The sequence below is a fragment of the Arthrobacter sp. yr096 genome, from assembly GCF_900108925.1.
In the GTDB taxonomy this organism is placed as follows: Bacteria; Actinomycetota; Actinomycetes; order Actinomycetales; family Micrococcaceae; genus Arthrobacter.
Map to the genome: position 1 here is coordinate 1 of NZ_FNYI01000002.1, position 115,343 is coordinate 115,343.

At 63.5% G+C, this 115,343-nt stretch carries 97 protein-coding genes, 3 tRNA genes, 1 pseudogene and 1 riboswitch (1 of these 102 running past the window's edge); of the genes and pseudogenes, 36 read left to right on the forward strand and 65 right to left on the reverse strand.

The features are described from left to right. Together BMY91_RS04905 and BMY91_RS04910 are read left to right on the forward strand one after the other, a co-directional pair. Positions 1 to 1,281 (forward strand): HNH endonuclease signature motif containing protein (locus BMY91_RS04905; protein WP_143054039.1); only part of this gene is annotated, 1,281 nt, incomplete at its 5' end. Positions 1,282 to 1,673: 392 nt separating this feature from the next. Then, positions 1,674 to 2,546, forward strand: coding sequence for an NAD-dependent epimerase/dehydratase family protein (locus BMY91_RS04910; protein WP_090820635.1), 873 nt, complete (start codon positions 1,674 to 1,676; stop codon positions 2,544 to 2,546). A gap of 95 nt (positions 2,547 to 2,641) precedes the next feature. Here BMY91_RS04910 and BMY91_RS04915 read toward each other — a convergent pair whose 3' ends face one another. Genes BMY91_RS04915 through pdhA form a run of 3 tightly spaced genes read right to left on the reverse strand, consistent with a single transcriptional unit; the run spans position 2,642 to position 6,188 of the window. Further along, a complete protein-coding gene (locus BMY91_RS04915; protein WP_090819209.1) occupies positions 2,642 to 4,012 on the reverse strand; it encodes a dihydrolipoamide acetyltransferase family protein in 1,371 nt (456 codons plus the stop codon). Then, a complete protein-coding gene (locus tag BMY91_RS04920) occupies positions 4,009 to 5,019 on the reverse strand; it encodes an alpha-ketoacid dehydrogenase subunit beta (protein ID WP_090819212.1) in 1,011 nt (336 codons plus the stop codon). Before BMY91_RS04920 ends, BMY91_RS04915 begins: the two co-directional genes overlap by 4 nt. Continuing rightward, positions 5,019 to 6,188 carry a pyruvate dehydrogenase (acetyl-transferring) E1 component subunit alpha gene (gene pdhA / locus BMY91_RS04925; RefSeq protein WP_090819215.1) on the reverse strand — a complete coding sequence of 390 codons (1,170 nt, stop codon included), beginning with the start codon at positions 6,186 to 6,188 and terminating at the stop codon, positions 5,019 to 5,021. The genes BMY91_RS04920 and pdhA overlap by 1 nt, the downstream gene beginning before the upstream one ends. 195 nt (positions 6,189 to 6,383) lie before the next feature. Between pdhA and BMY91_RS04930 the strand changes: the two genes are divergently transcribed. The 5 genes from BMY91_RS04930 (at position 6,384) to BMY91_RS04950 (ending at position 9,991) form a co-directional block, all read left to right on the forward strand. Beyond that, positions 6,384 to 6,854 carry an Lrp/AsnC family transcriptional regulator gene (locus BMY91_RS04930; protein ID WP_090819218.1) on the forward strand — a complete coding sequence of 157 codons (471 nt, stop codon included), beginning with the start codon at positions 6,384 to 6,386 and terminating at the stop codon, positions 6,852 to 6,854. Positions 6,855 to 7,002: 148 nt separating this feature from the next. Beyond that, the gene (locus tag BMY91_RS23365; RefSeq protein WP_256212580.1) at positions 7,003 to 7,719 is read left to right on the forward strand and encodes a hypothetical protein; all 717 of its coding nucleotides are present in this window, start codon (positions 7,003 to 7,005) and stop codon (positions 7,717 to 7,719) included. A gap of 128 nt (positions 7,720 to 7,847) precedes the next feature. Then, the gene (locus BMY91_RS04940; protein WP_090819222.1) at positions 7,848 to 8,255 is read left to right on the forward strand and encodes a DUF4383 domain-containing protein; all 408 of its coding nucleotides are present in this window, start codon (positions 7,848 to 7,850) and stop codon (positions 8,253 to 8,255) included. 34 nt (positions 8,256 to 8,289) lie between these two features. Continuing rightward, complete coding sequence (locus tag BMY91_RS04945; RefSeq protein ID WP_090819226.1) at positions 8,290 to 8,895, forward strand: hypothetical protein; 606 nt, start codon at positions 8,290 to 8,292, stop codon at positions 8,893 to 8,895. A gap of 76 nt (positions 8,896 to 8,971) precedes the next feature. Continuing rightward, on the forward strand, positions 8,972 to 9,991 hold the full coding sequence (locus BMY91_RS04950) for a PHP domain-containing protein (RefSeq protein WP_090819229.1): 1,020 nt from the start codon (positions 8,972 to 8,974) through the stop codon (positions 9,989 to 9,991). A gap of 60 nt (positions 9,992 to 10,051) precedes the next feature. Here the strand turns inward: BMY91_RS04950 and BMY91_RS04955 are convergent, their stop codons facing one another. Further along, the gene (locus BMY91_RS04955; protein ID WP_090819232.1) at positions 10,052 to 11,668 is read right to left on the reverse strand and encodes a solute symporter family protein; all 1,617 of its coding nucleotides are present in this window, start codon (positions 11,666 to 11,668) and stop codon (positions 10,052 to 10,054) included. Further along, the gene (locus BMY91_RS04960; protein ID WP_090819235.1) at positions 11,665 to 12,045 is read right to left on the reverse strand and encodes a DUF485 domain-containing protein; all 381 of its coding nucleotides are present in this window, start codon (positions 12,043 to 12,045) and stop codon (positions 11,665 to 11,667) included. Before BMY91_RS04960 ends, BMY91_RS04955 begins: the two co-directional genes overlap by 4 nt. Before the next feature lie 317 nt (positions 12,046 to 12,362). Between BMY91_RS04960 and BMY91_RS04965 the strand changes: the two genes are divergently transcribed. The 5 genes from BMY91_RS04965 to BMY91_RS04985 are packed head-to-tail and all read left to right on the forward strand — an operon-like array spanning position 12,363 to position 16,856. Beyond that, complete coding sequence (locus tag BMY91_RS04965) at positions 12,363 to 13,565, forward strand: sensor histidine kinase (RefSeq protein ID WP_090820639.1); 1,203 nt, start codon at positions 12,363 to 12,365, stop codon at positions 13,563 to 13,565. 21 nt (positions 13,566 to 13,586) lie between these two features. Then, on the forward strand, positions 13,587 to 14,306 hold the full coding sequence (locus BMY91_RS04970; protein WP_090819238.1) for a LytR/AlgR family response regulator transcription factor: 720 nt from the start codon (positions 13,587 to 13,589) through the stop codon (positions 14,304 to 14,306). Beyond that, the gene (locus BMY91_RS04975; protein ID WP_090819241.1) at positions 14,303 to 14,665 is read left to right on the forward strand and encodes a DUF485 domain-containing protein; all 363 of its coding nucleotides are present in this window, start codon (positions 14,303 to 14,305) and stop codon (positions 14,663 to 14,665) included. Before BMY91_RS04970 ends, BMY91_RS04975 begins: the two co-directional genes overlap by 4 nt. Next, on the forward strand, positions 14,662 to 16,128 hold the full coding sequence (locus tag BMY91_RS04980; protein ID WP_090819244.1) for a sodium/solute symporter: 1,467 nt from the start codon (positions 14,662 to 14,664) through the stop codon (positions 16,126 to 16,128). The genes BMY91_RS04975 and BMY91_RS04980 overlap by 4 nt, the downstream gene beginning before the upstream one ends. 35 nt (positions 16,129 to 16,163) lie before the next feature. Continuing rightward, positions 16,164 to 16,856 carry a hypothetical protein gene (locus tag BMY91_RS04985; RefSeq protein ID WP_090819246.1) on the forward strand — a complete coding sequence of 231 codons (693 nt, stop codon included), beginning with the start codon at positions 16,164 to 16,166 and terminating at the stop codon, positions 16,854 to 16,856. Between the two features lie 14 nt (positions 16,857 to 16,870). Here BMY91_RS04985 and BMY91_RS04990 read toward each other — a convergent pair whose 3' ends face one another. The 6 genes from BMY91_RS04990 to rpsB form a co-directional block, all read right to left on the reverse strand. Next, positions 16,871 to 17,455 (reverse strand): DivIVA domain-containing protein, encoded by a 585-nt coding sequence (locus BMY91_RS04990; protein WP_090819249.1) that lies wholly within the window; start codon positions 17,453 to 17,455, stop codon positions 16,871 to 16,873. Positions 17,456 to 17,477: 22 nt separating this feature from the next. Next, positions 17,478 to 18,413: a phosphatidate cytidylyltransferase gene (locus BMY91_RS04995; protein WP_090819253.1), complete on the reverse strand. Its 936-nt coding sequence runs from the start codon at positions 18,411 to 18,413 to the stop codon at positions 17,478 to 17,480. Further along, entirely contained in the window at positions 18,413 to 18,970 is a 558-nt protein-coding gene (gene frr / locus BMY91_RS05000; RefSeq protein ID WP_090819256.1) for a ribosome recycling factor, read from the reverse strand. Before frr ends, BMY91_RS04995 begins: the two co-directional genes overlap by 1 nt. 101 nt (positions 18,971 to 19,071) lie before the next feature. Further along, a complete protein-coding gene (gene pyrH / locus BMY91_RS05005) occupies positions 19,072 to 19,809 on the reverse strand; it encodes a UMP kinase (RefSeq protein ID WP_026541490.1) in 738 nt (245 codons plus the stop codon). A gap of 120 nt (positions 19,810 to 19,929) precedes the next feature. Then, positions 19,930 to 20,766 carry a translation elongation factor Ts gene (gene tsf / locus BMY91_RS05010; RefSeq protein ID WP_011774217.1) on the reverse strand — a complete coding sequence of 279 codons (837 nt, stop codon included), beginning with the start codon at positions 20,764 to 20,766 and terminating at the stop codon, positions 19,930 to 19,932. A gap of 121 nt (positions 20,767 to 20,887) precedes the next feature. Then, on the reverse strand, positions 20,888 to 21,757 hold the full coding sequence (gene rpsB / locus BMY91_RS05015) for a 30S ribosomal protein S2 (RefSeq protein ID WP_090819258.1): 870 nt from the start codon (positions 21,755 to 21,757) through the stop codon (positions 20,888 to 20,890). A gap of 406 nt (positions 21,758 to 22,163) precedes the next feature. On the opposite strand from rpsB, the gene BMY91_RS05020 reads away from it, so the two are divergent. After that, positions 22,164 to 22,658, forward strand: a complete 495-nt coding sequence (locus BMY91_RS05020; RefSeq protein ID WP_090819261.1) for a M23 family metallopeptidase — start codon at positions 22,164 to 22,166, stop codon at positions 22,656 to 22,658. Positions 22,659 to 22,734: 76 nt separating this feature from the next. Here BMY91_RS05020 and BMY91_RS05025 read toward each other — a convergent pair whose 3' ends face one another. The 6 genes from BMY91_RS05025 to BMY91_RS05050 all read right to left on the reverse strand — a co-directional run bounded on the left by BMY91_RS05025 (position 22,735) and on the right by BMY91_RS05050 (position 27,943). Further along, positions 22,735 to 23,925 carry an acyl-CoA dehydrogenase family protein gene (locus BMY91_RS05025; protein WP_090819264.1) on the reverse strand — a complete coding sequence of 397 codons (1,191 nt, stop codon included), beginning with the start codon at positions 23,923 to 23,925 and terminating at the stop codon, positions 22,735 to 22,737. Positions 23,926 to 24,060: 135 nt separating this feature from the next. Then, positions 24,061 to 24,134, reverse strand: a tRNA-Ile gene (locus BMY91_RS05030). Between the two features lie 84 nt (positions 24,135 to 24,218). Next, entirely contained in the window at positions 24,219 to 25,415 is a 1,197-nt protein-coding gene (locus tag BMY91_RS05035; protein WP_090819267.1) for a glycosyltransferase, read from the reverse strand. Between the two features lie 106 nt (positions 25,416 to 25,521). Next, a complete protein-coding gene (locus tag BMY91_RS05040; RefSeq protein WP_090819270.1) occupies positions 25,522 to 26,427 on the reverse strand; it encodes a DMT family transporter in 906 nt (301 codons plus the stop codon). After that, positions 26,427 to 27,050: a CDP-alcohol phosphatidyltransferase family protein gene (locus BMY91_RS05045; RefSeq protein ID WP_090819274.1), complete on the reverse strand. Its 624-nt coding sequence runs from the start codon at positions 27,048 to 27,050 to the stop codon at positions 26,427 to 26,429. Before BMY91_RS05045 ends, BMY91_RS05040 begins: the two co-directional genes overlap by 1 nt. 44 nt (positions 27,051 to 27,094) lie before the next feature. Beyond that, complete coding sequence (locus tag BMY91_RS05050) at positions 27,095 to 27,943, reverse strand: phage holin family protein (protein ID WP_090819277.1); 849 nt, start codon at positions 27,941 to 27,943, stop codon at positions 27,095 to 27,097. 174 nt (positions 27,944 to 28,117) lie between these two features. Here BMY91_RS05050 and BMY91_RS05055 point away from each other — a divergent pair, with 174 nt between their 5' ends. The 5 genes from BMY91_RS05055 (at position 28,118) to BMY91_RS05075 (ending at position 33,926) form a co-directional block, all read left to right on the forward strand. Beyond that, complete coding sequence (locus tag BMY91_RS05055) at positions 28,118 to 29,347, forward strand: multidrug effflux MFS transporter (protein ID WP_090819280.1); 1,230 nt, start codon at positions 28,118 to 28,120, stop codon at positions 29,345 to 29,347. Positions 29,348 to 29,370: 23 nt separating this feature from the next. After that, complete coding sequence (locus BMY91_RS05060) at positions 29,371 to 29,550, forward strand: glycine zipper domain-containing protein (protein WP_090819282.1); 180 nt, start codon at positions 29,371 to 29,373, stop codon at positions 29,548 to 29,550. Positions 29,551 to 29,674: 124 nt separating this feature from the next. Continuing rightward, positions 29,675 to 32,173, forward strand: coding sequence for a bifunctional lysylphosphatidylglycerol flippase/synthetase MprF (locus BMY91_RS05065; RefSeq protein ID WP_090819286.1), 2,499 nt, complete (start codon positions 29,675 to 29,677; stop codon positions 32,171 to 32,173). Positions 32,174 to 32,195: 22 nt separating this feature from the next. After that, positions 32,196 to 33,479 carry an alpha/beta hydrolase gene (locus BMY91_RS05070; protein ID WP_090819289.1) on the forward strand — a complete coding sequence of 428 codons (1,284 nt, stop codon included), beginning with the start codon at positions 32,196 to 32,198 and terminating at the stop codon, positions 33,477 to 33,479. A gap of 39 nt (positions 33,480 to 33,518) precedes the next feature. Continuing rightward, the gene (locus BMY91_RS05075) at positions 33,519 to 33,926 is read left to right on the forward strand and encodes a hypothetical protein (RefSeq protein ID WP_090819292.1); all 408 of its coding nucleotides are present in this window, start codon (positions 33,519 to 33,521) and stop codon (positions 33,924 to 33,926) included. 59 nt (positions 33,927 to 33,985) lie between these two features. Here BMY91_RS05075 and BMY91_RS05080 read toward each other — a convergent pair. The 11 genes and pseudogenes from BMY91_RS05080 to BMY91_RS05130 all read right to left on the reverse strand — a co-directional run bounded on the left by BMY91_RS05080 (position 33,986) and on the right by BMY91_RS05130 (position 45,739). Then, positions 33,986 to 34,058, reverse strand: a tRNA-Asn gene (locus BMY91_RS05080). A gap of 116 nt (positions 34,059 to 34,174) precedes the next feature. Beyond that, positions 34,175 to 34,247 (reverse strand) — tRNA-Asn (locus BMY91_RS05085). A 53-nt stretch (positions 34,248 to 34,300) separates the two neighbouring features. Beyond that, positions 34,301 to 36,184: a DNA primase gene (dnaG, locus tag BMY91_RS05090; protein WP_090819295.1), complete on the reverse strand. Its 1,884-nt coding sequence runs from the start codon at positions 36,182 to 36,184 to the stop codon at positions 34,301 to 34,303. Positions 36,185 to 36,248: 64 nt separating this feature from the next. Next, positions 36,249 to 37,553, reverse strand: a complete 1,305-nt coding sequence (locus BMY91_RS05095; RefSeq protein WP_090819298.1) for a deoxyguanosinetriphosphate triphosphohydrolase — start codon at positions 37,551 to 37,553, stop codon at positions 36,249 to 36,251. Between the two features lie 64 nt (positions 37,554 to 37,617). Then, positions 37,618 to 38,799, reverse strand: a complete 1,182-nt coding sequence (dusB, locus tag BMY91_RS05100; protein ID WP_090819301.1) for a tRNA dihydrouridine synthase DusB — start codon at positions 38,797 to 38,799, stop codon at positions 37,618 to 37,620. Between the two features lie 46 nt (positions 38,800 to 38,845). Further along, positions 38,846 to 39,082 (reverse strand): annotated as a pseudogene (locus tag BMY91_RS23370) (DNA-binding response regulator); the annotation flags it as partial. Beyond that, positions 39,064 to 40,533 (reverse strand): YibE/F family protein, encoded by a 1,470-nt coding sequence (locus BMY91_RS05110; RefSeq protein ID WP_090820641.1) that lies wholly within the window; start codon positions 40,531 to 40,533, stop codon positions 39,064 to 39,066. The pseudogene BMY91_RS23370 and the gene BMY91_RS05110, both read right to left, overlap by 19 nt. An 89-nt stretch (positions 40,534 to 40,622) precedes the next feature. Then, positions 40,623 to 41,996 carry an FAD-binding oxidoreductase gene (locus tag BMY91_RS05115; protein ID WP_090819303.1) on the reverse strand — a complete coding sequence of 458 codons (1,374 nt, stop codon included), beginning with the start codon at positions 41,994 to 41,996 and terminating at the stop codon, positions 40,623 to 40,625. 228 nt (positions 41,997 to 42,224) lie between these two features. Beyond that, positions 42,225 to 43,187 carry a GNAT family N-acetyltransferase gene (locus BMY91_RS05120; protein WP_090819305.1) on the reverse strand — a complete coding sequence of 321 codons (963 nt, stop codon included), beginning with the start codon at positions 43,185 to 43,187 and terminating at the stop codon, positions 42,225 to 42,227. 2 nt (positions 43,188 to 43,189) lie between these two features. Beyond that, a complete protein-coding gene (locus BMY91_RS05125; RefSeq protein ID WP_090819307.1) occupies positions 43,190 to 44,575 on the reverse strand; it encodes a glycine--tRNA ligase in 1,386 nt (461 codons plus the stop codon). 159 nt (positions 44,576 to 44,734) lie between these two features. Then, complete coding sequence (locus tag BMY91_RS05130) at positions 44,735 to 45,739, reverse strand: DMT family transporter (protein ID WP_090819310.1); 1,005 nt, start codon at positions 45,737 to 45,739, stop codon at positions 44,735 to 44,737. Between the two features lie 23 nt (positions 45,740 to 45,762). On the opposite strand from BMY91_RS05130, the gene BMY91_RS05135 reads away from it, so the two are divergent. After that, positions 45,763 to 45,990: an RNA-binding S4 domain-containing protein gene (locus tag BMY91_RS05135; protein WP_090819313.1), complete on the forward strand. Its 228-nt coding sequence runs from the start codon at positions 45,763 to 45,765 to the stop codon at positions 45,988 to 45,990. 6 nt (positions 45,991 to 45,996) lie between these two features. Here the strand turns inward: BMY91_RS05135 and BMY91_RS05140 are convergent, their stop codons facing one another. After that, the gene (locus BMY91_RS05140; protein WP_090819316.1) at positions 45,997 to 46,647 is read right to left on the reverse strand and encodes an alpha/beta hydrolase; all 651 of its coding nucleotides are present in this window, start codon (positions 46,645 to 46,647) and stop codon (positions 45,997 to 45,999) included. A gap of 70 nt (positions 46,648 to 46,717) precedes the next feature. Between BMY91_RS05140 and BMY91_RS05145 the strand changes: the two genes are divergently transcribed. The 3 genes from BMY91_RS05145 (at position 46,718) to BMY91_RS05155 (ending at position 49,342) form a co-directional block, all read left to right on the forward strand. After that, entirely contained in the window at positions 46,718 to 47,560 is an 843-nt protein-coding gene (locus tag BMY91_RS05145; protein WP_090819318.1) for an SGNH/GDSL hydrolase family protein, read from the forward strand. Positions 47,561 to 47,570: 10 nt separating this feature from the next. Further along, entirely contained in the window at positions 47,571 to 48,722 is a 1,152-nt protein-coding gene (locus BMY91_RS05150; protein ID WP_090819321.1) for a winged helix DNA-binding domain-containing protein, read from the forward strand. A 77-nt stretch (positions 48,723 to 48,799) separates the two neighbouring features. Continuing rightward, on the forward strand, positions 48,800 to 49,342 hold the full coding sequence (locus BMY91_RS05155; protein WP_090819325.1) for a hypothetical protein: 543 nt from the start codon (positions 48,800 to 48,802) through the stop codon (positions 49,340 to 49,342). A 44-nt stretch (positions 49,343 to 49,386) separates the two neighbouring features. On the opposite strand, the gene BMY91_RS05160 is transcribed toward BMY91_RS05155, so the two are convergent. Both BMY91_RS05160 and BMY91_RS05165 read right to left on the reverse strand, forming a co-directional pair. Next, a complete protein-coding gene (locus tag BMY91_RS05160) occupies positions 49,387 to 50,508 on the reverse strand; it encodes a homoserine O-acetyltransferase MetX (protein WP_090819328.1) in 1,122 nt (373 codons plus the stop codon). 14 nt (positions 50,509 to 50,522) lie between these two features. Further along, positions 50,523 to 50,639: riboswitch (SAM riboswitch) on the reverse strand. Positions 50,640 to 50,813: 174 nt separating this feature from the next. After that, positions 50,814 to 52,154: a bifunctional o-acetylhomoserine/o-acetylserine sulfhydrylase gene (locus BMY91_RS05165; protein ID WP_256212583.1), complete on the reverse strand. Its 1,341-nt coding sequence runs from the start codon at positions 52,152 to 52,154 to the stop codon at positions 50,814 to 50,816. 202 nt (positions 52,155 to 52,356) lie between these two features. On the opposite strand from BMY91_RS05165, the gene BMY91_RS05170 reads away from it, so the two are divergent. Beyond that, positions 52,357 to 52,995 carry a VOC family protein gene (locus BMY91_RS05170; RefSeq protein WP_090819333.1) on the forward strand — a complete coding sequence of 213 codons (639 nt, stop codon included), beginning with the start codon at positions 52,357 to 52,359 and terminating at the stop codon, positions 52,993 to 52,995. Positions 52,996 to 53,129: 134 nt separating this feature from the next. On the opposite strand, the gene BMY91_RS05175 is transcribed toward BMY91_RS05170, so the two are convergent. Next, positions 53,130 to 53,903, reverse strand: a complete 774-nt coding sequence (locus BMY91_RS05175) for a CPBP family intramembrane glutamic endopeptidase (RefSeq protein ID WP_090819336.1) — start codon at positions 53,901 to 53,903, stop codon at positions 53,130 to 53,132. An 86-nt stretch (positions 53,904 to 53,989) separates the two neighbouring features. Between BMY91_RS05175 and BMY91_RS05180 the strand changes: the two genes are divergently transcribed. Further along, the gene (locus BMY91_RS05180; RefSeq protein WP_254779632.1) at positions 53,990 to 54,646 is read left to right on the forward strand and encodes a histidine phosphatase family protein; all 657 of its coding nucleotides are present in this window, start codon (positions 53,990 to 53,992) and stop codon (positions 54,644 to 54,646) included. A gap of 10 nt (positions 54,647 to 54,656) precedes the next feature. Here the strand turns inward: BMY91_RS05180 and BMY91_RS05185 are convergent, their stop codons facing one another. From BMY91_RS05185 to BMY91_RS05205, 5 genes are read right to left on the reverse strand one after another with little or no spacing between them, the layout of a single operon-like run. Further along, positions 54,657 to 55,448 carry a DeoR/GlpR family DNA-binding transcription regulator gene (locus tag BMY91_RS05185; RefSeq protein ID WP_090819343.1) on the reverse strand — a complete coding sequence of 264 codons (792 nt, stop codon included), beginning with the start codon at positions 55,446 to 55,448 and terminating at the stop codon, positions 54,657 to 54,659. A 23-nt stretch (positions 55,449 to 55,471) separates the two neighbouring features. Further along, complete coding sequence (locus BMY91_RS05190; protein WP_090819346.1) at positions 55,472 to 56,326, reverse strand: class II fructose-bisphosphate aldolase; 855 nt, start codon at positions 56,324 to 56,326, stop codon at positions 55,472 to 55,474. Then, complete coding sequence (locus tag BMY91_RS05195; RefSeq protein ID WP_090819349.1) at positions 56,308 to 57,276, reverse strand: 1-phosphofructokinase family hexose kinase; 969 nt, start codon at positions 57,274 to 57,276, stop codon at positions 56,308 to 56,310. Before BMY91_RS05195 ends, BMY91_RS05190 begins: the two co-directional genes overlap by 19 nt. Further along, positions 57,273 to 58,208 (reverse strand): ROK family protein, encoded by a 936-nt coding sequence (locus BMY91_RS05200; protein WP_090819352.1) that lies wholly within the window; start codon positions 58,206 to 58,208, stop codon positions 57,273 to 57,275. The genes BMY91_RS05195 and BMY91_RS05200 overlap by 4 nt, the downstream gene beginning before the upstream one ends. A gap of 10 nt (positions 58,209 to 58,218) precedes the next feature. Next, on the reverse strand, positions 58,219 to 59,136 hold the full coding sequence (locus BMY91_RS05205; RefSeq protein ID WP_090819355.1) for an SIS domain-containing protein: 918 nt from the start codon (positions 59,134 to 59,136) through the stop codon (positions 58,219 to 58,221). Positions 59,137 to 59,411: 275 nt separating this feature from the next. Here BMY91_RS05205 and BMY91_RS05210 point away from each other — a divergent pair, with 275 nt between their 5' ends. Next, the gene (locus tag BMY91_RS05210; RefSeq protein WP_090819358.1) at positions 59,412 to 63,800 is read left to right on the forward strand and encodes an endo-alpha-N-acetylgalactosaminidase family protein; all 4,389 of its coding nucleotides are present in this window, start codon (positions 59,412 to 59,414) and stop codon (positions 63,798 to 63,800) included. A gap of 83 nt (positions 63,801 to 63,883) precedes the next feature. Here BMY91_RS05210 and hutI read toward each other — a convergent pair whose 3' ends face one another. From hutI to tdh, 4 genes are all read right to left on the reverse strand, one after another. Further along, entirely contained in the window at positions 63,884 to 65,122 is a 1,239-nt protein-coding gene (hutI, locus tag BMY91_RS05215; RefSeq protein WP_090819361.1) for an imidazolonepropionase, read from the reverse strand. 11 nt (positions 65,123 to 65,133) lie between these two features. Further along, positions 65,134 to 66,231, reverse strand: a complete 1,098-nt coding sequence (locus BMY91_RS05220; RefSeq protein ID WP_090819364.1) for an NAD(P)/FAD-dependent oxidoreductase — start codon at positions 66,229 to 66,231, stop codon at positions 65,134 to 65,136. Between the two features lie 915 nt (positions 66,232 to 67,146). Beyond that, positions 67,147 to 68,340, reverse strand: coding sequence for a glycine C-acetyltransferase (locus BMY91_RS05225; RefSeq protein WP_090819367.1), 1,194 nt, complete (start codon positions 68,338 to 68,340; stop codon positions 67,147 to 67,149). 81 nt (positions 68,341 to 68,421) lie between these two features. Then, positions 68,422 to 69,468, reverse strand: coding sequence for an L-threonine 3-dehydrogenase (tdh, locus tag BMY91_RS05230; protein WP_090819370.1), 1,047 nt, complete (start codon positions 69,466 to 69,468; stop codon positions 68,422 to 68,424). Positions 69,469 to 69,576: 108 nt separating this feature from the next. Between tdh and BMY91_RS05235 the strand changes: the two genes are divergently transcribed. Continuing rightward, complete coding sequence (locus BMY91_RS05235) at positions 69,577 to 70,506, forward strand: LysR family transcriptional regulator (protein ID WP_090819373.1); 930 nt, start codon at positions 69,577 to 69,579, stop codon at positions 70,504 to 70,506. A 10-nt stretch (positions 70,507 to 70,516) separates the two neighbouring features. Here the strand turns inward: BMY91_RS05235 and BMY91_RS05240 are convergent, their stop codons facing one another. The 5 genes from BMY91_RS05240 to BMY91_RS05260 form a co-directional block, all read right to left on the reverse strand. After that, positions 70,517 to 71,701 (reverse strand): Gfo/Idh/MocA family protein, encoded by a 1,185-nt coding sequence (locus BMY91_RS05240; RefSeq protein ID WP_371261018.1) that lies wholly within the window; start codon positions 71,699 to 71,701, stop codon positions 70,517 to 70,519. Positions 71,702 to 71,727: 26 nt separating this feature from the next. Then, positions 71,728 to 72,780, reverse strand: a complete 1,053-nt coding sequence (locus BMY91_RS05245; protein ID WP_090819380.1) for a LacI family DNA-binding transcriptional regulator — start codon at positions 72,778 to 72,780, stop codon at positions 71,728 to 71,730. A 57-nt stretch (positions 72,781 to 72,837) separates the two neighbouring features. Next, positions 72,838 to 74,496, reverse strand: a complete 1,659-nt coding sequence (locus BMY91_RS05250) for a type 2 periplasmic-binding domain-containing protein (protein WP_090819383.1) — start codon at positions 74,494 to 74,496, stop codon at positions 72,838 to 72,840. Between the two features lie 70 nt (positions 74,497 to 74,566). Beyond that, the gene (locus tag BMY91_RS05255; RefSeq protein ID WP_090819386.1) at positions 74,567 to 75,490 is read right to left on the reverse strand and encodes a carbohydrate ABC transporter permease; all 924 of its coding nucleotides are present in this window, start codon (positions 75,488 to 75,490) and stop codon (positions 74,567 to 74,569) included. A gap of 42 nt (positions 75,491 to 75,532) precedes the next feature. Beyond that, positions 75,533 to 76,564: an ABC transporter permease gene (locus BMY91_RS05260; protein WP_090819389.1), complete on the reverse strand. Its 1,032-nt coding sequence runs from the start codon at positions 76,562 to 76,564 to the stop codon at positions 75,533 to 75,535. Between the two features lie 197 nt (positions 76,565 to 76,761). Here BMY91_RS05260 and BMY91_RS05265 point away from each other — a divergent pair, with 197 nt between their 5' ends. After that, positions 76,762 to 77,775: a formylglycine-generating enzyme family protein gene (locus BMY91_RS05265; protein ID WP_090819392.1), complete on the forward strand. Its 1,014-nt coding sequence runs from the start codon at positions 76,762 to 76,764 to the stop codon at positions 77,773 to 77,775. Positions 77,776 to 77,795: 20 nt separating this feature from the next. Here the strand turns inward: BMY91_RS05265 and BMY91_RS05270 are convergent, their stop codons facing one another. The 5 genes from BMY91_RS05270 to BMY91_RS05290 form a co-directional block, all read right to left on the reverse strand. After that, positions 77,796 to 78,353, reverse strand: a complete 558-nt coding sequence (locus tag BMY91_RS05270; RefSeq protein WP_090819395.1) for a hypothetical protein — start codon at positions 78,351 to 78,353, stop codon at positions 77,796 to 77,798. A 76-nt stretch (positions 78,354 to 78,429) separates the two neighbouring features. Next, complete coding sequence (gene gatB, locus BMY91_RS05275; RefSeq protein ID WP_090819398.1) at positions 78,430 to 79,938, reverse strand: Asp-tRNA(Asn)/Glu-tRNA(Gln) amidotransferase subunit GatB; 1,509 nt, start codon at positions 79,936 to 79,938, stop codon at positions 78,430 to 78,432. Then, complete coding sequence (gatA, locus tag BMY91_RS05280) at positions 79,938 to 81,506, reverse strand: Asp-tRNA(Asn)/Glu-tRNA(Gln) amidotransferase subunit GatA (protein WP_090819401.1); 1,569 nt, start codon at positions 81,504 to 81,506, stop codon at positions 79,938 to 79,940. The genes gatB and gatA overlap by 1 nt, the downstream gene beginning before the upstream one ends. Before the next feature lie 5 nt (positions 81,507 to 81,511). Next, positions 81,512 to 81,808, reverse strand: a complete 297-nt coding sequence (gatC, locus tag BMY91_RS05285; protein WP_062067300.1) for an Asp-tRNA(Asn)/Glu-tRNA(Gln) amidotransferase subunit GatC — start codon at positions 81,806 to 81,808, stop codon at positions 81,512 to 81,514. Between the two features lie 372 nt (positions 81,809 to 82,180). Continuing rightward, on the reverse strand, positions 82,181 to 83,695 hold the full coding sequence (locus tag BMY91_RS05290) for a CitMHS family transporter (RefSeq protein WP_090819404.1): 1,515 nt from the start codon (positions 83,693 to 83,695) through the stop codon (positions 82,181 to 82,183). A gap of 198 nt (positions 83,696 to 83,893) precedes the next feature. On the opposite strand from BMY91_RS05290, the gene BMY91_RS05295 reads away from it, so the two are divergent. Continuing rightward, complete coding sequence (locus BMY91_RS05295; RefSeq protein ID WP_090819407.1) at positions 83,894 to 85,573, forward strand: sensor histidine kinase; 1,680 nt, start codon at positions 83,894 to 83,896, stop codon at positions 85,571 to 85,573. A 13-nt stretch (positions 85,574 to 85,586) separates the two neighbouring features. Further along, positions 85,587 to 86,246 carry a response regulator gene (locus BMY91_RS05300; RefSeq protein ID WP_090819410.1) on the forward strand — a complete coding sequence of 220 codons (660 nt, stop codon included), beginning with the start codon at positions 85,587 to 85,589 and terminating at the stop codon, positions 86,244 to 86,246. 21 nt (positions 86,247 to 86,267) lie between these two features. On the opposite strand, the gene BMY91_RS05305 is transcribed toward BMY91_RS05300, so the two are convergent. Then, positions 86,268 to 87,173 (reverse strand): LysR family transcriptional regulator, encoded by a 906-nt coding sequence (locus tag BMY91_RS05305; RefSeq protein ID WP_090819413.1) that lies wholly within the window; start codon positions 87,171 to 87,173, stop codon positions 86,268 to 86,270. A 74-nt stretch (positions 87,174 to 87,247) separates the two neighbouring features. Between BMY91_RS05305 and BMY91_RS05310 the strand changes: the two genes are divergently transcribed. Beyond that, positions 87,248 to 88,780: an aminotransferase class I/II-fold pyridoxal phosphate-dependent enzyme gene (locus tag BMY91_RS05310; protein ID WP_090819474.1), complete on the forward strand. Its 1,533-nt coding sequence runs from the start codon at positions 87,248 to 87,250 to the stop codon at positions 88,778 to 88,780. Between the two features lie 117 nt (positions 88,781 to 88,897). Next, positions 88,898 to 90,346 carry an amino acid permease gene (locus BMY91_RS05315; RefSeq protein WP_090819477.1) on the forward strand — a complete coding sequence of 483 codons (1,449 nt, stop codon included), beginning with the start codon at positions 88,898 to 88,900 and terminating at the stop codon, positions 90,344 to 90,346. 107 nt (positions 90,347 to 90,453) lie between these two features. On the opposite strand, the gene BMY91_RS05320 is transcribed toward BMY91_RS05315, so the two are convergent. Together BMY91_RS05320 and BMY91_RS05325 are read right to left on the reverse strand one after the other, a co-directional pair. Next, positions 90,454 to 90,837, reverse strand: coding sequence for a RidA family protein (locus BMY91_RS05320; protein ID WP_090819480.1), 384 nt, complete (start codon positions 90,835 to 90,837; stop codon positions 90,454 to 90,456). A 56-nt stretch (positions 90,838 to 90,893) separates the two neighbouring features. Next, positions 90,894 to 91,406, reverse strand: coding sequence for a GNAT family N-acetyltransferase (locus BMY91_RS05325; protein WP_090819483.1), 513 nt, complete (start codon positions 91,404 to 91,406; stop codon positions 90,894 to 90,896). A 470-nt stretch (positions 91,407 to 91,876) separates the two neighbouring features. Here BMY91_RS05325 and BMY91_RS05330 point away from each other — a divergent pair, with 470 nt between their 5' ends. The 5 genes from BMY91_RS05330 to BMY91_RS05350 all read left to right on the forward strand — a co-directional run bounded on the left by BMY91_RS05330 (position 91,877) and on the right by BMY91_RS05350 (position 97,091). After that, positions 91,877 to 92,998 carry an ABC transporter substrate-binding protein gene (locus BMY91_RS05330; protein WP_090819486.1) on the forward strand — a complete coding sequence of 374 codons (1,122 nt, stop codon included), beginning with the start codon at positions 91,877 to 91,879 and terminating at the stop codon, positions 92,996 to 92,998. Positions 92,999 to 93,000: 2 nt separating this feature from the next. Beyond that, the gene (locus BMY91_RS05335) at positions 93,001 to 93,930 is read left to right on the forward strand and encodes an ABC transporter permease (protein WP_090819489.1); all 930 of its coding nucleotides are present in this window, start codon (positions 93,001 to 93,003) and stop codon (positions 93,928 to 93,930) included. Next, the gene (locus BMY91_RS05340) at positions 93,906 to 94,628 is read left to right on the forward strand and encodes an ABC transporter ATP-binding protein (RefSeq protein WP_090819491.1); all 723 of its coding nucleotides are present in this window, start codon (positions 93,906 to 93,908) and stop codon (positions 94,626 to 94,628) included. Before BMY91_RS05335 ends, BMY91_RS05340 begins: the two co-directional genes overlap by 25 nt. A gap of 61 nt (positions 94,629 to 94,689) precedes the next feature. Beyond that, entirely contained in the window at positions 94,690 to 96,057 is a 1,368-nt protein-coding gene (locus tag BMY91_RS05345) for an LLM class flavin-dependent oxidoreductase (protein ID WP_090819494.1), read from the forward strand. Further along, positions 96,057 to 97,091, forward strand: a complete 1,035-nt coding sequence (locus BMY91_RS05350; RefSeq protein ID WP_090819497.1) for an aldo/keto reductase — start codon at positions 96,057 to 96,059, stop codon at positions 97,089 to 97,091. The genes BMY91_RS05345 and BMY91_RS05350 overlap by 1 nt, the downstream gene beginning before the upstream one ends. Before the next feature lie 22 nt (positions 97,092 to 97,113). On the opposite strand, the gene BMY91_RS05355 is transcribed toward BMY91_RS05350, so the two are convergent. The 11 genes from BMY91_RS05355 to BMY91_RS05405 all read right to left on the reverse strand — a co-directional run. Then, positions 97,114 to 98,322, reverse strand: coding sequence for an AAA family ATPase (locus BMY91_RS05355; protein WP_090819500.1), 1,209 nt, complete (start codon positions 98,320 to 98,322; stop codon positions 97,114 to 97,116). A gap of 6 nt (positions 98,323 to 98,328) precedes the next feature. Next, positions 98,329 to 99,153, reverse strand: a complete 825-nt coding sequence (locus BMY91_RS05360) for an inositol monophosphatase family protein (protein ID WP_090819502.1) — start codon at positions 99,151 to 99,153, stop codon at positions 98,329 to 98,331. Beyond that, complete coding sequence (gene ligA / locus BMY91_RS05365; protein ID WP_090819505.1) at positions 99,150 to 101,438, reverse strand: NAD-dependent DNA ligase LigA; 2,289 nt, start codon at positions 101,436 to 101,438, stop codon at positions 99,150 to 99,152. The genes BMY91_RS05360 and ligA overlap by 4 nt, the downstream gene beginning before the upstream one ends. A gap of 39 nt (positions 101,439 to 101,477) precedes the next feature. After that, positions 101,478 to 102,077 (reverse strand): hypothetical protein, encoded by a 600-nt coding sequence (locus BMY91_RS05370; RefSeq protein ID WP_090819508.1) that lies wholly within the window; start codon positions 102,075 to 102,077, stop codon positions 101,478 to 101,480. Positions 102,078 to 102,173: 96 nt separating this feature from the next. After that, positions 102,174 to 106,628 carry an FtsK/SpoIIIE domain-containing protein gene (locus tag BMY91_RS05375; RefSeq protein WP_090819511.1) on the reverse strand — a complete coding sequence of 1,485 codons (4,455 nt, stop codon included), beginning with the start codon at positions 106,626 to 106,628 and terminating at the stop codon, positions 102,174 to 102,176. Further along, positions 106,625 to 107,329 carry a hypothetical protein gene (locus BMY91_RS05380; protein WP_090819515.1) on the reverse strand — a complete coding sequence of 235 codons (705 nt, stop codon included), beginning with the start codon at positions 107,327 to 107,329 and terminating at the stop codon, positions 106,625 to 106,627. The genes BMY91_RS05375 and BMY91_RS05380 overlap by 4 nt, the downstream gene beginning before the upstream one ends. A gap of 45 nt (positions 107,330 to 107,374) precedes the next feature. Further along, positions 107,375 to 109,111 (reverse strand): serine/threonine-protein kinase, encoded by a 1,737-nt coding sequence (locus tag BMY91_RS05385; protein WP_090819518.1) that lies wholly within the window; start codon positions 109,109 to 109,111, stop codon positions 107,375 to 107,377. Continuing rightward, positions 109,108 to 111,018: an FHA domain-containing protein gene (locus BMY91_RS23075; protein WP_090819521.1), complete on the reverse strand. Its 1,911-nt coding sequence runs from the start codon at positions 111,016 to 111,018 to the stop codon at positions 109,108 to 109,110. The genes BMY91_RS05385 and BMY91_RS23075 overlap by 4 nt, the downstream gene beginning before the upstream one ends. After that, complete coding sequence (locus BMY91_RS05395; protein ID WP_090819524.1) at positions 111,005 to 111,925, reverse strand: PP2C family protein-serine/threonine phosphatase; 921 nt, start codon at positions 111,923 to 111,925, stop codon at positions 111,005 to 111,007. The genes BMY91_RS23075 and BMY91_RS05395 overlap by 14 nt, the downstream gene beginning before the upstream one ends. Then, positions 111,922 to 113,418 (reverse strand): RDD family protein, encoded by a 1,497-nt coding sequence (locus BMY91_RS05400; protein ID WP_090819527.1) that lies wholly within the window; start codon positions 113,416 to 113,418, stop codon positions 111,922 to 111,924. The genes BMY91_RS05395 and BMY91_RS05400 overlap by 4 nt, the downstream gene beginning before the upstream one ends. Further along, positions 113,408 to 115,343: the 3' portion of a transglutaminase TgpA family protein gene (locus tag BMY91_RS05405; protein WP_090819529.1), read on the reverse strand. Its footprint extends 542 nt past the window's final position; 1,936 of the gene's 2,478 nt are visible here — the last part of the coding sequence; its start codon lies off the right edge, out of view — the gene reads right to left on this strand; it ends in the stop codon at positions 113,408 to 113,410. Before BMY91_RS05405 ends, BMY91_RS05400 begins: the two co-directional genes overlap by 11 nt.

The following is a 115,343-nucleotide window of genomic DNA, read 5'->3' on the forward strand; positions in this document are numbered from 1 at the left end:
TTCCTGCGCGCCCGGCTAAGGATCAGCATCAGCGAAGCCCGCCGCCGGCTCGCCCTCGCCAACGACGTCCTACCCCAGACAGGAATGACCGGCCAGCACATTCCCGCCCGCCGCGAGATCCTCGCCGACGCCCACTCCTCAGCCCTGCTCCCGTCCCGCTCCGCGACCATCATCAGTGCCGCGTTGGACAAAACCCGCCACCTCACCGACGACGACACCATCACCCTGATGGAACAAGCCCTCACCGCCACCGCGAAGGAAACCGACCCCGACTTCGTCGCCAAAATGGCCAAAGCCTGGTCCGACAGAATCGACCAAGACGGCCCGGAACCCTCAGAAGAAGCCCTCCGCCAACTCCAAGGCGCGTTCCTGCGCCGCCGACGCCGCCACGGACTCCACCACCTCGAAATCTTCGCCACCGACGAACAAATCGAAGCCCTCACCACCGCCATGAACACCGCCACCAACCCCCGCCTCACCACACCAGAACCCAGTCACACCACCGAACCCGGTCACACCACCGAACCCGGTCACACCCCGGACGACGGAACCAGCACGGAAACCCCCACGGAATCCCCCACCGAACCGGGCCTGGACCGACGCACCCGCGCCCAGAAACTACTCAACGGCCTCGTCGGCGCCTGCGCCCTCGCGATGAGCACCGGGAAACTACCCTCCAACGGCGGACTCCGACCCCAACTCACCGTCACCATCGACCACCGCCACCTCTTCGAACAACTCACCCACCACAACAAGCCCAACCACAACGGGCACACCACCGAACCCCGCCACACCAACCAACCCGACAAGCCCAACCACGCCGACACCACCGGCACGGGCCCGAACCCGCTCAGCTCCGGAACAGCGACCTTCACCGGCCCGCTACACCCCAACACCATCCGCAAAATCGCCTGCGACGCCGACATCATCCCCGTCCTGCTCGGCAGCCAAGGCCGCGTCCTGGACATCGGACGAACCACCCGCATCTTCCCGCCCCACATCCGCAAAGCCATCACCGCCCGCGACGGCGGCTGCGCCTTCCCCGACTGCACCATGCCCCCACCCTGGTGCGAAGCCCACCACATCACCTACTGGTCCCACGGCGGCACCACAAGCACAGAAAACGGCACCCTCCTCTGCAGCCACCACCACCACCTCATCTACAAAGAACAATGGCGAATCACCCTCACCACCGGAATCCCCTGGTTCATCCCCCCACCCCACATCGACCCCCACCAAACACCCCGACGCAACCACCACCACACACCCCACCGAACGTAGGACACCCCAACCCCCACAAGGGCTCGACCCCGGCCCACCACCCTGGGCGACGGGCCGCCGTCGAGTGCTTGTAATGAGGGAGTCGTCGAGCGCTTGCAGCGAGGGATTCGAGCAGGAGCTGTGCGCAGGAAATTGTGGGCGCTCATTGTTTGTCCGGTGCAGATACTGCTTTGTGCAGCCGGCAACCCGTATGCCCTGAGTCGTTCCGGTATGCCCTTGCGTTCGGAATGCCCCTGCGTCGTTCCGGCATTCCTAGGACTCACAGGGCCTGCCTCAGGGGCTGCGCCATGCTGCCGCGCGCGCCTACGCTGGAACCGGGCTGGATTGAAACGTCACATGAGGGAACCAGCATGACCACATCGGACAACAACGAGACGACGAAGGATCAGACCATGAGGATTGCTGTCACCGGCGGAAGCGGAAAACTGGGCAGGAGCGTGGTCCGGCGACTGACGCAAGACGGCCACCAGGTTCTCAACATGGACCGGGCAGGCACCCGGGGCCGCGGCTACGTCACCGTGGACCTCCGAAATTACGGGCAAGTCCTGGACGTCATCCTGGGCCTGGACGACCAACACGACGGCTTGGACGCAATCGTTCACCTGGCCGCCATTCCTGCACCTGGGCTGGCACCTGATGCCGCGATCTTCGAGAACAACATGGTGTCCACCTACAACGTCTTCCAAGCAGCGCGGAGGGCAGGCATTAAGAAGGTGGTCTATGCCTCGAGCGAGACCGTACTGGGCCTCCCTTTCGACATTGATCCTCCCTATATTCCGGTCGATGAGGAATACACGGCGCGGCCGGAAAGCACTTACTCACTGGTCAAGCACCTCGAAGAACAGATGGCCATCCAACTCACGCGGTGGGACCCGGACCTGAGCATCACGGCGTTGCGCTTCTCCAATGTCATGGACCCCGAGGACTACGACGCTTTCCCGTCCTTCGACTCGGACGCCACACTCCGCAAATGGAATCTGTGGGGCTATATCGACGCCCGGGACGGTGCTCTCGCAGTGGTGAGGGCCCTGGAACATGGCGGACCTGGCTTCGAGACCTTCATCATCGCCGCCGCAGATACCGTGATGGGTCGAAGCAGCGCCGAGCTTGCCGCGGAAGTCTTCCCCGGCGTCGAGGTCCTCAAGGAACTGGGCGAGCACGAAACGATGCTGTCCATCGACAAAGCCCGCAGGCTGCTGGGCTTCGAGCCGGAGCACAGCTGGCGCACGGTCCATTCCAACCGCACCACACCCACCGAAGACTGACGCCTCTGCTGACCCGTGACGCGCGACGACCCACCCCTTAGCTGCAGTTTCCTGCAAGCACTCGTAAAGGGATGGGCCGGCGCAGCTTCGGGGTGTCAGATCATGGTCATGACCATGGCGGGATCGGACAGGATGGCGCCCAGATCCGCGAGGAAACGCGAGCCCTGTTCGCCATCCACCAGTCGGTGGTCGAAGGACAGGCTGAGTGACATGACCTGCCGAACAGCCAGTTCATCGTTGACAACCCACGGCGCCTTCCTCACAGCGCCCAGAGCCACGATGGCGGCCTCTCCCGGGTTCAGGATGGGTGTCCCTGCGTCAATCCCGAACACTCCGATGTTGGTAATGGAGATGGTGCCCCCGGAAAGATCGGACGGCGAGGATTTGCCTGCCCGGGCGGTATCCGTCAGCTCCGTCAATGCCGTGGACAGCTCGCGCAGCGTCAGTCGGTCTGCGTCCTTGATGTTAGGGACTGTCAGCCCACGGGGCGTGGCGGCAGCGATGCCCAGGTTCACATAGTTGAACTGGACAATCTCCTGGCTCGCCTCGTCCCAGCGGGAGTTCAGCGTGGGATTGTTCCGCAGCGCCACCAGCACCGCCTTGGAGGCGATGGTCAGGGGCGTCAGTTTGTAACCCTCGAACGTCCTGTTGCCTTTCAGGCGAGTCAGCAATTCCATGGTTGCCGTGACGTCCACCGTGAGGAATTCGGTCACATGGGGTGCCGTGAAGGCACTCTGGACCATTGCAGCGGCCGTGAACTTCCGGACTCCCTTGATGGGTGTCCGGGTCTCGCGTTCGCCCTGCACAAGTACAGGAATCTCGGCCGGTGCTTCAGCTGCGCCGGTAAAGTTCTGGACGTCCTCGCGGGTGATGAGCCCACCCGGCCCGGTGCCGGAGACGAGTTCCAGGTCAACGCCGAGATCACGGGCCAGTTTGCGGACCGGCGGCGTCGAGCGTGGACGTTCAGAGGCTTCAGTCTCAGACGGCCGTTGCTGCGTGGGCCCGGCCACCGCCGGGGTACTCGCGGGTGTTTCCGCGGGTGCTTCGGATTGAGCCTGCCCGCGGGCACGGCGGGTGGGCCGGCCGGAATGTTCGACGACGGCGCCGTAGCCCACCAGGTTCGGCTCACGTTTTGCTGGACTCGCCTCGCCGGAGGATTCGACGGCGGCCGGTGCGCCAGCAGTCGGCGCGCTGCCCCCGTTGGAGGATCCGGCGTCGTCCACCTCGAAGGAAACGATCGGTTTGCCGACTTCCACCACGGTTCCGGGCTGCTCATGAAGGGCCGCCACCGTTCCTGCGAAGGGCGATGGCAACTCCACTACGGCCTTGGCAGTTTCCACCTCGGCGATGACCTGGTTCAGTGTGACGGTGTCCCCCACCGCAACCTTCCAGCTCAGAATTTCCGATTCGGTCAAGCCTTCGCCAAGGTCCGGCAGCCTGAATTCCTTGATCATGGTGGCGGTCATCCTTCCAGTCCACTCAACGAGTTGGGGCGGCCCAAGGCACGGTCCACGCCGTCCAGGATCCTGTCCAGGTCCGGCAAGTGGTGCATTTCCAGCTTCGAATAGGGATAGGGAACATCGAAACCTGTGATGCGGACGGGGGCAGATTCCAAGTAGTGGAAGCACCGCTCGGTGATGCTGGCAGCAATCTCTGCGCCCAGGCCACCGGACTGTCCCGCCTCATGCGTGATGACCAGACGGCCGGTCTTGCGGACCGAGGCTTCCACTACGGGGTAATCCACTGGAGCCAGCGAGCGGAGGTCAATGACCTCCACGGAAATGCCTTCGTCGGCGGCGGCCATAGCCGCATCCTTGGCCGTTTTGACCAAAGGACCGTAAGCCACCAAGGTGACGTCGGATCCTGAGTTCACCACGGCGGCCTTATCCAGCGGAAGGGCGGTGGAAAGGTCAATGGCCTCGTCCACGTCGCCCTTGTCGTGATAACGGCGCTTGGGTTCGAAGTAGAGCACGGGATCATCAGAGGCGATGGCCTGCTGGATCATGGTGTACGCGTCCTGGGGATTGGAAACGGCCACCACCCGCAAGCCGGAGGTGTGGGTGAAGTATGCCTCGGGAGACTCCGAGTGGTGTTCCGGAGACCCAATGCCACCACCGAACGGAACCCGGATGGTGATGGGCATCTTGACCCGTCCCTGAGTGCGGTAGTGCATTTTGGCTACCTGGCTGACAATCTGGTCGAACGCCGGGTAGATGAAGCCGTCAAACTGGATCTCGCACACCGGACGGTAGCCGCGGTATGCCAGTCCGACGGCAGTGCCGATAATGCCCGACTCAGCCAAGGGCGAATCAATGACGCGGTGCTTCCCAAAGTCTTTCTGCAAGCCATCGGTGACGCGGAAGACGCCACCGAGTGAACCAATATCCTCACCCATGAGGACAACCTTGGGATCGTTTTCCAAAGACTTCCGGAGGCCTGCGTTGATGGCCCGGGCAAAAGTGAGCTTGGACATCAGAGTGCACCTTCCTCGACGGATTCGTTGAAGCTGTTCAGGTAGCGCGAATACTGGTCCTTCTGGCGTTCTATCCAGGAATTGGGCGTGCTGTAAACGTGGTTGAAGACATCCAGTGGCTTCGGGTCCGGCATCCCAATGCAGCTGGAACGGAGCTCCGCTGCAACGGCGTCAGCCTTGGCTTTGACACTCGATTCCACGTCCTCAGTCAGCAGGCCCTTTGCTTCCAGGAGCTTGCGGAGCCTCAGGATGGGATCTTTTGCGGCCCAATCTTCCAACTCGATGGGATCGCGGTAGCGGGTGGGGTCATCGGCCGTAGTGTGGGGACCCATGCGATAGGTGACAGCTTCGATGAACGTTGGCCCCCCGCCCTTGCGCGCCCTGTCCAGCGCAACCCGCGTCGCAGCCATGACAGCCAGCACGTCATTGCCATCAACGCGCATGCTGGGAATCCCGAATCCGGTGGGCCTGTCAGCCAGTTGGACGTGCGACTGGATGCGCACAGGTTCCGAAATGGCCCAGTGGTTGTTTTGGCAGAAGAACACGACCGGTGCCTGGTAGCTGGCGGCGAACACCATGGCTTCATTGACGTCACCTTCACTCGTGGCGCCATCACCAAAGTAGGCAAGGACGGCAGTATTTGCTCCGTCCAACTGGACACCCATGGCGTAGCCGGTGGCGTGCAGGCTTTGGGAACCGATGATGATCTGGGGCGTCGCCAGATTGATGCGCTGGGGATCCCACCCATAGGAGGCATTGCCGCGCCACACCCGGGCGATCTCGGAGAGGTGTGCGCCACGGACGTAGGCCACGCCGCTTTCGCGGTAGCTCGGAAACACGAAATCGTCATCGTGCAGGGATCGGCTCGAACCGATCTGGGCTGCTTCCTGTCCCAGCAGCGGAGGCCAGAGCGCCAGTTCTCCCTGTCGCTGGAGTGCCGTTGCCTCGGCATCAATACGGCGGATAACCGTCATGTCCTCATACAGCGAACACAACTGCTCATCACCGATGTCCTTGACCCATACATCGAATTCGGGATGGCTGATCCGCTCGCCCTCGGGAGACACCAGCTGGAGCAGATTGCCGCCAGTCCTCAGAGAATTTTGTGCACTATGTCCAGGGCCCGGAGTGTCATGGTGCACTCCCTCGCCCGCCTGATCCGTCAACACAGGTGATCGCAACCTTCCGGCTCGTTTTCGTCGGCGCTGGCTGGACTCGTGATCCTGCCGCAGACCGGCCCTCCGGCACCTTCGCCAGAGTTAAGTGTGACCCTACTCACAAGAGGCATCAGGTACAACTACCCTCGCTGAAGTTGAGCATTCTGCCCTATTTTGAGTTCCCTCTCCGTGCTAATCTTGCGCATTATGCAAACCTTGGATGGCACTGATACCCGTCTCCTTTCCGCCATGGCGAAGGATCCCCGCGGGACAGTGGTGGCCCTCGCCCAAAAGCTGGGACTATCGCGCAACACGGTCCAGGCCAGAATGGCGCAGCTTGAGAAGAAGCACGCGTTTCTCTCCTTTGAGCGGCGGATCAACCCAGTGGCTCTGGGCTACCCGCTGACGGCCTTCATCACGGTTCACGTGCAACAACAAAAACTGGCTTCCCTCGCCCAGGACCTCGCCGACATTCCGGAAATCCTGGAGGGATTCGGCCTAACGGGTTCAGCGGACCTCCTGCTGCGCGTTGTTGCCTTGGACGCGGAAGACCTCTATCGCATCAATGGAAAGATCCTGGGCTGCGATGGCGTGGACCGGACGGATACAGCACTGGCGATGCGGGAGATGATCCCGTACCGCGTTCAGCCCCTGCTGGGACGCCGCTCCCAGCCGTGAAATCCCTTTTCACCTGCGGCTATTCCGTGATGAGTACTTGCCCGTAGAACCGGCATGCGATTTGATGCAAGTGGACGAATTCGGGGGCTGGCCAGAGGTCCCCGGCCATGTGGTGGCGCTACCGAAGGCTGCCGAAAGGGGCACTACCGTGAGCAACCCGCAGGAACCGTACCAGCCCAACCAGAACCAACCGGGCCAGAACCCGCCACCTGTTCCACCCGGGCCCGGGTACCCACCACAAACCGGCGCCTCACCGCAGTGGCAACAGTCGCCGTCGTCCGCATCCCCCCAGCAGGCGGGCACCCCACCGTACGCCGCCCCGGGTCAAAACCCTTACGGACAGAACCCGTATCCGCAAGGCCAGAACGCCTATCCGCAGGGCCAGAACCCTTATCAGCAGGGCCAGTACCCTCAGGGCCAGTATGGCCAGCAGCCGCCCAAGAAGAGCCGGAAAGTCCTGTGGATCGTCCTCAGCATCGTGGCCGGCGTGATCGTGCTGGCAGTTGTGGGCGTCCTGGTACTGGTCAACCTGGTGGGCAATGCCACGTCCAAAGCCAGGTCCCTGGCAGATGAATTCACCACCCTGGTGGTGTCCGGGCAAACGGAGCAGGCCTATGACAACTACCTCAGCCAGCCGTTGAAGGACGAACTGGACAAGCAATCCTTCGTGGACGGCATCGCCAGCCTGCAATTGGACAGCTCATGCAAGCCGAACTACAGCTCTGTCAACGTGAACTCCACCAATGGCAACAACAAAGCCGACCTCGCGGGCAAGCTGCAATGCGATGGCAAGACCATCGACCTCCAGTACGTCTTCGAAGGCACCAACGACCTCAAAATGAGCAGCATCCGCCTGCGCCCGTGATTGTTCAAAAATAAATCCTACTAAGACCCATCCACGTCAATTCATGGTCCGAATTACTGCTTGAGAGCCCCACCCGGGGCTCAGCAGGACGGTCGGGATCCTCCCGGCCTCATCGGAAGGTTCGGACCATGCGTACTTCGCCCAATCGCTTGATCGCCACCATCTTCGGAGCCGTTTACCTCTTGGTAGGCGTCCTCGGATTCTTTGTCACCTCAGGAATCGGCTTCTTCGCCACTGAAGGTGCCAACCTGATCATCTTCGCTGTGAACCCGCTTCACAACATCATCCACCTGGCCATTGGCGCGGCTCTGCTTTACGCCGGCATGAACGGTGTGACGCTGTCCAAGTCGGTCAACACCGCTGTTGGTGGCGTGTACCTGTTGGTGGGTATCCTCGGACTCTTCCTCGTCGGCAGCTCGCTGAACATTATTGCCCTCAACGGCGCAGACAACGTGCTGCACCTTGCCAGCGCAGTGGTCCTGCTGGGTGTCGCCCTGTCCCAGGACAAGGCCGCCGTCACGTCAGCCCGCGCCTGATCTCCGGCACACGAGCGAGAGGATGACGAGAGCCATGGAGCGTAGCAACCACCCGACACTGAGGGCAGCGGCCCTGCTCTTCGTATACTTCGCCGCCATGGCGGCGGGCATGGTTGAACTCTCCCTGGCCGCCGGATACCTCACTGGAGCCGCCTCCGTGACAACCGGTGTGGTGTTGGCAGGTGTGGCAACACTCGCAGCAGGCCTGGCCTTCCTGGCTTGGTCGCTGTGGGGGCTGCACCGCAACGCCCTCGTCCTCCCCCGCTACGCCATTTCCGCACTGACCCTCGCGGCCGCTGCACATGTTGCGGTCATGGCGGCGGGCATCACCACCCAGCGTTCACTTGATGTGAGCCATTTTGCCGCCCTCGGGCTCACGCTCATGGCACTTGCCGGAGCGGGCTGGCTGAGGCGGCAGCACAAGACCAACGACGGCGGCGCCCACGGCCAGCCAAGGACCGGGCGGCTTCTGGCAGCCGCGTTCGGAGCCGCCGTCGTTGTTGCCTCAGTGGCAACACCCGGACTGGCCGCTTCAATGGCCGGCCAACACGCCGTTCCGCACGGAGAGCACGGCCAGGCACCCAGCGGAGAAAACGGCCAGGGCTCCAATCCCGCCCTGGTACCGGGCCACCACCACTAGGTGGCGGCCGCCGGACCGGCGCATCATCACCACAGCCCACTGTTGATGGTGCGCCTGGTTCGTGGATCATGGAGCCATGGATCCCATTGAGGCCCTCGACGAAATCTCCTTCTGGCTCGAGCGCAGCCAAGCCCCCACCTTCAAGGTCCAAGCCTTCCGGAAAGCGGCCGACGCCGTACGGCAGCTGCCGCCCGAAGACTTGCGGAAGCTGGTGGGCAGCGGACGGATCACCAGCATTAAAGGCGTAGGCAACCGGAGCGCCGAAGTGGTTACCCAGGCCTTGGAAGACCGGGTTCCCGACTATCTTGCCGATCTGCGCGAACGCGGAACGGAATCCCTGGCCTCGGGAGGAGACACCCTGCGCGCTGCCTTGCGTGGCGACCTCCACAGCCACAGCAACTGGTCCGACGGCGGCTCCCCCATCGAATCCATGGTTGCAGCGGCGCATACGCTCGGCCGCGAATACCTTGCACTGACAGATCACTCCCCCAATCTCACCATCGCCAACGGGCTCAGCGTCGAGCGCCTGGAGAAGCAGCTGGAGGTAGTGAACGGCATCAACTTAGCCCAGGATGGTTTTCGATTGCTCAAAGGCATCGAAGTGGACATCCTGGAGGACGGGACCTTGGACCAAACGCCCGGCATGCTGGACAAGCTCGATGTTGTGGTGGCCAGCGTCCATTCCAAGCTTCGTTCCGACAAGAAGACCATGACTGCCCGGATGCTGGGCGGGATCAGTGACCCGCACACAAACGTCCTTGGCCACTGCACCGGACGGCTCGTTCAGGGATCGCGGGGTACCCGGCCGGAGTCTGAATTCGATGCCGCAATCGTCTTCAAGGAGTGCGCAGAGTGGGGCGTCGCCGTCGAAATCAACTCCCGGCCCGAACGGCAGGATCCCCCGGACGACCTCATTAAGCAGGCCCTCGATGCCGGTTGCCTCTTCAGCATCGACAGCGACGCCCATGCTCCCGGCCAGCTCGATTTCCTGCAGTACGGCGCGGAGCGGGCCGAGGCCCTCGGGGTACCCAAGGAACGGATCGTTACTACCTGGCCGCTGAAGCAGCTGCAGGAATGGCTGAGCCTGAAGAAGTAAAGCAGACGCACAAAAGGCTGCTCCTTGCTGATTCGCAAGGAGCAGCCTTTTGTGTGGGGACTAGTGGTCCACTGCCTTCTCAGCACCAACGCCGGTCAGCGAGCGCACCTCCATCTCCGCCTGCTTGGCCGGGTCCTCACGCCGCTTGTCCAGCACGGTCCCGAGCCAGCCCAGGAAGAACGCCAGCGGGATGGACACAATGCCCGGGTTGCTCAGCGGGAAGAACGCGAAGTTTGCGCCGGGGATCATGGACGTCTTCGCGCCGGAGACCACGGGCGAGAACGTGATTAGCAGGATGGCCGCAGCCAGGCCACCGTACATGCTCCACACTGCGCCCTGTGTGGTGAACTTCTTCCAGAACAGCGAATACACGATGGTAGGCAGATTCGCCGACGCTGCCACGGCGAAGGCGAGCGCAACGAGGAACGCAACATTCTGGCCGTTGGCAAAGATGCCACCCAGGATCGCCAGCACGCCGATCACCACTACGGTGCGCCGCGCCACCTTCACCTCCGTGGTTGCGTCGGCCTTGCCCTTGGAGATGACGTTCGCATAGATGTCGTGGGCGAACGATGCCGCCGCCGTAATGGTCAGGCCGGCCACCACCGCCAGGATCGTGGCGAAAGCGACCGCCGAAATGAATCCCAGCAACAGCGGGCCGCCAAGGTGGAACGCCAGCAACGGTGCAGCCGAGTTGACGCCGCCGGGAGCGGACTTGATGGTTTCCGCACCCACCAGGGCCGCTGCACCGTAACCCAGCACCAAGGTGAAGAGGTAGAACAGCCCGATCAGCCAGATGGCCCAGACCACGGACTTGCGGGCTTCCTTGGCTGTAGGGACGGTGTAGAAGCGCATCAACACGTGCGGAAGGGCTGCTGTTCCGAGGACCAGGGCCAGGCCAAGGGACATGAAGTCGAGCTTGGATGTCTCGGTCTTGCCGTACTGCAGGCCAGGGTTGAGGACTGCCGGATTGTTGGCGGCCTCGGCAGCGGAGCCCAGCAGGCTGGACAAGTTGAAGCCGTAGATGGCAAGCACCATCGCGGTCATGACGGCGGCTCCGGCGATCAGCAGGATGGCTTTGATGATCTGCACCCACGTGGTGCCCTTCATGCCACCGATCAGGACATACATGATCATCAAGGCGCCGACGACGATAATCACCAGTGCTTGTCCGCCCCAGTCGCTGATGCCCAAGAGCAGCGAAATCAGGCTTCCGGCACCGGCCATTTGGGCCAGAAGGTAGAAAAAGCACACGGCGAGCGTGGACAACGCCGCAGCGATCCGGACAGGACGCTGGCGCAAACGGAAGGACAGGACATCGGCCATGGTGAACTTTCCCGTGTTTCGGAGCAGTTCTGCCACCAGCAGCAGGGCTACCAGCCACGCCACCAGGAAGCCGATGGAGTACAGGAACCCGTCATACCCGTTGATGGCGATGGCGCCGGTAATGCCCAGGAACGAGGCCGCGGACAGGTAATCGCCGGCAATGGCAGTGCCGTTCTGTGATCCAGTGAATGACCTGCCCGCCGCGTAGTAGTCCGCCGCGGTTTTGTTGTTCCGGCTGGCCCGGAACACAATCACCATGGTGACCGCGACGAAGAGGGCGAAGATGCCCATGTTGAGAAGCGTGGTGTCCTTCAGAGCTTCGACGTTGACTGCAGGGACCATGGTTTTCATTTGTTGACCCCGCTGATCACATTGCCGTCCTTGTCGAATTCGTGCCCCTCGATCTCATTACGGATCTCAGCCGCGATGGGGTCCAGCTTCCTGTTGGAGTAGCTCACGTACCAGGCCGTGATGCCGAACGTGGTGACGAACTGGAGAAGGCCGAGGATCAGGCCCACGTTGATGTTGCCCCAGACCTTGGTGGACATGAAGTCCACCGCATAGGCGGCCAAGAGGACATATGCGAAATACCAGAGCAGGAATAGGACGGCCATCGGGAAGACAAAGCTGCGGTGACGCTTGCGTAATGTCTTGAACCGTTCCGTCGTCTGGACTTCCTGGAAGTCCACGGACGCCGTTGCGTCCTGGGGTTGGGCCTCATTACCCATGGTTCCTCCTGAGTGTGATGTGTCCACATCAGCTGCACACGCCTTGCCAATGTGACTGCAATCACTATCGAACGCGGCGCTGTAACTGTTCCAGAGAATTGCAGACGCCATCGCTCAACGGTCGCGACGTTGCGCCCAACGGCAAGCGAGAGAGCGTTTCGGGAAACCACACCAAAGGTGAGAGAGCGTTTCGGGAAACCACACCAAAGGTGAGAGAGCGTGCCGGGAAACCACACCAAAGGTGAGAGAGGGTTCCGGGAAACCACCCCCCACCCGGCAAACGAGGACGACGCGTGCTTATTGGCTACGCTGGCCTTATGCCCGACTCTCCGCTCTTCACTGCCGCTGCGATTGCTGTGATCGTGCTGGCGGTCGCCGTCGTAGTCGGTGTTGGCCTGAAGGTGATGCGTTCCTTCCGGGAGCTGGGCACCGACGCTGAACGCGCCACCTACACAACGCTCCATGCCGCATCCCGGGCGGGGCAGCATCTCCGCGGCGGCCTCCAACCTGCCGGTGCCGCCAAAGCCAGCAAACAGCTGCGCGTGCTGCTTGGTTGCGACGCCCTGGCCATGACGGACACCGACGCGGTGCTCGCGTGGGATGGTGCCGCCGAGGAACTCCGGCCCTCGCTCATGCGCCTCGCGGCAGAGGTGCTCGCCACAGGGAGGACGGTGGTGGTGCCGCACGCCGGGCATCCCCCAACGGGCAAGGCCGAGCACGGAAGCCACGACTTCAGCGCCGTCATCGCTCCCATCCGTGCCGGATCACGGGTTGTGGGATCCGTGGCCGCCCTGGCTCCCGCAGCGGGCGCAGGGTTGGTGAGGGCCACCAGCGAGGTTGCTGACTGGATAGCCGCCCAGCTGGAGCTAGCGGAACTCGAAGCGTCACGGACCCTGCTGATGGAAGCAGAAGTCCGGGCACTGCGTGCGCAGATCAGCCCGCATTTCATTTACAACTCGTTGAATGCGATCGCCTCCTTCATCAACACCGATCCGGCCCGGGCACGGGAACTGGTGGTGGAGTTCGCCGACTTCACAAGATACTCATTCCGCCGGCACGGTGACTTCACCACGGTTGCGGAGGAACTGCGCTGCATTGACCGCTATCTCCTTTTGGAGCGGGCCAGGTTTGGCGAGCGGGTACAAGTGAGCCTCCGGATCGCGCCCGAAGTGCTGAGCACCGTCATTCCCTTCCTCAGCCTGCAGCCGCTGGTGGAGAATGCAGTCCGGCATGGCCTGGAGGCCAAAGAGGGTCCGGGGCACATCACCATTTGCGCCAACGACTCCGGAGCATTTGCGGAAGTCACCATCGAGGACGACGGCGTCGGCATGGACCCCGAGCACCTTCGATCCGTGCTGGCCGGCCACACAGACGGCGACCATGTGGGGCTCCGCAATGTGGACGCCCGCTTGCGGCAGGTCTACGGGGACGAGCACGGGCTGGTCATCGAGACTGCCCCTGGCGAAGGAACCCTGATCATCATGCGGGTGCCTAAGTCGCAGCCAGACCACGACGCCTGAAGTCCCGGTTAGTCTTTAATCATGATCAACGTGCTCGTCGCTGATGACGAACTGCCCGCCGTGGAAGAGCTTGCCTTCCTGCTGGGCCGGGATGAGCGGATTGGCATCATCCACCGAGCGTCATCAGGTGCCGAGGCATTACGGAAACTGGAATCGGAGCCTGTGGACGCCGTCTTCCTGGACATCCACATGCCGGCTCTCTCAGGCTTGGACATCGCCCGTGCGATTTCGCGCAGCAGCAGCCCGCCCGCCGTCGTGTTTGTCACCGCCGACGAAGACTGTGCGCTGGAAGCGTTCGACCTCGCCGCCATCGACTACCTTCTGAAACCACTGCGCGCAGAGCGGCTTGCCCGTTCTGTGGACAGGATCAGCGAGCTCATCAAGGACGGAACGCCCGCACCGGAGATGATCACCGTGGACCTCGGCAGTACCACGCGGATGATCCGGCGCGACGACGTCACCTATGTGCAGGCGCAGGGAGACTATGCCCGGCTGCACACGGCCGAGGCCAGTTACCTCATTCGGGTTCCCCTCAGCGACCTTGAACAGAAGTGGGCCGAGGCAGGGTTTATTCGGATCCACCGCTCGTATCTCATCGCACTGAATCACGTCCAGCACCTCAAGCTCTCGGCGACCGGGCCCAGCGTGGCCGTGGCAGGTGCTGAGTTGCCAATCAGCCGACGCCACCTTCCCTCCGTCCGCGACAAGCTGCAGTCCACCCGCATCCGGCCTCAAGGATGACCCGCGTCCGTGTCACAGCGCCGCGGCAGTCTGCCACTGCCGCGCCGGGCCGCTTGCCGTATCCCCGCGAAGTGGCCGAGGACTCGGACGCCGGGAGGATCTTTATCCGTTCACTGATCCGTTCACAGCTGCGTTTGGCCTTGGTAGTGGCCTGCGGATTCCTGATCATTCTTGCTGTTTTCGCGGTCTTCCTCGTCTACGGTCCCGGTGTGGCTGAGACCCGCATCTTCGGTATTCCGCTGGACTGGCTGGTGCTGGGCGCCGGCATTTACCCCGTGATTGGTTTGAGTGCCTGGCTCTACAACCGCGCGGCTGCCCGCAACGAAGCCCGTTACAGGGACCTGGTGGAGGACCAGTGAATCCCGCAGTAGGCCTCATAGCGTTCGTTGCAGTTTCGCTCGCCACGGCTGTCATCGGCTTCTATGGTCTGCGCATCTCGCGGACAACGGGCGACTTTTATGTAGCCTCGCGCACAGTGCCACCCTGGTGGAACGCCTCGGCAATCGGCGGCGAGTACCTGTCCGCTGCCAGCTTCCTGGGCGTCGCCGGCCTGATCCTCTTGTCAGGAACGGATGCCCTGTGGTTCCCCGTGGGTTACACCGCCGGGTACTTGATGCTCCTGCTCTTCGTGGCCGCTCCGCTGCGTCGCTCCGGCGCCTACACCATTCCCGATTTCACCGAAGCCCGCCTGGACTCCGCGCTGGTCCGCCGCGTCACCAGCCTGGTGGTGGTGGCCGTCGGGTGGTTGTACATCGTCCCGCAACTCCACGGCGCCGCGCTCACTATCCGGATCACGACGGGCCTGCCGTCGTGGGTAGGTTCGACGGCGGTGGTGCTGGTGGTGTGCCTCACGGTGGTGGCAGGTGGGATGCGCTCCATCACCTTTGTCCAGGCGTTCCAGTACTGGCTGAAGCTGACTGCTTTGGCCGTACCCGTGGTGTTCGTGCTGCTGGTCCTGGCCGGCAACGGCACGGCACCACAGGCTCCTCTCCCGATCAACCCCACTGGCCAGGCACCTGCGGGCGCCTACCAGCACATTTCGCTGCTGGTCGCTTTGTTGTTCGGAACTCTGGGGCTCCCTCACGTGCTGGTGAGGTTCTACACCAACCCGGATGGGCAATCCGCGCGCCGGACTACATTGATTGTGCTGGGACTACTTTCCGTGTTCTATCTCTTCCCCACGCTCTCGGGCGCCGTGGGAAGGATGTTTGCCCCTGAACTGGCCCAGTCCGGGCAAGCTGATGCCCTGGTGCTCCTGCTGCCCGGCAAACTCATCGGCGGTGTGCCTGGGGACCTGCTGTCAGCGCTGGTTGTGGCCGGGGCCTTCGCCGCCTTCCTGTCCACCACGTCCGGGCTGGTGGTTTCCTTGTCCGGCGTCATCAGCCAGGACTTGTTTGGAGGAAGCGTGCGGGGCTTCCGCCACGCAGCGGTGCTGGCCGCCGTCGTGCCTTTGGGTTTTGCCTTTACCACCGACACGCTGGCTCTGGCGGGGAGTGTTGGCTTGGTCTTCGCTTTCACGGCGTCCACCATTTGCCCGGTGTTGCTGTTGGGGATCTGGTGGCGTGGACTGACTGACGCCGGCGCCATCGCCGGCATGCTGACCGGTGCTTTGCTCTGCGGCGGCGCGATGGTGGTGGGAACGATCATGGGAACAGGGAACGCACCGGCCTGGCTTGCCCAGCCTGCAGCTTGGACTGTGCCTGCTGCCTTCGCGGTGACCGTGACCGTGTCGATCCTGACGAAAGGCCGCGTGCCCGCCTCCGTGAACCGGGTCATGTCCCGGTTGCACGTCCCGGAAAGGCCTGTGGCAACAGAACGGTAGTTGTCGGCGCATCCTGCAGGGTGGACAATGACGCCATGTCCGAGGAACCAGGCCCGGCAGAGCCCGAACCCCTGACGGTTCAGCCAACGTTGTCCCCCAGCATCAGGGCGCAACTGTTGGCCACCGAGCACTGGAGCCTGCTTGCTTCCCGCAGCACCACGCAGAGCGAAGTCCTGACCCGTATCAGCATGTTCCTGACGTTTACTTCAGCAAGCCTCCTGAGTGTGGCCCTCGTTGGTCAGGCCACGCAGTTCTCCGACGCTTTCCGGGCGTTCGCGCTGACCATCCTCAGCATTGACGTCGTGGTCGGCCTGCTGACGCAAATCCGGGTCATGAGCGTGGGAATGGAAGACCTGATGTACGTCGTGGCCATGAACCGGCTCCGGGCCGCCTACGTCGATATGGATCCCGGCATTGCGCCGTACCTCATGGCCGGATACAACGACGACGAGGCAGGGGCCAAGCAGACCTACTACTTCTTCGGCGGCCGACGGGATTTCAGCCAGGTGGCGGGCAGCAGCATGGTCTTCATGCTGACGGCCAACTCAGCCCTCATCGGACTGTTGATCGGTTCCGCCATGGTGGCAGGAGGGATTGCAGTACCCCTGGCAGTCAGCGTGGCAGTAGGCTCGGCGTTGGCCTATTTTGGCCTTGCCATGGCCCGGGGCGGACGCCGGTACTTTGCGGTGTGGAAGAACAACAAGCCCATCTCCCCCACCCCGGGTTAGCCCGCTTTTTCGGACTAATCGATGGCCGCCATGAGTTCCACGACCCGTGCCAGGAAGGCGTCCACCTGGGCTTCTTCGTAGCCTTCGTCGCCCTTGGCTGCACGGAAAACTGCCCGGCGAACGGTGTCCACGCTCAGCGGCTGATCGTGCTCAAGGTACCCGATGAGCTCAGCGCACAGGGCGTCGACGTCCTGGACATTGTAGCTGCGGGTCCTTTTCCTGGACGGGCGGCGAAACCGTTCGCCGTCGGGCCGGTGAAGCCTGCCACGCAGGATGCCTGACAGCTTTCCGATCTGGCGCAGCCAGGCTTCTTCGCCCTGCTGACCGATGAGATCGTCCCGCTCGCGGCGGGCAAAGGCGTCTTCCAGCCGGTCCAAGGCGGCATCGACGCTGTGCGCATCATAGCCACCCTTGACGGGGTCAAAAGCTACATCCCGGACATCCACGCTGGCCACTTGGTCAGCGGTGCCAACGGGGTTTTCAAACGAAGTCCTGGCGCGCTGGAGGAACTCATCCACCTGCTTGGCGTTGTAGCCGTACTTGCTGCGCTCCACGCGATCGAATGTTGCGGGAATCTGGCGTCGAATATCCACTGACACTACTTTTCCTTCATTGGGTTTGTCAGACGCCGCTTAGCAGCGCGAACAGAACATAGGCTACAGGGGCAGCGAACACAATGGAGTCCAATCGGTCCATCACGCCACCATGTCCGGGCAGGATGCTGCTCATGTCCTTGACACCAAGTTCACGCTTGACCATGGACTCCGCGAGGTCTCCAGCCGTTGCTGCAGCAACCATTCCCACGGCCAGCACAAGCCCCACCCACCATGGCTTGTCCAGCAGGAAGATGCAGGCCAGGACACCAATCAGCATGGCTCCGCCAACCGAACCCGCGAAGCCTTCCCACGACTTCTTGGGACTGATCTTGGGGGCCATGGGGTGCTTCCCGAAGGAGGCCCCCACAATGTAGCCGAACGTGTCATTCGAGACCACCAGGAGCAGCATCGAAGCGATCTGCCACGCGCCGTCGGGGATGCCATCCGGCCAGAAACCCACGGGCGTGGCACCACCGGTGGCATGGAGCGGCAAAGCCGCGAAACTGATGAGGAACGGAATCCACGCCAGAGTGAAAACTCCGGAAAAAACGCTGCGGGGCGCCCCGGTGGCGCTCTCAATGGAACGCCACAACAGAACAGCCACGGAGCTGGCCGTCATGGTGAACAGCAAACCTTCAAGTCCGCCGAAGTAGGCAGATACCGGCATCACCAGGCTGCCGATCATCACGGGGACGATCGGCATCCTGGTGCCCTGGGCCTCAAGGGCCCGGAAAACTTCCCACACGCCCAAAACCGCAAATGCGGTGGTGAGCAGGACGAACCCCAGCGGAAGGAACAGCAGCCCTCCCAGCACGGCCAGGAGCATGGAAAGCCCGACGCCGATGGCAGCCGGAAGATTGCGGCCGGCCTTGGGTGTGGGGTTCTCCCGCACACGCCTGGCGCGTTTGGGGGTGTCGCGTGTCGGGACCCGCTCAGCGGGCGCCGGCTCAGCCTGGTTCATCAGACCTCGAGCAGCTCGGCTTCCTTGCGCTTGAGCAATTCATCGATGCTGTCGACGTGCTGCTTGGTGAGGGCGTCGAGCTCCTTCTCAGCGCGCGCGCCTTCGTCCTCGCCTGCTTCGCCGTCCTTGACGAGCTTGTCCAAGGAGTCCTTTGCCTTGCGACGGATGCTGCGGATGGAGACCTTGGCGTCTTCACCCTTGCCCTTGACGATCTTCACGTACTCCTTGCGGCGCTCCTTGGTGAGCTCCGGGATGGTCACGCGAATGACGTTGCCGTCGTTGGACGGGTTGGCGCCAACCTCGGAGTCGCTCAGGGCCTTCTCGATGTCGCGCAACGCAGTCTTGTCGTAAGGGGTGATCAGGATGGTCCGGGCATCCGGCACACCGAACGAGGCCAGCTGCTGGAGCGGCGTAGGGGTGCCGTAGTATTCAACAATCACCTTGTTGTAGAGACCGGGGTTTGCCCGGCCCGTACGGATCGTGGCGAAATCGTCCTTGGCTACCTCAACCGCCTTGTCCATCTTCTCGCCGGCTTCGAGTAAGGTCTCTTCGATCACGGGTTTCTCCTCAGAAAATAGTTGCTGCCCAACTGCAGGCCGCAATGCACAGTAAAGATCCGCCACGAGGGCGGACGGTCCTAGAAATATCCTAGCCCTTGCTAGGGAGTAACCAGGGTTCCCAGCGTTTCGCCGAGGATGGCGCGGGTAACGTTGCCCTCACCTTCCATGCCAAAGACCACCATGGAGAGGTTGTTGTCCTTGCACATGGTCATCGCGGTCTGGTCCATGACACGGATGTCGCGGCGCAGTGCGTCGTCGTAGCTAAGGACGTCCAGCTTCTCGGCCTCGGGATCCTTCTTGGGATCAGCGGTGTAGACGCCGTCCACACCGCTCTTGGCCATGAGGACCACATCAGCGTGGACTTCGAGGGCGCGCTGTGCGGCCACTGTATCCGTGGAGAAGTAAGGCAGCCCTGCGCCTGCGCCGAAAATGACCACGCGGCCCTTTTCCATGTGGCGGATGGCACGGCGGGGAATGTAGGCCTCGGCAACCTGGCCCATGGTGATGGCACTCTGGACACGGGTTTCAACGCCCGCCTGCTCCAGAAAGTCCTGCAGCGCGAGGCAGTTCATGACGGTGCCCAGCATGCCCATATAGTCGGCGCGGGAGCGGTCCATGCCGCTCTGCGACAGCTCGGCACCGCGGAAGAAGTTACCGCCACCAACAACGATGGCTACCTCGACATCGGAGACGGCTGCCGCGATCTGCTTGGCGATGGCCCGGACGGTTTCAGGATCGACGCCGAGCTTGCCGCCGCCGATGACTTCGCCGGAAAGTTTCAGAAGTACACGTCGGCGGGTCTTCTCGGGCTGGATTGCAGTGTTGACGGTTTCCATGGTGCCTCCCGTTGGTGGACTCTGGCTAGATTATCGTGCTGTGGGTCCGCGCAGATACTACCCGGACGGGTGCATGAAAAAGGGGCGGCCACCGAAGTGACCACCCCTTTTCATGAATTACTAGTTTCCTACGCGGAAACGGGTTACTGCAGTTGCCTTGACGCCGGCTTCTTCGAGGACCTGTGCAACGGTCTTCTTGGAATCCTTGGCGAATGCCTGGTCAACCAGAACTTCACCCTTGTAGAAGCCCGTGACGCGGCCTTCCACGATCTTCGAAAGAGCAGCTTCCGGCTTTCCTTCAGCCTTGGCGGTCTCTTCTGCGATGCGGCGCTCGGACTCGACCAGCTCGGCCGGGACGTCTTCGCGGGTCAGGTAGTTCGGGGCCATGGCTGCAACGTGAACAGCGATGTCGTGTGCGGCAGTGGCAGCGGCTTCGCCTTCACCGTCAACAGCGAACAGAACGCCAACCTGTGCAGGGAGGTCCTTGGACGTCTTGTGCAGGTAAGCGTCAACCGTGGTGCCCTCAACGCGGGAGATACGGCGGACAACAACCTTTTCGCCGAGGACAGCGCCCTCTTCGACGACAACCTCGGACAACGGCTTGCCGTCGACCTCGGTGGCCAGCAGGGTCTCGAGGTCGGCTGCGCCGGACTCGACTGCCACGTTGAGGACCTTGTCAGCCAGCTGGATGAACTTGTCAGCCTTGGCGACGAAGTCGGTCTCGCAGTTGACCTCAATCATTACGCCAACGCCGCCGTTGACCTTGGCAGCAACCAGGCCTTCAGCAGTGGAACGGCCTTCGCGCTTGGTAGCACCCTTGAGGCCCTTGATGCGGATGATCTCGATGGCCTTCTCAGCGTCACCGTTGGCTTCGTCAAGAGCCTTCTTGACGTCCATCATGCCGGCGCCGGTACGCTCGCGCAGGGCCTTGATGTCAGCAGCAGTGTAGTTCGCCATGTGAACCCCTCTGTCTAGAAATTTGTGTGTTTACGGACTGACAGGACGGCAGCCCACCGTGTGAGCCGCCATCCTGTCAGTTGCCCCCGATGCTGTTTCCGGCATCAGGGAAGGTCCAGATTTACTTGGCTTCAGCTTCGCCGGCTGCAGCTTCAGTTGCCTCGGGAGCCTCAGCTGCGGGAGCTTCTGCTGCCGGAGCCTCGGTTGCCGCTGCTTCTTCGGCCTTGCTGCCTTCGAGGAGCTCGCGCTCCCACTCGGCCAGCGGCTCTTCCGGAGCTTCGGTGGTGCCGGTTGCGCGCTGGTTACGGGCGATGAGGCCCTCAGCTACGGCGTCGGCAACAACGCGGGTGAGCAGGTTGACGGAGCGGATGGCGTCGTCGTTACCCGGGATCGGGAAGTCAACTTCGTCGGGATCGCAGTTGGTGTCCAGGATGGCAACAACCGGGATGTTCAGCTTCTTGGCTTCGTCAACAGCAAGGTGTTCCTTCTTGGTGTCAACAACCCACAGAACCGAGGGAGCCTTGGTCAGGTTGCGGATACCACCGAGGTTGGACTCAAGCTTGGTGAGTTCGCGCTTGAGGAGCAGGAGCTCCTTCTTGGTGTAAGCCGAGCCTGCGACGTCGTCGAAGTTGATCTCTTCGAGTTCCTTCATGCGCTGGATGCGCTTGGCGACGGTCTGGAAGTTGGTGAGCATACCGCCCAACCAACGCTGGTTGACGTACGGCTGGCCAACACGGGTAGCCTGCTCGGCAATTGCTTCCTGAGCCTGCTTCTTGGTGCCGACGAACAGGACGGTGCCGCCGTGGGCGACAGTAGCCTTGACGAACTCGTAGGCGCGGTCGATGTAGGACAGCGACTGCTGGAGGTCAATGATGTAGATGCCGTTGCGCTCCGTGAAGATGAAGCGCTTCATCTTCGGGTTCCAACGACGGGTCTGGTGTCCAAAGTGGACGCCGCTGTCAAGCAGCTGGCGCATAGTTACGACGGGCATGCCGACGCTCCTTCCGGCAGGTCATTCATGAGAGAGCCCATGGGGCTGCTCTTACCCTGCCAATAGTTGACGGTTGTTTAGCCTTTGCCCGGACGGGCGCGGCTCCTGGCATCCATTGCGCTTCTCATCCGGTGGAAGCCTGGGCTCAGCCGGACCGCAAGAGGCACAATCCTCCGCAGCCTGAAGCCATGAGGCTTCGCTGGTGGAGGGCTGGATACGCGTAGTCAGCCTGGGGCCCCCGCATATCTGAATGAGACATGCTCCTGAACAAGCCTGAGGGCACAGCAAACTGCTCCACCAAGTGTACTACAGCGGCCCCACCGGTTTGACCGCTCACCACCACCCGTTGTCCACATACGGAGGCCCGGGGATCGATCCATCCAAAGCTCTCCATGAGGCTGGGTTCATGACCCTTTTGAAGGCCCTGATGGCCACCGCTGCTGCCCTCGCTGTCATGGGTGCCACCGCAAGTACTCCGGCGCCGGCCAGCCCGCACTGGAGCTGGCCCCTCTCCCCTAAACCATCCGTCCTGCGGACGTTCGATCCGCCGGACAAGCCATGGCTCAGCGGGCATCGCGGTGTGGACTTGGGACCAGCGGCCGACGGCGGCCCGGTCACCGCGCCGTCCGACGGTGTGGTGACCTTTGCCGGCGTCGTCGTGGACCGCCCCGTCATCACGATCGATCAAGGTAACGGCCTGCGGAGCAGTTTCGAGCCGGTGGCCAGTGGACTGAAGCCCGGGGATGCAGTCAGGAAGGGCCAGGTCCTCGGTTCGCTTGAGCCGGGTCATTGCGGCAGCACTACGTGCTTGCACTGGGGCGTGAGGCGGGGCGATGACTATGTCAATCCCCTGGGATTCCTGGCGGACATGCGGCCGTCCGTCCTGCTTCCACTGGAGTGATTCCCCCTGGCAGAGTCCACCGTGCTGTTTCCCGGCCCATCAGCGCACTTTCCAGACCGGCCCCTCAGCGCACTTTCTAGACGATCGCCGAAACCCCGGTGATGGCGCGGCCGGTGACCAAGGTGTTGATCTCGTGGGTGCCCTCATAGGAATAGATGGCCTCTGCATCAGAGAAAATCTTCGCCATGCCGTAATCGGTGACGATTCCGTTGCCGCCCAGGATGCTGCGACCCAACGCGACACTTTCACGCATGCGGGCGGTGGTGAAGGCCTTGGCAAGGGCCGATTGTTCGTCCTTGGCAACGCCTGCGTCCTCAAGCTGGGCCAAGCGGACCATCATGCCCATGGACGCCACGGTGTTCCCAAGGATCTGCACCAACTGGTTCTGCACCAGCTGGAACGCCGCCAGAGGCCTGCCAAACTGCTGGCGCTCCACGGCATAGCTGCGGGCGACGTCGAAAGCGGCCATCTGAAGCCCAACAGCCTGCCAAGCCACGGCCAGGCGAGTGACTTTGAGGACCTTGTTGGTGTCACGGAAGCTGTTGCCGTTGGCCAGCTTGAAGAAGTCCGGCACCACCACGTTGTCCAGGGTGATGTCCGCGTTCTGCACGGTGCGCAAGGAGATCTTGTTCTCGATCTTGCTGGCGGAGTATCCCGGAAGGGAGGTGTCCACCAGGAACGCTTTGACCTGGTTGTCGGCGACGTCCTTGGCGTAGATGACCACCCAATCGGAGAACGTGGCGTTGCCGATCCATCGCTTGGCACCGTTGAGGATCCAGTTGTTGCCGTCGCGCCGGGCCGTGGTGCGCGTGCCCCCGGCAACATCCGAACCTCCCAGTGGTTCGGTCAGGCCGAAGGCGCCGATCTTCTTCAGGGAGTAGATGTCCGGCAGCCAGGCGTCCTTCTGCTCCTGCGACGCAAGCGCCTCGATGGAGCCTGTGAAAAGGCCGTCGTGAACGCCCATGAACGTGGCGATGGACGCATCCGCGCGGGTCACCTCCGCGTGGAGCATTCCAGCGAAGAGGTTGGAGTAGCCCTGCCGGCGGACCGGGCTCACCAGATCGAGCTCGCCAAGCTTGGGAATGAGGTCCATGGGGAATTCGCCACGGTTCCAGCAGTCCACCGCGATGGGCTTGACCTCACGGGCCAGGAAGTCGCGGACCTCAGCCAGGCGGTCCTGCTCTTTGCCGGTCAGCATCTGCTCGAAGGCGTAGAAGTCACCGTCGGCATAGGGAAGGGTGGTGGCGTCGAATGCAGCGTTGGACATGTTCGCTCCTTCAAGGGTGGTCACCTGCGACCAAGACTAAGTTACTGATGAGTAACATACCGCACTTGGGAGGGAACACAAAAGAGCCGTGGCCGACAATCCAGGATTGTCGGCCACGGCTCCTGCCATGAAATGTAGGGCTACTCGGACTTGAACCGAGGACCTTAGGATTATGAGTCCCGCGCTCTAACCAGCTGAGCTATAGCCCCGTAAAACCCGGATCAGCCACCGTAAGGCAGCGGTCCCGGGCAAAGCACTCTAGCAATACTAATGGCTGCGAGTGAGTGCTTTGGTCACACCACCTTGTCCTCGTAGGAAGCTCCGCGGTAGAGGTCCTCAAACGTCTGGAGTGTGCCGTTGATGCTGTGCGGCTCCACCATTTCGCGGCTCAGCTTGCCCATGGCTTCCAACTCGCCCTTGGGCAACTCCACCAGCTGGGTGATCTTGGCAGCGAGTTCGGTGCTGTCGTTGGGCGTGAAGAGGTAGCCGTTTTCGCCGTCACGCACCAGGTGCGGCAGGGCCATCGCGTTGGCGAGCAGCACGGGCGTGGAGGCGGACATGGCCTCCAGCGTCACCAAGGACTGGAGTTCGGCTGTGCCGGGCATGCAGAAGATGTCAGCCTTGATGTAGGCCTCACGCAAGTCCTCGTCACTCGCCAGGCCCAGGAACTTCACCCGATCCCCCAAACCAAGCCTGGCCACCTGGGCCTCGAGGGCCGGACGGACTTCCCCGCCTCCCACGACCTCCAGGTGTACATTCAAGGCGCGCGGTGTCTTGGCCACGGCGTCGATCAGGACGTCAACGTGCTTCTCTTCAGCGAGTCGCCCCGCAAAAAGAACCGTGGGGTTGCTGTGCGGTTCGATGCTTTCACCGGGCTGCAGTTCGTAGGCCGCTGAATCGATGCCATTGGACAGGGGCAGTACTTTGCGCAGGAACGCGTGCTGGTGCATGGCTTTCGCCGCAAGCGGCGTGGGCGTGGTGACCACGTCGGCCTGGCCCATGACCTTGCCCATGTCCTTCCAGGAGATGCGGCCCACGATGTCCTTGAACCACTGCGGGAAAGGCAGGAAGGGGTTCAGGTTCTCCGGCATGAAGTGGTTGGTGGCCACAACCCGGATGCCACGCTTTACGGCCTCATAAAGGACGTGCTCGCCAATCATGTAGTGGCTCTGGATGTGGACAACGTCGGGCTGGACCTTGTCGAACAGCAGGCTGATTTCCTTCTTGATTTCCCACGGGAAGCAGATGCGGAAGTACTCGTGGGTGAAGACGCCATGGGAGCGGAGGCGGTGGACGGTGGCTTCGCCGCGGAACTCGGTGTAGCTCTTGCCCGTGTCTGGCCGGCAAGCCAACACGTGCACGTTGTGGCCACGTGCCGTCATCCCCTTGGCCAGGCGGTAACCGAACTGGGCGGCTCCGTTGACGTGCGGCGGGTAGGTATCCGCGGCAATCAGGATGGTGAGGGGCTTGTTGGTGTCGGGAATGGTCACGTGGAGAACTCCTGATGGTCACGGTGCGGACAGCGTTGCTTGTGGCAATGCTGCGGTGTCGCCGGGTTGCCGACCGCAGAACGGTGGCGCAAGGTAGTGATTTGCCCTAGGCCTTACGGCTGGCTGCCGCCTTCGTGTCCTTCTTGCGTTTGGTGACTTCCGGATGGTGCCGGCTCAGGGCAATAACCCCCACGATAGCAAGCGTAGCGGCCGCAGCCATGGCGATCGCCATCACGGCATGCACATCGGGACGAAGCTCACCAAGGATGACGATGCCGATAGCGATGCCCACCATGGGGTCGATGACGGTCAGGCCGGCGATCACCAGATCAGGCGGCCCTCCGGAGTAGGCACTCTGGACGAACCAGGAACCCAGCCCGCCGGCGGCCACGATGGCGATCAGGGTGTACCACTGGACGTTGAGCAGGAACAGCCCGTTGGGATCGAGCAGGTGCTTGCCGATGATGCGGGTGAGCACAGCCACGAATCCAAACAGGACACCGGCGCCCAGGATGTAGATGAAGGCACTCATCCGGTGCTTGAACAGGACGGCCAATGTCCCAAAAAGCCCCACTGCCAGGGCAAGCAGCAGGACGATGGTCAGCTCGTCCTCGCTGTTGACATGGTGGTTCTCCTGGGTGACGTTGACGGCGAGCAAAACAAACAACGCCGAACCCGTGACGCAGGCGCTGATGGCCACCACCGTGGCGCGGTTGATGCTCAGTCCCTGGTCCTTGGCGTTAACCACCGTGGTGATCACCAGAGCGATTGCACCAATGGGTTGGACCACGGTGAGGGGTGCGGACACCAGGGCAATGGCGTTCATCACCATTCCGAGGGCTAGGAACAAAAGGCCGAGCATCCACCGCGGATTGCGCAGGAGCCGGAGGAAGCCGTTGGAGCTCAGTGCCAGCCCACCGGTATCAGCTTTGACTGCGCTGCCCTGCCGCTGCGCCCCGATGGCGAGGAAGAAGGCACCAAGTACCGCCAGGAAGACCGCAAGCCAGACCATCAGGCGTGTCCGCCGTCGTCGGATTTCAATTCTTTACCCTTACGCAAGATGGCCCAGAAGTAGTTGTACGCCGCAATCCAGTGGCCAAGAAGGCCCAATCCAAGGAATGTCCATGCGGCCACGAAGTACACCTCGGTGAACGGAATCGGCAGCTTGGACAGGACCAGCAGCGGCGTGCCAACCAGCAGCAGGGCCGTGCGGATTTTTCCGATGATGCTCACAGGAAGGTCCGGGTGGCTCCGGAAGTAGATCAGGGATGCAATGGCCAGGATCGCGTCCGGCACCAACAGCGCGGCGAGGTACCACCACTGCACGACGCCGGCAATCGCCAAGGTGAAGGCGACAGCCAGGAGCGCGGCCCTGTCCGCCATCGGATCGAGGATCCTGCCCAGCTTGGAGGTCTGGTCGAAACGCCGGGCGATGTAGCCGTCCACCCAGTCGGTACTTCCCATGATGACGAGCACCAGGACCGCGAAGCCGTATTCCTGTTCAGACAAGACCAGCCACACGAAAAGCGGTACGCCCATGAAACGCAGGACGGTGAGGATGTTGGGAACGGTGAAGATAAGGTCATGGTCAACCTGTGGCCGGTCGGGATGCGATCCAGCACCGATCAATCTCATGTGTCCCCCTTCCTCGTTTCAGTGTTTCTTGCTGCTGCCGGACGCTACTTCTTCAGCAACTTCCGCAGTGCCACAACGAACACCACGGCAGCGGCGGCAAATGCAGCGAGGTCCTTCCAACGCGCCGCAAGGCGCTCCGAAAGGCTGTCCGGCACGGAGTCCCCGAGGTCTGCGAGTTTGGCGGCGGCGAATTCCTTGCCCTCCTGGAACTTGCCGTTGGCGCTGTCCAGCAACGCCTGTCCTTGCTTCTTCACGTCCAGCTGCTCGCCAAGTTCGTCACGGACTCCAGTCAGGTGTTCGCGGCGCCTCTTCAGGCGGGAGCGAAGTTCGGCTTCTGTGGGCGCCTTGACGGCGTCGGCTTCCTTTGCGGCTTCCTTCGCAGCTTTCTCCGCCTTGGCCTTCTCCGCTGCAGCTTCCTTCTCGGCCTTGGCAGCCTTGGCAGCGGGTGAGTTCGGATCCAGGATGGACTCGTCGAAGGCAGAGCCCTCCTTGACGATTCCAAGATCGTGCTTGATGCCACGGATGGTGTCCTCCGGGACCAAGGGCATGGCCTTCTTGAACTTGGCGATGCCTATCAGGGATGCGACGGCCACCACCAGCAAGAAGAACGCAGCGACGATCAGCGCGGCGAGCCAGCCAGGCATGATGGTGGCCAGCCCCAGAATCGCCGCGACCACCAGCGCGATGACCAGCAGCGAGAGGAAGACCAGGGCCACGCCGAAGAAGGCACCTGCTACGCCAACCTGGGTGGCCTTGCGCTTGAGTTCCACCTTGGCCAAGGCGATTTCGTCGTTGATTTGCCTCGGGGCCAACCGCGCAACGAGCTTGAGGGTCTTCGGCAAAGTACGAATGGCTGGTCCTTGACTGGTCCGGCCGGTGTGACGTCCACTCATGGGTTCCGCCTAACTGCTTTCCTCTGGGCATCGTGTCGGGCGAACGCAGGCTGAAATCTACAGCCGCGGACACCTGTCCTCAAAGCTATCATTCAGGTTCCTGCTGAACTTTCGGGACTGCACTGCGGCGCGCCTGTCATACGCCGAATAAATATGATCTGGGCCATAGGATAGATGATCGTGACCTCTCCCATTGCTCCGGGCGATTCCCTGAGCCGACGCGAAAAACTTGTCTACATTCTCCTGCTGGGTGCGTTGACTGCCCTGGGTCCCTTCACCATTGATCTCTACCTTCCGGCCTTCCCTGCGCTGGAAGAGAGCTTCGATGTCTCAGCAGCTGCCATCCAGCTCACCCTGACCGGTACCACCGTTGGCTTCGGTCTTGGCCAGTTGGTGGTGGGACCCTTCAGCGACAAGGTGGGACGCCGATTGCCGCTCATCCTTGCCACGGCAGTCCACATCGGTTCGTCACTGGGTGCGGCGTTGGCAACGGACATTGGGATGCTTTCACTCTTCCGCGTCCTGATGGGAATCGGCGCTGCCGGAGGCGGTGTGGTTGCGATGGCCATGGTGCGTGACCTCTTCCACGGCTACTCCATGGTGCGGATGTTCTCGCGGATGTCACTGGTCAACGGGCTGGCCCCCATCCTGGCTCCCGTCATCGGGTCGCAGTTGCTGTTGGCCTTCCCGTGGCCCGGCATTTTCTACTTCCTGGCCGGCTACGGCCTGCTGGTAATCCTTGCGTCCGTCTTCTTCATCAAGGAAACACTTCCGGCGGACCAGAGGGGCAAGTCCACCGTCACAGTGGCGCAACGCTACAAAACCGTCCTGACGGACAGGATCTTCGTTGGCATGGTACTGGTGGGAAGCCTGAACTTCGGCGGATTGTTCGCCTACCTGTCGGCGTCCACTTTCCTCTTCCAGGACGTCTATGGGTTCTCGCCACAGGAGTACGGCATCCTGTTCGGGATCAATTCACTGGGCATCGTGGCAGGCGTCCAAATCAGCTCGCGCCTGATCAGGCGGGTGGCCCCGCAATGGATCGTGGCAGGGGCAACGCTCTTCATGGTGCTCATGGCCGCCCTGATCGTCGTTCTGGACGTGTTACATGTGGGTCTCTGGGGCATTCTCCTTCCGCTGTGGTTCTACATTTGTGCAACGGGCTTCATGTTCCCCTGCGTTCAGGTCCTGTCCCTGGCGAACCACGGGGCACAGGCCGGCACCGCTGCATCGCTCCTGGGTGCGTCCCAATTCATGATGGCCGGCATTGTCCCGCCGGTGGTGGGTTGGCTCGGCGTCAAGTCCGCCGTCCCCATGGGCTCGGTCATGGCCGTCTGCATCATCGGGGCGATTATTGCCCTCTGGCTGGTGGTCCGGCCCAGGTCCGTTCCGTCCATCCATTAGGACCGTCCACGTAGGCTGACACCATGACCAAGAAACCGCACCGCAACGGCAGGGGCCTCTTCCTGGGAGCCTTGCTGGGTGCCATCGCCGGGGCCCTGCTGGGACGCGCTGCGGGAAGTGCCCTTTTTGGAGCGATTCTGGGGGCGGTGATCGGGGCTGCGGTGCTGTACCGCGTCAACCCTGGCCCCTGGAACCGGGACTAAGCCGCGCTCCACGGGCGACGCGCCGTCGTCGCAAGTCCTTGGCCCCTCCCCTAACGGCGCACTGCAAGGCAGAATGGTGGCCAGCCGGGGGTAACCGGCGCTTGAACGGTGAAGGGGACATCACATGAGCACGGCTGTGGAATTTCGGGGTACTACGCGCGGCCTGGCAACCGTGCGGAGGCTCCCGCTGACGCTGGTCCTGGTGCTTCTGCTGTGGGTCCTCGGCGCCGCCACCGGGAGCCTGCTCAACGGCCCAAGCGAGGCGCTGCTGGACCAGGTGGGCCTTGGCTTGGCGGTAGAGCCGGGACCGTGGTGGTCGTCCTTCACGTCTGCCTTCTTTGCCTCCTCCCTGCTCGACTATGTGGCCTGCACGGCCGCCATCCTGGTGGGGGTCGGCATCGCCGAACGCCTCGTGGGTCCGTGGCTGGCCCTCGCTGCCTTCGTCGCAGGCTCCGCCCTCAGCGCTTTGGTTCTGATTGCCCTGGTGGCCTTCGGAACTGACAACAGCGACCAATGGCTCAGTTTCCTTGGCGGAGAGTACGTCGTGGGCGCCTACGGCGGTGCGGCGGCCGCTTTGGGATACGCGACGGCGGCACTTGAGTCATTATGGCGCCGGCGCCTGAGGACGTGGCTGCTGGCCGCGACGCTGATGTTCGCACTGTTTGTTGGAGTGGCCCAAACCCTCCAGGCACTTGCAGGGGCCGTCATTGGCATGCTGGCGGGTTGGGCCGTCCAGGCACTGGTGCTGCGTCGTCAGGCGGGATCACTGCATTCGTCCAGCCTTCGTGAGACGCGGTTCCTGGTGGGCACTGTGGTGGGCGTCTTCGCCGTCGGGCCCTTACTCACCCAGCTCACGGGCACCTGGGAAATCGGCCCGCTTTCGATTGTCTCGGAGGTCATGCTCCAGGCCAGCCCGGACGTCGATGAGGTCAAGGAAGCATGCAATAACGACACGAACTGCGTCACCTTGCAGGGCGTAGTGGGGGTGCAGAGTTTTGGTGCAGCGATCCTTACCGTGATTCCCGTCTTGTTGCTGCTGGTGTGTGCCGAAGGACTCCGGCGTGGCCGCCGGCTGGCGTACCGCCTGACCCTGGTCATCCAGATCTACCTGGCGGCCGTCACCGTGCTGTCCCTTCTCCAGTACGCCACCGACCCCGACGTCACGTTGGGCGACGACGACTTCGGGTACCTGCTCTTGTACGCAGTCCCGGCAGTCCTGGCTCCCGTCATTATCGTGGCGTTGCTCCTGGTAAACCGGCACAAGTTCCGGGTGGAGTCCAGCGATGCCGGTTACCGCATGTTGGGCCGGACATCGCTGATTCTGGCCGTCGCCGCCGTGCTGCTCTACGTGGTGTGCTGGTTCCTCGAAGGAAATCCCGGCCGCTCCACGCTGTGGGACCTTGCCGGCCAGTTGACGCATATCCTGGTCCCCTTCCCGGTTCCCTTCGTTGTGGCGCTCCCCCAAGGCCTGCTGAGTACAGTGCTGTACGGACTGGGCGGGGACGTCATCTGGCTCTGCATCCTGGTGTTGGTGCTGAACAACTTCCGGCGCTTCCGGATGCTTGCCAGCGATCCGGCCGCGGACCTGGGCCACACCCGGGAGCTGCTGCACGACGGCGGCGGCACGTTGTCCTGGATGGCTTTGTGGGACAACAACCAGTACTGGTTCAGCCAGGACCGGAAGGCCGGTATTGCGTACCAGGTCCACAACGGTGTGGCCCTGACCGTGGCCGGCCCGTTTGGTGCCGCGGAGTACCACGGCAACGCCGCCACGGACTTCCTGAAGCATTGCGCCAGCCTGGGGCTCATCCCCTGCTTCTACTCGGCTACCGCGGACCTGGACGCCGCGCTTCTCCCCCGGGGCTTCCGCAAATTGGAGGTTGCCGAAGAGACCCTGCTCAACGTCCAGGCCATGACGTTCAAGGGCAAGGAGTGGCAGAACGTCCGCACCGCCCTGAACCGGGCAGACAAGCTGTCCATCAAGGACCACTGGTACTCCTACCCGGAAATGCCGCCGGGCATCAGGGCCCAGTTGGCCGAAATCTCGGAAGAATGGGTGGCGGATAAAGCCCTCCCGGAGATGGGCTTCACCCTGGGTGGCTTGAACGAATTGAAGGATCCTGAGGTCCTTTGCTGCGTGGCGGTGGATGACGACGGTTTGGTCCACGGCGTGACCAGTTGGCTGCCCGTCTTCACCCGGGGTGTCATCTCCGGCTGGACCTTGGACTTCATGCGCCGCCGCACCACCGGATTCAAGGGAGTCATGGAATTCCTGATCGCTTCTGCGGTAACCCACTTCAAGGAAGAAGTTCCGCAGATCTCCCTGTCCGGGTCTCCGCTGGCGAATGCCGGGGCCGACGGCGGCGAGGGCGACAGGAGCTCCCTGGACCGCGTGCTGGCCCTGCTGGGCAATGCCTTGGAACCCATGTATGGCTTCAAGTCATTGGCTGCCTTCAAGTCACGGTTCCAACCGGAGCACCGGACGTTGTACATGTACTACCAGGACCCACTGGCTCTGCCCTCCATCGGCATTGCCGTCGGCTCGGCCTACCTTCCCGGCCTGTCCCCGGCACAAAGCGCCGGCCTGCTGCGGCAGATGGTAGCCAGGGAGCCTGCCGCATGATCCCGGAAGGTGCGGCCCGGGCATGAACGACATCCTGAAACTCGAGATCAGCGGCCCGGTAGTCATGATCATCGCGGGAGTCATCGGCGCCGCGTTTTTCCTGCTGCTGTTTCTCCGGCCGTCGGCGCGCTGGGCACTCACCGCCATCACCGCCATCGTCACCGCTGCCCTGGTGGGGTGGCTGACCGTGTGGGTGGTGGAAGACGTCATGGACGTCTTCCACGTGGGACTCACGCCGCGGGTGTGGTTCTGGGCGATCACGTGCTTCGCGGCGTTGGGGCTTGCTGTGGTGAGCTTCCGCCACAGCCCGAGGTGGCGGAAAGCAGTGGCCGCAGTATCCATCCCGGTGTTCCTCCTGGTGGCTGCCCTCGGCATCAATACTGAGTTTGGACTCAACAAGACACTGGGCTCGGCGCTGGGGATCTCCACCGAGGGCGCCATCCAATTGAACAAACCAAACCCGGACGCTTCCATTCCTGCAGGTCCGCTCTGGCAGAGCTGGAAACCCCCGGCCACCATGCCCGCCAAAGGTGAAGTGGGCACGCAGGTGATCCCCGCAACGGCCTCGGGATTCAATGCCCGTCCGGCCGGCATCTACCTCCCTCCCGCAGCCCTCACCGACAATCCGCCCAAGTTGCCCCTGTACGTCCTCATGATGGGTCAGCCAGGCCTTCCCGACCCGCAATACGTTTCCGCTGCACTGGATGAGTTCGCGGCGAAGAACAACGGATTGGCCCCCATCGCGATCGTCGCGGACCAGATCGGCCCGGACCAGGACGACACCCTCTGCCTCGACACCGCCAAGTACGGCAATGTGGAGAAGTACATCAACGAAGACGTGGTGAACTGGGCCAAAGCCAACCTGAACATCCTCCCCGACCGCGAGCACTGGACGATCGCCGGTTACTCCAACGGTGGGCAATGCGCCATCTCCTTTGCGGTCAAGTACCCCGCCATGTGGGGCAATGTGGTGGACATTTCCGGCGAAGAGTTCCCCGGAGCCGAGGACCCGGCCGGGAACCTGGCAACGATCTTCGGCGGCAACCAGGCTGACTATGACGCCCAGAAGCCCATCAACATCATGAAGGGCAAGCAATTCCCGGACACCACGGCGGTCTTCACGGTGGGCTCCGACGACGTGACGTACGTGGCGGCCGCCAAGGCCGTCTCCGCGGCGGCCCGGGCAGCGGGCATGGCGGTGACGTACTACGAGGTTCCCAATGGCGGACACGTGGGGATTGCGCTGAACTCCGGGCTCACCAAAGGCTTTGACGTGCTGTATCCGCGTCTGGGACTCTCACGCTAGGACCTTTTCCGGGCAACGCACGGGCGATAAAGTTGAGTTGTGCCACATTGGCAAGAGCTGCAGCCGCTTCCGGCCCCCTGGCAGCGTCGGGATGAGCGCATTCTGCCGTTGTGGTGGGACCGGCTGTGCTCAGTCACCAGCCCGCAGTCAGCAGCCCTCTACGCAGCCGGCCTCTTCACTGACGACCGGCGCCGCCCCATCGCCCAGTGGTACAACCCGGAGACCGACGCCGCGTTGCTGGTAGCGCCCGAGACCTCGCCGGAGTGGCCGGTACAGCGGTTCGGGATCTTCTATGCGCCTCCCGGCGGCGGCTTCACCCGTGTCTATTCAGCACCCCACGAGTGGCATCCCCGCGAACCCAGGACTCCGCCCACTGAGCAGGATTCATTTCTCGCGGCCGTGGCTGAGGCCGCCCGGTTCCTCCACGTAGAGATGGATTTCGTCTAGGAAACGTCCCGGAAAAAGCGAACCCCGCACCGGCTTGAAGCCGATGCGGGGTTCTTATGCTCCTCCGACTGGACTTGAACCAGTAACCCTTCGATTAACAGTCGAATGCTCTGCCAATTGAGCTACGGAGGAATGAAGCGGTTATGACTTTAGCAAAGGTTCTGCCGGAATGCGAAATCGGCATCCGATACCCCTTGGGGGTATAAAAATACCCCCGTTCCGGAGGACCGGAACGGGGGTATTGTGCGCTCCTCCGACTGGACTTGAACCAGTAACCCTTCGATTAACAGTCGAATGCTCTGCCAATTGAGCTACGGAGGAATGAAGCGGTTACTAGCTTAACAGGGGCCTGCCGGAAAACGAAATCGGGGCTTTCAGCCGTCTGCGCGCAGGGCGCGGCGCTCCATTTCCAGCTGCATCAGCTCCCGGTTCAGCCGCTGGAATTCCGCCGGGTTGGCGGCGGCGTCGAGCCGCTGGAGCTGCCCCATCTTGTCCGCCTTGATGCGGGTGATCTGGAGTTCGAACAGGCGGGCCAGAATGTCGCGACAATACCGCTGCATGGCTTCCGGCGTGCTGGCAGGCAGCGGAGTCACCGCGAGCTCGGACACCAACGGCCGCAGGGGCTCGGGCACCTCTTGGCGGACGTGCTCCACCCATGCCACAGGATCAGCCGAGTGGGCCAGTCCTGCGGCCCGCACAGCGGTCTGGACGGCTGCGTAGACGGGCGTTGCGAAATGGGAAGCCTCGAAGCGCTCCCAGGCTCCCCCACCCAGGACTCCCGGCTCCTGCAGCACCACCTCCAGCGCCTGGCGCTCCATTCCCGCAATAGGATCCCTGGGGTCAGGTCGCTGGAAGACAGGACCGGACGACTGCGGTGCCGGCGTGGCGGGCGACTGATCGGCAGGGCCGGACGGACTGCCGCCGGCGCCCACCCGCTTGGCGGCTGCCCCAACGTATCGGCTGACCTCTTCGATGGGCATGCCCAGCCAACCGGCCAGTTCCCGCGTGTAGCCCGGCCTCGTGGCGGAGTCCCTGATCTGGGCCACCACTGGAGCAGCTTCCCGCAGGGCCGCCACACGCCCTTCCACGGTGTCCAGGTTGTGCCGGCGGAGGGTCGCCCGGATGGCAAACTCAAAGAGCGGCTTCCGGGTTCCGATGAGATCGCGAACTGCCCCGTCACCCTTGAGCTGGCGAAGATCACAGGGATCGGCACCCGATGGCTCCACGGCCACGTAGGTCTGGGCGGTGAAGCGCTGGTCTTCCTCAAAGGCCCGCAGGGCAGCCTTCTGGCCGGCGGCGTCGCCGTCGAAGGTGAAGATGACCTCTCCCCCGCTGCCGTCGTCCGAGAGCAACCGCCGGGCCACCTTGATGTGTTCGGTGCCGAAGGCCGTACCGCAGGTGGCTACCGCCGTCGTGACTCCTGCGAGGTGGCAGGCCATGACGTCGGTGTACCCCTCAACCACCACCAGTTGGCGTTCCTTGGCGATGTTCCGTTTGGCGAGGTCGATCCCGTAGAGGACCTGGGACTTCTTGTAGAGCGTGGTCTCCGGGGTGTTCAGGTATTTGGGGCCCTGATCATCTTCGTAGAGCTTCCGGGCACCGAAGCCGATAGTGTCACCTGCGATGTCCCGGATGGGCCAGATCAGCCTGCCCCGGAAGCGGTCGTAGATCCCTCGGTTCCCTTCGGAGAACATGCCTGTGAGTTTCAACTCAGCATCAGTGAACCCACGGCCGCGGAGATGCTTCAACAGTGCGTCCCACCCCTGTGGCGCGTAGCCCACGCCGAAGTGCTCGGCGGCAGCGCGGTCAAAGCCGCGGCCATCCAGGAAGTTGCGCCCCTCCGCGGCTCCCGGTGTCAGCAGTTGGGCACGGAAGAATTCGTCGGCAATTTTGTGGGCGTCCAGCAGGCGCTGGCGCTTGCCCACTTCCTCCCGGCTGGGACCGGTGCCGCCGTCCTCATACCGCAGTTCGTAGCCGATCCGGGCGGCGAGCTTCTCAACGGCTTCGTGGAAGGAGCTATGGTCCATTTTCTGGACAAAGGAGATGGCGTCCCCGTCCTCGCCGCAGCCGAAGCAGTGGTAGCGGCCCACTTGGGGGCGGACGGTGAAAGAGGGCGAGCGTTCGTCGTGGAAGGGGCACAGGCCCTTGAAGCTGCCCAGTCCGGCACCCTTCAGGGTGACGTAACCGTCAACGACTTCCTTGATATCCGTGCGCTGGCGTACTTCGTCGATATCTTCACGTTTGATCAGGCCAGCCACGTGACCATCCTAGTCGCTCCGGCCAAGAGGACGGGCCCTGCCCAGCCGCCCTGCCAGGCCCCCCTTACCAGAGGGAGGGAAGGCTGCCCACCAGGCGCTCATACATGGCCAGGGCGGAAACATCCGTCAGCGAAGCAACCTGGTCAATCACCACGCGCAGCCGGGCACCGTCGTCGACGGCGTCGCGCCAGTCCGCGGCGAACATCGGCTCCAAGTGGCGGTCGCCGGTGGCGTTCAAGACACCCACCAATGCATGGAGCACCTCGCGCTGGCGCTCGTAGACCGGCTGGCGATGGTCGGTGGAGATGACGAACGTGGTGGCAAGGCCCTTCAGGACGGCGATCTCGGTGACGGTATCCTCCGGAACCATGAGTTCAGCCGCGTAGCGGGTCAGATTGGACGGACCGAAATGATCCCGGGTTGTCTCCATGGCGCTCTGGCAGAACCGGCCGATCAGCTGGCTGGTCATGTCCTTCAACGCTGCCATGGACTTCCGGCTTCCGTCTGCTTCGCGGACCCACACCTTGGTGGCTTCAAGACGGGCGAGCGCCGCGTCAATTTCGGCGGGATCATTGTGCGGGAGGTACCACTGCTTGGTGTAGCCCACCACGCGGGCGCGGTGGTCCGGGTTCTCCATCCACTTCAGTTGGAAATGGCCGGCAACGATCGCGTCCTCCACGTCATGGACCGAATACGATATGTCATCTGCCAGGTCCATCACCTGTGCCTCAATGCAGGACCGGTTGCCGGGAGCACCTTCACGCAGCCACTCGAACACGGGAAGATCGTCCTCGTAGGCTCCGAACTTGCTGGTGCGGTGCCCGTGGATGACGGGGGCGTCGACGGCGGACCACGGGTATTTGGACGCGGCGTCCAGGCTGGCGCGGGTCAGGTTGAGCCCGGCGGGCCTTCCGTCCTCGCTGAGGACCTTGGGCTCAAGCCGGGTGAGCAGCCTGAGGGTTTGCGCATTCCCTTCGAAACCGCCGATGGTGTGCGCCACCTCGTTCAGGGCAGACTCGCCGTTGTGGCCGAACGGCGGGTGTCCCAGGTCATGGCTGAGGCAGGCAGTGTCCACGACGTCGGGATCGCAGCCCAAGGAGCGGCCGAGCTCACGGCCCACTTGGGCTACTTCCAGGCTGTGGGTCAGCCGGGTGCGCACAAAGTCGTCAGTGTCCGGGGCGACCACCTGTGTTTTGGCGCCCAAGCGGCGCAATGCCGAGGAATGCAGGACCCTGGCACGGTCCCGCTCGAAGTCCGAGCGGTACGTCGTCTTGCGGGATTCTTCGACCCACCGTGCAGAATCCACGTCGGTGTAGCCGGGAATAGCCAGCACGAAATCGTGGTGGCCAAGTATTGCTTCGGTTCCCATGGGTATCTGCCTCCTTCAAGCGCCGGGGTGTGGAGCTTCTTGAGCCAGTCTTACACGTGTGAGGCTAGCCGCCCGAAACGTCCAGCTCTGCCGCCGAGATATCCGCACTCTGTTCAGCGTTCAGCTGACGGCTCTCCAGCCAGTCCTTCGGCAAGGCCGGCTTCTTCGGCGAGCCCGCCCGACCGCGCGGACCTTCGGAATCCACGCCCGGGTAAGGCGAGTCCATGTCCAGTTCATCAAGGTATTCGCGCAGCACGTCAAGGGTGGGCACGGTGGCCAGCTTGGCGCGGAGCTCTCCGCCCACCACGTAGCCCTTGAAGTACCAGGCCATGTGCTTGCGGATTTCGCGCAGCGCTTTGTATTCGTCGTTGCCAAAGGTTTCCACCATCAGCTCGGCGTGGCGGTAAACGCCCTCAGCCACTTCGCGGAGTCCGGGGCGGTGCCGCTGGTCGCTGCCTTCGAAGGCCGCCTGGAGGTCACCGAAGAGCCAAGGGCGGCCCTGGCAGCCGCGGCCCACCACGACACCGTCCACGCCTGTTTCGCGCACCATGCGAACTGCATCTTCCGCGGACCAAATATCGCCGTTACCCAGCACCGGAATATCCGGCAAGGCCTCGCGGAGGCGGGCAATGGCGGACCAGTCGGCCTGGCCGGAATAGAACTGTGCTGCGGTTCGGCCGTGCAGGGCGACGGCGGCCACTCCTGCGTCGCGGGCGATGCGGCCGGCGTCGAGGTACGTCAAGTGGTCCTCATCAATGCCTTTACGCATCTTGATGGTCAGCGGGATGCCGCCCTTGGAGGCTTCCTTGACCGCTGTGTTCACGATGGAGGTGAAGAGGTCGATCTTCCACGGCAGGGCGGAACCGCCGCCGCGACGGGTGACTTTGGGTACCGGGCACCCAAAGTTGAGGTCGATGTGATCGGCGCGGTCCTCTTCGACGAGCATGCGCACTGCAGCGCCCACCGTCACGGGATCCACGCCGTAGAGCTGCACGGAGCGGACTTTCTCGTCCTCATCATGCGAGATGATGCGCAACGATTCGGGCGTCCGCTCCACCAGGGCCCGCGACGTCACCATCTCTGCCACGTACATGCCGCCGCCATATTCACGGCATAGCCTGCGGAAGGCAGAGTTGGTGATGCCCGCCATGGGGGCGAGGATTACCGGGGTGTCCACGGTAATCCCACCGAGCTTCAATGGCGGGAGCTCAAGCTTTGGTGCGGGGGGCGTTGCTACTACAGTCACCCATCCATTGTTGCAAATGCGGGCAAATCGGCGGGAAGCACTGCAGAAGCCAGCCGTTGTCCCCGGCCAACCTGACGGCTTCCGCCCTGGTTCTTGCCCCTGTCTTGGCCATCGCCGCCGACAGGTAGTTCCGCACATTCCCTTCGGAGAGCGTCGCGGCTTTGGCGGTATCTGCCACTGTGCCGCCCACGAAGCCGGAGGCTCCGGCCTGCATGGCCCGCTTGAGGTATCCCGGGCGGCCGAACGTAGTGACCACGAGGTGCTTCAGTCGGTGCCGCGCCGTTCCGCTTCGCGTTGGGCGCGCCGGCTGCCGGGTTGCGCAGGCTTCCCGGAAACGTCCAGGCGGGCATCGTCGTCGTGGTCGTCGTGCGCCTCTGAACGCACGACGGCGGCCGCTGCCGCCAGCGCGCCGGTGTCCTCCACGTCGTCGGGACGTACCGATGGCGCGTCCGCCGCAGCGAGGCGCTTTATGCCGGTTGCCTTGACCACCAGGACAGCGATCAGGGTGGTCACCGGGATGGCGAGGACCAGGCCGATGGAACCCACGAGTGTACGGATGACTTCCTCGGACAGTTCGGCGCTGGTCAGGGCCTCGGCCAGCGGCCGGTCGTAAAGCATCACGATGATGAGGATCGGGAGGGCAGCGCCCGCGTACGCAAATGCGATGGTGTACACGGTGGAGGCGATGTGGTCCCTGCCGATCCGCATGGCAGAGGAAAACAGTTTGCGGGCACTGGTGTTGGGGGCCAGTTCGTAGAGCTCCCACACAGCCGACGACTGGGTGATGGTGACGTCATTGAGCACGCCCAGGCCGGAAATGATGAGGCCGCAGAGGATGATCCCGGAGATCGAGATCTGGGGTGACATGTTCACCAAGGTGGAGGCATCGTGGTTTCCAACGCCCGCCAGATTGGCTGCGTCCGTGGCCCAGGCCGCCAGCAAGGCAGTAATGCCAAGTCCGAAAATTGTCCCCAGCAGCGCGGTAGATGTCCGCGCCGAGAACCCGTGAGCGAAATAGAGGACCCCGATCATGATCACCGTAGATCCCACCAGGGCCAGCAGCAGAGGCGGCTTGCCCTCCACCAACCCGGGCAGGATGAAGCTGACCAGGACGAAGTACGCACCCACGAGGCCCAGGAGCGCCCGGAAGCCGCGCCAACGGGCCACAGCGATCACCACTGCCGCATAAAGAACAGCCAGCAAGGCGATGGGAATATTGCGGACGAAGTCGACGAACACATAGGCGGGAGCCCCGCTGCCGGCGTTGGCGCCCTGGACAGCAGAGAGGTTCAAATACCTGATGGAGTCCCCCACGTCCACACCGTGGGACATGGCAACATCAGGGTTAATGACCACCTTGACCGCTTCGCCGCCCTTGTCCGGCTCCGTGAACGCGAACGTGCACTGGGATCCGCCGGACTGCCCGTTTTGGCCGGTGCTGCTTTGATCGGTTTGGCCTGGCGTTGATTGGCCTGTCTGCGTGCAGCTTTCCACCACCACGCTCTGGATCCGGCCGGTATCAAACGTGACCCCTGGGGCAGCCTGGTAGGGGCTGGAGAAGGAGATTCCCTCCCGGCTGCCCGAGGGCCACATGAGCAGCATGGCCACTACTGTGAGCACACCCAGGGGTGCGAGCACCGCTGCCAGAAGCCAGTTGGCCCGCTTCCGCGATGCCAGCGCCTGCGGCGTTGGTTCGGTACCTTCAGAATGACCGTGGGAGTGACCGTGGCCCATCAGCAGCAAAACCTCATGCCTTAACCCTACGCGGGAAGACTGGCGTCCTGCGCCTCAAGCGGCTGTTCCGGGAATGACCGGCCCGGATCTCAGGCAGGCGCGATGTTCTGGTTTACGCGGAAGAGATTCCCGGGATCGTATTTGCCTTTAATGGCCACCAATCTCTCCCAATTGGGTCCATAGTTGTCCGCCACCCGGTTCTGGTCCTCGGAGTCCATGAAGTTGATGTACCCGCCGGCCTCCGAATGTGGTGCGAGTGCCGCCGCATACTGACGTGCCCACGCAATGTTCGCCTTGTTGTCCGCCGGGTCCTGCCATTGCGTTGCGATGACTGGCGAGAACTTCATGGTGCGGTGGGCGAAGGCCGTGTCCTGGACACCCACTCGGGATACCGCGCCGTCAATCGGGTAGACATGCACCGAGGTGTTGACACTGGTAACAGTTGCCCCGAACTCTGCGTGGGCGTCAATGGCACCATCGTTGAGGTCCCGCAGGAAATTGGCCTTCCAGTAGCCTTGCATCCCCTTCTGGTTCAGTCCATCGAAGGCCACGTTCAGTGCCGGGTAAGGCATGGGACCCACCATGGATCCCGCCACAGGCGCTGCATCCAGGAAGGGCTGCCAGCGTGCCTGGCCCTCGGCCGGATCGCCCGTCCACATTCCCACCACCACGCAGACCGATTTGCCATGCCATTCCTCAGGAAGGAAAGGAACGGGCGGTCCCTGGTGGAAGCCAAGGAAGGCTCCGAATTCCTCGGGCGCGGAAGCCAAGTACTCGCGGTAAAAGCGGGCCACCGTGGGAATGTTCTCAGCGCCATAGATGATGATGCCGGCATAGACCATGTCCACGGGATGGAGCTGGAACTCCAGAGAGGTCACCACGCCAAAGTTTCCGCCGCCACCCCGGAGGGCCCAGAACAGGTCCTCGTTGCGTTCCTTGTTGGCGATGAGGAAACTGCCGTCAGCCGTCACCACATCCGCGGAGACGAGGTTGTCGCAGGACAAGCCGTACTTCCGGGTCAGGTATCCGATTCCCCCGCCGAGCGTCAGCCCGGCCACCCCCGTGGAACCGACAATCCCGCCAGTGGTTGCCAGCCCAAAGGCGTGCGTGGCGTGGTTGAAGTCGGCCCAAGTGGTGCCGGCCTCGGCGCGGGCGGTGCGCGCCTCCGGGTCCACCCGGACGCCTGTCCGGTTGACGAAGTCCAGCACCAAGGCATCGTCCCAGGTCCCGAACCCGGGCGCGCTGTGGCCGCCTCCCCTGATGGCCAGGGGCATGGCGTTCTCGCGGGCAAAGTTCACGCCGGCGATCACATCGGATATTTGCGCGACCCGGAGGATACCCGCAGGGCGCTTGTCCACCATGGCATTGAAGACGGCCCGGGCGGAGTCGTAGTCAGGATCTTCGGGCGTGATGAGCTGCCCGCGTACCTGTTCCCTCAGCCCATCAAGGGCTATTTGGTTCATTGTGATTTACCACCGATATAGACGAGAGACCGTTCTGTTCCACACGCCGCTTCCCTCCAGCGATGGCAGCGTGGGGGTTTACTCCGATAGGCCTACTCCTGCCTCAGGGCAGCGTCAATCATCTTTATTAACCGGACTGTTCGCAGAGCGTCCTAGGGGCTTAAACGCAAGGATCCTGCCCTCCGCAGCGGCGGTGGAGGGCAGGATCCTGACGTGCAGAAACAGTGGTCAGTCGCTCACGATCAACGTGTCCGCACCACGCACGTGGGCCTTGCCGGATTCCAGCAAAGGCCCAAGAACCGTACGCAGGGCCGTCATCGATTCGTCGACTTCCAGCAGTACCGGGTGCTGGTAGGCGATGAGTGCCAAAAGGTCCCGCACAGCAAGCGCAGCTTCCTCGGCAGACAGCTCCGGATCATGCCCCAGGAAGACATCCGACGGCTCATCGGAGCTGCCTTGGGCGTAGCTGATGGCGAACGCCTGGATCCTGCCCTTGCGGCTGGCCGGGACACCTTCACCAAAAGCGCTGGCTTTGGGCGCCCTCAAAACGATTGCACCGTGGGCACCCGTGAGGTCATGCAGGAACAAGCGTTGCACCGTAGCGATGCTGAGCTCCCCCGGGCTGTCCCAGTGGTGGACGTGGGAGTAGTACTTACCCACAACCTCACTCAGCTCTACCGAACCTGTGGCCAGGTCCTCCACCCGCTCAGATGCAGCTTCCTCGGAACCATCACCGAACCGCGGGAGTGACAGCGGCTCGGGTTCCACCACCACCAGCTGGGACCGCTGGATGGGTGCAAGGCCGGCGGCTGCGGCAAAGGCCGCACCTGCCGTGTCCGGTTCCACTTTGCTGCGGAGCCTGGAAACGCCCGACGGCGAGTTCCCGGCTTCCCGGCGGAGCATGGTCAGGAGGGTGGCGCCCACGCCTTCACGGCGATGATCCTTGGCAACCTCGATGTAGGCCCACAGACGTTCCGGGTGCAGCGAAGCCTCGTGGACCACGCCTGCAGCAACCGGTATCCGAACGCCGTCCACCACGTCCTCGGCCACGATGCACCGGCGCCAGGGCTGGTTGCCCGACGGCGCCAAAGCGGCACGGAACTGCTCAGCGGGAAGAGTTTCCGGGCCACCCCAGATCTCCAGGAGGGCGAGGTCGTCGCCTTCCTTCCATTCGCGGTACTCCAGAGCCACGATCAGGCGCCGATCAAGCGTGCTGCCAGGTAGCCCTCAACCTTGTCCAAGGACACGCGTTCCTGGCTCATGGTGTCGCGCTCGCGGATGGTAACGGCCTGGTCCTCGAGGGTATCGAAGTCCACGGTGATGCAGAACGGGGTACCGATCTCGTCCTGGCGACGGTAACGGCGGCCGATCGCGCCGGCGTCGTCAAAGTCGATGTTCCAGTTCTTGCGCAGCTGGGCGCCCAGCGCCTTGGCCTTCGGGGACAGGTCCTCGTTGCGGCTCAGCGGCAGGACCGCGGCCTTGACCGGAGCCAGGCGCGGATCGAGCTTCAGTACGGTGCGGACATCGACGCCGCCCTTGGCGTTGGGTGCTTCATCCTCGGTGTAGGCGTCGATGAGGAAGGCCATGAAGGAACGGGTGAGGCCGGCAGCGGGCTCGATCACAAACGGCGTGTAGCGCTCGTTGGTGGCCTGGTTGAAGTAGCTCAGGTCCGTGCCGGAAGCCTTGGCGTGGGTTGAGAGGTCAAAGTCCGTGCGGTTGGCGATGCCCTCGAGCTCGCCCCACTCGGAGCCCTGGAACCCGAAGCGGTACTCGATGTCCGTGGTGCCCTTGGAGTAGTGGCTGAGCTTTTCCAACGGGTGCTCGAAGAAGCGAAGGTTGTCTTCACGGATGCCCAGGCCGGTGTACCAGGACATACGCTCCTTCATCCAGTACTGGTGCCATTCTTCATCCGTGCCGGGCTCGACGAAGAATTCCATTTCCATCTGCTCGAACTCGCGGGTACGGAAGATGAAGTTGCCCGGGGTGATCTCGTTACGGAAGGACTTGCCGATCTGGCCGATGCCGAACGGCGGCTTCTTCCGGGACGTGGTGAGCACGTTGTTGAAGTTCACAAAGATGCCCTGGGCCGTTTCGGGACGCAGGTAGTGCATGCCTTCGTCGCTGGCTACCGGACCAAGGAAGGTCTTCAGGAGGCCGGAGAATTCCTGGGGTTCCGTCCATTCGCCGCGGGTGCCACAGTTGGCACACGCAATATCCTTGAGCCCGTTCTCTGCGGGGCGGCCCTTCTTTTCCTCGTACTCTTCCTCGAGGTGGTCGGCACGGTAGCGCTTGTGGCAGGACAGGCACTCCACCAGGGGGTCGGAGAAGACCTCCACGTGGCCGGAGGCTTCCCATACCTGGCGGGGAAGGATGACGGAGGAGTCCAGACCCACCACATCTTCGCGGCCGCGGACCATGCTCTGCCACCATTGGCGCTTGATGTTTTCCTTCAGTTCCGCACCCAAGGGACCGTAGTCCCAGGCAGAACGGGAGCCACCATAGATTTCACCGGCCTGGAAGACAAAGCCCCTCCGCTTGGAGAGGGAAATGACCTGGTCAAGGACGGATTTTGCTGCCATGGGTAACTCCATTTGTTCTACAGGGCCGCTGGGTGCGGTCCGCGGTGGTTTGCCCCGGATGTCCGGACGAGGTTGTCCGGCGGGGTGCTGGGGGAAAGTTTGTTGTTACTACTGCGTTCTACTGTGGGCAGAACGCAAAAATACTGCACCCTACCAACCCTACCGGCCTTTGGCCGTTGATTTTCGTGCGAAAGCACCCCTGGGCCACGGCAAGGTGGCCACGACGATCGCGGCGAGCGTCAGGATGGTCCCCAGCACCGTGGGCAAGGCAACCACCGCGCCGGGGCTGGGGATCACGACGTCGAGCACCAACGAGCCCACCAGTTGGCCGGCAATCATGCCCAAGCCGGTGATCAGCACGCCCAGGCTGCGGACCAGCAACGCTGCCAGGCCGATGAAAAGGCAGCCCATGGGACCGCCAAGGTAGTACCACCACTCGGAGGGAAGCGGATTTCCAGGTCCGGCAACAGCCAGCTTGATGAGCCAGGCGAGCCACAAAATGGCCGATCCGGCAATGAAGTTGACCAAGGTGGCCGCGATCGGTGTCCCGTAATGAACCGTGGCCGTTCCATTCATGGCCTGTTGGAAGCTCATCAGGAACCCTGCCGTCAAAGGCAGAAGGACGGGCAGTACCAGCGACGCGATGTCGGCATCGCCGCCGAACCTCGGAGAAACCGCCCAGGCGACGGCGGCAACGGTCAGGACGCTGCCAAGAACGCGGACTCCCGTGATGGCACGCCGGCCACCAGGGCCGATGCCCATGCGGTCAACGAGCAGACCACTCAACGTCTGACCCGTTACGGCAGCGACGGTGAACAGCGCCACCCCCAGAAGGGCCACTGTGAAGGACTGGGCGAACACGAACAATGCACCGATAGCGCCGGCCATCACGTAGAAGCGGGGAAAGCTGCGGTTGCGGACTGCGGGGATGATGCGTTGAAGGCCGGCCCTGCCCTTGGGCGTCGCCAGCGAGATAACACCGATCAGCAGGAGGCCTGTGGTGAAGCTCACCACGGCTGCAGCAATGCCATCATTCAGTGAGGCGCCGAGGGCCCCGTTAATCCTTCCTTGGAGCGGAATGACCAAGCCTGTTGCTACTGCAACAGGGAGGCCAAGGGCAAGCGGAAGGGTGGGACGGGAAGAAGGCTGCGGCACTGTCCCCACACTACTTCAGGCATCATTGCTGTATGAGCAACCCGGAATTCGAAGAAATCCCCATCCGTGACGACATGATCCGCCTCGGCCAACTGCTGAAGCTTGCCAATCTGGTGGAGGACGGCGTTGAAGCCACGGAGCTCATCAAGAATGGCTTGGTCAAGGTCAACGGCGAGATCGACGACCGCCGTGGCCGCCAGCTCCACGTGGGAGATACTGTGACGGTCAACGGCCAGACGGTCCGGATCACCGCCGCCTGACACCCGCTAGTCAGTGAGGACCTTATGGGTGAGGAACTCACCCACGTGCCCGATTTCCTGCTGGTTGATGCCATGCCACATGCCGGTGTAGAGCACCTTGGTGAGGTCCACGTGCTTGCGCGCCCAACCCATGGTGTAGTCAATCTTGTCCGGGGTAATCACGGGGTCCTGCTGGTCGCGGCCCCAGAACATCGGCAGCGAGCCGTCCAGTTGCTCGTCCCGGAAGGCGGCGTCAGCGCCGGCGTCGATCACAAAACCTGAAAGCCCGACGACGGCGGCAAAGTCCGCGGGACGGTACCGGAGCATGGTGGTGGCCATGGCCATACCCATCGAGAAGCCCAGCAACGTCACCGACGAGTGATTGGCCTTAACGGTGTCCAGCCACCCCAGGGCGTATTCGGCCGCCAGCTTCACAGCGTCCAGGGAATAATCGATGGAGGCCGTGAGCGGGAACCAGGTGAAGCCCGGCCCCATGGGCATGGGCGCCCGAAGCGCCGCCACCACAAAACCCTCAGGCAACAGCCCGGCCAGGCTGAACAGGTCCTCTTCGTTGGAGCCGTAACCGTGCAGCAGCACCAGGAGCGGCTTGCCGGCACGCTCGGCTTCGTCGTGGGACCACAGGACAACGGGCGCGGGGAATGCGGGGGCTTCAGTCATGGTTCCATTCTTACAGTTACCCGGAAGTAACAACTTACGGTGGCGTAGGTTCGCAGTGACGAGGCAGGATATGAGCGTGAGTGAGAACAATCATTTGTTGAAACCCGGCGAGCCTGTTCAAAAGCACCCTTGGGGCCGTTACGTGGCCCTGGGCGATTCGTTCACTGAAGGGATCGGCGACCCCGAGCCGGCGAATCCGGGCGGCCACCGCGGGTGGGCTGACCGTGTTGCTGAAGAACTGGGGCGCGGGCACCAGGACTTCGCCTACGCCAACCTCGCCATCCGCGGCCGGCTGTTGCAGCAGATCGTGGACGAACAAGTGGGACCATGCCTTGAACTGCAGCCGGACCTCGTGTCCATTTCTGCCGGTGGCAACGACCTCATCCGCCCCGGCGGCGATCCTGACCTACTGGCCGAGAAACTCGACGTCGCAGTCGGCGATCTAAGCTCCGGCGGCGCCACCGTTGTGTTGTTCAACGGCCCGGACACTGCTGCCTCGGTCCTGGGCCGGATCCGCGGCAAGGTGGCCATTTACAACGAGAACCTGAGGACGGTGGCCGCCCGTCACGACGCCGTCATTGCGGACATGTGGTCCCTGCGCCAGTTGGCAGACCCCCAGATGTGGGACGCTGACCGCTTGCATTTCTCACCACTGGGCCACCACACCATCGCCACCATGGTCCTGGATGCCCTGAATGTGCAGCACACCCTTGAACCCCTGATGCCCAAGCCGCTGCCGCAGCGTACCTGGCGCGAGGCACGCTCGTCCGATCTCGTCTGGGCGCGCGAGTACTTTGTCCCCTGGGTCATCCGGAGGCTCCGGCACCAATCGTCGGGCGACGGCATCACACCAAAACGTCCGACGCCGGGACCCGTCTTCGGACCCAGCGGCACCTTGCTGCCGCGCCGCTAAGGTGACGTCCATGCCGGGTGGTGTGTCCGCCGCCGCAGAAACCGTCCGGCAGGTGCGCCTGCGACGCCAACAGCTGCGGACGCCAAAGCCGGGAGCGCCCTCTGAAGTGCTCCGCAACCTCCTGGCGGTGCAGTCGCAGGAGTTTCCCTACGCGCGCTGGACGCTGGCTCAAAGGACATCCGGCAGTACGTCCGCCGAGGTGGAGCAGGCAGTGGCGGACGGGACCATTCTTCGGACCCATATCCTCCGGCCCACCTGGCACTTTGTGCATCAGGACGATCTTGGCTGGCTCATGGGATTGTCTGCGGACCGTCTCCATCAGGGCAACAAAGGCATGTACCGCCAGACCGGGATCGATGAGGAAGCCGCTGCCACCAGTGGGGGCATCCTGGCCGAAGCCGTGGCCAACGGAGCCCACAAGACCCGCGAAGAACTGGCCGGGGTACTGGGACAAGCCGGCTTTCCCAGCAAAGGGCTTGGCTTTATCTACCACCTGATGCACGCAGAAATCAGCAGCATCCTGGTCAGCGGCGCTCCGGTCCGTTCGGCCGGAGGAGCGCTCAAACAGACCTATGGCCTGTTTGAGGAACGCGTGCCCGGCACCGTCCGCGGGCCGCTCACCGGCGACGACCGCGAGCAAGCTCTCGGACAGCTGGCACACCGCTATTTCAGCAGCCGCGGCCCAGCCACCGTCAAGGACTGTGCAGCGTGGTCCGGGCTGACCATGAAGGACATTAAACTGGGGATCCAAGCCGCTGCCAAGCTGTTTCCGGACGCCCTGGAATCGGCCTGCTTTGACGGCCTGGAGTTTCACTGTGCCGCTGAGGACGGCGTGAATTTCACCGCTGCCCTTCCAACGAAAGAGCCGGACGCGCCCCGGATCGACCTCATCCAGTGCTACGACGAGTACGTGATGGGCTACTCGCAGTCCCGGTACTACCTTGGTGGCACGGCCCCCTACTTCCCCGAGGACAACGGTCCCATGCACGTAGTCCTGCTGGACGGGAGACTGGCTGGTTGGTGGCGTCACGGATTTTCCGGCGGGATCTGCGAGCTGGACGTCCGCATGAATCAGCCGGCAACAGCGCAGGAGCAGGCTGCACTTGAAGCCGAGGCAGAGCGCTACGGGCTGTTTCTGGGGATGGAGACCAGGCTGGTGTGAAGCGGCGGGGTTGTGAAAGAGGCAGGGGTTGTGAAGAGGCAAGGCTAAGCTGGGAGAAGACCTAGGAGGCCTGCACTGTGAACAATCTGATCTTCTGGATCATCGTCTGCTCGTGGCTGATTCCCTTTGGAATCCGCATGTACAACCGGTCCAAGGCACGGCGGCTCCAGGACGGCGGCTTCCGGGGTCCTGGGTACCCGCCGCAGAATCTCCCCGGCCCGGGCTACCCTCCGCAAGGGTACCCGCAGCAGTACCCCGGGCAGCAGTACCCCGGGCAGCAGTACCCCGGGCAGCAGTACCCCGGGCAGCAGTACCCCGGGCAGCAGTACCCCGGGCAGCCGCAACCCGGGCCTGGCTACCCTCCGCAGGGCTACCCCGGGTACCCGTCTGAGCCGATAGTCATCCGCCCCGCAGATGACGCACCGCAGGCCGCGCCGGCGTCGAGCCCTTCCGCGCCGGCGTCGAGCCCTTCCTCGCCGGCGCCGTTCCCCGCTGCGGGCGGCACGGAGCCCCAGGGTTACCGGGCGCGGAAGCTGGCCGACTTGGACGCGAAATTCAGCAATGGCGAAATCGCCATGGAGGATTACATGAAGCAGCGCGCCGACATCATGAACGGCTGAGCGCCCGATCTGCCCGGATGCTCAGGCCAGGAATGTCCGGATGCTCAGGCGAAGAATGCCTGGCGAAGCTGCGTTGACAGCTGCCCGATTTCTGTCAGGAATCCATCGTGGCCAATCGGCGCTTCGATGACGTGAACGGGAACATCGCCCGGCAGTGCCGCGGCCAATTCCTGTGACTGTGCCGGGAAATAGAGCCTGTCCGTGTCCACGGCTGCGACGAAAAACTCTGCCGTAGTCCCGGACAACGCCTCTTGCAACGAGCCCCGCCCGCGTGTGACGTCGTGGGACATCAGTGCCTCGGTGATGGCGATGTAGCTGTTCGCGTCAAAGCGCCGGACCAGTTTGCTGCCCTGGTGGTCGAGGTAGCTCTCCACCTGATACCGGCCCCGCTCCCCCAAGACGGCAGCAGCAAGAGGCGTCTCCTGGTGCTGGGCCTCCCGGCCAAAGCGGAAGTCCAGCTCCAGTGCTGAGCGATAAGTGATGTGGGCGATGCGCCGGGCCAAGGCCAATCCTTGCTCGGGCGCCGTTCCGCCGTAGTAGTCCCCATTCTTGAAATGTGGGTCCTGCCGAATGGCGAGGGTCTGGGCCTGCGCGAAGGCAATCTGCTCCGCCGTGCTGTAGGCGCCCACGGAGATGACGGCGCAACGTTTGACCCGTTCCGGCAGGGTCACTGCCCACTCAAGAGCCCTCGCCCCACCCATGGAGCCGCCCAGGACCGCATGCCAGGCCTCGATCCCCAAGGCATCGGCAAGCCGCGCTTCGGCCTCCGTGCTGTCGCGGAGGGTGATCAGGGGGAAACGCGAGCCCCAGGGCTTGCCGTCCGGCGCTTCTGAAGAGGGGCCGGTGCTTCCATAGCAGCCGCCCACGATGTTGATGGAGACCACAAAGAAGCGGTCTGTGTCGATGGTGGCGCCCGGTCCTACAAGCTGCTCCCACCATCCTTCCTCGTCCGTGGCACCACGGGCTACGTGGGTGCTGCCCGTCAGTGCATGTTGGATGAGCACGGCGTTGGACGCATCCGCGTTCAGGCGACCCCAGGTTTCGTAGGCCAGCACGACATCCGGAAGAAAGCCCCCGGCCTCAAGTTCCAGCGGCCCTATGCCGGCGTACTTGACCGTGCCGTCTTCTTGTTCGGCTGTGGAAAGGGCTGCAGCAGTAATGGTCATTCCTTTGATACCTAACCTCGCGCTTGCCCGCCGCCTTGCGTGCGACAGGCCAGGTCCTCACCCGGGGCACCCCACCGCGTAAGGAGGGTTGCCGGCCAGCAAGCCGGGGCTGTCTGCTGGCACTCATGACCTAATACGTAGAGTCTAGGAAGGACACCGCTGTTCTGGCGAAGAATGTGACAGCAGTGTGACGGTTTAAGGCTGGTTGGTTCATGAACGAGCACCCGGGAGCGCCGCCCGGCGAATAATCGACGGGCCGGGCGGCGTTCCAGCTGAAGGCGCCTTGGCCAGGGGCCGGACGCTGCTCAGGCGCCCTTTGCGGCCCTGAATCCAGCCTCCAGGTCAGCGATGATGTCATCCACATGCTCGATGCCTACAGACAGGCGAACCAAGCCGGGATTGACGCCGGCAGCAACCTGCTGCTCCACGGTCAGCTGGCTGTGCGTGGTAGATGCCGGGTGGATCACCAGGGAACGGACGTCACCGATGTTGGCCACGTGGGAGTGCAACTCCAGGCCGTCCACAAAGCGTTTGCCCGCTTCAACGCCGCCCTTGATGGTGAAGGCAACGATTGCGCCGGTGCCCTGCGGACCATACTTCCGGCCACGGTCGTACCAAGGGCTCGACGGCAGCCCCGCGTAGGCTACCGATTCGACGTCGTCATGGGCTTCAAGCCACTCAGCCACTTTGGTGGCGTTGGCGACGTGACGTTCGATGCGCAGGCTCAAGGTCTCCAGCCCCTGGGCGATCAGGAAGGCATTGAACGGCGAGACGGCTGAGCCAAGGTCGCGAAGCAGCTGGACCCGCGCCTTCAGGATGTAGGAGAGGTTGGCGCCCAGAGCACCGTCCTTGCCGAGATCGCGCGCGTAAACAAGTCCGTTGTAGCTGGGGTCCGGGGTATTGAAGCCTGGGAATCGCTCCGGATCCTGGCCGAAGTCGAAGTTGCCGGAGTCCACAATCACGCCGGCAATGGCAGAACCGTGTCCGCCAAGGTACTTGGTGGCTGAGTGGACCACAATATCGGCGCCCCACTCCAAGGGACGGATGAGATACGGCGTGGACAGGGTATTGTCCACGATCAGCGGCACGCCGGCCTCGTGCGCGGTGCGGGCAACGCCCTCGATGTCCAGCACGTCCTGGCGCGGGTTGGAAACAACTTCGCCAAAAAACAGCTTGGTGTTCGGCTGGACGGCGTCACGCCAGTGATCCAGGTTGTCCGGATCCTCCACGAACGTCACCGAGATGCCGAACTTCTTCAACGTGTGTGCCAGCAGGTTGTAGGTGCCGCCATACAGGCTGGGACTGGCAACAATGTGGTCCCCCGCCTCGGCGATGTTCAGGATGGCGAACGTTTCCGCCGCCTGACCGGAGCTGAGCAGGAGAGCGCCCAGGCCGCCTTCAAGGCTGGCAACACGCTGCTCCACGGCATCCTGCGTCGGGTTGCCGATCCGGGTGTAAATGGGCGCAAGCTCTGCCAGGGCGAAGCGGTTGGCAGCACTCTCCGCGCTGGGGAACACGAAGGACGTGGTCTGGTAGATCGGCAGCGAGCGGGCTCCCGTGGCGGCGTCAGGCTCCTGGCCTGCGTGGATCTGGCGGGTTTCGAAAGACCATCCTTGGGACATGGAGTTCTCCTGTTCGTGGCGCATGGGTTCGGCGGGATACTGGCTTTGTGTGAGCTGCGGCCAGTCTAGGAAGTGTCCGGGGGCTAAGACAGCTTTGTGACGCCGGGGGAATCTTTCGGACTTCGGGAGTCCCTTCATGACGCCATCAAGGACCAGCCAGATACATCCCACCTTAGTTAGGCTTGACTTAGCTGAGACCCCGATCACAAAGTGCCAAGATGAAGCCATGCGCATGGATCACGTCTCTTACGCCTGTGAACGAGATGGCCTTTTGGCCACTACCGAACGAATTTCCGCGGCATTGGGAGTGGACGCTGTCCGGGGCGGAGTGCACCCGCGCTTCGGTACCCGGAACATGATCATTCCCCTCGCGGATAACAAATACCTGGAAGTAGTGGAGGTCCTGGACCACCCTGCTTCCGACAAAGCACCCTTTGGCCAAGCCGTCCGGGCAAGGTCGGCAGCAGGCGGTGGTTGGATGGGCTGGTGCGTCGCCGTTGACGACCTCGCTCCCTTCGAAGACCGTCTTGGCCGCTCCGCCGTTCCGGGCAACCGCAAGTTCCCTGACGGCCGCGAATTGGTGTGGCAGCAGATTGGCATCCTCGGCCTGATCGCCGATCCCCAGGTGCCGTACCTGCTCAAGTGGGAGGGCGACCCCTCTCTGCACCCGTCCAAGATCTACGAGAGCGACGTGAAGATGTCCAGCCTCACCATTGCGGGCTCGGCGGAGCGCGTCACTGAGTGGCTGGGCGAGCCGGTGGAGAAGCCCCTGGAAGATGTAGCGGTCCAGTGGATGGCCCCGCACGGAACCCCGGGCATCATGTCAGTTACCTTCGAAACCGCCTCCGGAGCCGTCACCATCTGACCGTTCCAACCTCCGGGCCCGCCCCGGTGCCGGACAGCCATGCCCGGGCAAAGCTTCGGCCGCCATCAGCGGGGTGCCAATGACGTCACCCCTCCGATGGCGGCCGGATACTTTTAACGGCCTGTAGCGTCCGGCTAGCCCAATCCCACTGCCTTGCCGAAGAGGCTGAACCCTACGAACGCCACGATGTCCAGCAATGCGTGCGCAATCACCAGCGGCATCACCCTCTTGGTCCTGGTGTAGATCCAGGCGAACACCAGACCCATCACAACGTTTCCGATGAACGGCCCGAAGCCCTGGTACAGGTGGTAACTCCCGCGCAGGACGGCACTGACCACAATCGCCGCCGGCGTGCTCCAGCCGAACTTGCCGAAGCGGTCCATCAGGTACCCCACCACAATGACCTCTTCCACGATCGCGTGGCGCATCGCCGACAGGATGAGCACCGGGACTGTCCACCAGTACGCATCCAACCCGCTTGGGACGATCGCCGTGGTGATGCCCAGCGCCCGCCCGGCCGCGTACAGCCCCAAGGAGGGAATGCCTATGGCCGCGGCAAGCCCCAAGCCCTGGAGCACGTCCTTGCCGGGCCGGGCGAAATTGAAGCCCAACCTCGCGAACGCCGAGCCGCCCTCGGTGTCCCTGTTTGCCTGGATGTGCGTGGACAGGAAATAGAACACCAGGGCAACAGGCACCAGGGCGAACAGAATATCCAGCAACTGGTACGTAAGGTCGAAGTACTCCCGGGTACTTTGCGATCTGTTAAGCGTTGATGTCGCATCGGCCAGCGGAGCCCGCGTCATCTTGTCCAGCAACTGCACCACGGAGTAGACGGCCGACTGGCCCAGGGAAAGGCCCAGCACAATAAGTACTTCGGCGCGCAGCCGGCGACGGGAAGCAAGGAACATGTACCTATCTTGCCTGCAGTTCCTGCCACTTTGCCGGGAACTGCCGCCCTATGCTTGGTGGGATGGGTGCCCCAGAGAGAATATTCATGATCCGGCACGGCCAGTCGGCCGCGAATGCCGACACGTCCATCTACAACCGTGTGCCGGATTACCGGATCCCCCTCACGGACCTGGGCGTTGAACAGGCCCGGATCGCCGGTGAGGACCTTCGGCGGAAGCTCGATGGGCAGCAGGTATGCGTCTACGTTTCACCGTACTTGCGCGCATACCAGACGCTGGAGGCAATGAACCTTGGGCCGTTGATCGAGCGGGTCATCGAGGAACCGAGGCTCCGGGAACAGGACTGGGCCAACTTCCAGATCGCCGGGGACATCGAGGACCAAAAGGAGCTCCGCAACCTTTACGGCCACTTCTTTTACCGGTTCCGCGAGGGCGAGTCCGGCTCGGATGTGTACGACCGCGTGTCCTCGTTCATGGAGACGCTGTACCGACACTGGCACAAGCCCACTTATGCCCCGAATACGCTGCTGGTGACCCACGGGCTGACCATGCGCCTGTTCTGTATGCGCTGGTTCCACTGGACCGTGGAGTACTTTGAGTCCCTCAACAACCCGGACAACGCCGAGTTGCGGACACTGATCAAGAACGACGGCGAGCAGTACAGTTTGGATTTACCGTTCACCCAGTGGGTCCCCAGGGATGTTGACGACTCGGTGCTGCACGCACCGAGGATGCGCTTTTAGCCGGCGATCCTCAGGACGCAGGTGCGACGATGACCTCTGTGCCTTTGGCCTCGAACGCCGCCTTGTCCTCCGGGCTGATCCCGGAGTCCGTGATGAGGTGCCTGAAGTCGTACCCTGCCATGGCGGCAAAGGAGCGGCGGCCCACCTTGGAAGAATCGGCCACCACATAGGATTCGGTGGCCCGGCGGGCCATCACGGTGTTGACCATGGCTTCGCCCTCATCGGTGATGGTGGGGCCAAGATCGGGGTCCACCCCGTTGACGCCGATGAACGCAATGTCCAGGGCAACCTTCTGCATGATGACATCCGTGTAAGGACCCACGAGTTCGTAGGAGCGGGGATTCAGGATGCCCCCGGTGACCATGATCTTAATGTTCGGCCGGACCGCCAGTTGCGAGGCAATGTTGATGGCGTTGGTCACCACCGTCAAGGTGGGCGTATGGGATGGCGCGTTGAGGTCCTCGCGGGTGGACAGGAGCTGGGCGAGGGCCGTGTTGGTGGTACCGCCACTGAGCCCGATGACTGCACCGGCGCGGATCAATGCTGACGCTGCCAGCGCAATCTCCTGCTTGGCCACAGCGTGGTCGTCCCGGTTGTAGCGGCCCGGGAGGTCGTAGGCCACGGATCCGGTTGTAGCGCCACCCCGCGTACGGCTCAGCAATCTCTGCTTGGCGAGGCTGTCAAGATCCCGGCGGGCCGTCGCAGGCGACACACCCAGACGCGTCACGATGTCCTCGACCTCCACATGGCCGGATTCGGCCAGGAGATCGAGGATGGCGGTGAGCCGATCTGTGCGGGTCATGACGAGCCTTTCGCGGGTTCCTGCTATTTCGCTTTGGCGAACAGCGTCAGCATACGTGCGGACTCCAGCACCAGGGCATCCCGGCCGGCCTTGATGTACTTCCGGGAATCTACCACTGCAGGGTTGGCATCGAGGTACTCACGGACGGCGCGGGTAAAGAACCCGTTTAGATGTGTGGATACGTTGATTTTAGTCATACCCGCGCCGATAGCAGCTACGAGCATCTCATCTGTGACGCCCGAGGAGCCGTGAAGAACCAACGGTTTTCCAACGGCGGCCTTCAGCCTGGAGATCAAGTGCAGGTCCAAAGCGGCACTGCGTTCGGTCATGGCGTGGGAGGAACCAACAGCCACGGCGAGCGCGTCCACCCCCGTTGCCTCGACGAATGCCTGCGCCTCGGCAGGGTCGGTCCGGACGCCCGGGGCGTGGGCGCCGTCCTTGCCTCCCACCTTGCCGAGTTCGGCCTCAACGTAGACACCATGCTCGTGGGCGTACTTCGCGACGCGCTGGGTGACTTCGACGTTCCATTCGTAGGGAAGATGCGCGCCGTCGTACATCACCGAACCGAAGCCGAGGTCCACGGCAGCGAGCGCGAGGTCCTCGGACTCCGCGTGGTCCAGATGGAGGGCTACGGGCACAGCAGCGGAGCGGGCAATGGCCAGCGCGGCGGAGGCGATGGGTTCGAGCCCGCCATGGTACTTGGCACAGTTCTCGGAAATCTGGAGGATGAGCGGCACTCCGGCGGCTTCCGCGCCCGCCACCAGGCCTTCGGCCGTTTCGATGTGGATGATGTTGAACGCGCCTTGGCCCGTGCCATTGGCAGCGGCCGTATCCATCAGCTCCCGTGTGTTGACCAGGGTCACCGGGTCTCCTTCCATGTCACGATCAGTTGGTCTTCCAGTTCCTGGTACCGCGGCGAGATTTCGCCGGCAGCGGGCATCAGCACCGCCGCCGCCGACCAAGCGGTGGCGCGACGAAGTATTTCCCGGGGTTCAGTGACGCCTTCGGCGAGGGCGACGGCGGCCGCCGCCACACCGGCGTCGCCCGCCCCTGTGGGGTTGCCGCTGAGCGCCTCCGGCAAGCGGGCGCTCCAGTAGCCGCCGGGGGCTGCATGGTCGAAGGCGAGCATCCCGTCCGCACCCGCACTGACAAGAACGGTCCGGGCACCCATCTCGATCAAAGAAAGGGCCGCAGCTTCAAGGCTGGACTCCCCCGTGGCCTCGGCGAGCTCGTGATGGTTGGGCTTGAGGATATCGGCCCCGGCTTTTGCTGCGGCGATGATGCCGGGACCGGAGGTATCGATGATGGCCGGGATGCCGGCGTCGTGTGCCATGCGCACCAACTCCGGGTAGAAATCCGCAGGAGCACCCGGGGGCAGGCTTCCCGATCCAACCAGCACAGAGGCCGGAAGGTTGCGGTTTCCGCTCACGGCCTCAACCACTGCCATGCGGAGCGAGCGCCAGTCGTCCGGCAGGAGGGCTTGCCCTTCTTCGTTGAAGATGGAGGTTTCCCCTGCGACGGTGTCGACGAGTGCGATGCTTCGACGGGTCTCAGCGGCCACTCCCACCAGGGTGTGCGGCACGCCGCTGGTCCAGAGTTCAGCAGCGAGGGTCTGGCCTGCAGCCCCACCTGTGGGCGCAATGGCAAGTACAGGGTAGCCAAGCTGGTGCGTGACGCGGGCTACGTTGATTCCCTTGCCGCCTGCACGACTCAACGGCGTGGGCACGCGGTGGCTGGCGCCTTCGGTAATTCCCTGCACGGTGTAGGTCATGTCGATCGCCGGGTTGGGCGTGACGGTAATGATGCGGTTCACTGCGGCGCGTTTCATGGTGTGCCTTCCAGGAGGGCCCGGGCGTTCAGGGCCGCGCCCAGCAGGCCGGCATCTTGTCCCAGCTGTGCCCGTATCAGTCGTGGACGGCGTTGGAAGTCGAGGATCTGGTCCACGCGGGCGCGGAGGGGTTCCAGGAGTTGGTCCCCCGCTTCGGCCAGGCCTCCACCGATCACGACGGCCTCGGTTCCGATGATGTTGACGCACTGGCAGATGGTGAAGGCCAAGGCGTCCACGGCATCGGCCCAGATTCGGGCCGCGAGTGTGTCACCGGCCGTGGCCCTGATCAGGACATCGCGGGCACCGTTCACGCTGTTTCCCGACGCGCGGTGGTAGCGCTTGGCGATGGCCCCGGCCGAACCCACGGCTTCCAGGATGGTGGAGCCTGCGCTGCCTGGGGCGGCATCCGGGTCCGGTACCTGGGCGTGGCCGAGTTCGCCGGCGAAGCCGCCTGCCGTAACAGCCTTGCCACCGGAGAACACGGCTGCTGCGATGCCGGTCCCCACCACCATCACCACGACGTCGTTGAACTCTTTGGACCCACCAAAGCTGTGTTCCACGGCGGCGGCGGAACGGACATCATGATCGAACGCAACGGGGATGCCCAGCCGCTTCTCGGCTTCGGCGGTGAAGGGGAAGTCACGCCACCCGAGGTTGGCGGAGTAGACGCCAACTCCGGCCGCGGAGTCCACAATGCCGGGGACAATGATGCCTGCGGCCCGGGCGGGCGAGCCCGGGAATTCGGACGCCAACTCTGCGGCAATCTCAGCGAGCCTGTCCAGGACTGCTTCCCCCGGCCGCGAGGAGTCCAGCGGCGTGGGGACACGACGCATGCCCAGGACGGTCCCCCGGGCATCCACCAAGCCGGCCTTGATGTCGGTTCCGCCAACGTCGAAGGAAAGGACGGGTGATTCCGCGGCTCCGAGAACCATGATCGGGTGCCTAGGCGGAGGCGTCGAGAATAACGGAGCGCGTCAGGTTGCGGGGCAGGTCCGGATTGAGTCCACGGACGCGCGCACGCTCCAGGGTTACTTTGTGGACACGCGCCAGTTCAGCCAGGGGGTGCTTGTCCGTGTGGATGTACAGGGCACCCGTAATGGCCATGTCGTTGTCCAGGCCTTCCGGCTGGGCGCCGAACAACCAGGTAACCCGCCCGGGGGCTGCGATGGAAATGGGGCCGTGGCGATACTCCATTGCCGGGTAGGACTCTGTCCAGCCCTGCACTGCCTCGCGCATTTTCAGACCGGCCTCGTGGGCAAGGCCAACCGTCCAACCGGTGCCGAGGAAGGTGAACTGTTCGGCATCCAACAATTCCTGGGAGACCGGGGCCGTGACGGCGTCGCGGGCATCCTCGATGGCCTGCTGGACATCGATTCCGAGGCTGCTGAGGAGGTAAACCAACGCCGTGGTGGCGAAGCGTGTCTGCACCACCGAACGCTCATCGGCGTACTGCAGTCCGATCACGGCGTCAGCCAGGTCGATGATCGGGGAAGATGTGTCGCCAATGATCGCGACGGTGGGGACGATGCCCTTCAGCTCAGCCAGGATCTCAAGTACCTCAGTGGTGGTACCCGAGCGCGTAATGGCCACAACGGCGTCGTACTGGCGATCGGCACTGTTGCTGTTCAGGAACGCCTCGGACGCGGCGAACGCATCCGTCACGCCCTTGCCGGCGGATTCGCGGGCAGCTGCGTAGCTCTGGGCCATGAACCAGGAGGTTCCACAGCCGATGACCGCGATGCGCTTGCCGTCCGCAGGAAGCAGTTGCTCGGCACCGGCCTGCTCAACGGCCCGCTGCCAAACCTCGGGCTGGGAAACCAGCTCTTCCTCCATGAATGCGCCCAGTGTGTTCTCGCTCATCGTGTGTTCCGCTCCCGCTCAGCTTAATGACGTTTTCTGATCTATAGAAACACTAAACGATCATTTTCGATCTCACAAGGATCATCCACCGGCGAAGACTGCTCATTAACTGCTCACGGCCATGATGGTCGGCTGGCGGCGGAAAGCGTGTGCCGAGATGTGCTTTTAAGTTAACTGGCTGTTAACTCTTGTCAACTTCTGTCCGATGAAGCAGTCTTGAACGAGTCCGCAAGAACATGACTGTTACTAGCCCGGAATAATCAAGAAGGAGCATCATGCCCCGCTTGTCATCCCCCAGACGGCTTGCCGCGTTAAGTTTGGCCTGCGTCGTCGCCTCATCCTCGTTGGGACTGCTGGCTATACAACCCGCAACGGCAGCCCCTTCCACCCATCCCACAGACATCGTCAGCGCTGCCGATACCTCCGCCATCACCTCCGGCGAGCTCCGCGTGGATGTCGCCACTGCATTCCCCCAAGTCCTCGGCTATACCCACACCGCTACCAAGGCACACCTGGACGGCACCACCACGCGGCTGAACACCATCACCATCAACGGCGTGGAGTACGTGGTCACCGGAACGTCCACGGCGTCCGGAAAAGACGCACGGGACTACGTCCTGACCGCCCCCGGCTTTGGCAACACCATCATCAAAGCCCGGCTGTCCGTGAAAAAGAACGTGGTCTCGTTCAACGTCACGGAGATCAAGGACTCCGCAGAGCACCAGGTGAAGACGCTGCAACTCCCCCGGCTGAACCTGGTGACCGTAGGCTCCACGCAGCCTGGAGCCCAGGTGTCCACGGCCAACCTGTCCGTGGACCGCAGCGTCACGGGGGACGAATTCACACCCATCACCGCATCAACTCCCCTCGATGCCACTGCCAAGAGCTCCGCCTACGCGCTGGCCAACACTGCGTCCTTGGGGGCCGCTGTTGAATCCAACGCCCTGTACGACACGTCCTCAGGTCCCGGCGCCAAGGACCGGGGCCGCTTCTGGCGCCAAGCCGTCAGCGACGGCGCCGGCGGAGTGAGCATGGGCCTGGCCAGCGGTCAGTGGCTCTACCGCGCTGACGGCTCAGCCACCACCGAGGAACTCCCCTGGACACGCGTGGCCATCACCCCTGACGCGAATGCCGACGGCGGTGTGGACTGGCAGGATGCGGCCATCGCCATGAGGTCCATCCAGGTCAGCCCCAACAAGGGTGATCAGACCCCGGATAACGTGATCACCCACATCCCGTTCAACTTCGCCTCGCAGGCAACCCACCCGTTCCTCCGTACCCTGGATGATGTCAAACGCATCTCCCTGGCAACGGACGGACTGGGCCAGGTTGCCATGCTCAAGGGTTACACCAGTGAAGGTCACGACTCTGCGAACACGGACTACGGCAACAACTTCAATAGCCGGGCAGGTGGCTTGGAAGACCTCAACAAGCTGGTTAAGGAAGGTAAGGATTGGAACGCCAGCTTTGGCGTGCACATTAATGCCACCGAGATCTACCCCGAAGCCAAATCCTTCAGCGAGGACCTCCTCCGTGCCGACAAGGGCCTGGGCTGGAACTGGCTGGACCAGTCGTACTACATCAATCAGCGCGAGGACATTAACTCCGGCAAGCTCGCCCAGCGCATCAAGGAACTCCGCGAAGCCACGGACAAGAACCTGGACTTCGTGTACGTGGACGTCTATTACGAATTTGGCTGGCTGGCCGAACGCTTGCAGCAGGAGCTCGTCAAGAACGGCTTCCGTGTGGGCTCCGAATGGGCAGACCACCTCTCCCGGAACAACACCTGGTCCCACTGGGCCAACGATGAAAAGTACGGTGGATCCACCAACAAGGGCATCAACTCCCAGATCCTGCGGTTCATCAACAACACCCAGTCGGACGTCTGGAACCCCGACCCCAAGCTCGGCGTGAGCCACATCGTGGAGTTCGAAGGCTGGACCGGACAGAACGACTTCAATGCCTTCAGCGAGAACGTGTGGACGGCCAACGTGCCTGCCAAGTTCCTCCAGCACCACCAGATCACCAAGTGGACGGCAGACCGCATCGACCTTGCCGACGGCGTAGCTGTCACCGGAAACACCGCCGAGGAACGCAACATCAGCGTGGCCGGGGCTTCCGTGTTGCAGGGCGGCACCTACCTGCTGCCGTGGTCCTCCAAGCAAAATGGCAAAGCCGACAAGCTCTACCACTACAACCCTGCCGGTGGCGCCAGCACCTGGACCCTCACCAAAGAGTTCGCCACGTCCGGCTCCCTTGAACTCTTCAAGCTGACCGACAACGGCCGCGTGAAGGTCGCCGATGTGCCCGTTGTCAACGGACAAGTCACCGTCACGGCCGACGCCAAACAGCCCTACGTCCTGGCGCCGAAGAACAATAAATCCGATCTGCCCAAGAAGGCCGACTTCGGCGAAGGCACAGCCTTCAACGATCCCGGCTTCAACGGAGCAGACCTCTCCTCCTGGACCCCCACGGGCACCGTCACCCAGGTCCGCGACGAGAAAGGCCGCCGCTACGCCGAAATGGGGGCAACGCCGTCGTCCATCAGCCAGGAAGTCAAACTGGACGCCGGAACCCAATCCGTCAGTGCCTGGGTGGAAATCCAGCCCGGAAAAGCCCGGCCCACCACGCTCTCCGTAGACATCAACGGCAAGACCGAAAGCGTCACCATCGATTCGTCCAACGCCGAAAACTTCGTAGCTGGCGACGAGAAGCACGGCACAGCCTTCCAGCGCATCCGCGTCCTGGTGGACGTCCCGCGGAACAACACCAAGGCGACAGTTTCCGTGAAGGCGGCCGACGGCGATGCCACAGTACGCGTGGATGACTTCCGGGCCGTAAAGACCGCCCGGGTCGCCACCACCGGTGTAATCAGCGAGGACTTCGAAAACGTGGACCAAGGCTGGGGACCGTTCGTGAAGGGCGACGCCGGTGGATCCACGGATCCGCGCACCCACATCACCGAACGCCACGAACCCTTCACCCAAAAGGGCTGGGACACCAACGTGATCGACGAAGTGCTGGACGGCACATGGTCCCTGATCGCCCACGACGAAAACCGTGCTCCCAACGGCGGACCGGGAATGGTGTACCGCACCACCGAGGCAACCGTGCCGTTCCAGGCGGGCCACAAGTACAAGGTGTCCTTCGACTACCAGAACTCCAAGGCCGGACAGTACTCCTGGGTGTCCGGTTACGACTCGCAGGCAGGTCCCGCGGTGACGGCCAGCCAGCCCATCGACGCCAAGACGTCCACCTCCCGGTTCGAGCAGATCCTGGATACCGGGTTCTGCGGGGACTACTTCGTGGGATTGCAGCGCACGGGCAGCTCGAACGGTTCCGACTTCACCTTGGACAACTTCCTGGTGGAAGACCTTGGCACTTCCGACGCCGTTCCGGCCTGCGCCCAACTCTCGGCTGCACTTCAGGGGGACGTGGTTCAGCAGGGCAAAGCGCAGGACTTCGTCACCACGTTCGTGTCCGACGAACCGGCAGCCATCAGCGGACTGTCCGTTGCCCTCGAACTGCCTGAGGGCTGGACAGCAACCCCTTCAACGCCTGCCACGGCTGCAACCCTCCCGGCCGGAGGAACACTCACCACCACGTGGAAGATCACGGCGCCGGCGTCAGCTGACGGCGACTATCCCATCGCTGCCAAGGCCAGCTACACCACCACCTCAGCCCCCGCGGGCAACCGCACCATCAGCACCACCACCACTGTGCGGACGCTGCCCAAACCGCCGCAGACCACCGTGTTCGCCAGTGACCACCCCTGGGTCAGCGCCACCAACGGCTGGGGTCCCGTGGAAAAGGACCAGTCCAATGGCGGAACCGGCGCAGGCGATGGCACGCCGCTCACGCTCAACGGCACGGTCTATGCCAAAGGTCTGGGCGCCCACGCCAACGGCACCGTCCGTTACTACCTGGGCGGCTACTGCACTGCCTTTACCGCCACCGTGGGCATTGATGACGCACAGCCTACGCGGGGAAGCGTGAAGTTCTCCGTGGTGGCGGACGGCACCACCAAGGTCACCACCCCGGTATTGGGCGCCACCAGCGCTCCCCTGCCGCTGACCGTGGACGTCACCGGAGCCCAGTACGTTGAATTGGTAGCCAACGACGCCGGCGACTCCAATGGCAACGACCACGCGGACTGGGCCGACGCCAAGTTCACCTGCTCCTCCACCTCGCAGGAACCGCCGGCACCCGTGCTGACAGGCACGGTGTTCGCCTCCGACCTCCCTTGGATCGGCAGCACCAACGGTTGGGGACCGGCCGAACGGGACCGGGCCAACGGTGAGCAGAACGCCGGTGACGGACCCGCATTGCGGCTCGACGGCGTCGTGTATCCGAAGGGGATCGGCGTCCACGCCGACTCGAAGATCAGCATCGCCACCGAGGCCAAGTGCACCGCCTTCACAGCTGTGGTGGGAGTGGACGACGCCAAACTGAACAAGGGCCTGCACGGATCGGTGGTGTTTATCGTCAGGGGTGATGGACGCGAACTCCTCCGCACCCCCGTCCTCAGCGCCGACTCCGCGGCACTCCCCCTCAACGTGGACATCACCGGTGTCCAGAACGTCGAGCTGATCGCCGACAAGAACGGTGACGACGCCGGCGACGACTGGGGTGATTGGGCGGACGCGAAGTTCAACTGCGCCTAGTCCCTTCATCCCCAATAACAGGGGCGGTGTTCCTACCGGAACACCGCCCCTTGATGTGTTGTTAGTCGCCGCGTTTCTTGTTCTCAGACGACGCGCACGCCCGCCCGCCACACCGAATGCGTCAGCGGGATCCCGGGCCGGTAGGCAAGGTGCGTAGCTGAAGGCGCCTTCAGCATGTGCAGGTCCGCGCGATGCCCGACCGCGAGCGAACCCACCGCCCGTTCGCCGTCGACGTCGTTCCCCGATTCCCTGCCCAACGCCAAGGCGCCGCCGTACGTCGCCGCGCGGACGGCCTCATGGACGCTCAAGTGCATCTGGAGGACAGCTGTGGTGACGCAGAACGCCATGGAGCTGGTGTAGGAAGTACCGGGGTTGCAGTTGGCGGCCAGCGCGATCTGCACGCCGGCATCGATCAGTTCACGGCCAAGCGCCAGGGGCTGGCGGGTGGACAGGTCGCAGGCGGGAAGGCAGGTTGCCACCGTGCCCTTAGAGCCAGCCCCCGTTGCAGGGTCCCAGCCGGCCCACGTGTCCGCGAGCGCTGCGACGTCCTTGTCCGAAAGGTAGTTGACGTGGTCCACGCTCGCCGCAGCGAACTCCACGGCCAACGCAACGCCGGGCCCTTCGCCAAGCTGGTTGCCGTGCACCCTCAAACCAAGTCCGGCGTCGCGGGCCGCCGTCAGCACGCGGCGCGACTGATCCTCTGTGAAGGCCCCGCGCTCGCAGAAGACGTCAGCCCAACGGACGTGCGGCAGGACGGCGTCGAGCATGGGTCCACAGACCAGGTCCGTGTATTCCTCAGCGCCAGAGCCGGCGGGGACCAAGTGCGCGCCGAGATAGGTGACCTCGTCCACTTCGGCCGCGGCGATGCGGGCACTGCGGGCCTCGTTCTCCACGTCCAACCCGTAACCGGTTTTGCTCTCCAGATAGGTGGTTCCTTGCGAAACAGCCTCGGCCACACGGTCCCGCACCAAGCGGGTGAGCTCGTCGTCGCTGACGCTGCGCGTGGCATTAGTGGTCACGGCGATCCCACCGGCACTGTAGCTTTCCCCGGCCATGCGGGCCTCGAACTCTGCTGTGCGGTCACCGGCGAAGACCAGATGCGAATGCGAATCTACCCAGCCGGGCAACACTGCTCGGCCCTCGGCGTCGATCTTTTCGTCAGCAGACGGTGAGTCCTTACTGGCCCCTATCCACGCGATCCGCTCACCTTCTAACACGATCGCCGCATCCTTGAGGACCCTATGCTCCAGATCCTGGGTCATCAGCTCGCCGATGTTCGTGATGAGTGTGCTGCCGCCGCGCCCGTTCGTGATTCCGCTCATGACCCTATTGTTCAGCGCCGGATGGACCAACGTACGGCTGCGAGCTGCTCCGCTGTCCGGGATTCCGGACTGTCGACACTTACCTCGCCGAGGATCAGCGCCGCCGCCAGCTCAGCGATGGCGGACGATGTCTGGAAACCATAGCCACCTTGTCCTGCCAGCCAGAAGAAGCCGGGTGCTTCGGCGTCGAAACCCACTACCGGGATTCCGTCCGCGGCTTCGGTCCGGAGGCCGGTCCACGCACGGTCCACGGAGCGGATGCCCAGGGTCGTTACAATGTTGAGTTTGTTGATCAATGCCTCCACGTCCCCCGGGTAGGGCTTGGCATCCTCCGGGCCGCTGGGCACGGTTTCCGACGGTGAGATCAGGACCTGATGGCCCTCGGCACGGAAATAGAACGTATCGTCAGCGGCGCACACCATGGGCGTTTCAGGCGTCAACGGATTCTCCACGTTCACGATCGCGGCGGTGCGCCGGTACGGCTGAAGCCCCAGTTTCTCCACGCCACTGATGACGGCCAGCTCATCAGCCCAGGCGCCTGCCGCATTAACCACGACGCCGGACTGGAAACCTTCGGTGCCCGCACTCAGTTGCCAGCCACTCCCCAATCGCTGGGCAGAGTGCACTTTGGCTCCGGTGATGATGTCCACACCTGCGGCTTCTGCCGTCTGCCGGTGTTCCTCCAGCAGCAAAGGGGCGTTGCAGCCGAACGAGCCATTGTCCAACCCTGCGGCGGTGAAGGAATCAGGGTTGAGTGCCGGGCAGAGCTGCATCGCTTCGTCGTGTGTGATGGCGTGCATGTTGCCGCTGGCCTCGGCGCGCACCGTGTCCTCGTCACCTACCAGCATGAAACCCCGCGGAGTGAGGATTGGCTCCGCTGCCTGGGCATCCCTTTCCGCCAGCATCTCCAACGTCCGAACGGTCAGGTCCTGAACCACCGCCGGACCATAGCTGGGGATGAGTTGTCGGGCAGAGCGTGAGGAAGTGTGGAACGCCAGGGTTTGCTCAGCTTCCACCAGTGCCACAGTGCACTTGCCCGCCAGAGCCGCTGCCAAAGACAGCCCGCCGATGCCGCCGCCAACGATTACCACGTCATAATTCGAAGCCATGGCTCCATCCTGTCAGACCCGTGTAACCCCCGCGACAGCCGGACGCTCTCTCACCAAACGACCCCCAACCCCCAACGCTCTCTCACCTTTCGGCACATTCAACCGAAGCGTCTCTCACCAAAAGCCACTTAACCCCCAACGCTCTCTCACCAAAAGCCTCTCAACCGAAGCGTCTCTCGCCAAAAGCCACTTAACCCCCAACGCTCTCTCACTTGCCCCAAGCAAGTGAGAGAGCATCCGGCCAAAACACGCCAAAGGTGAGAGAGCGTCGGGTTAGGCGACTGCGGCGCGACTCTTGACGAACGCCTGAACGCAGGCTTCGACGTCGTCAGCGCAAACCGGGGCGCGCAACCAACGACCAACGCTCTCTCACCAAAAGCCCCTCAACCCCCAACGCTCTCTCACCTAACGCCCCTTAACCCCCAACGCTCTCTCACCTAACGCCCCTTAACCCCCCAACGCTCTCTCACTTGCCCCAAGCAAGTGAGAGAGCGTCCCCTCAAAACGTGCGAAAGGTGAGAGAGCATCCCCGCAAAACACGCCAAAGGTGAGAGAGCGTCGGGTTAGGCGACTGCGGCGCGACTCTAGACGAACGCCTGAACGCAGGCTTCGACGTCGTCAGCGCAAACCTGGCGCGCAACCAACCACCAACGCTCTCTCATCTAACGCCCCTTAACCCCCAACGCTCTCTCACTTGCCCCAAGCAAGTGAGAGAGCGTCCCCTCAAAACGTGCGAAAGGTGAGAGAGCATCCCGTCAAAACGTGCGAAAGGTGAGAGAGCGTCCCCTCAAAACGTGCGAAAGGTGAGAGAGCGTCCGGTTAAAACACGCCAAAGGTGAGAGAGCGTCCCGTCAAAACGTGCGAAAGGTGAGAGAGCGTCCCCTCAAAACACGCCAAAGGTGAGAGAGCGTCGGGTTAGGCGACTGCGGCGCGACTCTTGACGAACGCCTGAACGCACGCCTCGACGTCGTCAGCGCTGTGCGCAGCGGAGAGCTGCACACGGATCCGCGCCACCCCCTTCGGCACCACGGGGAAGCTGAAGGCCGTGACGAAGACGCCGTTGTTCAGCATCTCGTCAGCCACCTTGGCAGCGACCACGGCGTCGCCGAACATCACAGGGATGATGGCGTGTTCGCCGTCGAGGAGTTCGAAGCCTTCCTCGCTCATGCGGCGGCGGAACAGGGCCGCGTTCTCAAAGAGGCGGGTGCGGAGTTCGCCGGATTCCTGCACCAGTTCGATCGCCTTGATGGTGGCGGCAACGATGGCCGGAGCGAGGGAGTTGGAGAACAAGTAGGGGCGGGCTTTCTGGCGGAGCATTGCCACGATCTCGCCACGGCCGGAAACGTAACCGCCCGAAGCCCCGCCGAGGGCCTTGCCGAAAGTACCCGTGTAGATGTCCACGCGATCGGACACACCGGCGTGCTCGGGGGTGCCGGCGCCGGTGGGGCCCATGAAGCCGACGGCATGGGAGTCATCCACCATGACCAAGGCGTCGTGCTTTTCGGCGAGGTCGCAGATCGCTTCGAGGGGCGCGAGGAAGCCATCCATGGAGAAGACGCCATCGGTGACGATGATCTTCCGGCGGGAACCCTCAGCTTCGATCAGCTTGGCCTCAAGGTCTGCCATGTCCTGGTTGGCGTAGCGGAAGCGCTTGGCCTTGCTCAGGCGGATGCCATCAATGATGGAGGCGTGGTTGAGCGAGTCGGAGATGATGGCGTCTTCGGGGCCGAAGAGGGACTCGAACACGCCGCCGTTGGCATCGAAGCAGCTGGAGAACAGGATGGTGTCCTCGGTGCCCAGGAAGGCGGAGACGCGGGTCTCGAGCTCCAAGTGGAGGTCCTGGGTGCCGCAGATGAAGCGCACGGACGCCATGCCGAAGCCGCGCTCGTCCATGGCGGACTTGGCGGCGGCAATGATGTCCGGGTGGTCGGCCAGGCCAAGGTAGTTGTTGGCACAGAAGTTCAGCACCTTGTTGGCGGGCTGCCCGAGTTGGCCGGCGGCGATGTGGCTTGCCTGCGGGGAATCGATGTGGCGCTCGGTTTTGAAGAGGCCGGCGCTGCGGATCTCGTCCAGTTCGCCCTGCAGCTGGTCTTTGATGGCTGAATACATGTGATGCTCCTAAGTCTTTCCGCGGTCCGGGTTGCAGTTCGGTACGGGTTGCAGTTCAGTGCGGTTGCAGTTCAGTCCGGTTTACAGTTCGGTCCAGTCGAGGACCACTTTGCCACCGGTGCCGTTGCGGGCGATTTCGAAGCCCTTCTCCCAGTCGGCTGCGGACAGCTTGTCGGTCACGACGGCGGAGATGCTGCGGTGCAGCACGGGGTTGGAGGACAGCATGGCGCTCATGGCGTACCAGGTCTCAAACATCTCACGGCCGTAGATGCCCTTGAGCGTGAGCATGTGGGTGACAACCTTGCCCCAGTCGATGTCGATGGACTGGCTGGGAAGACCGAGCATGGCGATGCGGCCGCCGTGGTTCATGTTGTCGATCATCTCAGGCAGGGCCGTGGGGTGTCCGGACATTTCCAATCCGATGTCGAACCCTTCCCGCATGCCCAGCTCCTGCTGTGCTTCGCGGACGCGCATCTTGGAAACGTCCACTGCGAGGTCCACGCCCATCTGGCGGGCCAGTTCCAGGCGCGGAGCCGAGACGTCGGTGATGGCGATCTTGCGGGCGCCTGCGTGGCGGGCCACCGCAATGGCCATCAGTCCAATGGGACCGGCGCCCGTGATGAGCACGTCCTCTCCCACCAGCGGGAAGCTGAGGGCGGTGTGAACGGCGTTGCCGAAGGGATCGAAGATGGCGCCGAGCTCCGGGGTGACCGATTCATCGTGATGGACCCAGACATTCGTCTCCGGAATCACGACGTATTCGGCGAACGCACCATCGCGTTGCACGCCAACGGACACAGTGTGGATGCACATCTGGCGACGTCCGGCACGGCAGTTGCGGCAGATACCGCACACTACGTGGCCCTCGCCGGAGACTCGGTCCCCCACCTTGACATCGCGGACATCTTCACCGATTTCCACCACTTCACCGTAGAACTCGTGACCGGCGATCAGGGGTGCCTCAATGATGCTTTGCGCCCAGGCGTCCCAGCTCTGGATGTGGAGGTCGGTGCCGCAGATACCGGTGGTCATGACACGGATCTTGACGTCGCTGGGGCCCGCTTCGGGCTCGGGTCGGTCGACGAGTTCGAACCCTGCGTGCGGTCCGGATTTGTAGAGAGCCTTCATGGGATTCCTCACTGGCTGGGGCTGCTTCAATGCTGCTGAGTCCATTGAAGACCCGGCAACGATTTAGCACAACTAGATTCTTCTCAATCAACGATTTAGGATTTGCTAATGGAAATCCATCAACTGCAGATGCTCAGGGAACTCGGCGACTTGGGCAGCGTCAAGGCTGTGGCAGAAACTCTGATGGTCACACCCTCGGCCGTTTCCCAACAGCTGGCACTGCTCCAGAAGTCGGTGGACGTACCGTTGACACGCAAGGAGGGCCGGGCCCTGGTGCTGACCGACGCGGGCCGCGTGCTCGCCGAGGCGGGTGCCGCCGTCGTGAATGCCATGGCTGATGCGCGGGCAGCAATTGGCGCCTACCACGATGCCCCCGACGCGCCGGTGAGCGTGAGCGCTTTCCACAGTGCGGGGCAGGCACTCTTCGCGCCGCTTGCGGCACTGCTGGCGGCCGGAAAGGCGTCCGACGGCGGTAAGTCGCCACGCCTGCGGCTGTCCGATGAAGATGTGGCCCAGGAGGATTTCCCGGGGCTGGCTGCTAGGTACGACTTGGTTCTGGCGCACCGGATGGACAACAGCCCGCAGTGGCCCCAAGACAAAGTGGCCGTGATTCCACTCGCGGATGAGCCCTTGGACATCGCTTTGCCCGCCAATCACCCGTTGGCATCCCGCCACGAACTGGAACCCTCCGACGTGGTTGATGAACCCTGGGTGACCAGCCGCGATGGCTACTCCCCCGCGGATGTCCTGGCCGCCGTCGTTGCTGTCAGTGGGCGCCCGGCAGAGGTGCTGCACCGCATCAACGACTACTCCACCGTTGCGGCGCTGGTATCTGCCGGCGGCGCGATCGGACTCCTCCCGAGGTTCACGGCGCGGCGTGTGCTGGACGCGGGCGTGGTGCTCCGCCCATTGTCCGGTGTGAACTCGGTGCGCAAGATCGACATCCTGGCCCGGCCGGAGACGCTTAAACGGAAATCGGTCATGACGGTTTGCGAGTCACTTCAAACCGTCATGACCGGGCTTTCCTCACCCCACTGAACTCAAACGGTCAGTCGCGGACCAAGGCTGGCTGACCGGCGTCGAAGTACTCCACCAGCTCGGCCGGGAGCTCCGGTACCTCGCGTGCAGAGCCGTCTCCTCGCAGCGATTCCGCAGCGAGGATACCCGCCACCACGGCCTGGCGTGCCGCAATTGGGCTGGTCTGGGTGCGGCCGCCCTCCGACGCGAAGCGGAGGAACTCCTCGATGAGGCGTGGATCAGCCCCGCCGTGGCCGCCCTCGCCGTCCTGAATGGTGATGACCTCATCCGGGGCTGCGTAGCCCGAGGACCGGCTGGTCCACACGTTGATGGTCTCCCCCGGCCCGTCACCGAGGTTTTCGATCCGTCCCTTGGTGCCGATGACGGTGTAATTACGCCAGTAGTCCGGCGTGAAGTGGCATTGCTGGTATGAGGCCAGCACACCGTTGTCCAGGACCATGTTCATCATGGAAATGTCCTCGACGTCGATCGACTCGGCCAAGTCCTTCTGCTCGGTGGGCGGCCAGTTGTCCAGGGAGAACCAGTCCCCCATGCGCTTGCCCGTGTTGTCGGAGCGATTGGCTACGTCACCGTAGACGGCGAGATCGCCGACGGCGGCAACCCGCTTGGTGTAGCCACCGGCAAGCCAGTGGATCACATCGATGTCGTGCGCACCTTTTTGGAGGAGCAGGGAGGTGACGTTGGCGCGCTGTGCATGCCAGTCCTTGAAGTAGTAGTCGCCTCCGTGGCCCACGAAGTGCCGGCACCACACCGCCTTCACGTCACCGATCCGGCCTTCCTCGATGAGCTGGCGCATCTGAACCACTACCGGCATGTGGCGCATATTGTGGCCGACGTAGAGCCGGGTGCCGGTTTGGTAGGCCGTTTTCAGGATCAGGTCCGCAGCCTCCACAGTGATGTCCAGCGGCTTCTCACAGAAAGTGGGGATACCCGCCTGGAGCGTACGGACAGCGACGGCGGCGTGCTGGTTGTCGGGTGTCAGCACCAGTACGGCGTCCAGGCCGCCGGCCAGCAGTTCCTCGAGGTTATCCGTGACCTTCGCCGTGGGGATACGCTCTGCAGCGTCGGCGCGTCCGCGCTCACTCACGTCACAAATAATGGTGACCTCGGAGCCCTGGCCCGGCTTATGGGCGTGTTTCCACAGCCCTGATCGCAGGCCAAAACCTACGATGCCAACCTTCAAATCCTTTTCCATGGTGTGCAATTTCCTTCTGCTGTTTCTTAATAAAGTCTGGTTGCGGCGCTGCGGTGCGGCGCCGATTCGCGGACGAACAAGTGCCAAGGGAAGTCCAGGACGGCGGGGCCCGCTGCCGCCTCCGGACCGGACTGGGCGGTTGCCCGCCGCAGGAGCAGCCGCGCAAGTTTGTCGAAGAAGTCCACGGGACCAACAGTGCTGAGCGAGGGAGACATCCGCTCGCCCTCCACCGTGTTGCCCACGCCGATGATGTCCACATCGGTACCGACAGCCAGGCCCAGCCGCTGGGCAGCGTTGATGGCACTGACAGCCGCGAAGTCCGTGGTGGCATAGATCGCTGTGGGCCGGTCCGGCAGGCTGAGCACACGCGTGGCCGCGGCGTAGGCTCCCGCACTGGTGCCATCAAACAGGCCCACGTAGTCTTCCCGCTCCGGGATCTGCGCCGCCGCCAAAGCCTCCGAGTACGCCCGGTACCGCGCCCCGCCCGACGTCCCCGCGGCGGTGGCCGGGGTCAGGCAGGCGATCTGCCGGTGGCCGTGGAGCAGGTGTTCCACGGCCATGCGGCAGCCGGGTCCGGCAATGGAACGGATGACGTCGAACCCCTCCGGCTCCAGGCCCTCGTCGAAAACCACCAACGTGGTGCCGTGCTCGGCGAGCTTCCGCAGTGCGTCCCGTTGGTCATGGCGCACTGCGTCAACGAACACGGCGTCGGCATTGTGCGTACCGAGCACCTTCACCCAGTCCGCATCGCCCAGAATCATCGGCGTGATGCCCAAGGGAACCGCCGCCTTCTGCACGGACTCGATCACGGACAGGGACCAAGGATCGGACAACATGGTCAGCGAAAGGATCACGGTGCTGGTTCGGCCCGTGCGGATGGCCCGGGCCGCCTGGTTGGGGCGGTAGCCAAGCCGCTCCGCAGCTGCCTTGACCTTTTCCGCCGTCGGATCCGAAACACCCGGTCCCCCGTCGCCGCGGCGACCTGACAGGACGTAGGAAACCGTGGCCGTGGAAACGCCCGCCAGTTCGGCCACCATGCGGATGGTGGGTCGGACTCCGGTGCTGCTCGCTTTTGCCATGGTTCCCCCTGCTTATGCCTTCTGATACTTGCGCGTTGCTTGGTTGTTGGTCTGAGGCTAGCTCCTGAAGACCGGTGCGTTCGGGTCCAACGCGGCCTGGTACTCATCGCGCATCTTGTCGCCGCCTTCGCTCTTCCAGCGCTTCACAGCGTCCTTGAGCTCGTCGATCTTGGCCCGGCCGGTAATGATGTCCACCACCTTGTCGCGCAGCTGCTTGGTGATCTTGGCACCCACCTTGGCGTTGGTGTCCGAGTAGGAACCGTTGGTGGGGTTGCGCCACGCAAGTTCCAGGAGCTTCTCTTCCTGCTGGCTGACGTAGCGTGTGTCGTCGTCGAACCCCGGGTTGAAGATGACGTTCTCCGGGCTGGACATGATGTTCAACGCAGAGACCAGGCCAGGGGCGTTGGTGGTTCCGGTGTCGGTACGCGCCGGGTTGCCGGAGGCGTCGATGGTGTAGTCCTCGCCAAGCTCGCCGAAGTTCTTCTGCATGTACTCCACCGTGCCGAACGGGGCGGACAGGTAGTTGATGAGCGCGAGCAGTTCGCGGATCTTGCCCTCTTCGGCCTTCTTGAATGGCGTGAAACCGACTGTTCCGTAGCCCATGTCGTAGACCGGCTTGACCTTGCCGTCGGCGCTGAAAGGAATAAGGACATCAAACCGGGCGGTCTTGTTCAGCGCACGGTAACTGCGGATATCATGCGGGCCCACCACTACCTGGGCGGCAACACTGCCGTTGGCCACGCGTGAGCGGATGTCCGTGGCCTTGGAATCGGGGTAGAAGACGCCGGCTGCGAACATCTTGGCGGTGAATTCCACTCCAGCCATGTACTCGTCGGTCTCGTAGAGGTGCGTGAGGGTGCGGTCTTTGTTGACCGCCCAGCTGTTGGGGGCGCCGAACCATTCGGTGACCATATGGAGGGCGTTGATGTAGGCCGGTTCCAGCGCGTACTTCTGGTCGCCCGGGCGTGTCAGCTCCTTGGCTTTCTCCAGGAATTCCTCAGCGCTGCCGGCTTCAAAGCCGCCTACCTGCGACCAGACATCGTGGTTGCCCACATAGACCTGGCCGAACGGGGTACTGGGGATGGGAGCTCCCCAGATCTTGCCGTTGACGACGGCGGTCTTCCAGGAATCGGGCTTCAGTGCAGCCAGGTTGGGGTACTCAAGGACGGCGTCACCGGAGAGGTAGGGCGTCAGGTCCTGGAACTTGGCTTCGAGCATGGGACCGACGTTGGGGATGCCCTGGTTCGGCGGAACCCACATCATGTCCGGGAGGTCGTTGCTTGCCAGCACCGTGGCAAACTTTGCCGGGTAACCGTCTCCGATGTCCTCGGCGATCTGCAGCTCCAGGTCGCCGCCGAGCTTGCTGTTGAGCCGCTGCCAGAAGGGGTTGTCCTTCAAGCCCGGGCTCATGGTGTCGAACGTTTCGGTCAGACCAGTCACTTTGCCCTTGAGCGGCGGCGTCTTCACGGACTGCACAGCGGTGGGCAGCTTGAAGTATCCGGCTTGGAGGCCCTTGGCGTTACCTGCGATATCCGGGGTGACGCCGGTGAATTCCTTGTACGTGGGCAGCTTGACCGAAGCGGAGGCAGCGGCGCCTCCGTTGCTCGAGGCTCCGCCTCCACCGCAGGCGGACAAACCTGCAGCGGTCACGGCCAGGCCTGCAAGGCCAAGGAAACCGCGGCGGCTGAATCCAGCCTGTGAGGTAGTGCTCGTCATGGCATAACCCTTTCTGGTTATTTGCTTCATGGTGTGGTTTTTTCAGTGCTTCAGGGGTCCGCGGGTGCGGCTAGCCCTTGACGGCGCCGGTGATGACGCCCTTGGCAAAGTGCTTTTGGAGGAACGGGTAAACCATCAGGATGGGGACCAGCGCCACCACCACAACGGCCATCTGGATGGACTGCGGCGGGGGCGTGGTGGTGATTCCCAACTGGTCGGCAGCACCACTCCCCTGGACCACGAAGTTGCGGAGGAGCAACTGGATGGGCCATTTGCTGTGGTCGTTGATGTAGAGCAGGGCATTGAAGAACGAGTTCCAGAAGCCGACCGCATAGAACAGCCCGACGACGGCGATCACGGCTTTGGACAGCGGCATGACAATCCGCCACAGAATCTGCCAGTCGTTGGCGCCGTCAATCCTGGCGCTCTCGATCAGTTCCCCTGGGATGTTCATGAAGAACGAGCGCATCACTACAAAGTTGAAGGCTCCGAAAATGCCGGGAAGGATGAGCGACCACAGGGAGTCCAGCAGTCCAAGCTGGCGAATCATCAGGAAGGACGGGATCAGGCCAGGGGCAAACAGGAGCGTGAACAGAACCGCAAGGATGACGGGCCTGCCGAAGAGTACTGAGCGGCTGGTGGCGTAGGCCATGGTGATGGTGACGAACAGCGCCAGGATGGTGCCCACCGCAGTCACCAGCATGCTCACTCCGAGTGACTGCAGGACCATGGGGCCCTTGAAGATGGTGGCGTAGGCCTCCAAGGTGGGGCGCTCGGGCCAGAGGACGAAGCCGCCGGCTTTCACCAGCTGTTCGGTGTCAGCGAGGGACGTCGAAACCACCAGAAGGATAGGCGTGAGGATGGACAGGCTGAAAACGATCAGAACTACCGCTTTGACCGTTTGATACAGGGCGGAAGGCTTTTCCTTCCATACCGGGCGCTTGGGGTTATAGCTAAGCTCCCGGGGTTTCTTGGTGAAAAGTGTTGTTGCCATGGGGTTCTCCTTGTGCGGCAGGCGCGCGGGTCAGCGTGGCTTTCAGCGCACTTGTTTTGCGAAGATTCCGTCTTCGCCGAAGCGGTGGGCAAGTTTGTTGGCGCCGTAGATCAGCAGGGCGCTCACCACGCCCTTCGCCAGGCCGGCCGCTGCGCCGGAGCTCCAGCCGCCTCCTACTACGCCGGTGTAGTAGGTGAAGGTGTCCAGGACTTCCGCAGCTCCGGCTCCCACGGCGTCGCGCTGCAGGATGAACTGCTCAAAGCCCACGGAAAGGATGTCGCCGATGCGCAGGATCAGGAGCAGGACGATCACGGGACGCAGCCCGGGAAGGGTGATGTGCCACATTCTGCGCCAGCGCCCTGCTCCGTCAGCCGCAGCTGCTTCGTAGAGCGAGGCGTCGATGCTGGCAAGGGCCGCCAGGAAGATGATCATGGCCCAGCCGGCGTCCTTCCAGATCATCTGGACCACCACCATGACCGGGAACGTCTCGGGATTGGTCATGAACGGGATGGGATCCATACCCCAGTCCCTGAGCAGGTTGTTGACGAATCCTGCGCCACCCAACATCTGCTGGAAGAAAGCGATCACCAAAACCCAGGACAGGAAGTGCGGCAGGTAGGCGATGCTCTGGAAGATCTTGCGGACCCGGTTGCTGACCAGTGAGTCAACGATCAACGCCAGTACCAGGGGCACCGGGAACAGGAAGACCAGTTGCCAAGCCGCGAGGTACAGCGTGTTCCAGAAGGCGTGGATGAAGTCAGGGTTTCCGAACAGGTCCACAAAGTTCTGCCAGCCAACCCACAGGCTGTCCCCGATGCCGAGGTAGGGCTGGTAATCCTGGAACGCGATGACGTTGCCCAGGATGGGGATGTAGAAGAAGAGCAGCAGGAAGGCAATGCCCGGGACCATCATGAGGAGCATCTGCTTGTCGCGTCGCAGACGGGACCGGAAGCTCTGCTGCGGGACCTTGTTCCTCTTCCCCTTCTTCGGACCGGACCCGGAGGCTTTTCCTGCCGGGGCCGGGACTCGGCGAGCTTCGGGCAATGCCGGAGCCTGTTCCGTCGTCGAGTTCATGCTGTCTCCTCAGGTGCTGAGCCAAAACCATCAATGTGATTCAGGCCACGCTCGTTAACCGTTTAACAAACCATAAGTGACGGCCATCTCTTTTTGCAAGATCATGATCGAAACTGACCATAGAAATCAGTTTTCATCATCGCTGGTGTTTGGGCGCCGACGCTAAGATGGAGGAAAACTCCGGCCGGAAGGTAGATATGGCTGACTGCTGCAGCCCGGAAGAGCGACGCGTCACCCCGCTCGAGGCGAACGCCCCACTCGAGCCGCGCACCGCCGTCGAACGTTCCACGCAAGGGGCCCACGGGGCGCGTGCGGCGAACGGCCCGGCACCAGCAGCCCCTGCCAACGATGTCCCCGTCCCTGGTGGCACCTTCGCCATGGGCGACCCCTTCAACGAGGGATACGCGGCCGATGGCGAATCACCGGTGCATCAAGTACGGGTCAGCGGCTTCAGGATCAGCGCCACCACAGTAACCAACGAATCGTTTGCCGCCTTTGTGGAGGCCACCGGCCATCGCACCGAATCAGAGCTCTACGGAACCTCAGCGGTGTTCCATCTGGCCGTCAAAGCTGAAAAGCACCAGATCCTGAACCGTGTCTCCAACGTTCCGTGGTGGCTCAACGTGCGGGGCGCCGATTGGGCGCACCCGGCCGGCCCCCTCTCCCACTGGACTGACATTCCGGATCATCCGGTGACCCACGTGTCGTACAACGATGCCCTGGCGTATTGCGCATGGGCGGGCCGCCGCCTCCCCACCGAAGCCGAGTGGGAATACGCTGCCCGCGGCGGGCTCCCGGGACAGCGCTACCCCTGGGGCAACGAGCTGCACAACAACGCGCCGGGGACAGCTGCCCACAATTGCAACATCTGGCAGGGCAAGTTCCCTGCACGTAACGACCTCGACGACGGCTACCTCACCACCGCGCCCGTCATGTCCTTCGCCCCCAACGGCTACGGGCTCTACCAAACCAGCGGAAACGTGTGGGAATGGTGCAGTGACTGGTTCCTGCCCAAGTACTACACAACGTGCCTCACTGCAGGAACCGTGGAAGACCCGCAAGGCCCCACGATCGGACGCGGGAGGGTCATGCGGGGAGGCTCGTATCTGTGCCACGATTCCTACTGCAACCGGTACCGGCTGGCTGCCCGGAGCTCCAACACCCCTGACTCCGCCAGCGCCAACCTGGGCTTCAGGACAGTGGCCCTGTAACTCAACTGTGGCCCGGTTGCCTACTTGGGTCCGTGCCCGCGATGTCCGTGTCCGCCCACGAGGCCAGCCGGCAGTTCACCCGACACGATTCTTGTTGCGGTCACGGTATCGCCGTCCTTGGTACCGCTCAGCCGGACGGCATCGCCGGATGTCAGGTCAGCGGCCGTTGCTGACGGCAGGGAGGGCTTCCCCCGGCCGTTCCTCAGCTCGGAGACGTTGGTGGGGAGTTTCGCGATGCGGGTGTCGGCTGTAATGGCATAGCGCTGGGTAAAGCCATCCTCGCTCTTCACCGTCACCTCGGAACTGCTCACCGACTCGATGGTTCCGGTCTGCGTAACCACGGTGCGGAAGGTGCCGTCCTGTTGCTTGACCACGTGCTCGCCGTGGATGGCCTGACCACGCCCCTCTACGGACTTTGCCATGCCGGACGCAGACGGACTGGGCGAGGCAGAAGTGCCCGACGGCGTCGGGCTGGGCTGGGTGCCCGCCCACACAGCGGCGGCCCCGCCGCCGGTCAATGCGACGGCGATCCCGCCAGCGATTAAGACCTTACGAAGGCCCGGTGTAAGAGTGGCCATGCATCCATTGTGCGCCCAAAACAAAGCAGGCCGCAGTAATAACTGCGGCCTACTTTGATGGGAAGCAATCTGGCGTTTAGCCCTCGACGCCGAGCTTCTCCAGGATGAGTTCGCGGACGCGGCCCGCGTCAGCCTGGCCACGGGTGGCCTTCATGACACCGCCAACAATGGCACCGATGGCCTGGACCTTGCCGCCACGGATCTTCTCCGCGACATCCGGCTGTGCGGCCAGCGCGGCGTCGATGGCTTCCAGGAGGGGACCGTCGTCGGACACCACGGCAAGGCCGCGCTTCTGGACGATCTCCGCCGGCGTGCCTTCACCGGCGAGGACGCCGTCCAGGACCTGGGTGGCCATCTTGTTGTTGATCTTGCCGTCTTCGACGAGTTTGTTCAGCTCTACGATGACCTGCGGTGTGACACCGAGTTCGGAAGGATCGACGTCTGCAACCTTGGCCCGGCCCACGATCTCGCCCATCCACCACTTGCGGGCAACGTCAGCGGAGGCACCAGCCGCAATGGTTTCCTCAATGGAATCCATCACACCGGCGTTGACCACGTCGCGGAATTCCAGATCCGAGTAGCCCCAGGCTTCCTTGAGGCGCTTGCGGCGTTCGGCCGGCGGCTCGGGAAGGGTGGCGCGGAGCTCCTCCACCCACTCACGCGAGGCCACGACCGGAACCAGGTCCGGCTCCGGGAAGTAGCGGTAATCGTCGGCGTCGGACTTGGGCCGGCCCGACGTCGTCGAACGCGTGTCCTCGTGCCAGTGGCGCGTTTCCTGGATGACCGGCTCGCCGGAGTCCAAGACGGCGGCGTGCCGCTGGATTTCGTAACGGACGGCGTGCTCAACTGCGCGCAACGAGTTCACGTTCTTGGTTTCCGAACGAATGCCGAAACGTTCCCGGCCGTGCGGGCGCAGGGAAACGTTGGCGTCGCAACGGACGTTGCCGCGCTCCATCTTGGCATCGGAAACACCGAGGTTCTTGACGATCTCGCGGACCGCTGCGACGTAGGCCTTGGCCAGCTCCGGCGCGCGGCTGCCGGCGCCCTCGATCGGCTTGGTGACAATCTCAACCAGCGGAACACCGGAACGGTTGTAGTCCACCAGGGAATAGTCGGCACCTTGGATGCGGCCTGCGGCACCACCCATGTGGGTCAGCTTGCCTGCGTCCTCTTCCATATGCGCGCGCTCGATCTCAACGCGGAAGACTGTGCCATCCTCAAGCTCGATGTCCAGGTAACCGTCATACGCGATCGGCTCGTCATACTGCGAGGTCTGGAAGTTCTTGGGAGTGTCCGGGTAGAAGTAGTTCTTCCGGGCGAAGCGGCACGTCTCGGCGATCTTGCAGTTCAGGGCAAGGCCGATCTTGATGGAGGACTCCACCGCGGTCTTGTTCACTACCGGCAGGACGCCGGGCATGCCAAGGTCAACCTCATTGACGTTGGTGTTCGGTTCGTCACCAAACACGTTCGGCGCGGAGGAGAACATTTTGGTCTTGGTGTTGAGTTCCACGTGGACCTCGAACCCCAGGACGGGATCGTACTTCTCCATGGCCTCTTCGAAGCTCAGGGTTGCGTCGACGGACATTAGTTGGAACCTCCGGCGGTGTTGGATACTGCACCAAGGACAGCATTTTTCAGATCCGGCGCCTTCGCAAGGATCGGTCCACCCCACTTCTCTTCAAGGATGGATTCGAGCACCGCACCCACGCGGTACAGGCGGGCATCCTCGCGGGCCGGAGCCAGCAACTGGATGCCAACGGGCAGGCCGTCTTCATCCGCCAGGCCACCCGGGAGGGACAGCCCCGGAATTCCGGCCATGTTGGCGGGAATGGTGGCGACGTCGTTCAGGTACATGGCCAGGGGATCGTCCAGCTTCTCCCCCAGCTTGAACGCCGTGGTGGGAGCGGTGGGAGAGATCAGGACATCGGCCTGGGCGAACGCGGCGTCGAAGTCACGCTGGATGAGCGTGCGGACCTTCTGTGCCGAGCCGTAGTAAGCGTCGTAGTAGCCGGCGCTCAGTGCGTAGGTGCCAAGGATGATGCGGCGCTTTACCTCATCACCGAAACCGGCGGCACGGGTTGCGCCCATGACGCGCTCGATGGTCATGGGACCGTCCTTGGGCAGGACGCGCAGACCGAACCGGACGCCGTCGAACTTGGCCAGGTTGCTGGACACCTCGGACGGCATGATCAGGTAGTAAGCACCCAGTGCGTATTTCAGGTTGGGGCAAGACACCTCAACGATTTCCGCACCGGCATCCTTCAGCAGCTGAAGGGACTCATTGAAGCGGTTCTCGACGCCGGTCTGGTAGCCCTCGCCGTGAAGCTCCTTGATGATGCCGATCTTCATACCCGCCACGTTGCCCACACGGGCGGCGGCAACAAGGTTGTTGAAAGGATCGGTCAACGAAGTGGAGTCGAAAGGATCGTGGCCGCCAATGACTTCCTGCAGCAGGGCCGAGTCCAGCACCGTGCGGGACACCGGGCCGATCTGGTCCAGCGAGGACGCCATGGCAATAGCACCGTAACGGGAGACTGCACCGTAGGTCGGCTTCACACCTACTGTTCCGGTGACAGCACCGGGCTGGCGGATGGAACCACCGGTGTCCGTGCCGAGCGCCAGCGGCGCTTCGAAGGCGGCGACGGCGGCAGCGGAGCCACCGCCCGAACCGCCGGGAATGCGGTCCAGGTCCCACGGGTTGCGGGTGGGGCCATAGGCCGAGTGCTCCGTAGAGGAACCCATGGCGAACTCATCCAGGTTGGTCTTGCCCAGGATCGGCATCTTGGCCGCGCGGAGCTTCTTCACCACGGTGGCGTCATACGGGCTGTGCCAGCCCTCAAGGATCTTGGAGCCAGCGGTGGTCGGCTGGCCGATGGTGACGATGAGGTCCTTCACGGCAATCGGTACACCGGCAAGGGCGTGCAGTTCCTCGGCAGCGGAACCGCCGGCGGCACGGGCAGCATCAACCTCGGCCGCAACAGCCAAAGCCTCTTCGCTGTTGACGTGCAGGAAGGCATTAACCTGACCATCGACGTCGGCAATGCGGTCAAGGTGCGCCTGCGTCACCTCGACGGCGGTCACCTCGCGGGCAGCCAGCTTGGCAGCGAGATCGGCAGCGGAGTGGCGGATGAGTTCGTTCTTCAGTTCAGTCATAGTAATTAGTCCTCATCCAAAATTGCCGGGACCTTGAAACGGTTCTCGAAAGCATCCGGAGCGCCGGACAACGCCTGCTCAGCCGTGAACGTGTGGCCCACAACGTCCTCACGGAACACGTTGGTCAACGGAATCGGGTGCGACGTCGCCGGGACGTCCTCCCCCGCAGCTTCACTCACGCTCTTCACCGAATCCACGATGACAGCAAGCTCAACAGCCATCCTGTCCAGTTCTTCGGCACTCATTTCAATGTGAGCCAGACGCGCAAGATGCGCGACGTCGTCACGGTTGATCGCAGCCATGGATCTCCCCTGCAAAGTTCAAATGGTTTTCCGAACCAGTCTACTTGGCCCAGGTGTGCCCACGGACGGCCGGGGTGAGCTATGTGGAAAGTGCTCGCCTTCGGCGCCCACCCCACTTCGGGCCCCTAACAACAGCGAGACAGCAAAGCGGACGATTCGCACTTTGCTGTCTCGTTTGTTGTGTTGGGTTAGGGGCTGGGTGGACTTGCGGCGTCTATCTGGGTGCCGACCCGAAGCGTCCGGTGGGCCCTCGACGCAAATCGGGCCAGGCATCCGGAAGCTTGCGTCTAAGCGAGGAACGAGCGAGCAAGCGGAGGATGTCTGGCCCGATTTGCGCCCACGGGCACTCGGGTTATGGCGCGGCCCCGCGGGTTAGCCGATGCCGATGGCTCCGGTCAGAACTCCTACGGCCAGCATCACGATCGAGATGACCGCAGTGCGCCAGAGGACCTTCTTGTGGTGATCGCCCAGATCCACCTTGGCGAGGGAGACCAACAGCAGGATGGCCGGGACCAGGGGGCTTTGCAGGTGGAAGGGCTGGCCGGTAATGGAGGCACGGGCCATGTCCGCGGCGTCCACGCCGTAGTGCGCAGCGGTTTCGCTGAGGACCGGCAGGACTCCGAAGTAGAAGGCATCGTTGCTCATGAAGAACGTCATGGGGATGCTGAGCAGGCCGGTGATGACCGCCATGAAGGGACCCATGTCTGCGGGGATGATCTGGACCAGCCACTCAGACATTGCCTTGACCATGCCCGTGCCGTTGAGGACACCGGTGAGGACTGCGGCTGCCATGACCATGCTGACGACGGCCACAATCGACGGCGCGTGCGCAATCAGCTGGGCACCCTGGTCCTTGACCTTGGGGAAGTTGACCAGCAGGGCGATCGCAGATCCCACCATGAACACGAACGGCAGCGGAACGATGTTGGCTACCAGGACCACCATGACAGCTACGGTCAGGCCCAGGTTGAACCAGAACAGCTTGGGACGCAAGGTGGTGCGGTTGGGATCCAGTGCTGTATCAGCCATCGCGGTGTCGTGGTCGTCCACCAAGGTTTCGGGGCGTTCCAGAACCCCGACGCCGGATCCTCCACCGGTGCCCGGCTTGCCCGTGGTGGTGGTGCCGGTGCGGCCGAAACCGAAGCGACCCTTGCCCGAACCGGTGGCGACGGAACCTGAGCCCGAACCGGCGGCGACGGAACCACCGCGGCCAGTGCCGCCGTCGAACGCGTCAGAAGGATCTGCGACGTCGCCCCAGATTTCGGGAGCGGTGGCGCGGAGTCGGTTGCGTTCCTGCAGGCCCAGGAGCCATGCGAAGACGAGTACCACGATCAGGCCGACAATGAGCGAGGGGACCATGGGAACGAAGACGTCGTTGACGTCCAGATGCAGCGCTGTGGCCGCGCGGGCTGTGGGGCCGCCCCACGGAAGGATGTTCATGGTGCCGTTGGCGAGGCCGGCCACACAGGTGAGTACCACGGGGCTCATCTTGAGTCGCAGGTAAACGGGCAGCATCGCAGCAGTAGTAAGGATGAACGTGGTGGAGCCGTCGCCGTCCAAGGAAACTGCTGCGGCGAGGATTGCGGTACCGAGGACAACCTTGGCGGGATCGTTCCCCAGCTTGCGGAGGATGAACTTCACCAGGGGGTCGAAGAGTCCGACGTCGATCATCAGCCCGAAGTAGATGATGGCGAACATGAGGAGTGCGGCCGTGGATGTCATGGACTTCATGGAATCCATCACCATGTCGCCGATACCGAGGCCCGCCCCGGCGAACAAGCCGAAGACGGTGGGGACGATGATCAGCGCCAGAACGGGCGTCAATTTTTTGGTCATGATCAGGACCATGAATACCGCAATCATTGCGAATCCAAGCAAAACCAGCACGGCCGGCTCCTTACTACTGTGAATGGCGCCACGTCGGTGTGATGCGCACTACAGACGATATGGTGGCGTCCGTCACTGGCAGGGGTTTCGGGGAATTGTTGGGAATACTGCTCGTTGCGAACGTTTTGCGCATTGTGCTCAGTGATTCAATGGACCAGGAGGAAAGGAGCGAAGGTGCCGCGAAACAGCAGGGTCAGCATGCGTTTCTCCACCCAGACCCTCCTCCTCCAGTTGGGGGTGGTCCTGCTGGTGGTCCTGCTCAGCGGGACAGTTCATGCCTGGCTGGTTTACGAACGGATCGGCACCGAAGCCGAGAATCAGGCGCTCACCTTGGCCAGGACAGTCGCCGCAGATCCCGATATCAGGGCCGGCGTCCAAGCCATCAGCAAGGAAGAAGGAACCCCTCCTCCTGACGTGCTCGCCGTCGGCACCCTGCAGGCCGCCGCCGAGTCCGTGCGGCTGCGCACCGGAGCGCTCTTCGTGGTCATCACGGACGAAACGGGATTGCGCCTTGCCCACCCGGAGACGGCACGGCTGGGTGAACGGGTCAGCACCGACCCCTCCGTGGCACTGGGCGGCGAAGAAATCACCACCCGCAACACGGGAACGCTGGGGCCTTCCGCCGGGGCGAAAGTTCCGGTCTACGCTCCGGACAGTTCCGAGGTGATCGTGGGTGAAGTCAGCGTGGGCTATTCCGTGGAGTCCCTCAGCAACAGTCTGGCCCGCGACATTGTGCCCATTGCCCTCACCGCGGGCGGCGCACTCCTGGCGGGCGTGCTGGCATCGTTCCTGCTCCGCCACCGCCTGCAGCGCCTCACTCTTGGTTTGGAACCCGAGGAAATCAGCACCCTGGTCCACGACCAAGTGGCAGTGCTCCAAGGCGTGGATGACGGGGTCATCGGCATCGCGGCAGACGGCCGGATCTCGGTGTTCAATGCCGCGGCCGCGAGGCTGCTGGACATGCCCGATGCCACTGGTCAGGACTGGGCAACCGCCGCCGTGCCTGAACAACTGAAGCAACTCACGCAACCGGCATCACGCGACGCGGAAGCCTTGGAAATAGTGGCCGGAGGACGCGTCCTGGTGGCCAGCGCACGCAAAGCCTGGCACCGGAAGGAAGACCTCGGCTGGGTGGTCATGCTGCGGGACCGCACCGAACTGCAGCAGCTGACCCGCCAATTGGACGCCGTAGGAACCATGTCCGCTGCCCTCCGCGCGCAGCGCCACGAGTTCGCCAATCAACTCCACACCATCGCGGGCTTCATGAGCATCGGCCAGCACGACTCCGCCAAGGAGTACCTGGCCCGGATTTCAGCCACGGGGCCGCTGAAGTTTCCCGTTGAACAAGCCGAACTCCTGCAGGACGCGTACCTGCAGGCCTTTGTTGGCGCCAAGGGTGTGGAAGCTTCCGAGCGTGGCGTGGCCCTCAGGGTTGGGCCCGAAACCCTGGTCCGGGGACACGTTGCAGATCCCCAGGACGTGACCACTGTATTGGGCAACCTGATCGACAATGCGGTGAGTGCCGCCGTCGCCGGCTCTTCAGTGGAACGTTGGGTGGAGGTTGAGCTGCTGGATGACGCCACCACAACCGGCGGGACCCTGCACATTGTGGTGGGCGATTCAGGCGACGGTTTGGGGAGCCTGGAACCGGAAGAGGTTTTCGCGGAAGGATTTACGACGTCGGAACAACCGGTACGCTCGGGGGCTGGACAAGGGTTGGGATTGGCTTTGGTGCGGCAGCTTGCACGGCGGCGCGGCGGAGATGTCCGCGTCCTGGAACCAGGGTCAGAAGGCGGACCGGGCGCCGTCTTCATGGCTACCATCCCGGGCGTCATGGATTCCGCGGAGCCCACCGGCGTAAAGAGCGACTCAACGTGAAGGGAGGACAGCAGTGGCTGACGACTTGAGGGTGCTGATCGTGGACGATGACTTCCACGTGGCAAGGCTCCACGCAGCCTATGTGGATTCAGTGGCCGGTTTCATGGCCCTGGCCCCTGCAGGCTCAGTGTCCCAAGCACTGCAAGCGATCCACAGCCTGCGCCCCGATCTGGTGCTGCTGGACGTGTATCTGCCGGACGGCTCGGGCTTGGACCTGTTGGGCCAGCTGGACGTCGATGCCGTCATGCTCACTGCTGCCTCCGATGCCCAATCCATCAAAGTTGCCCTGCGGCGCGGTGCCTTGGGCTACATGTTGAAGCCCTTCACTGCCGAGTCATTGTCCCAGCAGCTGAGGTCCTACGCGCGCTATCGCAGGATTCTGGCGCAGCAGACCGCCGTGGACCAAACCACCATTGAGCGAGCCAAAAGGTCCCTGATTCCCGGGGATGTGACCCCCTCCGCCAAGCCCAGGTCCGCCACCGAAGCGGCAGTCCTGGAATCGTTGCTCCCCGGCGAGCAATACTCCGCCGCCGAAGTCGCCGAGCGGGTTGGCGTTTCCCGCGCCACAGCTCAAAGGTATCTGTCCTCGCTCGCGGACGATGGCGCCGTTGAGATTCAACTGCGGTACGGAAGCACGGGCCGCCCGGAACACCGTTACGGCGTCCCGGGCTGACCCACGCAGGTAGGGCGAACCTTAGGCTGGGACGCTTCCGGCTGTCCGTTCCCGGAGCAGCTTCTCAAGAAGGGTGACCGCCCGCGGCACCCGCCGGTTCAGGGTAATGAACGAGACCCTCCGCTTTCCGAGGTCCTGGACGGTGGGGCGCAGCGTCACATCGAAACGTGTATCAACGGCGGTCTCGGTGCTCAGCGCGAGCCCCAGTCCCTGCGCCACGAGCCCATGGATCATGTTGAGATCGTCCGTGCGCATGAGTTCACGCGGCCGATGGCCCACCAGGCTGAATGCTCTTTTCAAGACCCGGTCCGAGGCCTCATTGTCGTTCCTGCTGTGGATCCAGGCTTCGCCGGCGAGCTGCGCGAAGTCCAGCACCTCCTGCGCAGCCAATACGCTGTTCCGCGACAGCATCACCCTGTAGGGCTCCAGCAGCAACGGCACGACAGCCAGATCCGCGGAGCCGAAGGCGGGATCGTCCGCTGCTTCGTAGATGAGGCCGGCGTGGACATCCCCGGCAAAGAGCATCCGTACCACCTCCGTGGGCTCGGCCTCAATGACCTCAACGCGCACCCGCAGGCGTTCCTGCAGTTCCGCGATAGCCGAGGGCAGCAGCCTGGATCCAATGGAGGCGAAAGTTCCCACGCGCAGGGTGACCAGGCCGGCGTCCCGCTGCTCTGCAACGAGCCGCTCCGCTTGGCCCACCTTTTGCAGGATCTGCGCGGCCTCTTCCGCGAAGGCCATCCCAAGCGGCGTTAGAGCGGCGCCGCGCCGACCCCGTTCCACAAGGCGCACATTGAGGTGGCGCTCCAGGGTATTGAGGTGGTGGGTCACCGTGGGAACCCCGTAGCGCATGGCTTCGGCGGCCTTGGTGAGGCTTCCATGTTCCCGGATGGCTAGCAGGACGCTGAGTTGCTGGAGATTGATCATCACATACTCACTATGTTAGGAGATACTAAAACATGATATTCCCTAGATGATGTGAACTGACTAACGTTCAGGTCATGCTCTTGATTTCCCCTTCCGACGCCCGCGACGCGGCTGGCGCATCCGAATCCATTTCCCCGCTGCAGTCCACCACCCCGTACGCCGATGCCCTGCGTTCCCTGGCCAGTCACGACTGGCAACGCCTCCATGTCCCCGCCCACCAAGGGCGGGACCACAACGCACCCGGGGTAGCATCCCTGGTAGGTCCGGAAGCCCTGGCGCTGGACTTCCCGATGCTGTTCAGCGGCATTGATCAGCATGACTGGCGGCTCGTGTCCTCCGGGCGCGAGACTCCCCTTGTGCAGGCCCAAGCCCTCGCTGCCGAAGCCTGGGGGGCATCCAGGACCTGGTTCCTCACCAACGGCGCTTCCGGCGGAAACCACATCGCCACAACGGTAGTCCGCGCCCTCGGCAGGGAGTTCGTCGTGCAGCGCAGTGTCCACTCCAGCGTGATTGACGGCATCACCCATGTGGACCTGGAGCCGCATTTCGTGCAGGGAGCTGTCGACGCCGGGCTCGGCTCCGCGCACGGAGTCACCGCTGAACAGGTCGAGGAAGCCTTGGCAGCCCATCCGGACAGCGCTGCCGTGTACGTGGTCAGTCCCAGCTACTTCGGCGCGGTGGCAGACATAACCGGGATCAGCGCTGTGGCGCACCGGTATGAGGTTCCGTTGATCGTCGATGAGGCCTGGGGATCGCACTTCGGCTTGCACCCTGCCCTGCCCGTCAATGCCGTCCGTGCCGGCGCAGACCTGGTCATTTCCAGTACCCACAAAGGCGCCGGCTCCCTCACCCAGTCCGCCATGCTGCACTTGGGCCACGGACCGTATGCCCGGAAACTGGAATCCCTGGTGGACCGCGTGGTGCGGTCCTTTCAATCCACCAGCTGCAGCGCGCTGTTGCTGGCGTCGTTGGACGAGGCCCGTCGCCACCTGGTCATGGATGGCCCGGAGATGATCGGCAAAGCCCTGGAATCCGCCGAAGCCATCCGCGCCGCAGTGCGCGCCAGCCCCCGTTTCCGGGACGCCACCCCGGACATCCTGGCCAGCCCCGATGCCGTGGCCAACGACCCCTTCAAGATCGTGATCGACACCCGCGGCGCCGGGATCACGGGCACCGATGCGCAGTACCGGCTGATCCGGGACCACCGTATTTACTGCGAGCTTGCCACGCCCGCCGCGCTCCTGCTGTTGGTGGGCGCGACGGCACCGGCCGATGTTGAACGCATCCTGACGGCGCTGCACTCACTGCCCCAGGCGGAGAGCGAGCCGGAGCGGATGCGTGCGCTTCCTCCCGCCGGCGAACGCCGTATGGGCCTTCAGGCGGCGTTCTTCAGCGCAGTGGAGACCGTCCCCTGGCAGGAGGCGGAAGGCCGCATCTCCGTGGATTCACTGGCCGCCTACCCGCCGGGCATCCCCAACGTACTACCCGGTGAAGTGCTGGGTTCGGGGTCGATCGCTTTCCTGCGCGGCACCGCGGCTGCCCCGTCCGGCTACGTCCGCGGAGCGCACGATCCCGCGCTGGACTACTTCCGGGTTGTCGCCCGCTAAGTCCCCGGCGCTCCATCGAAGCACACCACAGCTGAATCCCGCTCGTCACGGCGCGCACCTGCGTGCCGCGATCCGGTCTGCCCGGAAACAAGGAAATCCCCACCACAGGAGGACACTATGTCCGCATCAACCATCGCCCATGCCCCCCGCGACGAACTCGAACGTGGCCTGAAGAACCGGCACCTCCAGCTCATGGCCATCGGTGGCGCCATCGGCACCGGCTTGTTCATGGGTTCAGGGAAGATGATCAGCGTCACCGGACCGGCGGTAATCTTCGTCTACCTGGTCATTGGCTTCATGATCTTCTTCGTCATGCGTGCCCTGGGCGAGCTGCTGCTTTCCAACCTGCATTACAAGACCTTCGGAGATATCGCCAAAGACCTGATCGGGCCGTGGGCTGGGTTCTTTGTCTCCTGGACGTACTGGTTCTCGTGGGTTGTGGCGTGTGTGGCCGACATTGTGGCCATCACCGGATACGTGGCCTATCTGGACCCCGGCATCCCTACGTGGGTTCCTGCGCTCATCGCCGCCCTGGTGCTGATCGTGCTCAATTTCCAACCCGTCAAGTTCTTCGGTGAAACCGAATTCTGGTTCGCCGTGGTGAAGATTGTGGCCATCGTCGGGCTCATCGCCACCGGAGTGGTACTGCTGTTCACCGGCTTCCAGAACCCTGATACCGGCACGCACGCGTCCCTCTCCCACCTTTGGGAGCACGGCGGCATGTTTCCCTTCGGCCTCAGCGGTTTCATCCTGGGCTTCCAGATGGGAATCTTCTCCTTCATCGGCGTCGAGCTGGTGGGCACGGCCGCGGCAGAGACGGAGTCGCCCAGGAAGAACCTGCCGCGGGCGATCAATTCCATCGTGGCACGGATCCTGGTCTTCTACGTCGGTGCACTGACCATCATCATGACCATCACCCCATGGAACCAGATTGAACCGGGCAAGAGCCCCTTCGTGACCACTCTCGCCTACGCGGGCCTAGGGATCGCCGCCCTCGCCATCAACCTCGTGGTGCTCACATCCGCCGCCTCCAGCGCCAATTCCGGGCTCTACTCCGGCACGCGTATGCTCTACGGGCTGGCCAAGGATGGCCATGCCCCAAGGGGATTCGCATGGACCAACAGTCGGGGCGTGCCCGCCAAGGCGGTGTTCTTCACCAGCGTTTTCCTGTTCGCAGCCATCCCCTTGCTGTTCGCCGGGGACAACGTGGTGGCGGCCTTCACCTTCGTCTCCTCCGTCTGCGCAACGCTGGTTCTGTTTACCTGGGGCTCGATCGTTGTGAGCTTCATCCTCTACCGCCGACGGTTCCCGGAACGCCACGCGGCCTCCGGCTTCCGGATGCCCCTGGCACGGGTGGCACCGTGGACGGTTCTGCTCTTTTTCGCCTTCATCGCAACAACGCTGTTCGTCGGGGAGGACACCCGACTGCCATTCTTGGCTACGCCGCTTTGGTTCGTGCTGCTGGCCGTATTGTGGCAGGTGAAAAAGCGCCGCCTCCAGCGCGCCGGGCTGCCCCTGACTTCACCGGTGCCCGTGGTACCCCACCCGCTCGACGACGAGCGATGAGCCTTTCCCTTCCTCAAGCCCGAACGTAGAGCTGAGGCCCTGGAATCGCCATGCGATTCCAGGGCCTCAACTGTACATACGCAGTCCGGTGTGGGCGCAGACGGAACTTAGCCGGCGCTCTTCTGCGCCACGAGCTCGATCTCCACCAACATCTGGGGATCGAGGAATGGCAGGACGTGGACCAGTGCCAGCGTCGGACGGATCTCGCCAAAAACTTCGCCGTGCGCGCGGCCGGCATCTTCCCACTTGCTGATGTCCGTCAAATACAGCTTGGACTGGACAACATCCTGGTAAGAGAACCCCGCCTCTTCAAGCACGGCACCAAGCTTTTCAAGGATGTACTTGGTCTGCGAGTAGAAGCCATCGCCAACAATGCCGTCGGGTCCGCTGGCTGCTGTGGCAGAAATGAAAAGTGTGTTGTCCACCTGGACCGCGCGGGAGTAGCCAAGTGTCTGTTCCCAGACCGAACCCGTGCCGAATGTCTTGCGCATGCCGCGCCTTCCTGTCGTTTCGCGCGGCCCGGTGACCGGCGTTTACGAAGGAAACTTTATGACTGCGGCAGGTCCAGCCGGTAAACGAACAGCTTTATGTCGGTGCCGGGAACAAACCAGTCACGGTGGGGGGCCCGGTCAAAGCCGGTGCGGGCGTAGAGGGCGTTGGCACTTTCCCACGTGGCGCCCGTGGTCAGGGATACGGCGTTGATCCCGTCCATGGCCTTCGCCTGATCGACGACGGCCTGCACCAAGGCCCGGCCGGCACCGGAACGCTGGACTGCCGGATCCACCACGAGGGTACGCAGTTCCAATTCATCCTCAAGTCCGATGTCCGAGAAGCCGCCGCCCGCCGGAGCAGCCGTCACGGATCCGATGACCTCACCGTTGCGCTCGGCCACCAGGATCTCCGCGTGCTCAGCGCGGCCCGCCACGTCCTGGAGCTTCTGCAGGTAGGGATGATCGGCGTCGCCGTAGTACCCCGCGGTGACGTAGGAGTCCTGCGTAATGCGGGCAACGGCGTCGTAGTCTTCGGGCAGGGCGGGACGGACGGTAATCGGCGAAAGCACCTACCAATGGTAGTCGCGCCGCACGCACGGTAAGTGCCAAATACGCCTTTCCGTGACGGAACTATCAGTCACGAACTGACCGCACGACGCCGGTCACAGGCACTGTGTTGATCAGGTGGACAACCGCCGGACTGCTTTTGTGTTGCCTCCCATGGCGCCGGATTGAGTCCTGTGGCGTGCCGTGAACGCCGGTTTCGCGCTGTTGCGGGGACATGTCGAAACGCTGGCGCCGGGCGTTGCGGGCGTGCTTGAGTTGCCACACGGCGAATGACTGATGCCATCACACCTTTGAGAATTCACTTCACACAGAACAGGAGGAACGATGCTTACGTCCGGTCTCCCTGCACGCGCAACGCAGGCTCACCCCTGCTGTCCGCCCTGCCTTCAGAACTGAGCGATCTGCACCGCTGCCCCGTCGACGCCCCTGGCTCCGGACCGGCAGCGCCCCTCCCGCACCTGAAAGGCTTGACATGTCATCCGCGTTCCCCCGCGCCCAAAAACTCCCCACAACAACACCAAACCGCCGCCATGTCCTCGGCGCCCTGCTCGCGATTCCTGCCCTCGGCCTGCTGACAGCCTGCGGCGGAGCGGCCACCGCCGGCGGTGACGCCACCCAGGCAGCCCAAGTGACGGTCCCGTTGGCCACCACTGTCCCTGAGGGCACCACTCTGGTGGTGGGCGATCCCGCCGTCCAGGTTGCCCTGGAGCTGTCCGGGCTGGACAAGAAGCTCAGCTTCCCGGTCAAGTTCGCCAACATTTCCGGCGGCCCGGCCACCACGGAAGCCTTTAGGGCCAACGCCCTGGACGTCGGCTCCGTGGCCGACATTCCGCCCATTCACGCCACGTGGACGGGGCTGGATGTCCGCATCATCGCCAGCGTCTACCGCCAGGACGCGGTGAACCACCCGTTGTACGAACTGGGCGTAGCGCCCGGCGCGGGCATTGCAGACCTACAAGGCCTGCGCGGCAAGAAGATCGCGTACAGCCCGGGCCAGGCGCAAGGTGCGCTGGTGTTGCGCATCCTCGAAAAGGCCGGCCTTCAGCAAAGCGACGTGAAGCTCGTGGAACTGCCCAGCACCGGGGACACCTACTCAACAGCACTGTCCAGCAAGCAGGTTGATGCCGCTCCGCTGGGCGGCGTCCAGATCAAGCGTTACCTGGCCAAATACGGCGCCGACGGTGGAACCACGCTGCGGCATGGTCTCCGGGACGATCCCGGCCACCTCTACTCCCCCGCCAAAGTGCTGGATGATCCGGCCAAGGCTGCGGCTCTGGCCCAGTACGTGGACGTCTGGGGTCAAGCCCAGCGGTGGATCCAGGACCACCCCAAGGAATGGCTTGAGGGCTACTACGTCAAGAACCAAGGGCTTTCCGCTGAAGACGGCCAGTACCTGATCGACGCCGCCGGCGAGCGCGACCTCCCTACCTCGTGGACCGAAGCCATCGCCCGGCACCAGCAGACCATCGATCTCCTGGCCCGCGAACAGAAGAAGCCCAAGCTGGACGCCGCCAAGCTGTACGACCTCAGGTTCGAGGCCATCGGCGGCACGGCGTACGCAGCCGCTGCTTCAGGCTCAGGGAAGGGAGCGTAGCCATGACCACCAATGCTGCCCGGCGCGCGACGACGGTCACCGCTCTCCCGTATCAGGGCGACTCCACCAAGGGCGACGCCGGCACGCACCCGGGTGCCGCCGTCGAGCCTCATCTTGACCCCGCCCTGACGGGACGGCCGGACGTCCGCCCCACCAGCCGCCGCCTGGGCCCCGGCCAACGCCGCCGCTTTGCCGGCCTGGTGGGTCCGGCCGCGCTGATCCTTTTGTGGGTTCTCGCCTCGGCGACCGGACTTCTGGACCCCCGCATCCTCTCTGAGCCGTGGACCGTGGTGGCCACGGCAGGCGAGCTAATCGCCGACGGCCGGCTTCAGGAGAACCTGGCCATCTCGGCCCAACGGGCGGGCCTCGGCCTGTTCTTCGGGATTGTGGTGGGCGCCGTCCTGGCTGTCCTGTCCGGACTGAGCAGGGTGGGTGAGTCGCTGATCGACGGTCCTGTGCAGATCAAGCGCGCCATCCCAGGGCTGGCCCTGATCCCGTTGCTGATCCTGTGGTTCGGCATCGACGAAACCATGAAAGTCCTCACCATCACGCTGGGCGTGTTTGTCCCCATCTACCTCCAGACCCACGCCGGACTCCGCGGCATTGACATGCGCTACGTGGAGTTGGCACAGACTGTGGGCTTGAGCCGGGCCGGGTTCATCCGCCGGGTTGTGCTGCCGGGGGCGCTGCCTGGGTTCTTCCTGGGACTCCGCTTCGCCGTCACCGGCGCCTGGGTGTCCTTAGTGGTGGTGGAACAGATCAACTCCACCAGCGGCATCGGCTACATGATGGAGCTCGCCCGCACCTACGGCCAAACCAACATCATCGTCCTGGGCCTGGCCGTCTACGGCGTCCTTGGCTTGCTGTCCGACGCAGCCGTCCGGCTCCTGGAACGAAAGGCATTGTCATGGCAACGCACACTGGCGGGCTGAAGTCGGCGGGTCCCTCAAACGAGGTCTCCGTCCGCAACCTGATCCGGAGCTTTGGACCCAAAGGCGTCCTCAACGGAGTGGATCTCGATATCGCGCCAGGTGAGTTCGTGGCACTCCTTGGCCCGAGCGGCTGCGGCAAGAGCACCCTCCTGCGCGCGCTGGCCGGCTTGGACCGTGACGTCCGCGGCAGTGGTGTGGTCAAGGTTCCCGAGCAGGTTTCGGTGGTATTCCAGGACTCCCGCCTCCTGCCCTGGGACAGCGTGCTGGGCAACGTCACCTTGGGCCTCCGGGACCACGACGCCGATGCCCGCGGCCGCCGCGCACTCGCCGAGGTGGGACTCGCCGGCCGCGAAAAGGCGTGGCCCCACGAGCTGTCCGGCGGCGAACAGCAGCGCGTGGCACTCGCGAGGTCGCTGGTCCGTGAGCCGCGGCTTCTCCTTGCCGACGAACCTTTCGGTGCCCTCGATGCGCTGACCCGCCTGAAAATGCACGCCCTCCTGAAGGATCTCGTGGCCGCGCATCGTCCGGCGGTCCTGCTGGTGACCCACGACGTCGACGAAGCCATCACCCTGGCTGACCGCGTCATAGTCCTCCAGGACGGCCGCGTCGCTGTGGAACGCACGGCAGGAACCTCCGTGGACCAGTCCTCGCTGAGGGATGAACTGCTCGCCGCCCTCGGCGTCCACGCTGCTGCGTGAATCCAACCACGTCCTCTGACCCCCTGACCTGAACCCCCTACCTGAATCAAGGAGTAATCCCATGTCTGAACCCCAGCGCCACCTGCACCTCAACGCCTTCCTCATGAGCACAGGCCACCACGAAGCATCGTGGCGGCTCCCGGAAAGCGATCCGCTGTCCTCCACCAAGGTGGAGCACTACCAACACCTTGCCCGCACAGCCGAGCGCGGCAAGCTCGACTCCATCTTTTTCGCCGATTCCCCCGTCCTGTTCGGCGAAGTAGGCCGCCGTCCCGCCGGGAAGCTGGAGCCCACGGTGCTGCTGACCGCCATCGCGGCCGTTACCCGGAACATCGGCTTGATCGCCACCGCCTCAACCACTTACAACGATCCCTTCAACCTGGCGCGCCGCTTCGCGTCGGTGGACTGGGTTAGTGGTGGACGCGCCGGTTGGAACGTGGTCACCACCGCGGGACCGGACGCTGCGCGCAACTTCGGTGTGGATGACCAGCCCGCCCACGCTGTCCGCTATGAGCGCGCCGCTGAGTTCATTGAGGTGGCCCAGAAGCTCTGGGACAGCTGGGAAGACGATGCAGTACTGGCAGATAAGGCCGAAGGCGTGTGGGGTGATGACAACAAGATCCGCGCCATTGAACACGAGGGCAAGCACTTCCGGGTCCGCGGCCCGCTCAATGTCCCCCGCTCACCACAGGGCCACCCGCTGATCGTCCAGGCCGGGTCCTCGGAAGACGGCAAGAAGCTGGCAGCCCAGTATGCCGAAGCCGTTTTCACCGCGCACCAGACCCTGGCCGATGCCCAAGCCTTCTACTCAGACCTGAAGGCCCGCACCGCCGCCGTGGGTCGAGATCCGGAGAGCATCAAGATCCTGCCGGGCATCGTCCCGGTGATCGGGTCCACGGAGGCCGAAGCCTTGAAGCTTGAGCGCGAACTCGACGAACTGATCAAGCCGGAATACGCCCGTGAACAGCTCGCCAAGACGCTGCGCCTGAAGCCCGAGGACCTCCCCCTGGACCGTCAGCTTCCCGCTGACCTGCCTTCAGAAGATGAGATTGAGGGAGCTAAGAGCCGCTACACGCTGATCGTGGAACTGGCCCGCCGCGAGCAGCTCACTGTGCGTCAATTGATCGGCCGTCTGGGCGGGGGACGCGGCCACCGCACCTTCTCAGGAACCCCGGAGCAGGTTGCCGATGCGATCCAGGACTGGTTCTTTGCGGGAGCGGCCGACGGCTTCAACATCATGCCGCCGGTTCTCCCGTCGGGCCTGGAGATCTTTGTGGACCAGGTGGTGCCCATCCTCCAGCAGCGCGGCCTGTTCCGCACCGAGTACACCGCCTCCACCCTGCGTGGACACTACGGGCTGCCCCGGCCGGAGAATCGCTTCTCCGGTTCCACGGCACAGCAGCTGACTTCCATCGGATCGGCGTTCTAATGACCGAATACCGCAATCTGGGACGGACAGGGGTCAAGGTCAGCCAGCTGACACTGGGCACCATGATGTTCGGGGCCATCGGGAATCCTGACCACGACGACAGTATCCGCATCATCCACCGCGCCCTGGACGCCGGCATCAACCTGGTGGACACGGCTGACGTATACTCCCAGGGCGAGTCGGAGGAAATCGTCGGCAAGGCCCTGCAGGGCAGGCGCGATCAGGTTGTCCTGGCCACCAAAGTCCACGGGCGGCTCGGCGACGACGTGAACCAGGCCGGCAATTCCCGCCGCTGGATCATCCGCGAAGTAGAGGACAGTCTTCGGCGTCTCCAGACGGATTGGATCGACCTCTACCAAGTCCACCGGCCGGAGCCTGATACGGACATCGATGAAACGCTAGGGGCCCTCAGCGACCTCGTCGCCCAAGGCAAGATCCGCTACATCGGTACGTCCACTTTCCTGCCCGGCCAAATCGTCGAAGCCCAGTACGTGGCCCGCGAACGCCATCGCGAGCGACCCGTCACCGAACAGCCGCCGTTCTCCATCCTGGCCCGGGGCGCTGAACGGGAAGTGCTGCCGCTGGCGCAGCAGCACGGCTTGGGGATCCTGCCGTGGAGCCCCCTCGCCGGCGGCTGGTTGTCAGGCCGGATCAAGCCGGACGGTGGCCATCTTCCGTCGAGCCGCGCAGGACGCCAACCCGCCCGGCATGATCCGAACCTCCCCGAGAACGCCCTCAAGACGAAGGCCGTGCTTGAGCTGACAGAACTGGCCGAGCAAGCGGGGCTGTCACTGATCCACCTCGCTTTGGCCTTCGTGCTGGAGCACCCGGCAGTGACTTCGGCGATCATCGGTCCCCGCACGCTGGACCACCTCGAGGCAGCGCTCGGGGCGGACAAGCTCACCTTGTCCCGTGACGTTCTGGACAGGATCGATGAGATCGTGCCGCCAGGGACTACTCTGAATGCCGCCGACGCAGGGTATGAGCCGGTGTGGCTGACTGAGCCGGCCCGGCGTCGTCGTTCGCTGCGGTAAGCAGCCCACCACAAGGCGTGTTTCAGCGCTTTGGCCAGCTCCACAACGGACCTTCCAGAGAACCCAGGCCCTTGATCCTGGTTTCGCCCAGATCCTTGTAGAGCTCATGCTCATGGGCGGCGCCGCTTTCCCGCAGCGCCTTCAGCAGCGCCTCGGAGTGGGTCACCACAATCATCTGACTGCTGGCACTGGCTTGGACTATCAGTCCGGCCAGGGCCGGCATCAGGTCCACATGGAGGCTGGTTTCGGGTTCGTTCAGGACCATAAGCTCAGGCGGCCTCGGCGTGAGCAAAGCAGCGGTAAGCAACAGGAACCGCAAGGTCCCGTCCGAGAGTTCGGCCGCTTTCATGGGGCGCAGCATGCCTGGCTGCCGCAACTCGACGCTGAAGCGGCCGTCGTTGACCGCGACCTCCAACCGGCTGCCGGGAAAGGCGTGATCGACGGCGGCATCCAACTGGCGCTCGAAGCCCACTTCCCGCAACGTCTGGAGGGCGGCCGCCAGGTCCTTCCCGCTGTGGTGCAGCACGGGAGTGCGGGTGCCGATTTGAGCCTGCCTGGCCGGCGCCTCGGCGTCCGTGCGGAAGTGATCGTAGAACCGCCAGGAACGCACCGAATCCCGCACACGCAGTACTTCGGGGGCACGGTCCTGGTCCGATACTTCCGTCAGCATGCTCTGGTACGTGTCCAGACGCCGGGAAAGTTCCGTCCAATCACCGTTGCTGCCGCGCAGCCTGGCCAGGCTACCCTTGCGGTCCACCAGCAACGAGCCCGGCCGTGCCACCGGTCCGGAAAATATCTGTTCCCGCTTGATTTCAGGGTCCAGGCTGAAGGCGGAGGGCCTCGGCCTGCCAGTCTCTTCATCGAATCCCGCACCGCTGGGCACCGGCATGCCAAGGTCCACCAGATAGCCGAAGTCGTCCCCGGAGTACCCCAATTTCAGATTCACGGATTCACGGCGAACAGTTCCTTGGAGGGGCACCTCACCGCGGCGCATGGCCTCGCTGATGCTCTCCGGACCCGCCCACAACGTAGAGGACAATCCGCCGTCCCTGGCCAGCGAACCCACCACGTTGCCGGAATCGCCTCCGGCGCACTCGGCCAGCAGCCGCAGGGCGCGGTAGAGCGAAGACTTACCGCTCCCATTGGCCCCGGTCACGATGTCCAGGCCGTGCAAGTCCATGGCGAGATCCCGGATGGACCGGTAGTTGGCGATGGCGAGAGTGGTGATCACTGGCGGTTACAAAGGGAACTTGCCGGACAGTTCCAAGGTGCCTGCACACATCCACGCAGCCAGGCGATCCTCGGTACTGGGGCCGCCGTCGAGAGGGCTTTCCAGACGTGGGCGTCGCACCCAGCAGCCAGCCTCCTCGGCAACAAGGGCGCCCGCGGAGAAGTCATGCTCGTTCAAGCCACGCTCCCCGTAAGCGTCAAAGGTACCGTCGGCCACCAGGCACAGATCCAAAGCCGCGGAGCCCAGGCGCCGAACATCAGCAAACCCGTCCATGAGCTCAGCGAGCCCGGCTGACTGATTGGCCCGGGTAGCGGGATCGTAGCTGAAGCCCGTGGCCAGAATGAGTCCTTTGCGCCCGGGAACCGGCCCGGCCAGCCGGGTTGTCTCTCCGGACGCCTCAAGCCACGCTCCATGTCCACGGGCCGCCGAATAGACGCGCCCCAGCGCCGGCGCGTGAACTACGCCGGCCAACCACACGCCGTCGGAATCCGCCACGGCCACCGAGGTGGCGTAATAGACGATGTTGCGGATGAAGTTGGTGGTCCCGTCCAGGGGATCAATGGACCAGCGGTATCCGGACGATTGTTCGGGACGGGTTGTCCCGTGTTCTTCCCCGGTGATGGCGTCGTGGGGGCGTTCGGCGATGATGGCTTCCCGGACGGCATTCTCCGCCGCGACATCGAAGGCCGTAACCCAGTCTCCGGCCTCGCCCTTGTTGCTGGTTCCCAGGCCATCGCCTCCCGTGCCGTTGACGGACCGCTGCGCCAGGACGGCAGCACCCGCTGCGGCGGCCCGTTTGGCAACGGCAAGGAGCTCTTGGACGTCCGTCATTCGGAGGCTGCTTCCGCAGCTGCTTCTTCGGGCACCGCGTCAGGTTCTGTGTCAGGCGTAGCCGGCCCATTGGCCAGGAGATCGCGGAATCCGTCCTCATCCAGAACGGGAACGCCCAACTGCTCTGCCTTGTCCAGCTTGGTGCCTGCGCTCTCACCAGCCACCACGTAGCTGGTGTTCTTGGAGACGGAGCCGGAGGCCTTGCCGCCACGGATGATGATGGCTTCCTTCGCTTCGTCACGGCTGAAGTTGGGCAGCGTACCGGTGACTACCACTGTGAGGCCTTCAAGGGTCCGTGGCACCGAGGTATCGCGTTCGTCCTCCATGCGCACGCCCGCCGCGGCCCAGCTGTCCACGATCTCGTTGTGCCAATCCACCGCGAACCATTCCTTCAGGGCCACCGCAATGGTGGGTCCCACGCCATCAACGTGGGCCATTTGCTCTTCCGTGGCGTTGCGGATGGCTTCCATGCTGCCAAACGCAGTGGCCAAGGCTCGCGAGGCAGTGGGGCCCACATGCCGGATGGAGAGAGCCACCAGCACGCGCCACAACGGCTGCTTCTTGGCCTTCTCCAACTCCACGAAGAGTTTCTCCGTGGTTGCCGTGGGCTTGGACGGGGACTTGGCCGTTCCCTTGGTGTAGAAGTACGGAACAAGCTCGTACTCGCCCGTGCCCACACCCTTGGAACGCTTTTCCCGGCGGATCAGGACATCGGCCAGGTCCTCGCGCGTCAGGCTGAACAGGCGGGCCTCGCTGGTAAGTGGCGGCGTCTCCGGCTCTGCGGGCTGTGTGAGGGCAACAGCGGCTTCCCAGCCAAGGGCTTCGATATCGAAGGCGCCCCTGCTGGCCACATGGAAGACGCGCTCACGCAACTGCGACGGGCAGGACTTGGCGTTGGGGCAACGGATGTCTACATCGCTTTCCTTCGCCGGTGCCAGCGGAGTGCCACAGGACGGGCATTCGGTGGGCATCACGAACTCGCGAACCGGCGGGTCCTGTTTGTCGCGCAGGGCCAGCACTGGGCCCACAATTTCCGGAATGACATCGCCGGCTTTACGGAGGATGACGATGTCGCCAATCATCACTCCCTTGGCCTTGACCACATCCTGGTTGTGGAGCGTAGCCATTCCCACCGTGGAACCGGCAACCTTCACGGGCTCCATCAATCCGAACGGCGTCACACGCCCGGTGCGGCCAACGTTGACAGCGATGTCCAGGAGCTTGGTGTGGACTTCCTCCGGCGGGTACTTGTAGGCGGCAGCCCACCTGGGCACGCGGGATGTGTACCCGAGCGCCCGCTGGGTAGCGAAGTCATCGATCTTGACCACGATGCCATCGATCTCGTGCAGGAGCTTATGGCGCCGCTCCCCGTAATCGGCTATGAACGCCAGGACGTCCTTGAACGAGTCCAGAACCTTGAGATACGGGCTGACGGGAAGCCCCCAGGCTTCAAGGAGCTTGTACGTTTCGGACTGGCTCTTGGCTTCCAGTCCCTCCCGGGCACCAATTCCGTGAACAAACATGCTGAGGGGCCGCTTTGCAGTTTCCGCGGGATCCTTCTGCCGCAGCGAACCGGCAGCAGCGTTGCGGGGATTCGCCAGCGGTGCTTTGCCGGCAGCCACCAGGGTTTCGTTGAACTCAAGGAAGGCCTTGGAAGGGATAAACACCTCGCCCCGGATCTCCACTTCGGAGGGGTAACCGGAGCCGCTGAGCTCCCGTGGGATCTCTTTGATGGTGAGGACGTTGTGGGTGATGTCTTCACCGGTGGTGCCGTCGCCGCGCGTCGCAGCACGGACCAGTTTGCCGTCACGGTAGAGCAGGTTCACGGCAAGGCCGTCAATCTTTAACTCGGTCAACCATGCGATGGGCGGAACGGAATCACCGAGCTTCGCCACCGAGGCTTCGGCCTTACGGACCCAGGCCTCGAGTTCATCCAGTGAGAAGACGTCGTCCAGGCTGTACATGCGCTGCAGGTGCTCCACTGCAGCAAACGCTGAGGAGACTTCCCCGCCGACTTCCTGCGTGGGTGAATCGTTGGAGACCAGTTCGGGGTGAAGTGCTTCCAGCTCCTCCAGGCGACGGTAAAGTTCATCGAACTCGGCGTCCGACACCGTGGGCGAGTCTTCCTGGTAATAGGCATACCGGTACTTACGGACGAGGTCGGCCAGCTGCTCGTATTCGTCCCGCAAAGACTCCGAGGGTGGGGTCCCCTCTGCCTCCACGATGGCGGCCGCCGTCTCTTCAGCCGTGGTTTCTACCGGATTCGCAGTTTCTGGTGTGCTCACAGGTCTATCTTGCCGCAAGCCACGGACATTCAAGGGTTGCTAGTGCGACGAGAGGCGGTTCTTGCTCCACAGTGCGAACGCCAGTCCGCCCAAGCCCACCAACAGCACGCCCCCCAGGATGCCGAACAAGCCGAGCATGTTGGGACCCGAAATGGAGTTGGACGCCAGCACGGCTGCCTGCGTTTCCTGTCCCTTGTCCACGGGAGTGTTCCAGTTGGAGGACTTGGAGGGACTTGGGCTGGCCGAGGTGGCGCTGGCGGTGGGAGAGGCCGACGGCGTTGCTGACGCCGATGTGGCTTCCGGGACAGGTTCGGACGGGCCCGACGTCGGAGCGGCGGGCTGGGGTGCCACGCTCACCGGGGCCTGGCTCACCACGGGTCGTGGCGCCTCGACCGTGGGCTGCGGCGCGGCCGGTGCCGGCGCTACCTGGGTCTCACGCGCCCGGGTTGGCTCCGGGTTGGGAGTTGGCTTCTTGTCCGCTTCAGGAGCAAGCGCAGGCTGCGTCGGCGTCGGGTCGTCGGCCCCCTCGCTGGGAGCACAGGAAAACTTGCCGTCGCACGGAGCAGCCTGGGCGGCGGCAGCCGGCGCCAGCAGTAAGCCGGCGGCCAACAGGACGGAGGGGACAACGGAGTGTCGCATGAAGGTAACCTCAGCTGGGCGTTGGGGCGTGCCCAGTAATCAGGAAGTCGGGGCGTTTCGTGAAATACTCCTACATCCCCCGCGCCGCCGCAAATCCTAGCTTCGGTTTTCCGGTGGCATCGCGATCTGCAGTTTGCGTACCTTTCCACGTCCCACGATGTATCCGCGGCCTGGGATGAAGTCCGTACTGATGCGGCCCAAGGAGGTGTTGAGCAGGCTGTCACCCTCCACGTCCCCGGGATTGAGCAACAGTCCACGGCGACCGGACTTGAAGGGCTGGGCAAGGGACCAGGCCTGGGACCACGTGGAGGTTTCAGACTCACCTACTACCCATTGATCTGCCTTGATGGCGGCCGTGACCAAGCGGCCCACGCCGGATTCAGCCAGTGTGTCGGTGAACTCGGTCAGTCCCTCGATGAAGATGGCCATGCTGCCGGGGTTGTCCGAGGCTTTGTCGATCAGATCATCCACCACATCGGAGACTTCGTCCGGGCCCACCAGGGACCTGCTCCAGATATTCAGTGAGGCTACCGCTGAGCGCCTCGAGCCGATGTAGATGAGGTCGGTCCGCGGGTTGGAGCGTCGCAAGGCATACGCCAAGGTGACCAGCGCCACCGTGCGGCCGGCACCCGGCGGACCTGCCAGCAGGAGGGAGCCTTTGGCAGCGATCGCCGCGGAACCCAGTGTCTCGTCGTCCACGCCAATCACGGGGTTGTCCGGAGCACCCGAGGGCAGGATGTCCAGGTCAACCAACTCCGGAAGGCGCTGGATCTGGGGTGCCTGCTCGAGCCCTTGCCGGACCATCGCCTGGCTGAGCTTGGCCACTTCGCGTGCTTGCAGGGCCAGGTTGGAGTTGCCACCCAGCACGGCGAGCTGCACTTCCAGCCCATCCAACAGCCCACGCCCGGGAGGCGACGCTGCGTTGAGCACATCCTTGGGAACGTCCAGGGTCATGTAGTCGTCCTCGGAGCTGAGTCGCAGGACCAGCCGCTTCTGGATGGAGGCAAGGAGCGACGCCGGAACGGAGTTGGTGCGGTCACCGCTCACTACCAGGTGGATGCCCAGGGGACGGCCGTCTGTGGCCAGCGTGAGGAAGATGTCCCACAACGCCGACAACTTGCTGTACTCGTAGCCCTCCCGGAACGAGGACATGCCGTCCACCAGGATGAAGATCCGCTTTTCGTCGGGCCTGTTGGCCAACTGGCGGTACTCGACGATGGTGGAGGCCCTGACCTCGGCAAACCGGGCGGCGCGATCGTCAGCCACTTCCTTGAGCCAGCGCAAAAGCCTGCCCACACGTTCGACGTCGTCGCCGTTAATAATCTCGCCAACGTGCGGAAGTCCGTCCAGCATCTTCAGCCCGGAGGAGCCGCAGTCGATGCCGTAAACATGCACGGGACCACCGCGGGGTGTGACAGCCGCGGCGATCGCGATGCTGCGCAACGCCGCCGACTTCCCTGATCCGCCCGTGCCATAGACGGCCATGTTGCCGTCCTTGTCCGGTTCGTAGAACACGGTGGGCTGGTCCTGGTGCGCGGGATCGTCCGCCACGCCCAGCAGGAGACGCTCATCCGTACGTGGGTTGGGGAGCTTGGAGAAGTCGTAGGTTGTGGCCAGTTCGTTGAGCCACGGCTTCCGGGGAGGGTCTATCGACAGAACGTCAGCGGCACGGATGATGTTTCCGGTCATCCTGGCAATGTCGTTGGGTCCGGCCGGTTCTTCCTCCACTTGGGCCACCAACGGCGGTTCCCATGTAGGACCGGAACCGAACGCCATCTCCACGATGTCGATCCGCGGACGCTGGGGCTTGTCCGTGGTCCAGCCGCCGGCATACCCGGTCTGGAAGCCCTGGATGCGTCCGGGGCCGGTTTTCGCGGCACCGCGTCCGGGGATTGACGGATCAAAGTAGGCAGCAGTGGGAACGCCAAGGATATCCACGGCGTCCACTTCATCAGCCATACGAAGGGCGACGCGCAGGTTCGTGTTGGCACGCAGGTTGTCCTTGATCACACCGGCGGGCCGCTGGGTGGCGAGGATCAGATGCAGGCCCAGCGAACGGCCACGGGCCGCCACATCCACCACGCCGTCGACGAACTCGGGAACCTCGGTAGCCAAGGCAGCGAACTCGTCCACGATGATGATGAGATAGGGCGGTGCTTCAGGATCGGCCTCGCGTTGCAGCGCCAACAGGTCCTTTGCTTTCTTGCGGTTCAGGAGCCGTTCCCGGTAGTGCAGTTCAGCGCGCAGGGAGGTCAGGGCCCTGCGGACCAGGTGCGGGGACAAGTCCGTCACCAGGCCCACGGTGTGGGGCAGGTGCAGGCAGTCCGCGAACGCAGCGCCGCCCTTGTAATCCACAAACAGGAAGCTGACCCGGTCCGGGCTGTAAGCCGCAGCCATACCCATGACCCAGGACTGCAGGAACTCAGACTTACCGGCTCCTGTTGTTCCCCCCACGAGTGCGTGCGGGCCTTCGTTCTTGAGGTCTAGGTAGAAGGGCTCCACGCCCTTGGAACCCACCAGGGCACGGAGGCTGCCGTTGTCCTTGCGGTTGGGCACCGCCGTTGCGTGGACTGAGTTGTTCTCCTGCCAGCGCTCGGCCACCGCTTGCGGGTTGTCCATGAGCTCCTTGCCAATCAACGTGGCATAGGAGACCGCCCGCGGGAGGTCGGAGTCGTCGTCGAGCGGGTTTCCGACGTCCACCAGCGGCGACATCATGCGCGCGAGTTGCGTCGCCAGATCCGCGTCCAGGCTTTCACAGCTCACCGGATACGTGTGGCGGCCCAGGCGGACCTGGCCTGTGGTGGTGCCGTGATCCCCGTCGACGGAAAGGAAATCGCGGCAGGCTGCCGGAAGGGACTGCACGTTGGCGGCCACCCACATGATGTGCACGCCGTAGTCGGGTCCGCGTTCCACCAAACGGGTGAGGCGTCCGCGGTCCACAGGAGCATCGTCCTCCACGATCACCAGGACAGCAGGCACTACCGGGCCGGGAAGTTCCTCATGCTCGTCCTTGAGCCCGGGCCGCGGCTGCGGACCCGGCTCCTTGGCCATTGATTCGCGTTCTTCCACCAGGCTTTCGAGGCGCGACAACAGTGCGGCCCCTGCTCCGGGTCCTGCTGCGAGGTGGTCACCGGACAGGGGGCTGTGGCCGGAACCAACGTGCGGGAGCCACTGGAGCCAGTCCCAGCGTTCACGGGATCGGGCCGAAGTCAGCGAGGTCAGGACAACCTCGGCGGGCGAATGGAGACCCACCAACTGGAGCACCATGCCCCGTGCCACGTCGTCCACCACAGCGCGGTCACCCGCCACGCCGAACGAGCCCGAGGTACGCAGCTGCGACACAATCGGCACACCCTCGATGACACGGACCTGCTGAAGGCACTCCTGGATTTCCCTCATGTACTGGGGTTCGGTCTCGTTGGCGCCAGGCTCGTCGAAGGGAATACGGGACGGCGCGGATCCCAGCCCAAAACGGACGCCCAGGAAGTGCTGGTGCTCGGGGCGGTTGGTCCACAAGAGCGGGCCCAGCTTGTAGATCGCGTCCACGGTATCGCTGACCGAGGGTGCTTCCTGGAGCCTGACTGCGCGCTCAATGTTCTGCTGCCGGTCGATGTCCTCACGGAATGCCAGCATTGCGGCCTTGAACTGCTTGTGGCCTTCCTTCGCCGCCCGCTTGCTCTGCATTTTGTGGTCCACATAGTGGCCCACAATGAACAGCGGCATCATGGCCATAAACAGCACCGAAAGCAGGTTCTGGGTCACGGCAAAGAGCACGCCACCCATCAGCAGTGGCGCCACCAGCATGATGTACGGGAACGGCTGGTGTTCCGGACGCTTGGGACCGGCCGGCGGCACGCGCTTGGGCGACTCGAACCGCGGCAGCACGCGCGGCGAGCGGTTGAAGTCCACCAGCGGCGACGACGGACCACCGCTGTGGTTCCTGGACAGGGCAACAACGCCTACGGTGGTGTCACCCAGCGTGACAGTGTCCGACGATTCAAGCGTTGCCCTCGTGACTGGCAGACCATCCATGAGCAGGCCGTTGGCGGAGTTCGTGTCCACGATCTCCACGGTTTCGCCCACCGTGACGCGGGCGTGGCGCTTGGACGTCAACGGGTCCGAGAGGCGGATGTCGGCGTCCCGGTCCCGGCCGATGTAGCTGGTACCGAAAGGCAGCGAAAATTCGCGTCCGACGTCGGGCCCTGACATGACGCGCAACGTCGCCGCAGCCGGTCCCCTGTTGGAGCCGGAGGCGTGGCCATTCGACGCGAACTGCTCGCTCACCTGCGCGAGTGAAACTTTGGAACCGGGCCGCAGCCCGGACTCCAGCAGGTTCTCAGTGGGCCGCAGGACGTGGCCGGACAGACCGCCGCCAACGAACGCTTCATCCACGCTGATGGAAAGGTTCGACGGCGGTTCGGTCCCCTTGCGCGCGGGGTCGGCAACCCAGAGTTCGGTGGCAATGTCAGCCACGGTGGCACGACCGTCTACGGTGACGGCGAGGTCCTTCGCGTCAGCGGGGTCACGCCGCAAGGTCAAGCGGAACTTCATGCGTCGTCGGCTCCAGTCATGGTGTCCAAAAGGTGCAGATCGGCCGGAGTCACCAGATGTGAGGTGACGGCGTGTTCCACCAGCCGCGCCCGGCGGTTGGTAGCAAGTTTTCCGGCTCCGCCGCGCAGGCCAACAACGCCCACGCGATCAAGTTTGTCGCAGACGTTGTCCAGCTTGCGGTTGAAACGGGTCAGCGCCCACCCCAGCCGCTTGGCCGCCTCCGCCGATGATGGAATGGCGCTGAAGCCTGTTCCTTCACGTCGCAGCATCGGCTCGGCCAAGGCAACGATCAGGGCCTTTTGCGAGTCCGTGAAGACTACGGGACCAATGGTGGTGTCCCCCGCTTGGTCCTCGTCGCGGGCCTCGTGACGGAACGACGGCGTCTTCAAATGAACAGCGAACTCATAAGTGGTGGGTCCGGCAGTGAAGATGACATTGGTGTGGCTGAACACCAGCGGGATCCTGGCCCCCGGCGCAAGCCAGGCCTGCATTCCGCCGGATCCATCCGCGATGGTGGCCGACAACATGGTGCCCACGTTGCTCAGCCACCACATTCCGTCGTAGCGGGCGATCTGAAGGAAACGCCGGTGCAGGTAGGGGTTGTCGTCCACCTCCAGATCACCTTCACGGCCAATGTCGAAGATGTCCTCGTCGGATGGTTCGTACCATTCCCCACAGAAATCTATTGCTAGATCCCCCATGATCTGTGCCTCCTCAGTCGGCGGTAAGAAACTGTCATATGCCGGCTACTCTTCCAGGCAGGCAATGGAATCCGGCCCGCCCGGTGAGGCGGAGCCGTCCGCGCGCACAATGATGACCTGCACGCAGACGGGCTTCTCCGTGGTGCTGGAAAGGAGCGCGAAGCTGGCAAGGGTCGACTCGTACGGCCCCTCGGACTTTGCAGACTTTGTTCGCCATTTGAAAGTGTCACCCGGCTTGAGCTCTACGTAGTCCCAGCGGAAAAAGATCAGGGGCGGACCAGTGCCCCCGGACTGTACCTCAGGGTGGAGCCCCTGCACGTCGGGGACGCTGCCGTCGCTCAGAGCGTCGGCAGGCGGCTTGCTGGCCGATTCGGTGGGAGCCACCTTCGGCTGTGCCTGGGCGCCCAGGACCACGCCCACCACAATGGCGACGACCAAAACTGCTGCACCCGTTGCGGCGAGCCAGAGATTGCGCTTGCTGTGATCGGCAGGCGCGTCATCCTGAGACCCGGTCGGCGCCACCGCAGGAGAACTGCTTCGCCTGACGGTGGCGCTGGAGTCGTCCTGAGCCGTGGTGGATTGCCAACCGCGCAGGACGGTGGACTCCCCTGTTTCCTGTTCCGCCGGGGCTTGGCCAACGTGGCCCGGGTACAGTCCGTGCGCCGGTGCATGGAACAGTGGCGGGGCGGCCTGCGGTGGCTGGGTAGCCTGGGTGGCGTGCGTTGCCTGGGCAGGCGGCGCCGGTGTGGAGGCGCTGCCCGGCACGGTGGAAGGGAAAGTCCGGGCTGGAAACGTGGGCGCAGAACCCGTGGTGGCCGTACCCGACGCATCGGGGTCGATCGCCGCGATGCTCCGGACCCGGGTTTCCTCGAAGTTATCGTCCGGGTGCTGCTCGTCTCCGTGACCGGGTTCTTCGAGCACTTCGAAGGGCGTCACGGACAGGTTCAACTCGGTCTGGATCCGCTGCAAGGCCAGGGCAAAAGCGTGCGCGGACGAATAGCGCGAGTCCGGGGACTTCGCCATGGACGTGGCCAGCACCAGTTCCAGGGACTCCGGGACATCGGCCCGGCCAAGCCTGGGCAATGGGGAGTTGGTGATACGGGAAATCAGTTCCCGTTGCGAATTATCCTGCCCCGGCAGCACGAACGGTGACCGGCCGGCCAGCAGGGTATAAAGCGTAGCGCCCAGGGCCCAGATGTCCACAGGAACGCCGTCCACTGCACCGCCACGGAACTGTTCTGGCGGAGACCACGGGATGGACATTCCGGCGTCGTCCTCGGTATCCGCACCAATGGTGCCGGAGATGCCGAAGTCCGTCAGCGCGGGACGGTTGTAGTCGGTCACCAGAATGTTTGCCGGCTTGATATCACGGTGCACAATGCCGGCCCGGTGCGCGGTTTCGACGGCGGAAGCCACCTGGATGCCGACGGCCAGGACTTCGTCCACGCTGAACCGCTGACGGCGGTAGCGGACATCGAGGCTTGGCCTGGAGCAGTACTCCATGGCGAGATACGAGTGCCCGTTCTCGGTGATCTCGGCTTCGAAGATGGTCACGATGTACGGGTGCGAGGACAGCTGGGCCATCAGGTTGGCCTCGGACTCGAAGCGACGGCGGGCGCCCTCGGTCTTCAGGTCGGACAGCAGCACCTTGACCGCTACCTTTCGGCGCGGCCTGTCCTGTTCGTAAAGGTAAACATCCGAGAATCCACCCGAGCCGAGCAGACTGATGTACTTGAAACCCGGGATGGGTGGTGGCGGCGCGGGGGGCCTCTTGGAACTCAAAGAATCTCCTCGAAACGCAATGAAATATCGTCACCCAGTTCTGCGATATCGCCATCAAGCAAAATGGCCATTTCGTTTTGGGCGAGCCTGCGGGGTGCCTGGCCCTCCCGGATGAGCACGGTGCCGTTGGTTGCTTTCAGATCACACAGCATCACGTGCCACCCTTCCAGCCGGACTTCAACGTGGGAGCGGGAGATGTCTCCACCGGGACTCTCCACCTGGACCAGCCGTGGCATGGTGCCACCTTGGACCCGGGATACGGAGGGCTGCCGGCCGATGATGAGCGACTGATCGAGATCGATCAGCTCACCCGTGGAAAGCCGCATCCGGCCCAGCCGCGGACGCGGAACCTGCTCTGCATCGCCTGACAGGGCCGTGCCGCATACCGAGCACTGGGGGTAGGTGGGCGGGTTGGCGTGCCCTTGGGAACACACCCTCGCCAAAACGCTGGGTCCGTTGACTGCCGCAGATGGTGGCGCAGGAGTGTCGGCACCATGATCGTCCAAGGGAAGGACGCTTTTCATGATCGTCTGGCCGTCATGATCCGAATCCTCGTCCACAGCGTGGACCGGTGAAGGAGCCTGGGACAGTGATGGTAGCCAGGCGGAGGGCAGCTGGGGCGCCGGATCGGCTGCCGGCTTGAGCGGAGAACCAGCCGTGGAGTTCCCGGCTTCGGGTGCGGCTTGAGTGCTGCGCAGCCACGGAAGGGAGTCGATCAGGCCATCAGCCGGGGCCGACGCGGGAGCCGGTGCAGGAGGCGTCGCCGGGCTGGGTGCCGGTCCGGATTCCGGCACGGCATACGCCGGCGCCGACACAGGGGCGTCCGGCTCTTTGGATGGAGGGGCATCCGGCTCTTTGGGAGCGGGGCCCTCATGGTCCTCGGACTCGTCCTGCAGGCGGACGGCCGCATCTTCGATGGTGCGCATCACCGTTTTGTCCCACAAGTGGTCATAGTTGGTGGTGTTCTCCAGTGACGGAACCAGTGGATCGGTGGTGCTCGTGTGGACCGAAACCTCGGGCGTCTCCGATGTGTTTTCCACGACCGGCACCTCTAAAGCAGGAGGCTCAAGGGCGGCAAGATCCTCCGCGGCGCGTTCCCCCGCAGCGGATTCCACTGGAGCCTTCACCGCTGCACGTTCCCCGGGAGAATGCTCATCTGAAGCCGGCGCCTGCGGAGAGTACTCGCCTGAGGCAGGCTCCTCCGGAGAAGGCTCGTCTGAGGCGGGCTCCTCCGGGGCTGCTGACTCGTCGGCGGCGTAGCCCAGGTGGCCCGGCGCGATGGTCAGGCCCAGGTCTGCCTCCGCATAGCCGATCATGGTCTCGTCGGACACCCGCCCGGAAACCGGGCCGGGCACCGCCGGTTCCGGCTCCACGGTGGAAACACCCGCGGACTGGATGGCCGGAGTAGCGTCGTGGTGGTCGTGTCCGCGGGCGGCAGCGTCGAGCGATGCCAGCAAAACGACGCCTTCCACCAAGGGCAGGCTGTTCAACGGGAGTGTTTTCACAGGAGTCCCGGACGCAGTGGTGCCACCAATGCGGAGGCTGAACGATGCAGCACCGGCGAGCCGGCGTTCGGTCCACGTAGTGACGTCCCGACCCGTCAACTTTTCTTCGCCCGTCTCCGACTGGACCGCCAGGTCCAGATCGCCACGGAGGAATACCCGCAGTCCGTCCTTGGAATCGATGATGCCGAACGGAGGGATGCGGCTCAGCGAAACGCCGAAGGCATCCGTTACCTCGTGGAGAACCTCGTGCGCTTCAGGTGAGGATGCCAAAAGCTCCCAGACCGCATCGATCAGTGCATGTGGCGTGTCCGGGCCGAGGAGCACCACTGTTCCGTTGCGGATCACAGCAAACCACTCGCCCTGCTGGTAGCGGGTGCGCCACAGGGGGTTACTGCTTGCCATCGATGCCTTCCTCACGGCCGTTTTCCGACGCATCGTCCGTACCATTCACCCAGGCCCTGGGAAGCGTGTCCTCCTCAACCTCGGACCCAACTTCCGGGCGCGGCGCAGTGGTGGCGATACCGGCGTCGTTCAAGACGTTCTTGGCATCAACCACAATCACCGTGACGTTGTCGCGGCCGCCGCTGCGCAGGGCAGCCTGGATCAGCGCGTCCACGGCATCCTGGGGGTGAGCCACGGTGCTGAGGATCCGGAACATGTGGTCATCCCCCAGTTCGCCATTGAGGCCATCCGAGCAGACCATGATCCGGTCACCTTCCTGGATGGGAAGCAACCAGAAATCGGCTTCGGTCTCGTCGCCCGTGCCCAACGCACGGGTGACTACGTGGCGGCGGGGGTGGACGGCTGCTTGCTCGGCCGTGATGTCACCGGAATCAACCAGTTCCTGGACCTCGGAGTGGTCAACGCTGACTTGGGTGAACTCGCCCTGGCTGAGCCGGTACGTCCTGGAATCGCCAATATTCATGACCAGCCAGTACGGCAGGCCCATCTGCTCAACCACCACAACACCGGACAACGTGGTTCCCGCCCGTGCTCCCGTAGCCTTGCGGATACCCGCATCGGCCTTCAACAGGCATGCCTGCAAGTCCGCAGCGGATGCCGTCCGCACACCCGCCGAGAGTTCCGGGGCACTGCCCAAGGTCCGGACACACATCCCACTGGCAATCTCGCCGGCCTCGTGACCGCCCATGCCGTCAGCGACCGCAAAGACGGGGTCCGCGGCGATGAAGGAGTCTTCATTCAGTTCGCGTCGAAGGCCGCGGTCCGTCCCATACCCGTAACTGAGACGGAAGGAAGTTGCGCCCGCACCGGCTTCGGCGTTGGCAGGGCTGGCCGACTGTGAGTTCATGCTTGTCCTAGGTGGAAGGAACGGTCCCCAAAGTGAACGGTGGAACCGGGACGGACCAAAACAGCTTCGCCCGGATGGAGTCGCGTCTGGAGGCCGTCGGGCGTAGTGACGGCGCTGCCGTTGGTGGAGTTGCGGTCAGTGACCCAGACGCCGTCGCCATCTACACGCAGGTGCAGGTGCGTTTTGGAGATGGACCTGCCCGGATCAGAGACGGGAAGTAACTGCTCTACTTGCTCCCCGGCCTGCGCTGAGGGGTTTCGGCCCAGAAGGACCGAGCCGCCCAATTGGACATCCTGGCCGTCGTCAATGCGGATTCGCAGGACAGCCTGGGCCCGTGCGGTGCCGGGACGCATCTGGGTGCGCTCAATATCGTCATCCGGGTGCGCCGGGATCACGGCAGCGGCCGGCGGGATCACAGGTGCCGGCTGTGGCGGGACCGACGCCGGGCGCGGTGCCGTTGGTGGGCGCCATTGGTTGGGGTCATGCGAAGGCTGCGGAGCCGGCGCGGCGGTGGCCACAGCTGCGGCCTGTGTGCGTATGGCCGGCGATGCGCCGTGTGCAGAAGCTGAGGGAACCGGAGAGGCGACGGGTTGCACCGGCGGGAGGTCCATCGGCGCAAAGCTGTAAGGACCTTGGATACCACCGGTCGTCACGGGGTTGCGTCCGGCATTGACGTCAAACATCAGCGACTTGGCGGCTTTATCCTGCCAACCACGCAGTTTGCCGTTCTTGTCCCACGCGTTGGATACCACCACAAGGATGGCCCAGACGACTCCGAGGACCATCAGCGGCAGCCCGATGAACAACACCAGGCCAATCAAACCCAGCGCGGAAAGAATCACGGAAACAATCCCGCCGAGAAGCAGGAGGCCCCCGGTAACTATTCCGCGGACAAACACTGCCCCTGCTCCGGGCGCATAGCCATCGGCGTCTGAACTGCGGATCCCCATGAGCTTATTGCCAACAGTAATTCCGGTCTTTGCTTCAAGTGCCAGGAGCACCACGGTGTACACCACTGTGACGCCAAGGCCGATGCTGCCCAAGAGGACCAACAGGCCTGTGTCGTAGACGATGAAGCCGTTCCGGCGGGTTTGCGTAATGCCGGCAATCCCAATGGCGAAGGTGGTGGCAAGGACGGCAACTGGACCCAGCCAGTCAAGGACGGCTGCGCCAAGGCGCTTCCCCGCAGTTGCGGGCACCAACTCGAGCTTGGTGGTCATAGTGGTCCCTCCCCCTGGCCCCTGCCTTCGGTCCGGCATTGTTGTTGTTCCCGGATGCGTCGGCTGTACCGGCGCCGACACTACCGCGATACTACCGGGATCGGGCAGTCCCTGCCGGGTTGCGAACTCCTGCGCGGCCCGCTGGGCGTGGTTGATATTGCCCTCCTTGCGGGCCCCGCGGTTGCTTAATGGAGACCCGCATTGGGTGCAGAACGCTGCCCCCGGACGGACCGCGTGCCGGCAGGCCGGGCAAAGTTCCGTCTCACTGTTCATCTGGTGTGTCCTTCTTGAACGGCAAGCGGAAGCCTCGTTTTCCAGGATCGGTGGGCGCCTGATCACGGCGGCGCAAGGCGGCCCTGCCGTCCGAAAGAAGTGAACGCGGAGAGAAGCGTGCTTGCTGCCGCTTCCAGAAACCAACGCTGCCAGTGATGTCTTCCAGCGAGGAGTCCACGATCTCCCAGTACTCCTTCACCTCGTCCTCGCTGGGCTGGCCAGCGCCGAATACTGCGGCGTCGGCCCGGTGCGCGAGCATCGTTGTGGTGGTGCCGGCAGTTGGGAAGGCATCGGCCAGGACCGTGGCGGATTCCCGCCGTGTGGACTTGGTGTCAATCGAGGCACCCATGTCGGTAGCGAGGCTGATCACTTCGTTCCAACCGCCGCCTACCCGCTGGGCGGGGTGTCCATCACGGAAACGCGACTTCCGGCGTCGTGCTTTCAACAGAATGATGAGCAGCAGCGGCAACGCCAGGATCCCCAACGGAATCAGCGCAACTCCAATGGCTGCCAGCAGCGGACCCCAGAAGAGCCAGGGGTTGTTCTTCTTCTCGTCAGCGTCCAAAGCGTCCGGTGTGGAGTCCGGCGGCAGGTCTGCGGGTTCCTGCGGCGGGGGCGGCGGCTGCAGGACCTGCGGCTTGGGCTTGGATTTGTTCTCCGGGTCCGGAGGAATGGGGACGTTGTCCTTGGGTGGGGTGGGATCGAAGGACACCCAGCCAACGCGGTCGAAAGCCACCTCGACCCAGGCGTGCACGTCCTTACCGGTGATCTTGATGTTCCCGGCACCGTTTTCAGGGCTCTTGGGATCCGGGTAGAAGCCCATAACCACACGGGACGGAATGCCCAAATGGCGCAGCATCAGGGACATGGACACGGCGTACTGCTCGTCGTCACCCAGCATCTGCTTGGCGGAGAGCATATTGCGGACGCGGGCCGCGCTGTGCCCGGGGAGGCTGGGAAGCTGCCCCTCGGTCACCAAGCCATTGCTGAAAGCACCACTCTTCTGGAAATGCGCTTCAATCTGCCGTACACGGTCAATGGCCGTGGGTGCATCGGCCGAAAGCTCGTTGGCCTGCGAGGCGACGATCGGTGGCACTTCTTCTGCCTCCGGCAGCGTCAGCTTCGCGAAGTCGTACTGCGTCAGCTGGCCGTGTTCCAGCGTCCCGGGGTCGGAGACCTGGACCGTGTAATTGTCCCCCTTGGCCATGCCTTTGGTGGTGACTGCGGTGTCAGTTCCTGCGTTGAAATAGAGACCGGATGCCGCACCGGAGGTATCAGCGAAGCTCATCCCGGTGGTGTGCCGTCCGCCTGGGACAAAATAGCCCTGGTAGTCCTCGATGGTGATGTCCAGCGCGTAGTTGGTGCCCTTCAACGGGCTCCCGGTGTCAGCCAACGTGTTCAGCGAGCGGGCATCGCCAACCTTGCTGAAGTTGCCGGAGCTGTTGGGGTCCATGGTGTAGTTCAGCCCGTTGAAGGCATCCAGCGCCGCCAGCCGGACACGGGCATCCTTGGGCAGGCCCTTGACCGTGAACAGCGTGCTGTCCTTCTCGTCCTTGACGAAGTTCCGGAAACTGGCCAGGGGCGTGATGTAGTCCCGCGGATCGAACGGCGGGACGATCGTGTTGCGCAGCACCTTCCGGTCGTCGCCGGCAGAGACCAGCGGAGATGCAATGGCGGTGACGCCGACTGCAACGGCGATCACGGCTGCAGCAGTCCCCAGGCGCCGGAGTTGGCCGCGGCGCGCAGCACCGGCGTCGGAATCCGGCCGGTTGGCAGAAACTGTCTTGGTGCTCCGTTGCCGGAGGACGTCGCGACGGAAGGTCGCCCAGACAATCGAGACGATGGTCAGTGAGACGCCGCGCTCTACGGTGAGGAAACCTGCGTTGGTGCTGAACGCAATACCCGTCACGAAGAGAACCAGCACG

Coding starts and splice junctions, on each gene's coding strand:
- BMY91_RS04910 (WP_090820635.1), top strand. CDS start 1,674: ATGAGGATTGCTGTCACCGGCGGAAGCGGAAAACTGGGCAGGAGCGTG.
- BMY91_RS04915 (WP_090819209.1), bottom strand. CDS start 4,012: ATGACCGCCACCATGATCAAGGAATTCAGGCTGCCGGACCTTGGCGAA.
- BMY91_RS04920 (WP_090819212.1), bottom strand. CDS start 5,019: ATGTCCAAGCTCACTTTTGCCCGGGCCATCAACGCAGGCCTCCGGAAG.
- BMY91_RS04930 (WP_090819218.1), top strand. CDS start 6,384: ATGCAAACCTTGGATGGCACTGATACCCGTCTCCTTTCCGCCATGGCG.
- BMY91_RS04940 (WP_090819222.1), top strand. CDS start 7,848: ATGCGTACTTCGCCCAATCGCTTGATCGCCACCATCTTCGGAGCCGTT.
- BMY91_RS04945 (WP_090819226.1), top strand. CDS start 8,290: ATGGAGCGTAGCAACCACCCGACACTGAGGGCAGCGGCCCTGCTCTTC.
- BMY91_RS04950 (WP_090819229.1), top strand. CDS start 8,972: ATGGATCCCATTGAGGCCCTCGACGAAATCTCCTTCTGGCTCGAGCGC.
- BMY91_RS04955 (WP_090819232.1), bottom strand. CDS start 11,668: ATGAAAACCATGGTCCCTGCAGTCAACGTCGAAGCTCTGAAGGACACC.
- BMY91_RS04960 (WP_090819235.1), bottom strand. CDS start 12,045: ATGGGTAATGAGGCCCAACCCCAGGACGCAACGGCGTCCGTGGACTTC.
- BMY91_RS04965 (WP_090820639.1), top strand. CDS start 12,363: ATGCCCGACTCTCCGCTCTTCACTGCCGCTGCGATTGCTGTGATCGTG.
- BMY91_RS04970 (WP_090819238.1), top strand. CDS start 13,587: ATGATCAACGTGCTCGTCGCTGATGACGAACTGCCCGCCGTGGAAGAG.
- BMY91_RS04975 (WP_090819241.1), top strand. CDS start 14,303: ATGACCCGCGTCCGTGTCACAGCGCCGCGGCAGTCTGCCACTGCCGCG.
- BMY91_RS04985 (WP_090819246.1), top strand. CDS start 16,164: ATGTCCGAGGAACCAGGCCCGGCAGAGCCCGAACCCCTGACGGTTCAG.
- BMY91_RS04995 (WP_090819253.1), bottom strand. CDS start 18,413: ATGAACCAGGCTGAGCCGGCGCCCGCTGAGCGGGTCCCGACACGCGAC.
- pyrH (WP_026541490.1), bottom strand. CDS start 19,809: ATGGAAACCGTCAACACTGCAATCCAGCCCGAGAAGACCCGCCGACGT.
- tsf (WP_011774217.1), bottom strand. CDS start 20,766: ATGGCGAACTACACTGCTGCTGACATCAAGGCCCTGCGCGAGCGTACC.
- rpsB (WP_090819258.1), bottom strand. CDS start 21,757: ATGCCCGTCGTAACTATGCGCCAGCTGCTTGACAGCGGCGTCCACTTT.
- BMY91_RS05020 (WP_090819261.1), top strand. CDS start 22,164: ATGACCCTTTTGAAGGCCCTGATGGCCACCGCTGCTGCCCTCGCTGTC.
- BMY91_RS05025 (WP_090819264.1), bottom strand. CDS start 23,925: ATGTCCAACGCTGCATTCGACGCCACCACCCTTCCCTATGCCGACGGT.
- BMY91_RS05040 (WP_090819270.1), bottom strand. CDS start 26,427: ATGGTCTGGCTTGCGGTCTTCCTGGCGGTACTTGGTGCCTTCTTCCTC.
- BMY91_RS05045 (WP_090819274.1), bottom strand. CDS start 27,050: ATGAGATTGATCGGTGCTGGATCGCATCCCGACCGGCCACAGGTTGAC.
- BMY91_RS05050 (WP_090819277.1), bottom strand. CDS start 27,943: ATGAGTGGACGTCACACCGGCCGGACCAGTCAAGGACCAGCCATTCGT.
- BMY91_RS05055 (WP_090819280.1), top strand. CDS start 28,118: ATGATCGTGACCTCTCCCATTGCTCCGGGCGATTCCCTGAGCCGACGC.
- BMY91_RS05060 (WP_090819282.1), top strand. CDS start 29,371: ATGACCAAGAAACCGCACCGCAACGGCAGGGGCCTCTTCCTGGGAGCC.
- BMY91_RS05065 (WP_090819286.1), top strand. CDS start 29,675: ATGAGCACGGCTGTGGAATTTCGGGGTACTACGCGCGGCCTGGCAACC.
- BMY91_RS05070 (WP_090819289.1), top strand. CDS start 32,196: ATGAACGACATCCTGAAACTCGAGATCAGCGGCCCGGTAGTCATGATC.
- BMY91_RS05095 (WP_090819298.1), bottom strand. CDS start 37,553: ATGGGAACCGAAGCAATACTTGGCCACCACGATTTCGTGCTGGCTATT.
- BMY91_RS05110 (WP_090820641.1), bottom strand. CDS start 40,533: ATGGGCCACGGTCACTCCCACGGTCATTCTGAAGGTACCGAACCAACG.
- BMY91_RS05115 (WP_090819303.1), bottom strand. CDS start 41,996: ATGAACCAAATAGCCCTTGATGGGCTGAGGGAACAGGTACGCGGGCAG.
- BMY91_RS05125 (WP_090819307.1), bottom strand. CDS start 44,575: ATGGCAGCAAAATCCGTCCTTGACCAGGTCATTTCCCTCTCCAAGCGG.
- BMY91_RS05135 (WP_090819313.1), top strand. CDS start 45,763: ATGAGCAACCCGGAATTCGAAGAAATCCCCATCCGTGACGACATGATC.
- BMY91_RS05140 (WP_090819316.1), bottom strand. CDS start 46,647: ATGACTGAAGCCCCCGCATTCCCCGCGCCCGTTGTCCTGTGGTCCCAC.
- BMY91_RS05145 (WP_090819318.1), top strand. CDS start 46,718: ATGAGCGTGAGTGAGAACAATCATTTGTTGAAACCCGGCGAGCCTGTT.
- BMY91_RS05150 (WP_090819321.1), top strand. CDS start 47,571: ATGCCGGGTGGTGTGTCCGCCGCCGCAGAAACCGTCCGGCAGGTGCGC.
- BMY91_RS05160 (WP_090819328.1), bottom strand. CDS start 50,508: ATGACCATTACTGCTGCAGCCCTTTCCACAGCCGAACAAGAAGACGGC.
- BMY91_RS05165 (WP_256212583.1), bottom strand. CDS start 52,154: ATGCGCCACGAACAGGAGAACTCCATGTCCCAAGGATGGTCTTTCGAA.
- BMY91_RS05170 (WP_090819333.1), top strand. CDS start 52,357: ATGCGCATGGATCACGTCTCTTACGCCTGTGAACGAGATGGCCTTTTG.
- BMY91_RS05175 (WP_090819336.1), bottom strand. CDS start 53,903: ATGTTCCTTGCTTCCCGTCGCCGGCTGCGCGCCGAAGTACTTATTGTG.
- BMY91_RS05180 (WP_254779632.1), top strand. CDS start 53,990: ATGATCCGGCACGGCCAGTCGGCCGCGAATGCCGACACGTCCATCTAC.
- BMY91_RS05185 (WP_090819343.1), bottom strand. CDS start 55,448: ATGACCCGCACAGATCGGCTCACCGCCATCCTCGATCTCCTGGCCGAA.
- BMY91_RS05190 (WP_090819346.1), bottom strand. CDS start 56,326: ATGGAAGGAGACCCGGTGACCCTGGTCAACACACGGGAGCTGATGGAT.
- BMY91_RS05195 (WP_090819349.1), bottom strand. CDS start 57,276: ATGAAACGCGCCGCAGTGAACCGCATCATTACCGTCACGCCCAACCCG.
- BMY91_RS05200 (WP_090819352.1), bottom strand. CDS start 58,208: ATGGTTCTCGGAGCCGCGGAATCACCCGTCCTTTCCTTCGACGTTGGC.
- BMY91_RS05205 (WP_090819355.1), bottom strand. CDS start 59,136: ATGAGCGAGAACACACTGGGCGCATTCATGGAGGAAGAGCTGGTTTCC.
- BMY91_RS05210 (WP_090819358.1), top strand. CDS start 59,412: ATGCCCCGCTTGTCATCCCCCAGACGGCTTGCCGCGTTAAGTTTGGCC.
- hutI (WP_090819361.1), bottom strand. CDS start 65,122: ATGAGCGGAATCACGAACGGGCGCGGCGGCAGCACACTCATCACGAAC.
- BMY91_RS05220 (WP_090819364.1), bottom strand. CDS start 66,231: ATGGCTTCGAATTATGACGTGGTAATCGTTGGCGGCGGCATCGGCGGG.
- BMY91_RS05225 (WP_090819367.1), bottom strand. CDS start 68,340: ATGTATTCAGCCATCAAAGACCAGCTGCAGGGCGAACTGGACGAGATC.
- tdh (WP_090819370.1), bottom strand. CDS start 69,468: ATGAAGGCTCTCTACAAATCCGGACCGCACGCAGGGTTCGAACTCGTC.
- BMY91_RS05235 (WP_090819373.1), top strand. CDS start 69,577: ATGGAAATCCATCAACTGCAGATGCTCAGGGAACTCGGCGACTTGGGC.
- BMY91_RS05240 (WP_371261018.1), bottom strand. CDS start 71,701: ATGGAAAAGGATTTGAAGGTTGGCATCGTAGGTTTTGGCCTGCGATCA.
- BMY91_RS05245 (WP_090819380.1), bottom strand. CDS start 72,780: ATGGCAAAAGCGAGCAGCACCGGAGTCCGACCCACCATCCGCATGGTG.
- BMY91_RS05250 (WP_090819383.1), bottom strand. CDS start 74,496: ATGACGAGCACTACCTCACAGGCTGGATTCAGCCGCCGCGGTTTCCTT.
- BMY91_RS05255 (WP_090819386.1), bottom strand. CDS start 75,490: ATGGCAACAACACTTTTCACCAAGAAACCCCGGGAGCTTAGCTATAAC.
- BMY91_RS05260 (WP_090819389.1), bottom strand. CDS start 76,564: ATGAACTCGACGACGGAACAGGCTCCGGCATTGCCCGAAGCTCGCCGA.
- BMY91_RS05265 (WP_090819392.1), top strand. CDS start 76,762: ATGGCTGACTGCTGCAGCCCGGAAGAGCGACGCGTCACCCCGCTCGAG.
- BMY91_RS05270 (WP_090819395.1), bottom strand. CDS start 78,353: ATGGCCACTCTTACACCGGGCCTTCGTAAGGTCTTAATCGCTGGCGGG.
- gatB (WP_090819398.1), bottom strand. CDS start 79,938: ATGTCCGTCGACGCAACCCTGAGCTTCGAAGAGGCCATGGAGAAGTAC.
- gatA (WP_090819401.1), bottom strand. CDS start 81,506: ATGACTGAACTGAAGAACGAACTCATCCGCCACTCCGCTGCCGATCTC.
- gatC (WP_062067300.1), bottom strand. CDS start 81,808: ATGGCTGCGATCAACCGTGACGACGTCGCGCATCTTGCGCGTCTGGCT.
- BMY91_RS05295 (WP_090819407.1), top strand. CDS start 83,894: ATGCGTTTCTCCACCCAGACCCTCCTCCTCCAGTTGGGGGTGGTCCTG.
- BMY91_RS05305 (WP_090819413.1), bottom strand. CDS start 87,173: ATGATCAATCTCCAGCAACTCAGCGTCCTGCTAGCCATCCGGGAACAT.
- BMY91_RS05310 (WP_090819474.1), top strand. CDS start 87,248: ATGCTCTTGATTTCCCCTTCCGACGCCCGCGACGCGGCTGGCGCATCC.
- BMY91_RS05315 (WP_090819477.1), top strand. CDS start 88,898: ATGTCCGCATCAACCATCGCCCATGCCCCCCGCGACGAACTCGAACGT.
- BMY91_RS05320 (WP_090819480.1), bottom strand. CDS start 90,837: ATGCGCAAGACATTCGGCACGGGTTCGGTCTGGGAACAGACACTTGGC.
- BMY91_RS05330 (WP_090819486.1), top strand. CDS start 91,877: ATGTCATCCGCGTTCCCCCGCGCCCAAAAACTCCCCACAACAACACCA.
- BMY91_RS05335 (WP_090819489.1), top strand. CDS start 93,001: ATGACCACCAATGCTGCCCGGCGCGCGACGACGGTCACCGCTCTCCCG.
- BMY91_RS05340 (WP_090819491.1), top strand. CDS start 93,906: ATGGCAACGCACACTGGCGGGCTGAAGTCGGCGGGTCCCTCAAACGAG.
- BMY91_RS05345 (WP_090819494.1), top strand. CDS start 94,690: ATGTCTGAACCCCAGCGCCACCTGCACCTCAACGCCTTCCTCATGAGC.
- BMY91_RS05350 (WP_090819497.1), top strand. CDS start 96,057: ATGACCGAATACCGCAATCTGGGACGGACAGGGGTCAAGGTCAGCCAG.
- BMY91_RS05360 (WP_090819502.1), bottom strand. CDS start 99,153: ATGACGGACGTCCAAGAGCTCCTTGCCGTTGCCAAACGGGCCGCCGCA.
- BMY91_RS05370 (WP_090819508.1), bottom strand. CDS start 102,077: ATGCGACACTCCGTTGTCCCCTCCGTCCTGTTGGCCGCCGGCTTACTG.
- BMY91_RS05375 (WP_090819511.1), bottom strand. CDS start 106,628: ATGAAGTTCCGCTTGACCTTGCGGCGTGACCCCGCTGACGCGAAGGAC.
- BMY91_RS05380 (WP_090819515.1), bottom strand. CDS start 107,329: ATGGGGGATCTAGCAATAGATTTCTGTGGGGAATGGTACGAACCATCC.
- BMY91_RS23075 (WP_090819521.1), bottom strand. CDS start 111,018: ATGGCAAGCAGTAACCCCCTGTGGCGCACCCGCTACCAGCAGGGCGAG.
- BMY91_RS05395 (WP_090819524.1), bottom strand. CDS start 111,925: ATGAACTCACAGTCGGCCAGCCCTGCCAACGCCGAAGCCGGTGCGGGC.
- BMY91_RS05400 (WP_090819527.1), bottom strand. CDS start 113,418: ATGAACAGTGAGACGGAACTTTGCCCGGCCTGCCGGCACGCGGTCCGT.